Raw genomic sequence first — 115,343 nt, 5'->3', positions numbered from 1 at the left:
GGCGGCCGGCGCCATCAATGGCGATCGCCCCACGACGGTCTTGCTGCTGGGGCGATACCGTTTCATCGAACCCGATCTGAGACGCCTGCGCCGACAGCACCCGCAGATCACGATCAATTACAAGACCATCCACGCCTCCAAGGGGCTCGAGGCCGATCATGTGGTCATTCTTGGCGCAGACAACACGCGCATGGGCTTCCCTTCCCTGATCGTGGATGATCCGCTTCTGAGCCTCGTCTCCCCCGAGGCCGAACCCTTCGCCAATGCCGAGGAGCGCCGCGTCATGTATGTCGCGATGACGCGGGCACGGCGCACAGTCACCATCCTGGCCTCCGAGGCCCGCCCCTCCGCCTTCGTGACCGAACTGATGAAGGATCCCGGCTACGGCGCTTCCGGCCCGCAAGATGCAGCGCGGCGCACGCACACCTGCCTGCAATGCGGCGGGCGTCTCCTCTACATGCCCGGAAAGGACGGGCCGGGCTGGTATCGCTGCGAACACGTGAAACTCTGCGGCAACCGGATGCCCGCATGCCCGGATTGCGGCACCGGCCTCCCGCTCCGTGCCGCTGAAGCGGGCAAGATGGCCTGTTCGCAATGCGGCACCACTCAGCAAGCCTGCCCGGCCTGTGAAGACGGCTGGCTCATCGAGCGCCGGGGCAGGTTCGGACCCTTCCTCGGCTGTGTCCGCTTCCCCGATTGCAGCGGCAAGGCAAAGATCCGAAAACCTGCATAACACCCGCTCCCTTCATGTCGCGCGGCCGATACTTGCGTCTTGACGACTGACCTTTCTCAAAAAATTTCTGAAAACTGTTTTGCCTTCATCATTTTCGGCCAATGTTCGTTGTAATCGCAAAAACGGATGCGATCGACACGCAACCAAGGACCAACGCAAAGCTCAATCCAACCACCGGCCAAACACGGACCTCCGACCTTTCCTGACCCGGGACGAAACCCGGACCAATCTGTCATCAAGGAGGCCCCATGTTTCATTCACCGATATCCGATGGAACGACCACCTGCGCCACGAAGACCAGCGAACTGGCGCTGCGCTCGTTTCTGTCCGATCACGATACTGCACTCGGCGATGCTGCCAATCTCTTGGCGGATCGCCAGGGTGTGCGGCTCGTCAATGCGATCCGCGATGCGCTCGACCAACCAGGCCCCCTCACCCGCCGCGTTCGGCGCATGCTTCTCGAACTGCGCGACATGCTTTTTCTCGAGCACACCAACGGCGACTGGGAGGATGTCGGCTTCTTCGCGATGCTGGAACCCGAGGATCCAATCGTGCCCGAGCTCTGCCTGCTTGCCGACGGTCTTGATGATGCACTGCGCGCCGCCAGCGTCATCCCGGATCCGGAAGAACGGGCGGCCTGAACAATGGTCCGACACCGCCGCACATTTTCGGCGGCGGTGTGGGCCCCATCGACCAAAACGACACCAACCTCAGATTTTTCCTTCGTGTCCTGAAAGACAGGCCAATCTTCTCACCACGGAACAAGAAACCACCAAAGGATCCACCCATACGCAGAACCCATCCCGCAATGCACGGAGACCATGACGCCGATGAAACAGGCACCACCAGCACCGTTCATGCAAAGGAAGTTCCTCATGCTCAACCCCAACCCCGCAACCACCAGCCAGGCCCGCTTCGACGCAACCGATGAAACGGAGAAACATCTGCGCCGTCATGGCGCGGGTCTCTGTGATCTGCTCGATGCCCTCGATGATCCAAGCGGTTTCTCGGCCCTATGCGGGCTGATCTGTGCCTTTGACCAGCCATTTCCTGACGCCAATGCCGTGGAGGCGGCCTTGCACCAAATCCATCGCGTTCTCGCCGAACAGGCGCCATCATCGCTCGACCGCATCGGTCATCAACGCAATCTGCCAGCGTCCAACATGGCACGATGGTATGGGGCACGCATCAGTGAGCTTATCGCAAGGTTTCGCGCTGCGGACTGAAACAGGGCTGCAATGCGTTTCATGAGCCCGCACGTGCCTTGAAGATGCCATTGCCCAGGGGGCAGTCCCCGAAACCAAGAATTTGAACACTTACCCAAGGGCGGCGAAAGCCGCCCTTTCTCGTGTCCGCCCATGTCTGAGAGGCTGTCGGCATTGTTCGACCCCCAGGAGAACAGCCCCAACGGACAACACAAAACTTCATTTGGTTACAAGTATCTATGACCCCTGGGCCCAGGCACCATTTTGCACCCCGGAGTTTTCCTCCCACGTACCGCCCGACAAAGACAAACTGGCTTTCGCGCGCCATGAGTCGCCACAAACGAGACCACCTGACGCTTGCGCCCAATCCCCCTCTTTTGCTTGCGAAATGGCGTTTTCAACCCCGCCAGTGGCTACGAATTGGTGGTGGAGATACACACCTGTGGAAACCACCAATAAATGTCCACCACCTGACCTCATCCGAAAATATGTTATTGTTATTAAACAATAATATTTATACGCAATCACGCTGAGGCGGCCATTTTGACCACTACACCCACATCAAATGACCATCGAAAGTTCACAAAAAAATGCCGCCCGAAGGCGGCATTGCAGACTTTCATCAGGAAAGCTTGGGGGGACGAGGTCAGTGGATCAGGAAATATGCGTCCTCAGATACCCCAACCGGCGGCGATTCCAAAACGGACTTTATCTCCTCTGGATCCAGATGAATGGCAGCAAACCCTACCTGACCATCGAGACGCACCACGTTGGACAAGTGCCCTTTGAAGAGGAGTTCCAGGATCACCTTCAGCTTCGCCCGGGATTTCTCCGCACACCTGGCCAAGGGCTCCATGCCGACAGGTAGCTCCTCCACTTCGTCGAACCTGTCTCGCAGGACATCGAGCACTTTATTGATGCTGCGGCCATCGACAGCTTTGCCGACCTTGCTTTGCAGATGCCGATGATCATGGATACGGCTCAGCAATCCCAGTTCGATCAACGCGCTTGCGACCGGCCGTGAACAGGTCAAGACATACGGAACCTGGGTCGTCGGCACAGCAAACTTCGCATCCCCGAGCAGCTCGACAACCTTCGCATAGTCGACGACTAGGCGCCCAGCCCCTGCCCCCTCACCCTCTTTGGGCGACATGCCAGCTGCCTTGAGAAGGTTGTGAAGCGTCGAGGGATGGACGTTCTCAGCTTTGGAAATCGAACTCAGGGTACTGTATTTCGGACGGGCCACCGGCTGACCCAGAACATTCCGCCCAGGGACCAGAGGCGTATTCTCAATGATCACATGACGCAGGAGAGCATGGATCGGCCCTGGGTCCTTTGAGAGGTGCCCTGAGTTGAGCCACGCATAGAGCATCCCGAAAGCGCTCCGAGGGCTCGCAAATCCCTCACTGCGCGTTGAGGCCTTCAGCGTATCTTCAAGAAAAGCCACCACTTCGGCTTCGCCCCCTGCTGCGAGGCCCCAACCTGCACGTCCGGCGTCGTCCCACATGCGCTGAGACAGCTCAGCGGCCTGCTGCTTTGGGCCGAAGGCGATCAACCCGCCCACCATCTCGACTGCCCGGCTCGCCTGATCAATGCCTTGCCCATCCAACCAGATCGGACCGGAATGTCCTTCCAGACGGTTTTCCACGTAGGTCTGGAGTGGCGAGGGTGCCCGCGGTTCGCATGGCTCCGGCACGGCCAATTCCGCTGCAATGATATCCTGCATGGCCTGCAGCTCATGCAGTTGATCATCCCACGCGTCCTTTCGGACATCGCGCAGCAGAGTCCCGTGGCGGCGGCACGTACGAACAGGCGCAAGGCGCCATGCAAGGCGATGACGCATCGCAACGTCAGGGCGCCGCTGGTCATATTGGTCCTCAGCAAGGCAATAGGGGCAAATCCTGGTCTCGACCCCGGTCGTGAACTCAGCCGAAAATTCGTGCTGGCGCAGGCTGAAGCGGCGTGCGCCAATCGAGCTGATCGTGTTCCAAGCCACCGGCACCGGGTCCTGGCCGGCGATCTCGCAGAGGCGATGAACCGCCCCCGGAAGCCCCCGCGCGAGATCGATGGCAGGAATACGCAGATCATTGAGAAACGGGACGAGGCGACCTCCCTTGTGGAAGGCCGCCTGACGTGCCGCCCAGGACAAGGGCGTCTCATCGTGAACAAAGGAGACTTTGGGAAAGAGCTTGGCCATGGCAATCACCGCTTCCGCTTGCCCGTGGACCGACGGGGCCTCTGATCCTCTTCTGGATCCGTCTCGATCAACCAGTAATGCTCGACAAAGAAGACGTTCTCCGACGCCGAACAGGATTCCTGCATCGCGTAGGCCGAGGCGAAATGCCCGATCTCGAGATGACTATCTTCGTTCTCGATCGCGAACTCGAGCGCCAGCAACAGCAGCTCTACCGCCCGTCCAAAACAATACCGGGCACCGTGGAACACCCGTCCGACCAAGTCGGTCTCCATCGGAGCGTGAATCCCGACACGCTGGCAATAATGCTCCATGATCTGGCAGAAATTATCGCCGTCGGATTGTTCGGTGAGTTCGGGTAGGACAATAGACGTAAAGCGCCGCTTTACCTGCTGGTCACTCCGGATCACGGTCGCGAGGTCTTTCGTGCCGGACACGATGATCGTGATGGCATGCTCACCCTGCATCAACGATTTCAGTGCCCGCAGGATCAGGTTGCGATCGGCACAGAACAAGTCCTGAGCCTCGTCGATCCAGATCACGCTGATCTCCAGCTCGGCCAAGCGATAGCGCAAATCCTGGAACAGCGACCAGGCCTCCTGCCGTTTACTCTCCACAGGGTACCCGGATACCTTCAGCAACTCGCCCATCATGCTCTTGAAGGTCGCGGGGCTGGGCACCACGCAACCAATGTAACGCGGAGTGCCATCTTCTTGCGGCCGCAACATCGGCAGTTTCTCGAGCGTGCGATTGACGAGATGGGATTTTCCGCTCCCGGGCTCACCAATCACCATCACGCCACGCGTTTCACGGGTCTTGGTGAACCGTTTAGCGACAGGCGTCCGATGACCCGCAGCGTCCTTCTCGAAAAGCCGTTCGATGTGGGAAGCGGCTTCCGCGTCCCGATCCGTTCCGATATGCAGCTCACGCAGTGCCTCGAGAGCCTGCTCCGCAGTGTGTTGATCCATCATGATCACTCCTCCTCGAAGGTGATGCCCGACGCCGACGAGGGGCCGCTCCGGCCTTTGCGGCCAACCTGCGCGTCGGTGCTGTCGCCGACTTCACCGTTCAAATCGTCAAGCGAAGGCAGCTCACTCCCAAGCTCGCCTTTCGCCTTGGATGGCGCTTTCGGCTCGTAGAATTTCACACCTGCAAGGATGTTCTTTTCCTCACGCTTGAACCGATCTTCGGACCAATCCTCCAGGTTCAGCCCTGCCTTCGCCATCGCCACCTCGTTCCGAGCCTTGATCGCCAGAATAGCTTCCCGGACGACTGCATTGTTCAGATGATCCGCCTCCGGGTTGCCGGCGCGCACATGCCGCACAGCAGTCAGCCAGGTTTGTGCCGCGACGCCTTGGAGGGATGCGTCTTGGGAGGGGACGTTGCACCACTCTTCCCCCATCAGCACTGAAATCGCGCCTACATCTTTGGGATGCCAGCGAACCTTGACGGTCCCAGGGTCATTCCGACGAAAATGGTTCTGGAGAATTTCAGATTGGTAAGTCACACCGAGAACGGTGATGCCTTCTTTGTCCAAGCGGTACTCGCGCTCCTGCCCGAAACAAATCCGCATCATTTCGGAGTCTGGCGGCGGGGTGACGCCATACAGCTTGTTCAAGCGCCGCCAGGCCTGCACCGGCGTCTCGTTGTCAAGACCGGAGTGCGGCGTGTTGTGGTAGATCTCGACAACCCAGCGGATCAGCGCAAACGTCAGATCATCCAAGGTCAATGCTGCGCGCTTTTCCGGGTCCGCATCACCTTTCTCCATGATGCCACGGAACGTATGACCCGAAACGCGGGAGGCAAAGCCACCGGAGCACGTTCCGAAGAATCGCTCGATGAAGCCACGGTTCTCAGGGACGCCGTTCGTCGCCATTTCCCACATCACACCGAGATCCTCCGAGGCCATCCGAAACCGCAAAGATTTGTACGCCGAACCACCATCAAAGACGATCAACTCCGGAGTGCCGTGCATGTCCCAGGGCGTATGGGCACCTACAGCGTCTGCCCAGGCTCCCTTGTCCGTCGTGATCATCTGCAACAACTGGACTGCGGCCTCTGCGTTTGGAGTGCGACTAAGCACCAACCCGACAATGCACCGGGTGGCACAACAGATCGCGGCGCTCAGGGTCCACCGTGCCGTCTTTTTCTGCTTGATCTTTCCGGTCTTCGGATCTTCGTGCTCTTCAAAATACAGGCCGAGCGAATGCTTCTCCTCATCGGTGAAGAGCCCATAGATTTCGGTGCTCTCCAACAAGGTCTGCGCATCGACCGTCCATTCGTCGATCTCCACCCGCTCCAGAGGACGCGTCACGGAAAGACCGGTTGTGACGGGGCGAAACTTCTTGCGTGCGGCTGCAGCGCCGTTGCGCTTCAATTCCACCAGGAACGGGTCCAGGCCCCGCACAGCAAGCCGAATGGTCTCTCGGCTTGGCACCTTCATCTTGAGTTTACCTTGCGCTTCGCGTTCCGCGTTTTCTTTTGCAAAGGAAAGCTTCACGTCCTCGACGATCGCATGAATGGTGGGCTTATCCGGCGACATGTAGCCGCGGACCCCTTTCATCATCAGCGCGTACTCGCTTGGTGAGAGACGAGACCCGCGGTTTCCGCGTGCGGACACCCGATCGAGATGTCCAATCAGCCCAAACTTGTTGAGTTCGGCGAGCCATCGGCGCAGCGATCGTGGCGAGGGAACCTTGGCGAAGTTTTCAGACTTCCGAAACTTCTTGCCAGGCTCGGGCAAGTCATCGGGTGCAATGTCCATAACGCGGTCGAGAAGGAGAGCCTTGTTGGCTTTGATCGACGCGTCCGTGAACGTCATCAGGCCCTCGGCATGGAGCTCCAGGGCAACCTGACAGTACAAATCCTTCTTGGTGAGACGGCGCCCGGGACGACCGGTCAAAGCCGAGATCGATGTCTGGCTAGACATCAGCCGTTTATGTGCTGCAGACGGATTGAAGCCATCGCGCTCGACCCGAATACGGCCCTGCTGACCGAAACGGGCAAGATCTTCGTGCGTGAATTGCTGACAAAGCCCATTCGCGTCGTCCCGGCGGAGAAGGTAGCCGGTTTCGGTTTCCATTTCGACTTGGAAGGGGAGACTATCGATCGACACACGGTCGAACTGTCCAAAGGCATATCGGGCGTTGGCGGTGCTGAACGAGAGATCCATGGTGTATCCTTTCATGGGAGCTGGGCTGCGCGATGCAGCAATGATGAGTGCGATGGCCATTGGGCCTCGCCATTGGGGAAGTTTCTGGAGGTGGGGCGCGGCCTCAGGTTTCCGGCATCACGCATTGGAAACCTGAGGCTTCGCTGCCGGTGGACCCTACTGGGCGCTGCCGAACAATTGGTCCGTGGAGAACTCTTGGTCGCTCCGGACCAAATTGACCCCGCGAATCATACGTGTCTCAACGTCAATCTCGAAAACCTCATCAAAGCGCAGAGAAAGCAAGCTCTTGTCGGACAATTGACCTCGGTCGATACCGATTTTTGCGAGAAGCTCGGCAACATCAACTTGGTGGGTGATGATTTCGACATTTGCGCCAGTCTTCATCCGAGGCTTGGCCTCAACCGTATCTTTGAAACGATATTTGGACATCTTCAGACCTCCTTCGCCTTGAAAACCATCACATCATGGGAGAGGCGCTCATAGCCGAGCGTCTTCAGATGCCCGGAACGGATCAGACGCACCAAGGCCCGAAACCCCATGCCGTCCAGACGGGTTTTCTCGACGAGATCACCCATACGGACGACCCCGGTCATGGACCGCACCACGTCCTGGGCAACAGGGTCACCAAAGCAGTCCGGGCGTCGCGCCGAGTGAAAGAGACCTGCGTTGTAACGCTCGACGGGGCAGATGTCGTCCTCCGTGAACAGACGGAAGTCATCGAGAACGCCCTGGGAGATCGCCTGAGCTTTGATCCGGGCCAGCTTGGTCAGGTACTTCCGGCCGGCACGCTCAACAGGGCGCACTGCGTATCCCGTCACAGTTTCATCCTGGCGGACAACGACAAAGTCGATGAAGTGGTTGTGGACTTCCCCAAACTCATCGAACCACTCAAAGCGAACCTGTTCGATAACTTCCTTGGTGTCAGGGCGATACGCCAAGACCATCGCGCAATCCGCTTCGAGATGGCTTTCAACGCCATGGCGGACCCCATGACCCTCACCAAAGACAATGCCTCCGGTGAAGTGCTGCGTGGAGCCAACTTGCGTCTTGCGGTCACCACGACTGGGTTCGGGAAGGCGGATACCGCCGGAGAAAGAAAGATCAGACATCGTTGAATTCCAAAAGTCTCAGGTGCCACTTCCCGATCAGCCGGAAAGCATGTGACCTTCTGGATCTGCCCTTCAAAACCAGCCTCTATGTCCCCACTCGGATTTCAGCTTGGTTGGCGTTGGGCAGACCTTTCCCGTCGCGACAAATGCGTCGGGGAAAAGCAGGTCGTCATGTTCTGGAAGCATCCGAGTCCTTGAAACCGACCCGATTGGGTGATAGGTTTCTGGGTGTAAATGGTGGACCTCGGTCTTCCAAGAGAGGGCGGTCTGTTGGCGCAGATCGCTTTTTCGTTTCTTGCTACATCGTCAGTGCCTCTTCAGTTGCGGCGATGAGTATTTGGTAGCCACCGATTTTGGCCGCCAAAAGACTTTTTCTTTTTCGGGCATGCGGTTAGTCTTCAGCATCACCCGCCGTCAGATTGCGAAAAAGCAAGCCGTGAGCGTTTTCGATTTTTCGCAGACACATCACCTTGTGCGAACCAGCGCTCCCTAACCCGCAGATCACCGAGGTCTTGCGATTCCTGCTGACGATTTCGCAAGGAGACATACCCGGGAAAGAACCTTCACACGCGGCAATTCGCGGAAACAGCATGGCGTTCACCCGGCTGGTCGCACCCATTTTCGGAGAATCATCACGCGATTTTCGAGGGGCGATTCCACGAGACAGGACTACAGAATCCTGGGCAGGCAATTGGGGGATGGGTTCGACAGCCATCGATACACTCTCCATTCTCAAATCTCGGATGCCAACCGCAGGGGAAGCGATTGGGCGGGTTCACGTCATATGAACAGTATGAGCCGAGGCGAGATATGGATGCGTTGCTGTGTCATGACCCAAACATAGAAATTCCATCCACTCCTCGACAAGATTTCTCCCGGTCAGAAAACACAGGCCGCGGGCAAGGCGTGGCCCCAGCGCCACAATTTTGAAAAGACCGCATCAGCATGCTTGCGGCCTCTTGTCGAGATCAGGCATTGGTTTCCCTATCAGGGCAGATTTGCCAACCCGTGGGTGATAGGGAAGTTTCGCCAGCAGCTCCCCATAACTCCGCCCCCATGTCAAAAGCCGCCTAAGATCTCAGAAGTTTATTTTCCGTCGCCGCTTGAACAGACAGGTGCGCGTGTCCAAAACGGGATGCCAAACTATTGGTGCTGGCCTCCAGGCGCCCCCGTTCGCTCCACCGCGGAGCGCCACGTTGGTAACTGCCCGTTTCATGCTGCCTGCCTACCGAAGGTCGGGCGATCTAAGACACGTGCATAAAGACGTAGTTACGCACGTCTCTTAGCGCGAGAGGCCATGCTGGACGAAGTTCTTGGCCTTGAGCGACGCCGACGGAGCATATCAACTCGCAAAGACAGATCCGACCGGCAACGTGAGGAGCTGTCAGCGCTTACGCGTGTTTGGACCCGCCCTCCAAGAGCCGGCTCACCCGGACGGCCAAATCAGTCCCACTGGCGAGATCCAGGCTCGCCGTCTCGACAATCGCCTCCTGACCAGAAATCCGAAACTGAGCCTGAAGGCCTTCCGCTTCTGAAAGATCTTGGTGGTGCGGATAGAGCAGCGTCAGTCGCGGGGCTTTGTAAAGGTGCGCATAAGCCATCATCTGGTAGACGTCACCTTGGGACACCCCTTGTTTTCGATCATCAATCCGGGACGAAATCCGCTTCCACTTCGTGTCGATCACATGGACAACCTGCCCCGCACGCCAGATCAGGATATCGGGTTTCGTCTGGAACACAGCACGTTGGTCATCAAGAGATGTCAGGCAGAATAGTCTCCCGCCTTGTAGCGAGACCCGATACTCCGTGCGTGCCAAAGCGCGTGTGATCAGCCGGCCGACATACTCCTCAAAAAGTGCGTTCATCTCAAAGAGAAGTGCAGTCCCTCGCCCCCCCCCGGCACTCGTCGTTTGATAACGATTACGCAGAAAAAGTTGCGCCATCCCGAACATTTCCTGCCACGCCCGGTTTGTCCGGTCTATGGTGACCTCATTCCATTTCAGCGCAGGAACAGCGACTTCGGATATATCGGCGTAGACGAAAGCCAGTTCGCGCAAACGCTGTTGATTGGCGGGACTGCGCGACATTCTGGAGAGATGTGCGACCGTCGCTTTCATGATCCGGTTCAGAGCGATGTCTTCTGACAGCTCATCAAATTTGCATGCGAGCCGTGAGGGGTTCGCTGCGTGATGCGTAAATTGACGAGGCAGATTGAGCGTCCCGCGCAACGCCGCAAGGTCATCCTCTTGGACAATATACCGCCGCGGCATGCCGCGACGAACGGCATCGGTCAACTTGCTGCAGAAAATGCGGATGAGAATTTCCAGAAGCGTTTCGTGCTGCCAGTCAAGCTCTGTGAGCTGGCCTGTCTCGATTCTTAGGTCCAGTGCGACTGCGAGCATGTGAACAAGACGCTTGCGAATGGCAGCATTCTTTCTTGCTTCGCCTCCTTGCTCTTCGACATCGATCTTGGGAAGAATTTCAAGGCTGCACCCATCGGTTGCCAGGACCCCGACAACGCCACGCGCTCGCAGTTCATGGCGCCGATCCTCAAGCACTCCGCCTCCACCCCTTCCTGCAAAGGTCGATACTCTGGCGAGAGCCGCGAGACGCTCGGCATAATGCTCGGGAATGCAGCCGCCCCCTTCACCGTGGGGCAACGCTTCCCATTCGCGCAGGGTGAAGGCTGGCATCAGGCCGCAAACTCCGAGAAGTCGAATTCGTCTTTGACCTTCCAACGCAGCTTTTCGCTCGAAAAGTCGTCTTCAGTCATGCCTCCAGGTACCGCAATTGGTTTGGCATCGAGGAAGCGGGAGGGTCCGTGAGCAGAGTCGCCTAGAACAGCTGCGACCTTGGACCAGTCCTCATAGAAATACTCGGCCAGAAGCGGGATCACCTTGTCTCGCATGACGCTCTCGATATCCGACCGCGTCTGGCAGCCTGTGAAGTACGCGTGCCCGATCTGATGCTCCCGGTCGAACAGATACTCGATCCGCTCGTTGATCGTAGACAGCAACTTTTGCAGATCTACCCCCTCGACATTGTCCGACAGAACTGAAGGGTCGGGCATCAGTTCCTTGAAGGAAAACCGGCGGCGTAGTGCTGTGTCCAACAGCGCGATGGAGCGATCGGCCGTGTTCATAGTACCGATGACGTGGAGATTCTGAGGCACGCCAAAAGATTTCTTGGAATAGGGAAGCGTGAGGCGGATCTCGTTGTCGGCCCCCAACCGTTTGTCGGGCTCGAGAAGCGTGATCAGCTCGCCGAAGACCTTCGAGATGTTCGCCCGGTTGATCTCGTCGATTATGAGGACATACGGTCTTGCCTCTCGCTGCACCGGTTCGCCGCCGCTGTTCATGTAGCTTTCGAGGGCAACGGTATCGAGGCGGGCCCGATCGAGGGCATAGATCGACTTCATGGTGAAATTGCTATCGTAGATCTCTGAGGCAGGAATCCCATCCCTGTCGACCCAGAGCCATCGCACGGACCGCCGGTGGCAGTATTTCCGGTTGTCCCGCTGCCAGTATTGGTACTCCCCCGTGACTTCGCCAATGGCCCGGAACAGTCGGTTGCCCTTGGTGACCACGATGACGTCGCCGACGTCCAACTGATTGCGAAAAACGTCCACTTGGCTCACTTGGCCCGACTGGAGAGTAACTTCGCCTTCACGCTCGCCATGGGCACGACAAGCCTCCAGTATCTCCTCGACATCGGAAAATCTGTCGTCGGAGAAGTCGATGTCCTCCCAGCCGAGGAGCGTGTGCCCCTCGGAGACGGCTTCCTCGAATAGGTAGCTTTCCGCGGCCACGTTGGCGCGCGCGATCGACATCTTGAAGACCTGCCGGCCGTCGAGGGAAACGGCGTTTTCTCGCGGTACTGTCGGTACGCCCTTCTCGGCACGCTCCGAGATGCGCCTGAATATCCCGGGTGCGGGCTCCAACCGGAACCCGGTCCCCACCGGGCTATCCTCGGACTGATCTGTGGTCGGTCGCAGTCCCTCGATAAACTCCTCGTAGGACATAGACTGGTGGAAGGTCACGAATTCGATGCGCCCATCGCTCACGAGGCTACGGTACGTGCTCATGAGCTCTGCTCGGCCATCTTGTCCATTTAGTGCAGCGGTAGCCTCGTCACCCAAGCACAGCCGGACGGCTTCCCATGCCGTCTGATACGTCTTGCCCGTGCCCGGCGGGCCATACAGGATCAAGTTTACGGCGGATGGCCAGGGCGCTTCTTTTGTGTCGGTCACGGTGTCCGCCTCCAGTTGGGGATTGAGCGTATAGGTAAAAACGGTCGAACTGCTTGGATTTGGTTCGGTGCTCGTGGGCGGTGGTACTTGCGCAAGTTTCTGGAATTCTTCACCGCCAAGTGCCTGGCAGATGTTCGGGAACGCGTCTTTCAGGCCGATCGCCGTAGCAAGGTCTCCTGCGCGGATAGAGACCTCCCTGGCCGCCTTTTCCCGGGCAGGTTCGACATAGTAGTTGAGCGCGCAAAGCCTGATCCGGTCGGCACCTTTCATCAGGTGCTCGTAGCGTTCAGGCCGATCGGCAGGCTGATCACTTTGGTCGACTATGATGAAACCAGCATTGTGAAGACGAGCTGCAGCATCAGTCTTCTGCCCCCAACCACCGTTTAGCTCTGTCTTCCCAAGGATGAAGCCAATCAAGGGCTTGGTAGGATAGACGCGATGAGCGCGCTCACGCGATGAACGGACCCAATAGTCGCGTGGCTCACCAAAGGCCTCAAAGAAGTCGCGGTGCGTCCCATCCGTACGGTAGCTGTCGTATGCATTCATCGCGGCTTCGACCTCCTGCCTCGACAGCACAGCATTCTTGGGGCCAACTTTGCCTTCTTCGGGAATTCCCAAGATTTCCGCGATCTCCGGTCCTATTTCGTAGCTGCGCAGTTCATTATCGCTGAAGCGAAGATAGTGCTGCGCTCCTGTCGTCAGGTTCCTGCAACGTACTGCACAACGTTCTTCCAACGCGATGCGGGCCAGCTCGGTTGGTTCTTCGACACCGACAATATTCTCATCGCTCATTTGCGCTCCCTGAGGAAGATACAGGTAGCCGGGGTGTTTCGCGCCACCATTGCGCGAAACGGCATAGAATTCACCATTAGCATGACGAAAAACGATCCGACGTCTATCAGTAAGATGGCTCATTCCAAACCCTTCAGCGCGCCTATAAAATCAACCAAAGCACCAGGCGGGGCTCATGGTACTTAAAATTCTGTTCATTTCAGCAGGCAAGCACCACACTTTCCCACACAAGAAACTATTCATTCCTCAATAACATCGAAATCACCTTCACCCCCCAAATACTTAGCCGTCCTCTTTCTTGGCTGCCCCTTTGATCCAGAGGTGGAACTCCCCTTCTTCGCCAGAGCCATCTCGGTTAAGGAAGGATTTGGGTGATCGGGAAACCCCACTCCATAGTGGCGGATCATCGCCCTGTATCTCAGCCCCACTGCGGACATCTTGCAGATCTGAACACCGTCGGATCGGTCCTTCAGAACGAGTCCACCTGACTTTGGCTCAATTTTGACCCCATGTTCGTCGAAGGCGGTAATCAACTCTTCCCAGGAACGGCATGTCGCATAGGTACCCTTCGCGAACTCGCCAAGCGCTTCCACATCCCAGATTGATCGATCAATCTTTGTATTTGACGATGTCGCACCTTTGTCTGCCGGCAACATTGTCTCAGTAACGATATGGTCTTCAGGGCTCACCGACCTGTTCTCCGGCAACACCTGGGTGCCTGCAGGCGAGAACACCAATTCTGGCAGGACGGTCTCCCAGGCATCGTGACGCGCGTAGTGAGCATACTTTTCGTCACCATCCGACTTGCGCCAATGGACAATGGCGCCAACTGCGCCGGAGGTGAAAGCAAATCCGTTAGGATGTTGCCAAGATTTCGACATCCGCCCCATGACATGCCCGAACCGATCAATCAGTTCCCAGTGAGGATCACGGAATTCAAGCGTTAAGGGATCTCCCACTTTACATGCGCGGATCGCAGCATGGGCCTCATGGCGTTCAGTCTGGCGACCCGCAAAAGACAAATCGGAAAATTTCAAATCGGGTAACTGGTAGACACTTGGGCGTGGCACCCCAAGCCCAGGATCCGGCCTGACCAGACGCCGCAGGACCGAAGAAGAGCCTGCTTTGAGCAGAGCGTGTTCCCCAGATGTCAGAACAACGAGGCTCCGCTGAGCCCGTGTCATCGCCACATAGAACAGACGCCGCGGTGCATCGCTGTCTTCATTCTTCGAAGGTTTATCCCATCCGCCGTTGAGAATAACCACATGATCGAACTCAAGCCCCTTCGCCCGATGTGCAGTCAGCAAAAGCAATCCGCGCTGTTCACCGCGCGTGTCGCGCGACCACTCCGCAAACCACTCGATGATATCTGGCGCGGGCATGGTCTTCGCTTCCAACTCGCGCGCCAGGTCAGCCACACCTTCCGCAAGAATCTCGACCCATTTGTTGACCTCCTGCTCATTCAGAACTGTGAGGATGTCATGTATCCCCAATAACTCTCCTTGGCGCTTCCTGAGACCTGCAATCAACGTCTGGGTCTCCCGAAGCCGCCAAATATTTGGCAGGTCCTCGTTGGCCATCTCGACATCAAGGCCTTGTTGTTCGGCATAGGACCGGACGGCCCCCAGTTTTCTCCAATCACGAGAAATGATGGCAGTGCGCGACCAGGACCAGTTCGGGTCGAGCCGTGACAGGCGCATCAACTCGTCGACTGCCGCGACGGCCTGAGGGACATCTCCACCGGGGACGTCCAAAAGCTGTACCCTGCCTTGAGCGACAGTATCCTCGTGCTCAAGAATTCCGCCTTGCGGGTTGCGCTTCCGGTCCGTGTTGATCCTGACTTCATGATCAACTTTCATCCGCTCCTGGGCAACAGAGATCACCGAATTCGCAGCTATGATGATATGACCTGTCGAGCGATAGTTTTCGACCAGGAAAGCTGGCCGCGCCTTATAATCCTCTTCGAACTTTCGGATGAAGTCGATTGAGGCCCCGTTGAACGCATAGATGTTCTGATCGTCATCGCCGACCGCAAACAGGCTCAGCTTCAAATCGGCATCGTCCAGCGACCGCCCCGCCACAGCAGAGATCAGCTGATACTCCTCCGGTCCGATATCCTGATATTCGTCGACCAAAATCCAGCGATAGCCTTGAAGCAGCGTGTCCCGCTGCGCCTCGGCCTCGGATCTCGTCAGACCATCTCCCTCGAGCTGACGCACGGCCTCCATAACGATGTCATCAAAGTCTTCGGTGTCGGCACGCTGCCCGACAAAACTTGCGCCCACCAGCTTCATCGCAAGAGCATGGCAGGTGGAAATCGTAACACCATTGGCGTCATCCCCCACCAATGCCCGCAGCCGCACGCGAATTTCAGCAGCAGCATGTCTATTGTAGGCGAGAACAAGAATCCCGCGTGGATCTTCACGTTTCATCCTGAGCAGATAGGCAATCCGATGGACCAACACCCGCGTTTTGCCTGACCCCGGTCCGGCCAGAACGAGGACGTTCGTTCGGTCCCGATCATCTGTCACGATCTCCTGCTGGATTTTATTGCCAAGTTTCTCGACAATCGCATCCCAGGATTTGCTGGTGGTTTGACGCCGGACCTCCCGGCCCATGCCCGGCATCCACCGCTTCATGAACTGCTCTTTATTGAGCAGGAAGTAATCCTCTGACAAACGCGCCGCGTCGATCATCGTCCTAAGGCCAGTTTCCGCATAGGTCGCCATGACATGGGTCTGCAACGTCTGCTCGCCGTAGTGATCTTCCAACGGTGCAAAATGGGTCTGAGTAAACTGGCCACCGGCGGGATCGAGATAGACGGTCATCGCCGACCGGAAGACCGTGAGCCCCTTGCCAAGGGTGAGAACGCCCTGTTCGTGCAACCACATCAAAGCGCGCTCCAGCAGCTTTGTCATGTCTCGTACGCCACTGGTCTTCAGAAAGGCATCCTGCGTCAACTGAGCCAGCAAGTCGCCAACCGTTGTCTCGACCTGAAGGTCCTTGCCCCGTGTGCCTTTGTCCAGACGCCCTGTCAGATAGGTCAGCAGCAATTCTGCTGCCAACCATCGTAGTTTCGCCGTCTCCTGCACCGTTTTCCAGGACCGCACCAAAGTGACCATCAGCGTATTGCGACTGGCTTTGCGCAAAGAGATATTCCCGCGCCCGCCCTCCAGGCTTCGACCATCTTGGGCAATACCGCGCACCAGCTTGTCGATCGCGTCGGGCCGGACATCCGGATGCTCCTTGTCGCGCAGCCGCTGGCACGTCTCGGAGAGGTTCAGCGGGACCGGTGCATTGTCGTCCAAATCCGGTGCCAATTCCTGCATCAGCGTGATCAGGTCAGCTTCCAGTGTAGAGGCCTGAGCCAGACGCTGGACCGAGGAATGGGCAACCCCAACGTGGACAAATACTGTCATCGCCACATCATTGCGTGCAATACCGAGGTTTTCCAATGTCGCCATGGCCTTCGGCAAGGCCCCAGGCGAGATACCTGACACGCCGCAAAGCTCATCGGTCGACACGCCTTCATCTACTGGCGTCGTCATTAGATGTTCCACGATGGACAGGAGTTGCTTGCGATATGCTTGTGTCAGGTCCGCATCGGCTAGACGTGTCTTCGCCTCCTCAACCGACCGCACCCGTAAGGAGGATGGGAAAACCTGAACCCGGTTCTCCTCACGGGACACAAGATGCGCTTCTTCCAACCAGGAAACCGCCGTCTTGACGCGAGTATCGTCAGTGGCGCTGTCGCGTTCGAACTCCTGATCTTTCTCAGACCGCACGATTTCGCCGGAGGTTGCAACAACCTTGCCAGTCTTCTTCGTGCGCTCGTCGATCCGTCTCAACGCCTTCAGGATCGCCCCGATTTCGTGTCGCGCCAACCGTGAACTGGCGGAGAGACGGAATTGGCGCTCGACATCATCCGCGGCGAACAGAAGGACACAATGAGCATCCTCTCTGTCACGCCCCGCACGCCCCGCCTCCTGCAGGTAGTTTTCCAGAGAGCCCGGAATATCTGCATGTACAACCAGCCGGATGTCGGGCTTGTCGATTCCCATGCCAAAGGCATTTGTCGCCGCGATGACGCGCAATTCACCCACACGGAAGCGTTCCTGCACGCCCTGTTTGTCGTCAGCGGTCATCCCGGCATGGAAATGAGCGGCATCGAGCCCCTGTGACTTCAGGAACTCCGCCACGCGCTCGGTCTCTTTCCGAGAGGAGCAATAAACAACCGCGCCGGAGCGCCCTTCATTGGGCAGGAGCTCCTCAATAACGGTCAGCACATCTGACAACTTGCTGTTCTTCGTCGTCGGGCGCACTTCAAATGCCAGGTTCGACCGTGAAGCGCCGCCATCGAGAGGAAGTAGTTCGATACCCGCTTTCGTCTGAAAATGCTCGATGATATCCGCCACAACCTCCGGCTTTGCTGTCGCGGTCAGACAAATCACTGGCGCGGGCGACAGATCGCCAGAGAATTCCTTGATGAAACGTCCGAGGTAGCGGTAGTCCGGCCGGAAATCGTGCCCCCATTTCGAGACGCAGTGCGCCTCATCGATTGCCCAAAGCCCGACTTCACGCTGCGCCAATACACGGCGGATCGAGGTACTGCGTAGCTGCTCGGGAGAGATAATGAGGATCCCTGCGTCCCCCATCCGAACTTTATCCAAGGCATCCTGGCGTTCGGGCATGGACATCATACCGTTGATCGTGACCGAGCAGGAAATACCTGCCCGCTCCATGCCCTGAACCTGGTCCGACATCAGTGCGACCAGAGGCGAAATCACAACGGTGAGCGCCCCAATCTTGTCGAACCGAGACAGCGCGGGCACCTGGTAGCACAGAGACTTCCCCGTGCCTGTCGGTAGAATCCCAAGCAGACTATTACCCGACATGGCCTCGTCGACGATGCGTTCTTGCAAGGGGCGACCATCCGGATCAACCGGCTTAGGGCGGAAGCTCGGGAAACCGAACCATTTTTCCAACGCACGGACAGGATCATTCTGTTCGGCACACCAGGCGCAAGCAGGGTCTTTGCAAGACGTGTCTCGCAAATGCTTCACGATCAGAGATGCTTCGCGAAACTGCGCCCGCACCCAAGGAGGCATGACGGAATCTCCGCCTGCAACCGTGATCCAGGACAGCGCATAGGACATGGGCCATCCATTCTGCGGGCTGTTCAATCGGCTCAATGTCTGCTCGACGCGCTTGCCGCAGGCGCGGCCTCCCAGCAACCGCCGTATCGCGGCACAGGTTTCCTCGTAGCCCGGGCAATCCCTACCGCGCACATAACGAAAGACCGTATCAAAACCGCCCGCCTGTTCCATGCGCGTGGTCAGGTAGTGGTAGGCCGTAAGAACATCCGGCTCTTCAGCGTTCAGCCTCGCAAAAGCATCGAGCTGGTTCGCCAAGACCTCAAACACAAGCCGTGCATCCAGCTCGGGGTCATTCACATGGCCTGTCGCCAGGCGGCCATCATGGTAATGTTTCACCAGATGATGATAGGGGTTCCGTGGAAATGCGAGTGGGTTGAGCCACAAAGTGTCGATCGGTGCCTGCATGATCGCCGACAACCGGGGGCGTGCCGCAATGAGATGCTCCAGATCATGCTGCAGGATATTGTGGCCAATTGGGTGGTCCACATCGCCAATCTGTGCTTCGAGCTGATCGAGAAGTGAAGCGGTGATACCCCCGGTAACCTTAAGAGCCGGGCGTTCATCCTCCCGCACCGCGGCTAAGGCGAAAACCTTCGCCTCACGCGGATCCACTTCGAGATCAATCGACAAACACCGGGACAAAATCTGATTGTGACGCATTTCCATAAGAAAGTAATTACCGGAGAGATTGGGCAGAACAAGGACCTATGCGGTGCAGGACAACGATGGGTTCTGCACCTCACTCGGCCCTGCTGACGGCATGGATACCCCCTCCCGCATGCTGATGGGCGATGTCACACAGCTCAATTTCTCGAAAACTGTTTATTTTCAGCACCCTGCACCGATCGAGTGGCGACGACAGAACATCTGTGACAGCTTGTGACAGAAACTGTGACACAATTTTTCCATTTAAAATCAATGAGTAAGTGTCATTATATAGGTATATGTCACATGTCACAGATATATATGTATTTACGTACGCGCGCACACATGTACGCACGCGCATGTACGCATGTAATACACATCCTGGCGTGACATGTGACATCTCGTAAGTGGCTGATTTTAATAGATTACCGTGTCACAGCGTGCGCGGCCCAGAACTCAGACCTCCATGAATTACTCTAAAAAACAATACCTTACGAACATTCAGCCGGAGATGATCTTTGTGACAACTCCCCACTGAACCCTCACTCACCAAGCTCCCCCTCTGCAGCCAGTGGCGTCCTGAAATGGCTCTTGCACTCTTCATTTTTTATGTTACATATTTTATGGATGAGGCTTCAGGAGACACATACGATGCCCGTGATACGCATCAACGACGCGACGTTCGCAGATCTCAAATCCGTGGCCACGTGGCTGGGGACAGAGACGCCTTCTCAAACTGTTGACTACTTGGTCCGAGAGAAAATGGACCTTCTTGGCCTGGAACGCGATGACGTGCAGGAAGAGGTGGCACACCGCGACAGCCCAAACTTGCCTTCTGCCGAAGGGGCACTGGAGTTCCGATCAGCGCCCGGCCTCTCCTTTACGAGAATGTTGGAAGCGTCGGTAGACGGTCAGCCTCAAGCCAAAGCAAATTGGTCAGCTGTTCTGCTGGAGGTCATCACCTCGACCAAGAAGAAGACCGGGATGGATGCGACGGCCCTCAGCCACGAACTGCAAGTCCCCTCTAAGCCATACGAATACGCCTCGGAAGGATACAAGTTTCTGCCCGACCTAGGGATCTCCATCCAAGGGCAATCCGCGCAAGATGCCTGGAAAGAAATCAAACGCCTTGCCGACAAGCATCGAGTGGCTGTCACGGTGCGGTTCCAATGGCGCGAGAACGACAAAGCTCAGCATCCGGGCCGGATCGGTATCCTCCGCGCAGGAGAGTAAGCTGATGCCAGCCCCCGACAAAAAGCCTCTCTCACGACAGATAACATTGGCCGCACTCCTCGCCCCGGAGACAATCCACAATTTTCAGAGAAGCGGAGATTTCAATTCGTAATTCTGCCCCATACGTTATCGGGCAAGATAGGAATAAATCTCGACAATTCAGGAGACCGGCTTTGAGCCAGGACACCATTAACAACAACGCGTCGTTCATCTGGTCCATTGCGGAGCTGCTTCGCGGCGACTTCAAGCAATCCGAATACGGCAAGATCGTCCTGCCCTTCACGATCCTGCGTCGCCTCGATTGTCTCCTGGAAGGTTCTAAACAGGCCGTCCTCGAAACCGCATCCGGCCTTCCCGACGAGATGGACGAGCAGATGCGCATGACCATCCTGTCGGAGATCGCGGCCGCCGGCGGCCAGATCTACAACACCAGCCAGTTCACCTTCTCCACCCTGCGCCAGCAGGACGCCGGGCAGCTGCGCAGCAACCTGGTGGACTACCTGACCGGCTTCAGCCCGAACGTGCGCGACATCTTCATCGAGAAGTTCAAATTCACCGAGATCCTGAAGGACCTCGATGAAAAGGGCTCGCTCTGGATGGTGTTCGACCGGTTCTGCCAGCTGCCGATCCACCCGGACGAGGTTTCCAACCTCGAGATGGGGTACCTCTTCGAGGAGCTGATCCGCCGCTTCTCGGAAATCTCCAACGAGACCGCCGGTGAGCACTTCACGCCGCGAGAGGTGGTCCGCCTTCTCGTCGACCTGCTTCTGGCCAATGATGACGAGGCTCTGTCCGGCAAGGGGATCATCCGCCGCGTCTACGACCCGGCCTGTGGCACCGGCGGCATGCTCTCTGTCGCGGAAGAAGCGATGAAAGAGTTCAACCCGGCGCTCAATGTCGACCTCTTCGGCCAGGAGTTGAACGGCGAGTCTTTCGCGATCTGCAAATCCGACATGATGGTCAAAGGGCATGACGCCTCGCGCATCGCCTATGGCAACACGCTGACCCAAGATGCGCACAAGGGCGAGACTTTCCACTACATGCTCTCCAACCCGCCCTATGGCGTGGACTGGAAGAAATACGCCGCGCCGATCAAGGAAGAAGCCGAGGACCTCGGCTACGACGGACGTTTTGGCGCCGGCCTCCCCCGCATCTCCGATGGTCAGCTGCTTTTCGTGCAGCACATGATCGAGAAGATGCGCGATGACGAGAAAGGCTCCCGTGTCGGCATCGTCATGAACGGCTCGCCCCTCTTCACCGGCGGCGCGGGATCTGGGGAAAGCGAGATCCGTCGCTGGATGCTGGAGAACGACCTGGTCGAGGCGATCATCGCCCTGCCGACGGACATCTTCTACAACACGGGCATCCAGACCTACATCTGGATCCTCTCGAACAGAAAGCCGGAAGAGCGCTGCGGCAAGGTCCAGTTGATCGACGCCTCGGGCGAGCGGTTCTGGCAGTCCATGCGCAAGTCTCTGGGCTCCAAGCGTCGCGCCATCGGGGATGACGCCCGTGCCGAGATCGTGCGGATCTATGAGGAGTTCCTGAATGGGGCGGCTGGCTACGGCGATGTCTCCAAGATCTTCGACACCACCGACTTCGGATATCGCGAGATCCGGGTGGAGCGCCCGCTGCGTCTGCGCTTCGAGGTCACCGAGGAGGGCATCGCGGCCCTGAAAGCCACGAAGCCCTTCCAGAAGCTCGAGCCGGAAGAACAGGAACAGATGATCGACCTGCTTCACGATGCCCTGGGCGGTGAGAACGACACCTCTCCGAAGGGTGTCGAGAAGGGGCTGAAGACTATCGCGGCCAGCATGGGCATTAAGTTCGCAGCCCCCCTGAAGAAGGCGATTATCAGCGCCATGTCCCTACGTGACGAGGATGCGGACCCGGAACTCGACAAAGACGGGAACCCCGTGCCCGACACCGGCCTTCGGGATCATGAACTGGTGCCGCTGAAGGAAGACTGGCAGGACTACTTCGCCCGCGAAGTCGAGCCTTTCGTGCCGGATGCCTGGGTGGACACCTCGCATCGGGATGCTCTCGATGGTGAGGTCGGCCGTGTGGGCTACGAGATCAACTTCAACCGGTATTTCTACCAGTATGTGCCGCCGGGGCGGCTGGTGGAGATTGATGCGGAACTGAAGACGCTGGAAGCGGAGATTGCCGGACTGCTGAAAGAGGTGGTGGCATGATGACCCTACAAGAGCGGGTTCACTCTGCCCCGATGCCGAGCGGGTGGAAGTTGGATAAGCTCCACCAAACCTTGAAGGTTCGACGTGGCAACAAGAATGCCGGTATGCGCGAAGACAATCTGCTGTCTCTCAGCTACGGCCGGATCATTCGCAAGGACATCGACACCGACGGCGGCCTTCTCCCTGAGAGCTTCGAAACATATCAGGTCGTCGAGGCTGGCGACATCATCATGCGCCTCACCGATTTGCAGAACGACAAACGCAGCCTGCGTCAAGGTTTGGCGAAGGAGCGCGGCATCATTACGTCCGCATATGATGCCTTGGAAGTTATCAGAGACAACGAGCCTCGCTTCTGGGCATACGCGCTGCTCGCACTGGATCTGGCGAAGTATTACTATTCGCTCGGTGGCGGAGTTCGGCAATCTGTTAAGTTCTCTGATTTTCCGAATGAATGGATCTACCGCCCCGATCTCCCCACCCAAAAACAGATCGCTGCCTTCCTCGACCGCGAGACTGCGCGGATTGATGAGCTGATCGCGAAGAAGGAGCGGTTGGTGGAGGTGCTTGCCGACGCCCGCTTCTCGGCAATCTCCCGAGCTGTCACAGTCGGCTTGGATCAAGGGCGGCAACTCGTCGATACGAACAACAAGTACATTCCTCAGGTGCCCGAAGGCTGGACCGTCTGGCGACTGAAGCATCTTGCACGCGCTTTCGGCGGCATCACCTTGGGCCGTAAGCTGGATGCCGCAGAGCCCACTGTCTCGACCCCCTATCTGCGGGTGGCGAATGTTCAGGCAGGCTGGCTGGACCTTTCGGACGTGGCCGAGATCGAAGCGACCGCAAAAGAGCGAAAGCGCTATGCCCTGAAGGCCGGGGACATTTTGATGAACGAGGGCGGCGACAACGACAAGTTGGGGCGTGGCGCCGTCTGGAATGCCCCGTTCGCTCCATGCATCACGCAGAATCATGTGTTCTTTGTGCGGCCTGAAGATACACGCTTTTCCGAATGGATTTCGCTGGCGACCAACGCCCGTTACGCCCGCGATTTCTTCTTCCTGCACTCAAACCAGTCGACGAACCTGGCTTCCGTCTCGAAGACCAATCTCGAGCGTTTTCCCGTCGCTATTCCTCCGTTCGAGGAAATGCAGTCAACCCTCTCTGATCTGACCGCGAGACTGAACCTTATGAAGCAAACCACAAAGGCAACACGCACGTCCATCGACCGCCTCCGCGAATACCGCGCTGCCCTGATCACCGCCGCTGTCACCGGTCAAATCGACGTGGACAGCTACGGCAAGGCGAGCGCCACTTCTGCCACGCTTGACCAGATTGAAAAGGAAATGCAGTAAACATGGCCAGAAACCTTTCCACGGATGCCGATATCGATGCCTACATCGCGAAGGTCATTCAAGAGGCACACCATCATGCGCAATGGGTGGCCCAGATCATCCAGCCGTTGTCTGATGAGGTCCGAAATAAGCTGAACCTTAGCCCTGATACCGTCGAGGTCTACGAGAGGAATGGAAACCTCGCCCGCACCTGTTGGGTGACTCTGTCCGGAAATCGGTATGTTTTCACCTATGACTATGGTGGAAGAAAAATCGATCTGAAGGAACGAACCCTTCGAGGCCGCTTAATCCACTCATTCGACAATAATACGCCTACGGCAACCATTGCTGCGGTCGTAGCCCAACTTTGATGTTGCCCGAGGAAATTCCATGACCAGCCCAGCCATTTCCCGCGAGAAGCTCCACACCGAAGAAGCCGTCGAGCTCCATCTCGTCGACCAACTGGTCACGCACCAGGGCTGGCGTGAACGCCCCTACACGGCCTTCGACCGCAAGACCGCCCTCGACCCCGAGATGATCGAGGAATACGTCCTTACGACGCAGCCCGACGCCTGGAAGAAGCTCTGCGACCAGTATCCCGGCAAGGAGCGCGAGACCCTAATCCGCCAGATCGAGGCGCGCCTCAAGTCCGTGGGCACCCTCGAGGTGCTGCGTCAGGGCATCACCATCGTGCCCGGCATCAAGATCACGCTCTGCACCTTCAAGCCCGCCTCCGGCCTGAACCCGGCCACCCTGCGGGCCTACGAGAGCAATATCCTCGGTGTGATGCGGCAGGTCCGTTACTCCCTGCGCTCCGAGAACGCCATTGACGTGGTGCTCTTCGTCAACGGCATCCCCTTCGCCACCCTGGAGCTGAAGAACACCCTGACCGGGTCGACTTACCAGACGGCCGAGAAGCAGTACCGCAAGGACCGCGCGCCGAACGGTGAGCCCCTCCTGACCTTCAAGCGCGGCGCCCTGGTGCATTTCGCTCTGGATCAGGACAACGTCTCGATGACGACGCAGCTCAACAACGGCAAGACCCGCTTCCTGCCCTTCAACCGCGGCCGTGACGGCGGCGCCGGCAACCCGGATGTCGAGGACGAGTTCCGCATCGCCTATCTTTATCGGGACATCGGGGCCCGGAAGGCTGTCTTCTCGCGCGAAGTCCTTCTCGGGATCCTGCATCGCTTCGTCCTTGTGGATGAGGTCGAGCAGCCCGGCGGCCAAGTGAAGCGCACGACGATCTGGCCGCGCTTCCAGCAGCTGGATGCGGTTCGCATGCTCATCCAGGATGCCAAGGCGAACGGCGCCGGTCAGAACTATCTGTTCCAGCACTCCGCCGGCTCCGGCAAGTCCAACACCATCGCCTGGGCTGCCCACCACCTGGCCACACTCCATGACGACGCTGACCAGGCGATCTTCGACACAGTGATCGTGGTCACCGACCGTGTGGTCCTGGACCGCCAGCTTCAGCAGACCATCAAGTCCTTTGCGCAGACGGAAGGCTATGTGAAGCCGATCGACGGCACTTCACGGCAGTTGAAAAAGGCCATCGAGGATGGCGCCAAGATCATCATCTCGACGATCCACAAGTTCTCGACCGACCAGCTCTCGGTCCTGAAGAACGAGAACCACAAGCGTTTCGCGATCATCATCGACGAGGCGCACAGCTCCCAGTCCGGCAAACATGCCGACAGCATGGCGCGCGTCCTGGCTGACGGCGAGCTTTCAGAGGAAGAGAAGGAATTCGACGCCACGGAGCAGGCCCTCCTGGAGCTGCAGCGCCTGCGCGGCCCCCAGGCCAATCTCTCCTACCTCGCCTTCACGGCGACCCCGAAGAACGTCACCCTGGAGCGCTTCGGCCGCGTGGGAGAGAACGGCCCGGAACCGTTCCACCTCTACTCGATGCGCCAAGCCGTCGAGGAGGGCTTCATCCTGGACGTGCTGCGCAACTACCAGACCTACAAGTCCTATGCGAAGCTCGAGAAGGCGATCGACGAGGATCCGGAACTTCTTGAACGCAAGTCTTCCCGCAAGGTAGCGCGTTTCATCGACTTCCATGAGACATCCATGGCTCAGAAGGCCGAGGTGATCGTCGAACACTTCCGCCGCCACGCGCTGCCGGAGCTTTCCGGTCAGGCCAAGGCCATGGTGGTGACCTCGAGCCGTGAGCACGCGATCAAGACACACCAGGCGATCACGAAATACATTACCGACAACGGCTACACGGATGTGACCTCCCTGGTAGCTTTCTCGGGAGAGATCACGATCGATGGTCAGACCTATACCGAGCCGGGGATCAATGGCTTTGCCGAGACGGAGCTGCCGCGGCAGTTCGATGGCCAGACCTACAACGTGCTCGTGGTCGCGGAGAAATACCAGACCGGTTTCGACCAGCCCAAGCTCGTGGCCATGTACATCGACCGCCGGCTGAGCGGACTGCAGGCCGTTCAGACCCTGGCGCGCCTGAACCGCATCTACCCCAGCAAGGAGCGCACCTACATTCTCGACTTCCGCAACACGGTCGAAGAGATCCGGGACGCCTTCAAGCCGTATTACAACGTCACCCAGCTGGAAGACATCTCGGATCCGAACCAGGTCTACAACCTGGAAGCCCGCCTGAAGGCCTTCGGAGTTCTTGATGCGGCCGAGATCGACCGCTTCGTCACCCGCTTCCTCCAGGCCAGCAAGCGTACGGATGAGCGCCCGATCCTTGAAGGCATCGTCCGTCAGGCTGTGACCCGTTTCAACGAGAACCTGAACGAGAATGACCAGGAAGAGTTCCGCCAGGTCCTCGCATCCTTCCTGCGGTTCTATTCCTTCATCGCCCAGGTGGTGGACCTTGGGGACACGGATCTCGAGAAGCTGCATATCTACGGGACCTGGTTGAAGCGGATCCTCCCGTCCCGCCAAGCGCCTCAGGGTGAGGATGTCACAGACGACATGCTCGAGATGGCTGCCTTCCGCCTCCAGAAGGAAGGCGACGAACAGGACGCTTCTCTCGGCAAGGACGACAATCAGGCCCTGAGTCCGATCGACCGGTTCGGCGCCAATCCCTACACCGAGGAGGAGTCGAAGACCCTCACGGAGATCATCACCTCCTTCAACGCGCGCCACGGCACCGAGTTCTCCGAGGAGGACTACATCCGCTTCGAGGCAGTCAACAACGACATCCTCGACGATGACGTCTGGGCGGAGATGCTGCGGAACAACGACCCGCGTGACGTCCGTCCGCGGTTCGATGCGGAGTTCATGCGCCGGGCGATCCAAGCGTTCCAGCGCGACAACGCGATGCGCAATGCCTTCATGCGGGACCAGGAGGCGAGGGACATGCTCATGGGGCTGATGTTCCAGCGGGCGGTGCGCGGGGCTGGTCGGGCGGCATAGAGAACATGCACGCTCATCACAAGAAGGAGCTGCACAAGCTCTTATCCCGCTTCAAAGATGAGGATTTGTTTAACCTGATATGGGCAACAAACATTCTTCAAACCGAAAACTACCGAAGGGCACTACCACATCTCGACCTCAAGACAGTGAACCCTAAGGCAGTTGGCATACAGGAGCCTCACGAGTTCGCTATTCACAAATGGGAGCTGGAGACACTGGCCAACGAAGGCCTGACGACTCCACCTAGCGCCCCCCGAAAGGGAAAAATTATTCGCATGAAACACGACCACTATGGAAATATAGTGGCGTGTATCAATCGCCTACGAAAGCTAGAGAACAAAGAGTTCAGCGTCGGCGGACATAAGAAGAATATTTTCGGAGAGCTCGTCCGCATTGGAAACCGGCAATTCCCTTGGCAGGTTGGCTCGGCGAATATGGCCAATTTATACAGAAACAACTTCGTTTACGGCCAAGGCAAGTGCGCCGAGGAATTTAGAAAGAAATTTCAAATCTCCATAACGGACTTTTCAAAAGTATCGTTTGCACTACACGCCTCCCTTATGTCGAGACCTTCGTTGAGCGGAGATCAGGCCTTCAAGGTCATCGGTGTTTCAGAAGAAGCCTATCGCGCTGCTTTGAGGCCACTATGCTTACCTCTGACAGAAGCCCGGCGGCTCGCCACAACAGAAAGAAGGAACGTCATACATGTCGCATACAAACCCTCCATTTTCCGGCAGTACCCTTGCATAAATTTCTCAGGTAAAGATCTTAGAATTAGGTCTCCGTTACCGCAATTGATCATGGATCGGATGACAACAGGCCTGTTCTATGATGTCGTGTCAGGCGGCGGACCTGTGCGGGACGAGTATGGCCGCCGCTTTGAAGAGTATTGTCTCAATTTTTCACAGAGATCCCTGCCCGAACTCTCTTGGCAACCCGAAGAACAGTACAAGCTTAAGAAGAGCCCCGTCGACACGCCTGACATACTCTGCTTTGACTCTGGGTCCCTCATACTGGTCGCTGAGTGCAAGGCGACACGCATGTCTCGAGAAGCCATGTTCGGCCAAGATCCTACAAGTGAAAGGGGGTTCGCAGATCTCGTAAAAGCTGTGAAGCAAATATGGCGTTTCTTCGCACACTGCCGACTTGGAAAGCACTCCGCCAATGTCAACCCCGACGCTGTTGGAATGGTGATCACCTTGGATAACTGGCTTGTCATGGCAGAGAAACTCAAAGAAGAAGTGTTTCGACGAGCTGACAGAGAAATAGCTTCCTTTAGCCAAGACCTTGTTCGAAGCATCGACAAAAGACGAGTAATTTTTACTCCCGTCCAGCAATATGAAAGGGTCATGTCCACCGCAACAAAAACGAGTTTCACCCAGTTGCTGTCACAAGCGACCGCAACGAAACACACCGGCTGGAACCTGGATATGATTCACGAAGAGGTTTCGAGCTTTGATTCCAGCGTCGATCGTGAGTTCCCGTTCATCGGTGACATCCAAGATGTCGTTCCTTGGTGGAACTCATTTGCAAAAGACAGCTAGATGTCAAATCTTTACTTTACACAACTGCTTAGTATGACCAAGCGCCAGAGCAAGGCTTCATGCAGCGTCACTCAATTCCCTAGGTCAGCCGCATCAGATCATCGAAGCCAATGTGCAGGGCTTAGCACGCTCACCCACAGCACCACCAAGATTTGCCCAAAAACATTTCCTGGCACCGAAGAAAAGGTGTCTTCTTGGCGGTCGTGGGGTCACTAAGAACCATAAGAACCCACCGATTCCGCTTCATGTGTGGACAACTCCGCCAGGCTAATTTCTAGCCTGCCCCTGTGCCTATACTCTTTTCCTTGAGACACATGCCATTAGAGGGGTAGCCACATTGATCGACAAACTCTTTCCGGTTTTCGCGATTTCATTTTTCGCGAGCGGTGCCGCGGTATGTTACTTCCTCATATTGGAGTCTTGGGAACTCAGCACATTCGTACTGATCCTCGCTTCTCTGATCGCGGCAATTCCCTACCTGCTGATTGGATCAGGGATCTCCATGGCGATCTTTCAGTATTTTCTCACCTTCTTGATCCCGTACGACGACATCAAAAAAGAAGCCACAGTAATCCCAGGATGTCTGATCCTGTACGTCTTCAACGTCTTCCAGCTCACTTACTTGGCAGCGGATTATATCTAACCACCACCCGAGGGCTCCTTAATGATCTATCCTCCTCTCAATCTTCCGCTGAACCTTATCGGCTGGGTTACATTCATAGTCATCGCATACGGAGAAACAGATAAGTACCTCGATGTATGGGAGCCTCTGCATGTCCTTATCGCGGTATTCCTCGGCCATCATGCATTCAACATCATCCTCATGATTGCGCATATCCCCACCGCCTTGATTTACAGCGCCACCCAAAAACGGATCCATCATCGTATTGAAGATGAAACCGAGAGATATCTAGCATCTCAACAATGGCTTCCTCCGCTGACCGACGAGGAAGAAGCCCAACCCCTCGATACGGATGAGGAAGAGGAATTGGTTTCCACCACCCAAAAGCATGTGAAAGTAATCGAAAATCTTCTTTATGTGATAATAACGATCGACACACTCATCGCCATCGGCATCATTGGCGCGGCACTATACATCTTGCTCGAGCCTTGAGGAGATTGAAGATCTTCTCTCCAAGGCAACCACGCCTCAATGCCGGACTATGTTGGGCACCTCATCACCTGTGTCCAGCCGAAGCGCCTCCCTCCAAAGCGCCGTCTTGAAGCACATCCAGTCCCGCCGACTGCCACCCTCAACCTCATGGACCGAGATCAACCCAGCCCATTCCAGGGGCTTCAGAACGTAGCTGGAGAACGCCGCGAGTACTCGCCACCCGGCATTATCCCAGTCCGGCCCATTTCCATAGAACAGACCATACAGCTGTCTTTCCGTCAGCCCCTGCTCCAGTTCGACATTCATCACGTTGAGCCAGACATCCCATGTCCCGAAAGGGCGCTCATCCAGGCAGGCATATGAAGTGTGGTCAACCTCCAGCAGGAAGAACGGGATCAACTGGTCGAACAGCACCCCCGGGGAATTCAGCAAATCCTTCCCCTTCTTCGTCAAAAGGAATTTCCCCTTGTAGTGACGCCCGAGCTTCAGCTGCAGAAGTAAGAAATGCACGACCTGGATCGGCGGAAACTCGTACTCGTTGACTACCTTGCTGACGCTGAACGCCTCCTCGGGCCCGTACCTTGGCCAGTCAACGTGCTCGACGGCCCAGTGAACGAACTTGCGTTGAAATGCCTTCGTCGCGGTCAGGCCGATGCCACTGTTCTCGTCGGCATACTGCATGGTGCGGTGCGCAGCCCGGAGCAACGGAGACAGCTGGAGGGTGGGCTGGTCGTCAGAGAGTTTGCGAAAACCAATCATGGATCGCTTCTCGCATCCTCGACAGAAGCTGACGAGGCACATTCCCATGTAGATCTACCACCCCCGGTGGCGACGCATCGCCCCGTCAACAGTTCGGCCTTCATACCTATCATCACCACAAGGTGTTGTTTTTTCATAATTTTTCGTCTCCTCATACCCCGCACCCCTCCGAAGGCCAGCAGCGTCGACCGCATAACGGAGTGGCGCGCACGAACCATGCGAGCCTCGATGGCATCTCCACTTTTCGCAACGAATACAGTAACTTAAATGGAAATACCTTCGGATTATCACTTGCCACAGGGCACGTCCTATACATACCTTCGAACGTGACTCGACAGACGATGAGCTCCGACCACACACCCAAACGACCACACGCACACCTTAAGAATGTTAGGCTACCCCCATGAACCTTTCCGATTTCGCCAAGCAACTTCCCAAGAACTTCACCGAGCATGAGTTCGTCGATTTGATGAACCAGGTGATCGACCTTAAGACAATCGTTGACCTTCCCGCGGAAGAGCGCAGCGCCTTGTTCGATGGCGTTCAGTACCTCCTCGACTACATTATGTTGGCCCAAGAAGCGAATGGGGAGCTGCGTACCAATCAGGGCCAGCCTGTGATGGACTACAACGGTCCGTTCATCCCGCATGTGTTGGTTCGGCCGGAAGGCATGGAACTGGACCGCAAAGCACTGGAGACCTTCGGGATTGGGGAGGCCGACAAGTATTTTGGGGATGAATAGGCCCATGGTCCTAACCTGCCGCAGGACATCCCCTGCGCAAGGCTGACAGCATTGACCTGGTCGCCAAAATCAAGACCATTGCCGTAATGGTATTGGCGGCCAGGCTTGCAAAGGGGAGGTGACAGTCAGTTCATGAGTGACCGCCCCACCTTTGATGACATCCAACAAGAGCAACAGGACTTCATCGGTCCTCCTGAGTCAGCCCAGGGTCCAAAGATGGCACGCGCGCTGACTGAAGCTGACGAAGTTAATGCGGACACGCTGGTTACTTTGTCGATCATCCGCAGAGCGCTCAAGGCTGGACTGCCTGTCGATCCACAGTACCTGCCGGAGAGGATTGTCGAGATCATTGAGGCGAAATCCGCAGGCTCGAACATGCCCGTTGTGGATGGCCGATCGCACTATCAAATTGATGATGTCGTCCAGGCGCTGGACCTTCTTAACAGGTCGCTGAAATAGTCGCTGAGCCGGAACGCTTTCCCGTCATCGGGTCCGGTTCGACTGATGGGTCATGTCTGTCGGCGCGTCCACGGCTCGCTTCTGTGTCCATGTTTCCCTTCATGCGCCCAGCAACCTTGGAAGCTGGGCAAGGTTGTTGGCGGCCATGGTCAGGATGAAGCGGGATCGGACGCGTTCGACGCCCCGATACATGGTTTGTGCCATGCCGCCGACGGTTTTGGCCCAGCCGAACGGCTCTTCGATCTTCTTTCGGTGCTTCTGGGACAACGCATATCCCTCGTGTCGGGTCGTGCGTCCGTCGATCGCTGAATATCTCGATTTCTGGGCGACATGGGGCGTGACGCAGGCTTGGCGCAGGTCGGACACGAACCCGGCCGCGTCATACCCCTTGTCGGCACCGAGCGTCAGCTGCCGCGTCGATCCCGGGGAATGGCGATGGATCATGTCCAGCGCCGCCTTGCGCTCGGCATGACCGTCGGCCTGGGTCAGATCACCCTGCAAGACCAGCCCGTTGCGGTTCTCCATCAGAGTATGCCCCATGAAACAAAGCATGGCACCCGCGCCGGGGGATTTCTTGTAAAGGCGCGCATCCGGATCGGTTACCGAGGCGTGTGTGGCGTTCGAGCGCTTCTCGCCCTTGAAGTCGACCTCGGCATTGCGCTGGCGGCGGCTGTCGTGGTGCATCGGGTCGGTCTCGGCTGGGGTCTCTGACGGCGCGGGCTCAAGGGTGGTATTCGGGGCGGGCGGATTGCCCGGACCTTCATCATCTGGCGGGGTCGCCTCAGCCTTCGGCTGGAAACTCTTCATAGATGATGCTTCTAGGGCTATCGAATGGGCATGCCCTACTCGAAGGGCGGACAGCGGACCTTCGCTGCTGCCTGCGCCGAGGTCAGCTGTGCGGACTTTTCTGCCGTTGCTTCGCTCTGGATCAATGGCGGCTATTCGTTCACTCTGACTGTCATGACCGCATCCACCCAAGCCAGCCTTCCCCATGTTCATCGCTGGACCTACACTGCCGGGGCCAACGAAGTCTCGATTGTTCTTCCGGATGGGTGTGTCGATCTGGTTGTCTTGTCCTGCGACAGGACGGGACGCGAAGTTTTTCACACCACTGACTGGGACTTTGCGCCAAGGTTGGTCAAGCTAAACGCAGGCACCTGCCTGACTGGCTATCGGCTGCGACCTGGCACTACGCTAGACCTTGCCGAATTCGAGCCCGCGGACCATGACGTGTCGAACCTTGAGGCAGAGATCGAAGCCAACACGCGGCATGACCAAGAGGTCTCGGAAATCATCGAGGCCCTTTGCTTGTCGGGCAACAGCGTTCGTTGCTTGGCCCGGCAACAAGGCGTATCGGAAAGAACCCTGCAACGTCGTTTCAAAGACCTGTCGCTTCCTTCCCCGGCCTTCTGGCGTCAACTGGGACGGGCTCGGCGGGCGGTTCAGGCCCTACCATGTCGCGTTCCGCTTGCCGAGATCGCAGCGCACTACGGCTACAGCGACCAGGCGCACATGACGCGAGAGTTCGTGCGTTGGTTCGGCTGGACGCCCGCCCAACTCCGCCGGAACCCGGCTGCCATTGCCGATCTGGCGCAACCCGGGCTTGGCAACTGGTCAGGAGAGATTAGCCTCGAGATCGCGGGTCTGACGTAGGAAATCCTCACATCGCTTGTCCACGATGTCGGCCAGGCTGGCGAGCTTGATGTGACGCCGATGCTTCCCTCCGCCTTCGAGCACCCGCTCCGGATCATCCAGCTGCGCGCCGTTGGTGAACTCCAAGGAGACGTGGTCCTTGTAAGCGAAAATCCCGCAGAACTGCGATTTGGGCTGCCCGGGAACGCGCTCAATCATGGTTCCACCGTATTTCGTGACACAGGCCGCGGCGGGCTCAACCTTTGCGACAACAGCTTTCAATTGTGCGACGATTTTTGCTTTTTCTGACTCCTCCATCATGGTCTCAACCTGGCAACTGTACTGCTGTGCAGATTTCGATCAGATACCCATTTGGGTCCGCCACATAGGACGTTGTCTGCCCCCAAGATTCATCGCGCACGTCCTGAACCAGCGTCGCCCCCGCGTCGAGCGCCCTTTGCAGGGTGCCGGCCACATCGTCCGTCTCAAAAGCGATCTCGAACGTCGGGGCGTCGGGTCGCGGCAGTGCCGGGCTCTTGCCCAACTCGCGCATGAGGGCTCTTGAGGAGAAAGCCAGTTTGGTTTTCCCTGTTACCAGCTCGCCGTAATCTCCGCCTTCGTGAAGGAAACCGCGTTCAAGCCTGAAAGCCTTTTCAAAAAAGTCGAGCGACGACGAGACGTCGTCCACGTAGAGAATCGTATAGCGAAAGATCATGTGAGGCGCCTCCAACAATGTGGTTCCAACGATAGGCCACGATGGTGCGACGGTCTTGAAGAAAGCCGACAATAAGCGGCTGTGCAGCATCACGCAGTTTGGGCTCGAAGCCGCCCTTCGTCGCGGGGGGCATGAAAGGCCGATAAGGGCCGAGACTGAGGCGACCGCTCGACGCGATGGCGCTAGATGCCGCGGGGCGGCTTGCTGCAGCAGAGAGCCCAACGCACACAAAGCGGCTCTACAGAAGGTTCGCAGATGAACCTTCGCCTTGACGTGTCTCGGTGTTCTGTATTTGCATTGACGTCGAATAGGAGCACGCCTTTGAAAAACAACTACATCCTGATCGACTTTGAGAATGTTCAGCCCAGGAACCTTGAACTCCTCCGTGGGCATCCCTGCAAGCTGATTGTATTCATAGGCGCCAACCAAAAAAGCGTTCCTTTCGACTTCGCGGAGCAATTGCAAGGATTGGGAGAAAATGCCTGTTATCAAAAGATTACAGGGAATGGCTCGAACGCATTGGACTTTCACATTGCGTTCTACTTGGGAGAACTCGCAGCGCAAGATGCCGATGCGTACTTCCACATTATTTCCCGTGACAAGGGCTTCGATCCGCTGATTACACATTTGCGACAAAGAAAGATCCCCGCTCTCCGCCATGTTGACCTATCCGAAGTGCCTTTCGTCAAAATCTCGAATGCAAGCTCTCTGGACCAGAAAATCGAAGCAATTGTTGACAGCTTGAAATCTCGAGGAAACTCGCGTCCAAGAAAGATCAGAACGCTCAAAGGAACGGTGAACGCCCTTTTCAGGAAGACCTTGGATGACGCTGATTTGGAAGCGTTGGTTCGGGAGTTGAATGAACGCGGCCACGTTGACTTTTCGGACCAGGCCGTCAGCTATGGCCCACACATTGTCCGACACTGACCAATTCGTCCGGAGACTGTGGGTCCGCGACCTTGGCGATGTCCCCGCCGCAGCGAATAGCCGTTTCGACGGGCCGTACTGCAGCATCTTGACCGGTTGATGAAAGGCAGCTTAGGGCCGGGTCGCGTTGTACCGACAGGATAGGTGGACAGTTGAAACTCTCTGAACGATCAGGGGCCAGGCAGAGAACCATCTTCCCTCAACCCTCTATCCAAGGCACCGCCGCACACGAGAATCCTCGCGTGCAACAGCGCGCTCTCACACCAAGAGAACGAAGACCCTTCACACGCCAACTGACGGCCGGCCCCTGTTGTGCAACGTCAATCCTCACTGCTGTCTTCGGCCCCCCGTTTCCGCTCAAAAGACGCCCACACAAACTCGCCGGTCTTCTTGTTTCTATAGATCGCCACCCGGTCGCGGCGGAGCTTCCGAAATGGCATGTTCTCACGCTGCAATTCGGCGGGGGAAATCTCCCCACGTTCCAGCCGCTCTTCGTCGCGTTGCCGAGCGCGCGCTTTCTGCCGTTGCCGTTCCGCAAAGTTGAAGTGTTTGGGGCCTTCTTCATCGGACATGTCATCCCTCCCCATTGTCGTTGAACACCATACGTTCTCGCCAGGCCCCCAACAGTTCATCAAGCAGCGACAAGTCATCCAGCGGCCGATACCCAGGCACGTCGATCTGCACGAATCCGGCAGGTGTCTCTTCCACCCCGAGCCCCATGGCGATGGACCTCTCATAGTCGGAGAATTGGCGACCAAGCACATACCACCGGGATGCCGTGCGTGCCCAAGCCCGGTTGGCGTCAATCGCGACGAGCTGTGAGGTCGTGATCCAACCGCCCGCAAGTCTCGGGTGACCTGACACCATGCCCCAAAGGATTGGTGCGCCGCGGCGAGACATATGGGGACGCCAGTAATTCAGCACAGGTGCCTCGGCGAGGTCAGTTTCGGAAGGGCCACCATCGGCGGCTTTGATGGCGGCACGTATCTTTTTGGCCCAGTGGGGCTGAGCAGGTTTCTTGTTCATGGCGAACTCCAAAATTGAAAAAGGCATGATTGATGGACGACGGCGGTCGGGGAGGTCATTGCCATCCCCTCGCGACAATTCTCAGTGCAACACAGGGCGGTTCACTGCATGCTCGACAGCATCCAGCATCCGAACGACCGATCTCAGACTGACATGGTGCGGGGTCCGGATGGCCTCGACGACCTCCTTGACCGCATCAACGGCATCCTGGGGAAGATCGCGACGCGCCCCTTCCCGCTCCGCAAAGCCGGTCAGATGTTCCTGTGTGAGGGCCGTCAATTCGGTGGGAGGGCAACGGCTCAGAAACGGCTCTGACAGAGCGCGGAGGGTGTTGGCGGTGAGCACCCATGTGACCCATGACATGTCGAAAGCAATGCGGAAGTACGGACATGACCAGTGGCGCGCGGTAGACCTTTCGAGGAGTGGCAGCAGACCCTCCGCCAGAGTGTAGCGCTGACCGCCAGTCGACTGGACAGCCCCAGCCTTCTCGATCTCGTCGATCACGATCACAGGATTGGCAATTTGAGACGCCATGATCCCTTCCAGAACCTTTCCCGGGCTCGCCGATCCCCAGCCCCGCTGAGACCCCGTAACAGCAAATGGCGCAGGCTCCCCTGTGGCTTCGATGATTGTCGTTGGCACGGAGATCAGATCCCCAAGCAGGCGCGCCCATTGGCTCTTCCCGATCCCAGGCGGGCCGACGAGGAGCATCGGCCGGACAAGGGGCGCAGGATCGCCGTTGCGGACCGAAGCGCGCATGTCTTGCCAGAGACGCTCTGTTGCAGGAGCCATCCAGGGCATCTCCGTGTGGAGGGCGCTGGCAATCTCGTCGACGCGATGTTCGGTCTCGACCGGCATAAGCCTTGCACCATTCCGGAAGACCTCGAGCCGCGCACGATCTTTTCTGTCGAGGTGCGCCAAACCGGATTGGTTCGCGACCTTGCGGAGATATTTTTGCGTCCGGCGCTCTATCTTCGCGCGGTCCTCTTCCGACAAGCCCAACTCATCTGGAGGATTCTCCATGTTCTCCCTGTACCGCCACAGGAAACGTTTCAGGCGCGTATTGATCTCGAATTCAGACTGCAGGTTTTCGGGAGGGAACCTGACATCGGCAAACGGTATTCGGGGCATTGGATGTCCTCTCTGAGCCGCTCCGCCCTGCACAGGCGGCCAGCATTCGGCAGCACGAGGCCACCAAGGGTTTCATTAAGAGGATCCGGATCCACGAGAACGTTATGAGAACATGGCACCACCTAGGTCAATGGCACCAGGGCACTCCGCTGGCCCACGCCAAAGTCAGTCGGCGCAAACCGACGAAACAATCTTAAGTATCTGAAATAAAAAGAAACCACCGACAAGCCGGGTTGTCGGTGGTCATTTGATCTGTGTCGGAATGGTCAAAAAACGCTGATAATGGCCGTTTTATGCCGGGTCTCACAACACCCCCACACCCTTCCGCTCAGCCGCATTTGGAATGGCCGCAATTCGCACAGGTCATGCAGCCCTCGATCATCCGCATGTCATAGCTGCCGCAGGACGGGCAGGACGGGCCGCGCGGCGCGTTGAGGTTCACCACCGATTGCGTCGGGTCGGTCTTGAGCCCCAGCCCCTCGCCTTCGAGGAACCCGATCGAGATCATGTGCTGTTCCAGGATCCCGCCGATCGCCGCAAGGATCGAAGGAATGTATTTTCCCTGCATCCATGCCCCGCCGCGCGGATCGAACACGGCTTTCAACTCCTCCACCACGAAACTCACGTCGCCACCGCGCCGGAACACTGCGCTGATCATCCGCGTCAGCGCCACGGTCCAGGCGTAATGCTCCATGTTCTTGGAGTTGATGAACACCTCGAACGGGCGGCGATGCCCGTTCAGCACGATATCGTTCACAGTGATATAGATCGCATGGTTGCTGTCGGGCCATTTCAGCTTGTAGGTCGCGCCCTCCAGTTCCGTGGGCCGGTCCAGCGGCTCGGACATGTAAACCACCTCGCCGCCCTCTTCCGGCAGCGGCACACCGGCCTCGCCCGGCGTTTTATCCACAGTTTCGCTCACGCTCAGCACACTGCCGGTCACGTCGTTGGGCCGGTAGGTGGTGCAGCCCTTGCAGCCGGTTTCATAGGCCTGCATGTAGACGTCCTTGAACGCCTCGAAGGAAATATCGGCCGGGCAGTTGATCGTCTTGGAAATGCTGCTGTCCACCCAGCGCTGCGCGGCGGCCTGCATCTTCACGTGATCCGCCGGGGCCAGTGTCTGGGCATTCACGAAATAGTCGGGCAATTCGGCATCGCCCCTCCGCTCGCGCCACATCTGCACGGCGTAATCCACCACCTCTTCCTCGGTGCGCGACCCGTCTTTCTGGAGCACCTTGCGGGTGTAGGAATAGGCAAAGACCGGCTCGATCCCCGAACTGACATTGCCCGCATAAAGGCTGATCGTCCCGGTCGGCGCGATGCTGGTCAGCAGGGCGTTGCGGATACCGTGCTCGGCCACCGCCGCGCGCACGTCGTCATCCATGCCCACCATGTTGCCCGAGGCCAGGAACGCGTCAGAGTCAAACAGCGGGAACGGCCCTTTCTCCTTGGCCAGGTCCACGCTGGCCAGATAGGCCGCGCGCGCGATCTGCTTCAGCCAGGCCTCGGTCTGCGCCGCGGCCTCGTCGCTGCCATAGCGCAAGCCCACCATCAGCAACGCATCCGCCAGCCCGGTCACCCCCAGCCCGATCCGCCGCTTGTTGACGGCCTCCTGCGCCTGCGCCTCCAGCGGGAATTTCGAGGCATCCACCACGTTGTCCATCATCCGCACGGCGGTCGCCACCAGATCGTCCAGCGCCTCCCGGTCCAGCGCCGCCCCCTCGCCGAACGGATCGCGCACCAGCCGCGCCAGGTTGACCGACCCCAACAGGCACGCCCCGTAGGGCGGCAGGGGCTGCTCGCCGCAATTGTGTACATATATGCCGTTGGCGTCGAAGGCATTCACACCCGGGACCGAAACATCGAAAACCTCGGCCTCGCCATCCTCCGACACGTCGGCCACCACAGCGGTAAATCGCTCCCGGTTCAGGGCACGTTTGTAACCGCTGAGCGCAACCTCGAGCCGCCGCGCCTTTTCCACATCGGTGAAGCCGACCTTCTGCTGATAGACCGGCAGGTTGTCTCCCGACACCACAAGCTCATGCTGCGCCCGGATCGCATAATCGCGCTGTCCGCCCATACCGTCCGGCTGGGGCCGGTGCCCCGCCTCGCGACGATTGCGATAGATGACGGAATTCACGCCAAGGCGCGCAAGCATGCGTTGCGCCGCCTCCAGCAGGGCCATGTCACTCTGCGCCAGCCGCACCGATATGCCCTTGTCCTGCGTGCCCTGCACCGATCCATCCGCGTCGAACAACCCACGCAGAACAGCGGCGCAGAATCCGGGATTTGCAGCCTCGATCTGCGGCGTCAGGGTCTTGTGGCCCTGCCGCAGACCGTATTCCGATGCAAGGGCAGTCAGCGCGGCGGTGCCTGTGCGATATTCGCCACGGCCCGCAACCTCCTGCCAGCCCATGAAATCCGCCCGGTGCGGCAGGCTCCGCAGAAGGGTTTCGACCCGATCCATGACGCTGTTCCCAAGGTCGGGGCCATTACCGCAGGCGGCCTTTGGCCAGACCGAAATCAACGTCTTGTCGGCCCGGATCACGCCATCGCCAATCAACAGCCCCAGAAGATAGCCCTTTGCGTCCCCGGTATCCGCAACGCATCCCGCGCGCCGGTGATCGTGCAACATCACTTCGTCACCGGGGCGCAACTCGCCCGCCGGGACCCAGTCAGTCGTCATTCGCCAGCGGGTCTTTTCGGAAACCTTGCGCACAAGGTGATCGGCCGTCAGCCGCAGGCCGCGCCCACACACCGTGCTCAACCGCAAAACCGGCTTGATCCCGGTGGCAAAGAACCCCTCCGCTCCGCTGTCATACGCCACGCCATCCACAACCGCCCTGAACCGGCGGCCAATCAGATCGCGCACCTGCCGCGCCCCTTCATCGGTTGCAACCCATGTTTCAGCCGTGACGCAAGGGTTCGTCGCCGCAATCGTTTCGCAGTAATTCAGGTTGTTGGCCTCGTTGATCCGGTCGATGAAGATCACCCCCGGCTCGGCGAAATCATAGGTCGCCTGCATGATCCGGTTCCACAGGTCGCGCGCCTCGACCGTCTTGTAGACCTTGCCGCCGAATTCCAGCTCCCACGGCCCATCGGCCTTGACCGCCTCCATGAAGGCATCCGTCACCAGAACCGACAGGTTGAACATCCGCAGCCGCGCCGAATCCGCCTTGGCGGCGATGAAATCCTCGATATCGGGATGGTCGCAGCGCATGGTCGCCATCATCGCGCCCCGGCGGCTGCCCGCGCTCATGATGGTGCGGCACATGGCATCCCATACGTCCATGAAGCTCAGCGGCCCGCTGGCATCGGCGGCCACGCCGTGCACCTCGGCCCCCCTGGGACGGATCGTGCTGAAATCATAGCCGATCCCGCCGCCCTGCTGCATGGTCAGCGCAGCCTCTTTCAGCATCTCGAATATGCCGCCCATGTTGTCGGGGATCGTGCCCATCACGAAACAGTTGAACAGCGTCACACTGCGCGCCGTCCCGGCCCCCGCCGTGATCCGCCCCGCCGGCAGGTACTTGAAATCCTCCAGCGCACCGTAAAACCGCTCTTCCCATTTTTCCGGCTCGGCCTCGACCGCCGCCAGAGCACGGGCAATACGCCGCCAGGTATCCTCGACAGTTTCGTCGACGGGGGTGCCATCGGCGTCTTTCAGACGGTATTTCATATCCCAGATGGACTGGGCGATGGGGGCGGCGAAACGGGTCATGGCGCGAATCCTGCTTGGCTGGGGAGACCCACAATAGCTTGAAGCCCGGCGCATTTCCACTACTCTATATGCCCATCGCCGGGGGGAATCGCAGGTCATGGCCAAACTCCATCTCATCAAGCTCAGCGTCGGCACGGACAGTGTCGAAAGCCTGATGCGCTGGCAATCCACGCCCCGTGCGCAGGGCCCCGACGGCATGCCGCGCCACATCACCCGCATGTGGCCCAAACGCGAGGCCGAACTGCTCGACGGGGGCTCGATTTTCTGGGTCCTTCAGGGGCTTGTGCAATGCCGCCAGCGCCTGCTGCGCCTTGACGAGATCATCGGCGAGGACGGCATCCGCCGCTGCGCCTTCGTGCTGGACCCGCAGATAATCCGTACCACCACTGCCCGGAAACGCCCGTTTCAGGGCTGGCGCTACCTGCAAACGGCCGACGCCCCCGCCGACCTGCCCGCCAGCCGCCAGTCCGAGGATACGCTGCCGCCCGAACTCTCGGCGGCGCTGGCCGATATCGGCGTGCTCTGACGCCACAGTCACGAGGTTTTGAGCGCCATCGCGCTACCCACCGCTTTTTCAGCAGGAAAACGGCGGTTTTTAGCGCATGACGCGACGGCCACCCGGCAGAATCGCGCCGTAAATTCCATCCCCCGTTGAATGTCGGCCCTTTCGCTCTCACCTGTTAACCAACCGCAGCGCAGTCGCTGTCTGCGGTCGCTGGCCCGCGCTCGCGGCACCGGCATCACAGGAAACGAGCAGTCCCGCACCAGCGAGGACATGACAGGACACAAAGGTAAAAGGATCTGATCCAATGCTGAAACAAGGTTCCCTTATCGTCGCCTCCCTGGCCCTTGCCACAGGCCCCGCTTTCGCTGGCTCCCCCGTCGAGCCCGCGCCCGATCCCGTCATCGCCACCCCTGCCCCCCCGCCCGCTCCGGCCAGCCCCGACTGGACCGGCGGCTACCTCGGCGGGCAGGTCGGCTATGGCAATGCCGATACCAGCATTCCGGGCGTGGACGGCGACGGCGCCATCGGCGGTCTGACCGGCGGGTACGATTATGACTTCGGTCAGTGGGTCGTCGGCGGCGGCCTCGATTACGACTGGGCCGATATCGGGCTCGGCGCAGGCAACCCGACGCTGGAAAACATCTTCCGCGTCAAACTGCGCGGCGGCTACAAGATCGGCAACGGCCTGCTTTACGGTACCGGGGGCTGGGCACAGGCCGACACCGACACGCTGGGCGATGACGACGGCTATTTCGTCGGCGCGGGCTATGAACACATGATCACGCCGAACTTCTCGCTCGGCGGCGAGGCGCTGTATCACGAGTTCTCCAATTTCGGAAACACCACCACTGATCTCGAAGCCACCACGGTTCAGGTCCGCGGTACGTTCCGCTTCTGATGCATATGTCACGCAAAACCCGGCACCGGGTTTTCACCCCTCAGGCATGCGACATCGGAAGATCGGGGTTTGCCGCGTGAATGCGGCAGGCCCCGACGGCCTGAAGGCCTGACCCCTCCAGATCGGGCCTCGTGGCGGGCGCGTCCTTTCGGGCGCGCCCGTTTCGTTTGCAGGGGGGGCGATGGGATCGACATGCGCCAATCGCGCTGTTTTTAACACCTCGGATGCAAAGCCGCGCCACGCCAGACCGCGGGATGGCGATCAAACGATCATTCATCGCGGTTTATGCCAGCCAAATCCGAAAGAGGCCGGAATGGGACACCCACCTCACAAAATCGCCAGCCCGGATGGGCGGTCTGGCGATGCGCGGCGGCCTTCGGCCGCTGTTTCGCGCGAGTGGAAAGACCTCTCCGGTTTCAATCCAGACGACAGCCGGACTTGGCGCCGAGGGCCACTATGCGGACGAAGTTGCCTTTCGACGACAACACGGATAGAAAAGTTCCCTGCGATTGAGAACGCCGGGGCGCGAGCAAAAGCTCTCGCCATACCCAACAAGTGGAGCGGTATATGGGACGGCGTAGAGAACTTAGGGGCGTGTGCAACGATCTTCTTGAAAGCTTTGTAAGCCGACATAACGATCTTGATGGCTACTGGGCACTAGGAAAGTTTCAAGCTTTCCTCCAATCGAAACCAACCAACTGTCTTGTGTTTGATCTGACAAGTGAAGATAACGGTGAACGTCTTTTCTTACAGACACTCGACTACTACCGGATGGCATTCCGGCGGCATCTGGCTATCAGAAAGATCCCTGCTGCCCACGTCACAAGCGCAGTCATCAGATCTGAGCAATTAACAACCTTAAAGCTGCTCTGTGCTTTCAAAATCACCGTAGACAACGGACAAACCTTTGAGGCCCGAAGATTAGTTTCGGCTCGTCCGCACAATCCAAATATTGAACGGCGGAGGAGGCTACCACATGGCCCATCAAACCAAAAAGGCGTTTAGAGTGTGCCGCATTCTCTAGGACACAATGACCTCATTCCAAACATTCACCATTCCAACGCCGCTAACACATCACCATTGCCCCCATCGCCCAACCACACCCCGTAATGCCATATCCTTCACCTCGCCCGATCACGGCCTTCACGTATCGCGCCAACATCCCCGTTCTGACACAAACCGATTAACCGAAGGTTACCGCACCACGCGCCGGTCTCCACTACGCCCACATCGCCCCGGTTTGCGCCCCTGATGGACGCAAATTTCCGAACACCCCCCGATTTTCGTACAAAACCCGCGTACACATCGTACAAAACGTACGAAACGCGGCTCAGTCCAGCGCCAGTTGTTTCAGCAGGGTCTTGAGCGTTTTGCGGTCGCTCTCGTCCATCGCCGCCCTGCGGGCGCGGAACAGCGTCGCCTGCGAGCGCAGGATCAACCCATCTTCCAATATTTTCAAATGGTTGGCCCGCAACGTATCGCCGGTCGAGGTGATATCGGCAATCGCTTCGGCGGTCTCGTTCTTGACCGTGCCCTCGGTTGCGCCCTGGCTGTCAACCAACTGGTAATCCGCCACCCCGTTATCGCGCAGGAACTCCCGCACCAGACGGTGATATTTGGTGGCAATTCTCAAACGAAATCCGTGCTTTAGCCGGAACGCGGCGGCGGCGGCATCCAGATCGTCCAGCGTGTTCACATCCACCCAGCATCTGGGCACCGCCAGCACCAGATCGGCCTGACCGAAGCCAAGCCCTGCCAATTCCTCAACAGAGCGATCCCACTGACCCAGCTTGTCGCGCACCAGATCGGTGCCCGTCACCCCCAGATGGATGCGCCCGGCGGCCAGTTCGCGCGGGATTTCCCCGGCGGAGAGCAGAACAAGTTCAACATTATCAATGCCCTGGACATATCCGGCATATTCCCGGTCCGATCCGGCCCGGCCCAGTTCGATCCCCCGCTGGCCGAACCAGTCAAAGGTCTTGTCCATCAGCCGCCCCTTCGACGGCACACCCAGTTTGAGGCTCATGTCAGCCCCCCAAGTTCAACCACCAATCCGGGGCGAATCACGCCGCCCACCGCCGGAATCTCGCGCCCCCGCCCCAGGTGCCGGGTCAGCGCATCATACCGCCCGCCGGTCGCCACCGGCGGCAGGTCGGGGCGATTTTCTGCATAGAAACCAAAGACAAAGCCGTCATAGTATTCCATGTTCGTCCGCCCGTAACTGGCCTCGAAATCCAGCCGCGTCACGTCGATTCCGCGTGTCTCCAACGCCTCCAGCCGCCGCGCCAGCCGGTCCACCGCAGGCTGGATCGTGGACATGTCCACCGCGATATCACGCAAATGTGATAGCGCATTGTCCGAGGTTTCACGCACCGACAGCACCGCGTCGATCAGCGCCACCTCGTTTTCCGAGATCGGATCGGTGGCCGCATCCTCCTGCAACGCCTTGATCCGGCTCAGAATTTCAACCTCCTGCCGCATCCCGATCACCGGCGCCACCCCCGACATCGGGTCCGCCATCGACAACAGCGCCGCCCGGCTGTCCGGCACCGGCACCCGCCCCGAAAACCGGTCGATCAGTGCGCGAAATCGTCGCGGACGCCAGATATGCCGCCGCAACGCCCGCTTGCGCCGCTCGCTGGTGTGCAGCCCGTCGACCGCCGCCATCAATACGCCGATATCCCCGGTCGCGGCACGCAGCCCCAAAGGCTTCAACGTATTGAAAATGATCGAAAAAACACGCGCATCCGCCGCCTCCGGGGCATCGCGCTCGAACACCTCGAAGCCGACCTGCATGTATTCATTGGCGCGCTCCGGGTCGTCTTCCTGACGGCGAAACACCTCGCCCGAATAGGTGTAACAGGCCGGTTCCGCCCCATGCTCCATATGCATCTGCACCACCGGCACGGTGAAATCCGGCCGCAACATCTGCTCCCCGCGCAGCGCATCCGACGTCACATAAGCCCGCGCACGGATGTCTTCGCCATAGAGATCCAGCAAAACCTCGGCCGGTTGCAGAATCGCCGTCTCAACAGGCTGCGCCCCCTCGGCCTCGAAGGACGCCCGCAGGCGCGCGGCCTCGGCGCGGATGGCGGAGCGTTGGGTCATGATCCCTGCCCGTCCAGAATTTCCCGCACCTTTTCAACAAGTTGCGCGCGCGGCACCTCGAACTGGCTGGGCCGTTCCTTCCACTCTTCCAGGGTCGCGTTTTCGGCAATCTTCGCGCCAAGGATCAGATCCTTGATCTGCACGACACCGCGCTCTTTCTCGTCACCGCCTTCGATCACGGCAATCGGCGAGCCCCGCCGGTCGGCATATTTCATCTGGTTGCCGAAGTTCTTGGGATTGCCCAGATACACCTCGGCCCGGATACCCGCACGGCGCAATTCGCCCACCATGTCCTGATAATCGGCCATCCGGTCGCGATCCATCACCGTCACCACCACGGGGCCCTCAACGGCACCCCCGATCCGGCCCTTTTCACGCAGCGCCGCCAGCAGACGATCAACACCGATCGACACCCCCGTCGCTGGCACCGCCTGCCCGGTGAACCGCTTGACCAGATCGTCATACCGCCCGCCCCCGGCAACACTGCCGAACTGCCGCTTGCGTCCCTTTTCGTCAAAGATTTCAAAGGTCAGCTCGGCCTCGAACACCGGCCCGGTGTAATACCCAAGCCCACGCACGACGCTGGGATCGATCTCCACGCGGTCCGGCCCGTAGCCCTGCGCAGCCAAAAGCTCGGCAATAGTTTCGAGTTCCTGAACGCCCTCCTGTCCCACGACAGAATGACCAACTGCATTTCGCAACACACCTAAAGTCATAGATGGGTGTGTCTTCTTGGCTGTCAGAAATGTAAGCACCGGCCCGGCCTGATCGTCGCTCAGACCCACACCGTCGATATAGGCCCCCGAGGCATCCAGCCGCCCCTTGCCCAGCAATTCGCGCACACCCTCTTCGCCGACCTTGTCGAACTTGTCGATGGTGCGCAGCACCGCATCGCGCTGCTCGCCTTCCTCAAGGCCCATGACCTCCAGAACACCGTTCAGAACCTTCCGGTTATTCACCCGAACGATGTAATCCCCGCGCGGGATGCCGACCTGTTCCAGCGTGTCCGACAGCATCGCGCAAATCTCGGCATCCGCCGCGACCGAGGGCGCGCCCACGGTATCCGCATCGCATTGATAAAACTGGCGAAACCGCCCCGGCCCCGGCTTTTCGTTGCGCCAGACCGGCCCCATGGCATAGCGCCGGTAGGGCGTGGGCAGGTCATTTCGGTGCTGCGCGTAAACGCGGGCCAGCGGCGCTGTCAGATCATAGCGCAGCGCCAGCCAGTCGCCGGGTTTGTCACCTTCGGAATCCTCCTGCCAGGCAAAGACGCCCTCGTTCGGGCGATCCACATCGGGCAGGAACTTGCCAAGCGCCTCAACCGTTTCGACCGCGCTGCTTTCCAGCGCCTCGAACCCGTAGAGATGATACACCCGTGCGATCTGTTGCAGCATCTCGGCACGCTCGGTCACTTCCGGGCCGAAATAGTCGCGGAACCCCTTGGGCGTCTCGGCCTTGGGGCGGGGCTGTTTCTTCTGCTTGGCCATTATACGGGTCCATCGGCATATGCTGTTTGCCGCAGCGTCTAGCGGATGGGGCCAGCGGGGGCAAGCTGTGGCAGGCGGTCCACGATTGACGCGGGCCGCTCCAAACCGCTAGATCGCGCCATGGAAGCCCTTGAAGAACAGATCGCCCACCTGACCCGCACCGTCGATGACCTGTCCGAGGTGATCGCCCGTCAGGAACGCGAAATCGCGCTGCTGACGCGCCGTGTGCAACTGTTGCTGGAACGCGAGGCCGAGCGCGAACAGGATCAGGGCGGCAGCATCGCCCTTGGCGACGAACGTCCGCCGCACTGGTAACGCCCTCAACCGCCCTTGCGGTCCTGCGCGATCACATCGCCGCCATGCAGCAACAGGTTGGTCCAGTCGGCATTTCCACCGAAACGTTCATAGATGCTGAGGAACACGGTGTCCTTCTCCAGCCGCCGAATCCGTGTCCCGCAGGGTTTGCGCTGTGGAACGCCGCAAACCCTGGATTTCACCTTCTCATAGGCCTTGTCCGTATCGCTGTAGGGCTGCACTTCGGCGGGCAGGCCATAGCGCAGTTGCTCGTGCATCTCGACGGTGCCGAAAACCGCCAGCGACGCGGTGAACTGCCGCGCACAGCCATCGCCAAACCCGCTCAGGTAAAAAGTATGCGGCGCGGTGTTGCCCGGATCGCTGTCATACAGCGTATGGACCGGGCGGCGTTCGGGGTACGAGGCGATCACCTTGCCCATCTGCCCAAGGGACAGGCCGCAAATCCGGGCGACCCTGCCATAGGGCAACACCGTACCGGGAGGAATGTCACTGGCCGCTCCTGCGGCAGAGACATCGGGTTTCGACGCCCCCGAAGACAATAGCCCAAAGAACCCACCGCGCCGGGACCGGGCCCTATCCGGGGCGGTTGCGCCGTCATCGAGGGAAGCGGCTTGCGTCTCGCCCCTCGTGGCAGTTGCCCCGTCATCCGCCGTGGTATCGTCACTCAGTGAGGCCGATCCTTCGCTGCGGTTCAGCAACCGGGCCAGAAATCCGCCACCGGCTGTCTCTTCGGGGTCGGGTGCGCGGGCGACATCAAGCGTGGGCGCATCCTCGGCCACGTCCTGATCCGACAGGCGCACGACCTTGTCCATCGGATCACCACATCCGGCAAGCACGGTCAAAGCCGCAAAGAACAAAAGACGTCGCACCAAAAGGATCACCTACTGCAAAAGGAATACCTTGGTATTACCGCACCCCGCAGGACCGGGTCCAGTGGCGAGATCTCAGATCTCCTCCACGGTCATGACACCGCTCAAACTCTTGATCGCGCCCTTGATTTGCGGGGTGACAGGATATTCCTCGCCCACGTCGATCTCAACCTCGCCGGGCAGACCCTGCCCCATAAGACAAAAGCAGATCGGCCCGCGCCCGCCCGATTTCGCCGATTGCGCGGCGTCCCGTAGAACCGAAGCCACCGAGGGAATTGCGTTTTCCGTCTCGACGAAAATACGCAGCCCGATCCCCCCGGCATCGGCCACGACCCCGTCGATGGGCTGCACCGACCGGCCCAGCAGTTTCAACTGGTCGCTTTCCATGGTGGCCTCGGCGGTCAGCACCACCTGCGTTCCGGTTTCCAGAAAATCACGCGACTTTTCCAGTGTTTCGGAAAACAGCGTCACCTCGTAGCCGCCGGTCGTGTCGGACAGTTGCGCAAAGGCAAAGCGATTGCCGCGCGCCGATTTACGTTCCTGCCGCCCGGCCACGACACCGGCCATCTTGACCAGAACCGCGCCCTTTTGTTCGGCCAGTGCGGTAACCTCGTCCAGCGTCTTGACGTCCTTGCGTTTGAGCGCGCCCATGTAATCGTCCAGCGGATGCCCGGACAGATAAAACCCTATGGCCTTGAACTCTTCGGTCAGGCGTTCGGCGGGCAGCCAATCCTGAACCGGGCTCAGGCGCGGTTCGGGCAGGTCATCGCCCGCCTCGCCGAACAGCGACACCTGGTTCGAGTTTTTCTGATCGAAGATCGCCCCCGAATAGTTCATCAGCGCCTCGACACTGTCGAACACCCGGCGGCGGTTGCTGTCCAGTTCATCGAACGCCCCGGCACGCGCCAGCATTTCCAGCGGGCGTTTGCCGATACGCTTCAGGTCCACCCGGCGGGCGAAATCATAGAGCGTGGCAAAGGGCTTGTCGCCGCGCCCCTCGACGATCAGGCGCATCGCCTCGACACCCACGTTCTTGAGCGCGCCAAGCGCATAATGCAGCACCCCGCCACGCACCTGGAACACCGCGTCGGACCGGTTCACGCAGGGCGGCGCATAGGGCAGTTTCAGACCCTTCTTCACCTCCTGGAAATACACGGCCAGCTTGTCGGTCAGGTGGATGTCGCAATTCATCACCCCGGCCATGAACTCGACCGGGTGATTGGCCTTGAGCCATGCCGTCTGGTAGCTGACCACCGCATAGGCCGCCGCGTGGGATTTGTTGAACCCGTAATTGGCGAATTTCTCCAGCAGGTCGAAGACCTCTTTCGCCTTGGCCTCATCCACCCCGTTTTCCATCGCACCCTTGGTGAATTTCGGGCGTTCGGCGTCCATCGCCTCCTTGATCTTCTTGCCCATGGCCCGGCGCAACAGGTCGGCGCCGCCAAGGCTGTAACCGGCCATGACCTGCGCGATCTGCATCACCTGCTCCTGATAGACGATGATGCCCTGGGTTTCTTCGAGGATATGGTCGATCAGCGAATGAACCGAGTCGATCTCGCGCAGGCCATTCTTGACCTCGCAATATTTGGGGATGTTCTCCATCGGACCGGGACGATACAGCGCCACAAGCGCCACGATATCCTCGATACAGGTGGGTTTCATCCGCTTGAGGGCATCCATCATGCCCGAACTTTCCACCTGAAACACCGCAACCGTCCTGGCCCGCGCATAAAGGTCGTATGTCCGCTCGTCATCCAGCGGGATTTGCCCGATGTCGTTCTCGGCCCCCTCGAACGGCTCGTAGATCGTGCTGCCGTCCTGCGCGATATGCAGGTCGCGCCCTTCGCTGTGAATCTGCTGGATGGCGTTCTGAATGACCGTCAGGGTTTTCAGGCCCAGAAAGTCGAATTTCACCAGCCCCGCCTGCTCCACCCATTTCATGTTGAACTGCGTGGCAGGCATGTCCGAGCGCGGGTCCTGATAGAGCGGCACCAGCTCGTCCAGTGGCCGATCCCCGATCACCACGCCCGCCGCATGGGTCGACGCATTGCGCAACAGCCCTTCGACCTTCATGCCGTAATTCAGCAACCGGTCGACCACCTCTTCGTCGCGCGCGGCCTGGCGCAGGCGGTCCTCCTGCTTCAGGGCCTGTTCGATCGAAACCGGCTTGACCCCTTCCACGGGGATCATCTTGGACAGCTTGTCGACCTGCCCGTAGGGCATCTGCAGGACGCGCCCGATGTCACGCACCGCCGCCTTGGACAACAGCGCACCAAAGGTGATGATCTGCCCCACCTTGTCGCGGCCGTATTTTTCCTGCACGTATTGGATCACCTCCTCGCGGCGATCCATGCAGAAGTCGATATCGAAGTCGGGCATGCTGACCCGTTCGGGGTTGAGGAAACGTTCGAACAGCAGGCTGTAGCGCAACGGGTCGAGGTCAGTGATGGTCAGCGCATAGGCCACAAGGCTGCCCGCGCCCGACCCCCGCCCCGGCCCCACCGGGATATCCTGATCCTTGGCCCATTTGATGAAGTCAGCAACGATCAGGAAATATCCGGGAAAGCCCATCCCCTCAATGATCCCCAACTCGAAGTCCAGCCGCTTTTCATACTCCTCGACCGGTGCGGCATGGGGGATCACGGCCAGACGCGCCTCCAGCCCCTCCTTGGCCTGACGGCGCAATTCCTCGACCTCGTCATCGGCAAAGCGCGGCAGGATCGGATCGCGCCTGTAGGTGCCAAAAGCACATCGCCTGGCGATCTCTACCGTGTTTTCCAACGCCTCGGGCAGATCGGCGAACAACGTCGCCATTTCCTGCGGCGTCTTGAAATAGTGCTGCGCGGTCAGGCGGCGGCGCGGATCGGCCTGATCGACATAGGCGCCTTCCGCCACACAGAGCATGGCATCATGGGCCTCGTACATGTCCGAATTGGGGAAATAGACATCGTTCGTCGCCACCAGCGGAATCCCCATGGCATAAGCCATTTCGACGAAACCGCGCTCGGTCAGGCGCTCGGCCTCGGGCGCGCCGTCTTCGCCGGGATGGCGCTGCAACTCGACATAGAGCCGGTCGCCATAGGCCCTGTGCAGTTTCTCCATCAATTCCTGCGCCGCCGGGCGCTGTCCGGCCCGCAGCAACCGCCCCACCGGCCCGTCCGGTCCACCGCTCAGGCAGATCACGCCGTCGCTGTGTTGCGCGAGTTCCTCCACCGTCACATGCGCCAGCTGACCGTCGCCGCGCAGGTACAGGCAGGAATTGAGCTTCATCAGGTTTTCATAACCGCGCTCGTTCTGGGCCAGCAGAACCACCGGTGCGGGCGGCTTGGGCCGTTCGCCCGGCTGCACCTGCACATATTCCAGATCCACCTGGCAGCCCATGATCGGCTGTATCCCCGCCCCGCTGGCGGTGACGGAAAACTCCAGCGCCGCAAACATGTTGTTGGTGTCGGTGACGGCCACTGCGGGCATGCCCGCCGCCTCGCACAGGCCCGGCAGCTTTTTCAGCCGCACGGCCCCTTCCAGCAGGGAATACTCGGTATGGACGCGGAGATGGATGAATCGGGGATCGTTGCTCATGCCCGCCAGAGTAACGACACCCGCAGCAGGTCGGAAGATGCCTTGCGCCCGAACCCAAATATTCTGCCCAAGACGCGGGCAGGGCCAAACCTGACGCAACGCAAAAGGCGCATGAACCATTGCCCATCATGGCGTGCCTGCGCTAGTCAGTGGTCTCAACCACATCTTCGCGCCATCAGGGGATCACCGCGTGACTGACGCATTGCTTACCATCTCGGGACTGACCAAGACCTATCCCGGGGTCAAAGCCAATGACGACGTCTCGTTCGATATCGTTCCGGGCGAGGTGCACGCGCTTCTGGGGGAAAACGGCGCAGGCAAATCCACGCTGGTCAAGATGATCTACGGGCTGGTCAAACCCGATAGCGGCCATATGACCCTGCGCGGCGCCCCCTATGCGCCGTCCGAACCCCGTGCCGCCCGCGCCGCCGGTGTGGCGATGGTGTTTCAGCATTTTTCGCTGTTCGACGCGCTCAGCGTGTCGGAAAACATCGCCCTCGGCATGGAAACCCCGCCGCCGATGCGCGATCTGGCGCGCCGCATCCGCGAGGTCAGCGAAACCTACGGCCTGCCGCTGGACCCGCATCGCGCGGTGGGCGATCTTTCGGCGGGTGAACGCCAGCGGGTCGAGATCGTGCGCTGCCTGTTGCAGGACCCGCGCCTGTTGATCATGGACGAGCCCACAAGCGTGCTGACCCCGCAGGAGGTGGACATCCTGTTCCAGACCCTGCGCAAGCTGACATCCGAAGGGGTGGCGATCCTCTATATCTCCCACAAGCTGGAAGAAATCCGCACGCTTTGCGACCGCGCGACGATCCTGCGGCACGGGCGCAACGTGGGCACCTGCATTCCGGCCGAAACCTCGGCGCGTGACATGGCGCAGATCATGGTCGGGGCCAGTTTCGATGCCCCGGCACGCGCCCCCCGCGATGGCACCGGCGAGGTGATGCTTGATATTTCCGGGCTTTCGGTGGCCTCTCCCAGCCCTTTCGGCACCGCGCTCAAGAACGTTCACCTGACCGTGGCCAGGGGCGAAATCCTGGGCATCGGCGGGGTTGCGGGCAACGGGCAGGACGAGTTGCTGGCCGCCCTGTCGGGCGAGTTGCGCAGCGCCCCCGGCGCGATCCGCCTCAAGGGGCAGGCGATTGGCCGCCTCTCACCCGCGGCGCGGCGCGACATGGGCCTGCTGACCGCCCCCGAGGAGCGCCTTGGCCACGCCGCCGCCCCGAACATGAGCCTGACCGAAAACGCCCTGCTGACCGGCGCACAGCGGCGCGGACTGCTGGCGCGCGGGTTCATCCGCTGGCCGGCAACGCGCGCCTTCGCCGAACAGATCATCGACCGTTTCGATGTGCGCACGCCCGGCCCCGAGACGGCGGCAAGGGCATTGTCGGGCGGCAACCTGCAAAAATTCGTCATCGGGCGCGAGGTGCTGCAAGACCCCGAGGTGCTGATCGTCAACCAACCCACATGGGGCGTCGATGCCGCCGCCGCCGCCGCGATCCGTCAGGCCATTCTGGACCTTGCCGCAGGCGGTGCCGCGATCCTTTGCATCAGCCAGGATCTCGACGAATTGCTGGAAATCTCGGATCGTTTCGGCGCGCTGAACGAAGGCCGCCTGTCGGATATCCGTCCCACCGCCGAACTGAGCCTCGATCAGATCGGCCTGATGATGGGCGGCGCGCATGACATGGAGGTGGCGCATGGCTGACATGGCGAACATGATCCCCCCTTCATCGGTCCCGAAAAACTCCGGGGGCATCGCGCCCTGCGCGACGGGGGCGGTGCCCCCCTGCCCGGCCAGTCGCAAACGAGCCCGCCACCCATGAGGCTGCATCTCGAAAAACGCCCGCAGCCCTCGCGCCGCTGGACCGACCTGTCCCCCCTTCTGGCGGTGGTCATCACCATGCTGGCCGGTGGCGCGCTGTTCGCGCTTCTGGGCAAGAACCCGGTCGAGGCCATATCCACCATCTTCTGGGAGCCGCTGTTTGGCGAATTCGCCTTTTACTACCGCCCGCAACTTCTGATCAAAGGCGCGCCGCTGATCCTGATCGCCATCGGCCTCAGCCTCGGGTTTCGGGCGGGTGTGTGGAACATCGGGGCCGAAGGGCAGTACATCGTCGGCGCTTTGTCCGGCGCGGGCGTGGCCTTGGCCTTCTACCCACTGGACGCATGGGTTGTCTTCCCGCTGATGATCATGGCCGGGGCACTGGGGGGCTGGGCCTGGGGCATGATCCCCGCCTTGCTGAAGCTGCGCTTTGGCACCAATGAAATCCTTGTCTCGCTGATGCTGGTCTATGTGGCCGAGCAGCTACTGGCCGCCATGGCCTTGGGGCCGATGAAAAACCCCGACGGCATGGGCTTCCCCGGAAGCCGCAACCTGCAAGAGTATCCGGCGGCCCATAACGCCGACCTGATCGCGGCCAGCGGGTTGCACTGGGGCGTGGTCGCGGCAACTGTCGCCGTGATCCTGGCCTATATCCTCTTGGGCCGCCATGTTCTGGGCTACCAGATCCGGCTGAGTGGCGAAGCCCCGCGCGCCGCGCGTTTCGCTGGCGTCAACCCCGGCCGCCTGATCCTGTTTTGCCTCGGAGCGTCAGGGGCGCTGGCCGGGCTTGCGGGCATGTTCGAAATCTCCGGCCCCGCCGGACAGGTCAGTATCGATTTCAACGTCGGGTATGGATTCACCGCGATCATCGTCGCCTTTCTGGGCCGGTTGCACCCGGTCGGCATCGCGCTGGCGGGGTTGTTGATGGCGCTGACCTATATCGGCGGGGAAATCGCGCAGGGCAATCTGGGCCTGCCCGCCGCCGCGATCCAGATGTTCCAGGGCATGTTGCTGTTCTTCCTGCTGGCGGTGGATGTGCTGACCAATTACCGCCTGCGCCTGGCCCCCCGCCCGGAGACCGCCTGATGGACCTCGGCTCGATCAATCCCATCCTGTTGCTGGCCTCGATCATGGCCGCATCCACCCCGATCCTGCTGGCCGCGATTGGCGAACTGGTGGTCGAACGCGCAGGCGTTCTCAATCTCGGCGTCGAAGGCATGATGATCACCGGGGCAATCTGCGGCTTTGCGGTCGCGGTCGGCACCGGCTCGCCCGCCACAGGTTTTGTCGCCGGGGCGGCGGGTGGCGCGGTTCTGTCGCTGCTCTTTGCCCTGCTGACACAGGTCGCGCTGGCCAACCACGTCGCATCGGGGCTGGCGCTGACGCTGTTCGGGCTCGGGCTCAGCGCCTTGCTGGGTCAGGGCTATGTCGGGGTGAAACCGCCGCCCACGGCGCGGCTGGATATCCCCGTTCTGGGCGACATCCCCGTATTGGGCCCGATCCTGTTTTCCCACGACCTGATGGTTTACGTCGCTCTGGCGCTGGTGGCCGTGGTCTGGGCGATGCTGAAATACAGTCGCGCGGGCCTGATCCTGCGCGCGGTGGGCGAAAATCACGACGCCGCCCACGCGCTTGGTTACAAGGTGGTGCGCGTGCGTGTTCTGGCCATCGCCTTCGGCGGAGCCTGCGCCGGTCTGGGCGGCGCCTATCTCAGCCTCGTGCGCGTCCCGCAATGGACCGAAGGCATGACCGCCGGGGCGGGCTGGATCGCGCTGGCGCTGGTCGTCTTCGCCAGTTGGAAAGCGGGCCGCGTATTGCTGGGCGCGTGGCTGTTCGGCGGGGTGAGCGTTTTGCAACTCAACCTTCAGGCGGCGGGCGTGGCGATCCCGGTCGAATACCTGTCGATGTCCCCCTACCTGATCACCATCGTGGTTCTGGTCATCATGTCCGCCGACAAATCGCGCGCGCCCGCTTCTTTGGGCCGCATCTTCCATGCCTCGCAATGAGGCGCTGCCAATCCAACCACAGGGAGTACCTTACATGACCCTCAAATCCATCCTGACCGGCGCCGTCATGGCGCTTGGCCTCGGGACCACAGCCGCTGTGGCGCAGGACGACAAAACCAAGGTCGGCTTTATCTATGTCGGCCCCATCGGCGATGGCGGCTGGACCTATGAACACGATCAGGGCCGTCTGGCTGTTGAAGAGCATTTCGGCGATCGGGTCGAAACCGTCTATCAGGAAAGCGTCCCCGAAGGGGCCGACGCCACCCGCGCGATCACGCAGATGGCGCTGAACGGGGCCGATCTGATCTTCACCACCTCCTTCGGCTTCATGGAACCGACGATCAACGTCGCCAAGAAGTTCCCGAACGTGAAATTCGAACACGCCACCGGCTTCAAGACCGCCCCCAATGTCTCGACCTATTCCGCACGGTTCTACGAAGGCCGCGCCATTCAGGGCCATATCGCGGGCAAGATGACTGAATCGAATATCGTCGGCTACATCGCCTCCTACCCGATCCCCGAGGTCATTCGCGGCATCAATTCGGCCTTCATCCACGCGCGCAAGGCCAACCCGGACGTGCAGTTCAAGATCATCTGGGCCTACACATGGTTCGACCCCGCGAAAGAGGCCGACGCCGCCACCGCCCTGATCGAACAGGGCGCCGACGTGATCCTGCAACACACCGATTCGACCGCGCCGCAGGCGGCAGCCGAGAAGGCGGGCAACGTGATCAGCTTCGGGCAGGCTTCGGACATGGCCGAATACAAACCCAGCCCACGCGTCAGCTCGATCATCGACAACTGGAAACCCTATTACATCGCCCGCACCCAGGCGGTGATCGACGGCACATGGGAAAGCCAGCAGACATGGGACGGCATCGGCCCCGGCATGGTCGGCATCGGTGAAATCACCGACGCGGTTCCGGCAGACGTCAAGGAAGAGGCGCTTGCGCTCAAGGCCTCCATCGCCGCGGGCGAGTATCATCCCTTCACCGGCCCGCTGAAGAAGCAGGACGGCTCGGACTGGCTGGCCGAAGGTGAAACCGCCGATGACGGCACCCTGCTGGGCATGAATTTCTATGTCGAAGGTCTGGATGCCGAGATTCCGCAGTAAACGGCACCTCCGCTTCCGCACAAGTCCGGCCCCCGCCAATGGCGGGGGTCATTTTACATACCGTTCAGGATTTTCAGATCACATCGACGCAATAGGCCCGTGCCCGCGCCGTCGGGTGTGGCGTCACCGGATAGGGGCAACGCCGCCGCGCGAGATTCGGAAAATGCTCCAGCAGCGCCTCGCGCGTCGAGATATCCAACTGCACCAGTGCCTTGGGCGATGGCCGATAACTTTCCACCGGCAGGCCTTCGGCGCTGAAAACCTCGTGGCTGTCGAAGACCAGATTGTAGAACGTCACCGCATCCGCCCCCATATCCGCAAACGCCGCGTCGCTGGCCACCGCAACCCCGTCGATCCGCATCAGGCAGGGCTGATCGTCGGCGACCCCGGAAATCCGATAGCCCGGAATCAACGCCCGGTGCCCCGAGGCGATCCGCAAATCACGCGAGGGCATCATCGGCCCCACGGCGCGCGGCTTCAGCCGGATCGGGGCCAGTTCCGGCCTCTCCCGCATTTGCGCGGCGGTCACCGTCCGGGTCCAGATCATGCGGATCGGCTGCAGGCCGTTGTCGCGGGTAACGATCATGTCGCCGGGATGCAGCATCTCGATCCGGCGTGGCCCCAGGGGGGTGCGCACATTGGCCTCGCCGCAGATTCCCGTCAGATACCTGCGATCCGTTCTGGCCGGTGTGGGAATGGCTGCGGCATAGCTCATGATCGTCGTCCTTCCTGACCTGTTTTCATGATTATCCAACAACACCGCGCCGGAAATTTGGTTTGCGTGTGAACAGATTGTGGCGATACCGCGACACCCGCCCCCTTCCACATCCCCGCGCCGCGTGGCACTTTCCCCGCATGACACATCTCACCTCTCCCGATGGCACCCCCGCCAGCCGCTTCGCCTTTGGCACCATGCAGTTCGGCGGCACCGCCGACGAGACCGCCAGCCGCGCCATGTTCGATGCCTGCATCGCGGCGGGCATCACCCATTTCGACACCGCCAATCTTTATACCGACGGTGCCGCCGAAGAGATGCTGGGCCGCTTCGCCGCTCCGATGCGCGAACGGCTGATCATCGCCACCAAGGTCGGCTATGTCGGCGGCGCGGGGCGCGACAACCTGCTGGCTCAGTTCGACGTTTCGCGCAAACGGCTGGGAATGGATCATGTCGATATCCTCTACCTGCACCGGTTCGACCCCGATACGGACCTGCGCGAAACGCTGGAAACCTTCGCCAGCCTGCGCGATCAGGGCAGGATCACCCATATGGGCCTGTCCAACATCGCCGCATGGCAAGTGATGAAAGCCGCGTGCCTTGGTGCGGAATTCTCCCTGTCTCCGGCGATCCTGCAACCGATGTACAACCTCGTCAAACGTCAGGCCGAGGTCGAAATCCTGCCCATGTGCGCCAGCGAAGGCATCGCCATCGCCCCGTATTCACCGCTTGCCGGTGGGCTTCTGACCGGCAAATACGCTCAAGGCGAAACCGGACGCCTGACCGAGAACGATCGCTACGCCACGCGCTACGGGCAGGACTGGATGCATCAGGCCGCGCGGGACCTGTCGCAGATCGCCGCCGATCTGGGCACCCACCCCGCCACGCTGGCCGCCGCATGGGTCGCGCGCCACCCGGCACACCCGATGCCGATCCTGTCGGCGCGCTCGCTTGAACAGTTACAACCGTCGCTCGACGCGATCGCCTATGATATGGATGCGGCGTTATATGATCGCCTTGCCGCGCTCAGCCCCGCGCCGCCCCCGGCCACCGACCGTCTGGAAGAGGCCTGACATGCCCCGTCGCCTCGACCTGCCCGACAGCGCCTCGACCGCCACCTCCGGCGAAGATGGCCGCCTGCACGCACCTTCGGCGGAACGCAACGCCGCGCCCATCCTCGACCTGCTGCGCCATCACGGCCCCGAAACTGGCCGTGTTCTGGAATTGGCGGCGGGCACCGGACAGCACGCGGTGCAATTTGCCGCCGCCCTGCCCGGCCTTGACTGGCAACCCTCCGAGATCGACGCCACCCGCCGCGCCAGCATCGACGCATGGGCCGCCGTGTCAGGCGCCCCCAACCTGCGCCCCGCCATCGAACTGGACGCTACCGCCCCCGGCTGGGGTGCCGCGCATCAAGGCTACGATCTGATCCTGCTGGTCAACCTCTTGCATCTGATCAGCACCCCCGAGGCCCGCACGCTGATCGCCGAGGCCGCGCAGGCGCTTGCCCCACAAGGGCGTTTCGTCCTTTACGGGCCGTTCCTGCGCGATGGCGAGGCCACCTCGGACGGCGACGCCTGTTTCAACGCCAGCCTGCGCGCCCAGGACCCCGAAATCGGCTACAAGGACGATTTCGAGGTGATCGACTGGTTGCACGAGGCCGGGCTCGACCTGATCGACGTGGTGGAGATGCCCGCGAACAACCTGGGTATCGTCGCACACCGCCCCTTCTGATCGCGCAGCGCAAAAAAACGGTCCTGCCTTATGCGCCGGCCTGATCTGCATCAAAGTCCTGACATGGGATCATGATACGACAACTCCGACACACATATCGGAGCGCGAATATGAGCTGGAACGACAAACTCAACGACACCCGCCAACAGTTGCGGGCGCTGAACAAGACAATCCCCGACACCGCACAGGCGTTTGGCGCGCTTGGGAAATCCGTCAAGGAAGGCGGCACGCTGGATTTCAAAACCAAGGAGTTCGTCGCCCTCGGCATTGCCGTGGCCACAAAATGCGAGGCCTGCATCGCCCTGCATGTCGAGGCCCTGATCCGCACCGGCGCCACCCGTGACGAGATCGGCGACGTTCTGGCCATGTGCATCCAGATGGGCGGCGGACCGTCGATGATGTATGCCGCCAAGGCACTGGAATGCTACGATGAATTGACGGGTCAGGGCTGATTCCGGCACGTCACCTGGCGCGCGGCGCAATCTCCGCTGCGGAGTGAGCAAGGTTTTTCCCCTTACTTTACTGGCCTTTCTACGATTGGCTGGGACAGGACACATAACCTGAGGGGATATTGCAACATGTCGATCATGAAGCTTCTTGAACAGGCCGGTGGCGGTCAGGGCCTTGCGCAACTGGCCGGTCAGTTCGGTCTGGACGAGGCCAAGGCGCAACAGCTGACCCAGATGCTGGCCCCCGCAATCGGACAGGCCGCGAAGAAACGCGCCGAGCAGGGACAGGCCGATACCGTCCTCGGCGCCATGAAGGGCGAGGCGCAGGCCGGGTATTTCGACAACCCCGCCGCCGCAGCCCAACCCGAGGCCATGGCGCAGGGGCAGTCTTTCCTCGAAAGCCTTCTCGGGGATTCCGCCGCCACCGAAGGGCTGGCCGCCGCCGCCTCGGAAAGCGCGGGCGTCGATCAGGGCCTCGTGGCGCAATTCCTGCCTGCCCTCGCCGCGATGGCGCAGGGCGGCCTGCAAAAACAGATGCCCGACAGCCAGATCGACCAGATGACCGGCGGCGGTGGGCTGATGGGCATGGTCAGCGGCCTGTTGGGCGGCAACAAGGGCGGCTCTGGCCCCGACCTGTCGATGCTGACCAATATGCTGGATGCCGATGGCGACGGATCGGCCATGGACGACATCCTTGGCAAGTTCATGAAATAGACCTTGCCGGGCGACACCGAGTCAAAACGCGCGCCCCGACAGGCGCGCGTTTTCTGCTGTCATCACCCTGCGTTGCGCCAGCGATCCGCGAAATCGAACGCGGCGTCATAGCCAAACAGCGCCGCCGCGCCGCCGGTATGAACGAAAACCACGCGCTCGCCTTTCTTGAAATGGCCCTTGCGGATCAAATCAATCAGGCCCGCCGCCCCCTTGGCCGAATAAACCGGATCCAGCAGGATCGCCTCGAGTTCGGCGAACATACGGATCGCTTCCAGCCCGCCCTCGGTGGGGATGCCATAGCCTTCGCCCACGTAATCGGTATTGGCCACCACGTCTTCGCGCCTGACCACACCCGCACAGCCCAATTTCTCGGCGGTGGCACAGGCAAGGTTATAGACGTTTTCCTCCTGCTTGGGCCTGGGCGCACGCACGCCGATGCCCAACAGCGGAATTTGCGCATTCATCGCCTGAAGGCCGGTAATCAACCCCGCCTGTGTTCCCGCGCTGCCGGTGGCATGCACGATATGGTCGATCTTCAGCCCCGTTCCGTTGACCTGACTAAGCAACTCGAACGCGCAATTCACATAACCCAAAGCCCCCGTCGGGTTCGAGCCCCCGCCCGGAATGGTGTAAACCGTCTTGCCATCGGCGCGCAGCTTGTCGGCAACGGCTTCCATCTCGGCATTCATGTCGCCGCCGCCGGGGCATTTCTCGGTGGTGGCGCCGTGCAGGTGATCCAGCAGGACATTGCCGTTATTGTTGTAATTCGGATCGTTCGATCCGGTCCGGTCCTCCAGCAGGATATGGCACGGTACCCCCAGCTTGGCCGCAAAGGCCGCCGTCTGACGGGCGTGATTTGATTGTGTCGCGCCTTGGGTCATCACCATGTCGGCGCCCTGCGCTTCGGCCTCGGCCATCAGGAATTCCAGCTTGCGGGTCTTGTTCCCGCCCGTGGACAGCCCCGTGCAATCGTCGCGCTTGATCCAGATTTCCGGCCCGCCCAGCTCGGCAGTCAGCCGGTCCAGACGTTCCAGCGGTGTGGGAAGATGCGCCAAAAAATGGCGCGGAAAACGGGCAAGATGCATGGGGGGACCCTCCTTATTATGCGTTACAAACCACATAGCCCGGCGAAACAGGCCGCTGCAAATGCGAATACCGCAATTCATAATGCATGATTTGCAAGTTATGTCGAAGACGCCTATCACGATCCCATGCGTCTGGATTGGCTGGAAGATATCCTTGCGGTGCTCGATACCGGCTCCTTTGCCCGTGCGGCAGAGGCCCGGAACCTGACTCAATCGGCCTTTACCCGCCGCATCCGCACCATCGAGGACGGAATCGGCACCCCCCTGTTCGACCGCGCCCGCAAGCCCGTGCAACTCCTGCCTAATGTTCGCGCCCGCGAGGACGAGATGCGCCGCATGGCCGCCGATCTGCGCACCCTGCGCGACGGACTGCGGCAGTCGGGCACGGGGCGTGTCGTGTCCCTGGCCTGTCAGCACGCGATCACCACCACCATATCCCCCCGGCTGGTGCAGGTTCTGGCACGCGACCGGTCGGTGCGGGTCCGCTCGGGCAACCGGGACGAGTGCCTGTCGCAACTCGTCACCGGCGAGGTGGACATTGCCGTGATCTACGATTCCCCGCACGGCCCGCCACGCCCCGACAGCCGTGCCTTTGCCGAAATGTCCATCGGCACCGAGCCTCTGATCGCGGTATGTGCACCGGATTTGGTAAATCTGCCGGACATGATGTCCTGGCCAATCATCGCCTATCCCGGCGAGGTCTTCCTCGGGCAGGTGCTGGAGCGCGCCGTTCTCTCCCGCCTGCCCGCCGGTATCGACATCACGCGCAAGGCCGAAACCGCCCTGACCCTCGCCGCCTGCCAATATGCACTTGATGGCATCGGTATCGCATGGCTGCCGCTCTCATTGGCAGACACGGCGCTGAAGCAAGGCCGCCTGATCCGCGCGTCCCTCGATACGCCCGACCTGATGCTGGATGTGCGGATGATCCGTTTGGCCGATCCCATCCGCCCCGCAGCGCTGGACAGTTGGAATATCCTGCGCGATGCGCTACACGCGCCCGATTGAAAAGGCCGGGCACTTGGCCCGGCCTCATCCGTTTTACCCGTCGACCCGGATCACTTCGTTCTTCGGATCATAAGGGCTGTCCTCGGTCACTTCGGCATCCCAAAGTTCGTTGAGGATCTTCACCTTCAGCTTCGTGCCCGGCTCGGCCTTGTCGGGGCTGACATAGCCCATGCCGATGGACTTGCCGAACGCCACGGAATACCCGCCCGATGTCAGGCGACCCACCCGCGTATCGCCATCGTAGAGCGCCTCGGCCCCCCAGGGATCGGCATCGTCCGGCCCGTCGATCAGGACCGTCACGCATTTGAACCGCACGCCCAGATCGTTCATGGCATCCTTGCCCTGAAATTCCTTGGACTGGTCCACAAAGCGCGGCAGATCGGCCTCCAGCGGCGTCGCATCGCGGCCCAGTTCGTTGCCGAAGGCGCGATAGGATTTCTCCTGACGCAGCCAGTTCTGCGCGCGCACGCCCACCAGCTTCATGTCGTGTTTCTTGCCGGCCTCTTCCAGCAGGTCGAACAGGTAGTTCTGCATCTCGATCGGGTGATGCAACTCCCAGCCCAGCTCGCCGGTATAGGCCACGCGGATCGCGCGCACCGGGCACATGCCCAGTTCGATGTCACGCTGGCTCAGCCACGGGAAACGCTTGTTCGATAGCGCGGTGTCGGGCTCGGCATCCTTGATGACCTCTTTCAGAACATCGCGCGATTTCGGTCCGGCAATGGAGAAAACGCCCCATTGCGTGGTCACATCCTCGACCGCGATATAGCCGAACTCCGCCGCCTTGTCCTCGGCGCATTTGCGCAGATAATCGCCGTCGTAATCGGTCAACGCACCGGCGGACACGAGATAATAGCTGTCCTCGGCCAGACGCACGATGGTGTATTCCGTCCGGGTCGTGCCCGCGCTGGTCAGCGCATAGGTCAGGTTGATACGCCCGACCTTGGGCAGCCTGTTGCAGGTGAACCAATCCAGAAACGCCGTCGCGCCCGGCCCCTTGACCGTGTGCTTGGTAAAGGCCGACGCGTCGATCAGGCCCACGCCCTCGCGCACCGCCCTGGCCTCGTCCACGGCATATTGCCACCAGCCGCCACGGCGGAAGCTGCGCGCGTTATGATCGAAATCCGCAGGCGCATCGACGGGGCCGTAATAGTTGGGCCGCTCGAACCCGTTGACCACGCCGAACTGCGCGCCACGCGCCTTCAGACGGTCATAGCTGGGCGCGGTGCGCAGCGGACGGCAGGCCTCGCGCTCTTCGTCCGGGTGGTGCAGGATGTAGACGTGCTCATAGGCCTCTTCGTCCTTGCGCGCGGACCATTCGGTGGTCATCCAGCTTCCGAACCGCTTGGGATCGAGCGATGCCATGTCGATCTCGGCCTCGCCCTCGACCATCATCTGCGCCATGTAATACCCGGTGCCGCCCGCGGCGGTGATCCCGAAGCTGAACCCCTCGGCCAGCCACATGTTGCGCAGCCCCGGCGCGGGGCCAACCAGCGGGTTGCCATCGGGCGTATAGCAGATCGGCCCGTTGAAATCGTCCTTCAAACCCACGGTTTCCGAGGACGGAATCCGGTGGATCATGCTCATGTATTCCTCTTCGATCCGCTCCAGATCCAGCGGGAACAGATCGGCGCGGAAACTGTCGGGCACACCGTATTCGAACCGCGCGGGCGCGTTGCGCTCATAGGGGCCCAGAATCCAGCCGCCACGCTCTTCGCGGACGTACCACTTGGCGTCGGCATCGCGCAGCACCGGATGCTCGGGGTTGCCCGCATTGCGGTAGTCCACCAGCGCGGGGTCGGGTTCGGTCACGATGAACTGGTGTTCGACCGGGATCGCCGGGGTCTTGATCCCTAACAGGCGCGCGGTGCGCTGCGCGTGGTTGCCCGTGGCGGTGACCACATGCTCGGCGGTGATGACGATCTGCTCGTCCGAAGGCACGAGATTACCGCCCTTTTCCACCATCTTTGTGCAGGTGACTTCCCACGCCTCGCCATTCCAGTGATAGGCGTCGGCCTGCCACTTGCGCTCGATCATGACACCGCGCTGACGCGCGCCCTTGGCCATCGCCATGGTCACGTCCGCCGGGTTGATATAGCCGTCCGTCGGGTGATAGATCGCGCCTTTCAGATCGTCGCAATTGACCAGCGGCCAGCGCTCCTTGATCTGTGCCGGGGTCAGCCATTCAAAGGGCACGCCCACGGTTTCGGCGGTCGAGGCATAGACCATGTATTCGTCCATACGCTCCTGCGTCTGCGCCATGCGCAGGTTGCCCACCACGGAAAACCCGGCGTTCAGCCCGGTCTCTTCTTCCAGCGTCTTGTAGAACTTGACCGAGTAATCGTGGATATGCGTCACCGCATAGGACATGTTGAACAGCGGCAGCAGACCGGCAGCGTGCCAGGTAGAGCCACTCGTCAGTTCGTCCCGCTCCAGCAGCATGACATCGTCCCAGCCGAATCTGGCCAGATGATAGGCGATCGAGGTGCCGATGGCGCCGCCACCGACGATAAGCGCTTTGACGTTGGTCTTCATGGGGTGCGACTCCTTGGTACCCGGTTCATCCCTGTTTATCAGGCCTGTTGACCTGCGCAGAGTCCAGCCGACACAAGAACGCGCAAAACCGACGCGTTTGCCCGCATGAAACGGCAAAATGCCGGCGTTACGCACCTTGGACACGCCAGCAGGGCATGGCGCTCGACGGCACGTGACAACACCACGCTTGCGCGGCCCACACACGCGAGCGTATCCTTGCGCCATGAACGCCGCAGCGAAACGACTCGACCGGCATGACTGGCTGAGCGCCGGGTTCGAAGCCTTGACCCAAAGCGGCCCCGACGCCCTGAAGGCCGAACCGCTGGCCCGCAGGCTGGGAACGACCAAGGGATCGTTCTACTGGCATTTCAAGGATGTCCCGGATTACCACGCCGCATTGCTGGAAACATGGGAAGCCCGCGTCATCGCCGAAACCGACGCGGCCCTTGCCGCACAGGAAAACCCGGTCGGCAAGCTGCGCGATCTGGCACAGATCATCGCTGACCCTTCCCGTGACATTCCCGCCGAACCCGCGATCCGGGCCTGGGCGGCAGGCCATGACGGCGCGGCGCAAACGGTGGCGCGCGTCGATACCTATTGGCTGACCCTCGCGCAGCACCTTCTGTCGGAAACCGGCATCCGCAACCCGGAAATGGCGCGCATCATCTGCGCCGCCGGGATCGGCATGGCGGGGCTGGAACAGGATCGCCCCGGCCATAACCGCGACGCCATCGGCTCGCTTGTCGATCTGGTTCTGGCCCTGCGCTGACTCCGCTACCGTCAGGGCGACCCCGGCGAAATGTCGGAGACTGTCGCTTTTCGTGACGCAAAAGTGACACGCGATCTCTTCCAGGAATGATATGCATACCCGGTCGCATCTTGCGGCGGAATGCCCCATCCGGTCGCCACCCTGCGCGCCAGTTTCTGCACGGTGCCTGCTTATGTCCCAAGACGTGACCCCGAAAAACTATGTCTTTCTGCTGCTCGACGGGTTTTCGCCACTCGGGTTTCACTGTGCGGTCGAAACGCTGGCCCATGCCAACCGCTACCACCCCGACGCCACCTGCTATAGCTGGAAACTCCTGCATGAGCGCGAAACCCACGCCGTGGGATGGAACGGCTTTCATGTTCCCTGCGATGCCGGGCTGGTTCCGCTCAGACACGATGATGTGCTGGTGGTCGTGGGGGGCGAAAGGATCGCCGAGGCCACCACCGTTCCGGTGATCAACTGGCTGCGCCGCGAGGCACGCCGCGGTGTCACCATCGGCGCGATCTCCTCGGCGGTCTACACCTTGGGCAAGGCCGGGTTGCTCAGCGAAAAGCAGGTCACGACACACTGGGAATATCACGCCTCGCTGTCCGAGATGATGGCCCAGGTCAAACTGGTCGATAACATCTTTACCGAAGACGGCACGATTTTCACCTGCGCGGGCGGGGCCGCGTCGATGGACCTGATGCTGCACCGCATCTTCCGCGATTACGGCGAGGACCTGGCCGGATGGGTGGCCGACCAGATGATCTATACCATGCCGCGCAGCACCGAACACGCACAGCGCATCTCGGTCCTGAACAAGACCGGCATCAGGCATCTCAAACTGGCCCAGGCCGTGGAACTGATGGAGGCCAATCTGGAAGACCCGATTTCACCCCAGGAAATCGCGGCGTATGTCGAACTTTCCACGCGGCAACTGGAACGGCTCTTTGCCAGATACCTGAGCACCTCTCCCAGGAAATACTATTTCCAGTTGCGGCTGGAAAAAGCGCGGCAGTTGCTGATGCAGACCAACCTGCCCGTCATCGACGTGGCCATCGCCTGCGGCTTTCAATCGCCCTCGCATTTTTCCAAAAGCTACCGTGCCGCCTTTGGCCTGACGCCCCGGCAGGAATCGAGCGGCAGCAAACTCCCCTGGTCCGGCGCCTGACATGCCACCGCCCCAAGGGCGGGCGACATGCATCATTCGCGGGCCGGATGCGCCCCCTCAAGGCCGGTCATGGCGCAAAAACGGTCGACGAACCTCTGACGCGCGGCAGGCAGGGGCTTGTGCCCCATCTCCGGCGCCAGACGATTGTGCAGGAAATGCCCCGTCACCCTGAGCCCCTCCAGCACCTCGGCATCCGGCGCCGGCCCCGCGCCCAGCAGACAAGGCGGCAACGGCAACAGCCGATCCGCCCACTCTCCCGCACCGGCACGCGACACCGCCCGCCCGGTCCGCGGCGATACATAGCTCAGGTCATTGGCCTGCGCCCCCATCACCGCGCAGGTGCCCAGATCGAGACCGAACCCCATATCCTCCAGCAATGCCAGTTCCCAGTTGAGATAGGCCAGCGGCCAGATATCCGACTGCCCCAGAAGGTCCAGCAACCGTTCGGTCTTGTCGTAAAGCCGCCGATGCGCCTCGCGCTCGGGCAGGCAGAACATCAGCAAGGCGCAAACCGCATTCAGCCCGGCAAGCGCCATGCGGTCGCCCATCGACGCCGCCGCGCGCGAGCGCACGGGCTCCACCGTGAACGTGCCGATATGATCCTCCAGCCGCGCCCGCCACACCAGATCGAGCTGCGCACCCGGCTGCAAGACCGGCGCCAGCTTGCGCGACGTACCCCCGCGCACGACTCCCGCATGCCGCCCCTGGGCGGGGGTGAACACCTCGATGATCGCCGATGTCTCGCCATGCGTCCGGGCCGACAGCAAGATCCCCTGATCGCGCCATTCCATGAACCGCTCCTGCGCCGTCTTTCGCCATCTGACACCAGATCGCAGCCCGAGCCAAGGCCCGTCTCAGTGCGATCTCCGATATCCCCGGAGCACCGATACCCGCGCCCCGCAGCGCCACGCAACATGTTGACACCTGTCAACGGATCAGTCGCTCAACCCCTCCTGATCCAGCAAATGACGCCCCTCCCGATCCTCGACCTCGATCACCCACAGGTCGGGATCGAACCCGCGCTGCCGCGCAATCGCCTCGTCCACCGCGCACTCCTCGCCCTCGGTCAGCACCGCCCAGTGCCGCGCCCCGCTCATCAGGTCGAAACTGCGCTGAAACACCCGCGCCTGCCCGTCCAGCGTGTTCAGCTTGACCAGAACCGCGCCCGCCGTGTCATCGCCATGGGCCGTCACGAAAGCCGGGATATCGGCCAGCCGCAACCGCGCCAGATAGGCCTGCACCCAGAACTCCGCGGTCAGCCGCGCCATGTTCAGTCGTTCCCGTCGCGGAAATCCAGCCCCATCTCGGAATACCGCTCGGCTTCATCCAGCCATCCGGGCCGCACCTTGACCTGCAAAAACAGATGCACCTTGCGGCCAAGAAACTCTTCCAGCTCCTCGCGCGCGGCCTTGCCGACCGCCTTGATCGTCTCGCCGCCCTTACCAAGGATGATCCCCTTGTGACCGTCCCGCGCGACATAGACGATCTGGTCGATCCGGGCCGACCCGTCCTTGCGCTCTTCCCAGGCTTCGGTCTCGACCGTCAGCTGATAGGGCAATTCCTGATGCAGCCGCAGCGTCAGCTTTTCGCGGGTCATCTCCGCAGCAATCATCCGCATCGGCAGATCGGCGATCTGATCCTCCGGATAAAGCCACGGCCCCTCCGGCAACTCACCGGCCAGCCACTGGCGCAGATCGTCCACCCCGTGCCCCTTCTCGGCGGAAATCATGAAGGTCCGCTCGAACCCGAACCGTTCATTCAACTCCGCCGACAGCCCCAGCAACACCTCGGATTTCACCCGGTCGATCTTGTTGATCGCAAGCGCCACCTTGCGGCCCTTCCCGACCTCGCCCAGACCTTCCAGAATCCGCTCCACCCCTTCGGTAATGCCGCGATGCGCCTCGACGAGCAGAACGATGATATCGGCATCCGCGGCCCCGCCCCAGGCGGCGGCCACCATCGCCCGGTCAAGCCGACGGCGCGGGCGGAACAGGCCGGGCGTGTCGACGAATACCAGCTGGCTCTCCCCCTCCAACGCCACGCCGCGAATGCGCGCGCGCGTCGTCTGCACCTTGTGGGTCACGATGCTCACCTTCGCGCCCACCATACGATTGAGCAAGGTGGACTTGCCCGCATTGGGCTCCCCGATCAGGGCGATGAATCCGGCGCGTGTGGTCATGATCTGCTGTTCCCGTCTGTCGATCCCACTGCCCTAGCCCAAAACCGGGCTCATCGCCAGAACCCCTCTTCTTCTTGCCGAAAATATCCTGGGGAGTTTGAGGGGTGAAACCCCTCAACAAACAAACCGGCGCGCGCAGCGCACATTTTGCTCACAAAACCTCAGCCCGCCTCGACCCGCGCCAGCAGCGCCTTGGCCGCAGCCTGCTCGGCCTGACGTTTCGAGCCGGCCTGCGCGCTTTCGCACGCGCCGTTCTCCAACCGCGCCTCGATGGTGAATTTCGGCGCGTGATCCGGCCCCGACCGGGCGGTTTCCACATAGGCGGGCGGCGGCAGGCCGCGCGCCTGCGCCCATTCCTGCAACGCGGTCTTGGCGTCGCGGGCATCGTCCTTGACCTTGTCGATCCGGCTGCCCCACAGGCGCAGCACCATCTGCTTCGCCGCCTCGAAGCCCGCATCGCGATACACGGCGGCAATCACCGCCTCCATCGCATCGCCCAACAGCGCCTGTTTGCGCCGTCCGCCCGACAGCATCTCGGAGCGGCCCAGTTTCAGAACGGCCCCCAGGTCGATCTCGCGCGCCACGTCGGCGCAGGCTTCCTTGCGCACAAGGGCATTGAAACGCGGGGCCAGTTGCCCCTCTTCCGCCGACGGGTCACGTTCCAGCAATGCCTCGGCCATCACCAGCCCCAGCACCCTGTCGCCCAGGAATTCCAGCCGCTGGTTGTCGTCGCGCGTGGGCGAGGCCATCGAGGAATGCGTCACTGCCCGCACCAGAAGCGCGGGCTGCGCGAAACGGTGGCCCAACCGCCCCTCGAACGCCTTCAGCTCGCCCGACAGCTTCATCGTCGCGGCCTCAGTCGAGCTTCTCGAAGAACCGGTCGCTGCGCCATGTCCAGAAGAACAGCATCGAACGCCCGGCCGAGGAAAACAGAACCCGTCCGGCGCGCCCGATCAGGTTTTCGTAAGGAACGAAGCCAACACCGCCCACCGCCTGCGGAAAGCGCGAATCGGTGGAATTGTCACGGTTGTCCCCCATGAAGAAATAATGCCCTTCGGGAACCGTATAGACCCCTGTATCGTCCGATCGTTGCTGGCCGATATTCAGGATACTGTGCGATCTTCCGCCTGGCAGCGTTTCGACAAAGCGCGACTTGATGCAGGTGCCGCCCATGCCGACCACCCCGTTTTCACAGCGCGGACGGATACCCATCGGCCCTTGTGGGGCGAATTCTTCCTCGAAGGTGCCCGCCGGTTCCACCTCGACCGGCTCGCCATTCAGATACAGCACGCCGCTGCGCATCTGCACCGTGTCGCCGGGGAGGCCGATCAGGCGCTTGATGAAATCCGCGCCGGTAACCGGGTGGCGGAACACGATGATGTCGCCGCGCTCGGGCTCGCCCCCCATCAGGCGGCTGTTGTCACCGTCCAGAAACCCGCAAATATCCTGCGCGTCGATATCGAGGCCCAGTGCAGGAATCCTGACCGAAGGGCAGGACGCATAGGAATAGCCGTAGGCCATCTTGTTGACGAACAGGAAATCCCCGATCAGCAACGTGTCCTTCATCGACCCGGACGGAATCCAGAAGGGCTGGAAAAAGATGGTGCGGAAAATTCCCGCGAGCACCAGGGCCCAGAAGACCGTCTTGACGGTTTCCCAGATCGCGCTTTTGGATTTGGCTTCGCTGGCCATGGGCCCTCCGCTGCTTGGCGTCCGGGGGCTTCATGCGGTGCAGGCGTCGGGGAGTCAAGCCGCGGCGGCGCGGCATTGCCGCCATTCCGCCCGCATTTGGGCGCGCGCACTGTTAACCTTGTCCCGGCCGGTGCCCGGTACCGACGCGATACCGACGTCATACCGACGCGATGCCGAACAGGGGTTTCGCTTGTTAACCAAAGGTTTGCCCCCGATTCGCGTGACGCGACCCGTTTCAACGCTTCACCCCGCCGCCGCAAAACGCTAGAACGCCCCCAACCAGGCAGGAGCAGACCATGACCACCCCGATCCCCGTTGTCTTGTGCATTCTCGATGGTTGGGGCCTGTCCGAGCAAACCGCCGCCAACGCCCCCGCCCTGGCCGACACGCCGAATTTCGACCGGATCTGGTCCACCTGCCCGCACGCCACCCTGATCACCCATGGCCCCGATGTGGGCCTGCCCTCGGGGCAGATGGGCAATTCCGAAGTGGGCCATACCAATATCGGCGCAGGCCGCGTGGTGGCGATGGACCTGGGCCAGATCGACCTTGCGATAGAGGACGGAAGTTTCAGCAAAAACAAATCGTTGCAGGATTTCATTGCTGGCCTGAAATCCACCGGCGGCACGGCGCATCTGATGGGGGTGATCTCGGACGGCGGGGTGCACGGGCATCTCGATCACGTTCTCGCCGCCGCCCGCGTCATTGCCGATGCCGGCGTGCCCGTGGCGCTGCACGCCATTACCGACGGGCGCGACGTCTTGCCCAAATCCGCCCGCGGTTATCTGGAACGGCTCGAAAGCGCGCTGCACGGCAACATCGAGATCACCACTGTCTGCGGGCGCTATTTCGCCATGGACCGCGACAATCGCTGGGATCGCGTGCAAGAGGCCTTCGAGGCCATGATCCACGCTAATGCCCCCCACGCCAGAACCGCGCGCATCGCCGTGACCAACGCCTATGCCCGCTCCGAAACCGACGAGTTCGTGACCCCCACGGTAATCGGCGACTATACCGGCGCCAGGGACGGGGACGGCTTTTTCTGCCTTAATTTCCGGGCAGACAGGGCGCGTGAAATCCTGTCGGCCATCGGCGATCCGGCCTTTGACGCCTTTGAGACGGGCACACGCCCGAAATGGGCGGAACTGCTGGGGATGGTGGAATATTCCGACGCCCACAATGCCTATATGGACACGGTCTTTCCCGCGCGGGAAATCGTCAACACCCTCGGCGAATGGGTGGCCAAACACGGCAAGCGGCAATTTCATCTGGCCGAAACCGAGAAATATCCGCATGTCACCTTTTTCCTGAACGGCGGCAAGGAAGACCCCGAGCCCGGTGAAGACCGCTACATGGCCCCCTCGCCCAAGGTCGCGACCTACGACCTTCAGCCCGAAATGAGCGCCGACGAGGTCACGCAACATTTCGTGGCCGCCATCGAGGAGGGCTATGATCTGATCGTGGTGAACTACGCCAACCCCGACATGGTCGGGCATACCGGCGATCTGCGCGCCGCCATGACCGCCTGCGAAGCCGTCGACAAGGGGCTGGGGCAAGTGATTGACGCGCTTGAGAAAAAAGGCGGTGCGATGATCGTCACCGCCGACCATGGCAATTGCGAGGTCATGGTCGATCCCGAAACGGGCGGCCCGCATACGGCGCATACGCTGAACCCGGTTCCGGTCATTCTGGTGGGTGGCCCTGATGATGTTCAACTCAAACCGGGGCGGCTGGCCGATCTGGCGCCGACCCTGCTGGAACTGATGGGGCTGCCGCGACCCAGCGAAATGACCGGAGAAAGCCTGATCGCATGAGGCTGGCGGCGGCGGTCATATCGTCCTGCCTGTGGGCGGCCACGGCCCTGGCCCAAAGCCCCGATCCCGCCGCCGATGCGCGGACTGCCGCCGACCGTCTTACCCGCGCGGGCGAAATGCTGAGCAGTGCCAAAAGCGCGCGCAACCGGGTCAAGGCCCTGTCCGAAACCGTCCACGCCTACGAAGACGGTCTTCAGGCCATGCGCGAGGGGCTGCGCCGCGCCGCGATCCGTGAGCAGACCCTCAGCCGCGAATTGCAGTCGCGCGAAGATGAGGTGGCGCAGTTCCTAGGTGTCCTGATGGGCATCGGGGATACACCCGCCCCGGTTCTCTTGCTGCATCCGTCGGGGCCGGTGGGCACCGCCCGCTCGGCCATGATCCTGGCCGATGTGGCCCCCGCGCTGGATGCGCGCGCTCAGGATTTGCGCGACACCCTGGAAGAGGTCAGCGTACTGCGCGCGCTGCAACAAAGCGCCGCCAGCAAGTTGCAAGAGGGGCTCGACGGCGCGCAAAAGGCGCGTACCGCCCTCAGCCAGGCCATCGCCGACCGCACCGACCTGCCCCGCCGCTTTACCGAAGACCCGGTCAGGACGGCCCTGCTGATTGCTTCGACCGAAACCCTCGAGGGTTTCGCCAGCGGCCTCAGTCAGATCGCCGTGGACGAAGCTCCCGGCAGCCTGCCGGGTATCGCCGGGCGCAAGGGCGACCTGCCCCTGCCCGTGCAGGGCAGTATCCTGCGCCGTGCGGGCGAAGAGGATGCCGCCGGTATCGTCCGCCCCGGAATCGTCATGGCCGCCCGCCCCCGCGCACTCGTCACCACCCCCGCCGCCGCCACGGTACGTTACCGCGGCCCGCTTCTGGATTACGGAAACGTGATTATTCTGGAACCGCAGACCGGAATTTTACTGGTGCTGGCGGGGTTGGACGTGGTCTATGGTGAGACAGGACAGGTTCTGCCGGGCGGCAGCCCCGTGGGGCTGATGGGCGGAGCCGGGGCCGGTGATGACGTGGTTCAGACCGGCACAGGCACAGAGACGGGTGCCAGACGAACCGAAACGCTCTATATAGAGCTCAGAGAAGACAATGCTCCGGTCGATCCGCTGGAGTGGTTCAGGACAGACAAGGATGACTGACCAATGAAGAAATTCCTGATGGCCGCAGCCGCCGGAACTCTGGCCGGTGTCGTGGTGACCACACAGGTGGCAGCGCCGCTTCTGGCGCAAGAGGCCACGAAAAACGTCAATGTCTACGAGCAACTGGACTTGTTCGGCGATATCTTTGAGCGGATTCGCTCGCAGTATGTGGAAGAGGTCGACGCAGCCGACCTGATCGAGGCCGCCATCAATGGCATGCTGACCTCGCTGGACCCCCATTCCAGCTACATGTCCCCCGACGACGCCGACGACATGCGCGTTCAGACGCGCGGCGAGTTCGGTGGCCTCGGGATCGAGGTCACGCAGGAAGAAGGGTTCGTCAAGGTCGTCTCGCCGATTGACGGCACACCGGCAGACAATGCCGGAGTCGAAGCCGGCGATTTCATCACCCATGTCGATGGCGAAAGCGTCCTCGGCCTGACCCTGGACGAGGCGGTGGATCTGATGCGCGGCCCTGTCGGCAGCGAGATCGTCATCACCATCGCACGCGAAGGCGAGACCAAACCGTTCGATGTGTCGATCATTCGCGATACGATCAAACTGACGGCCGTGCGCGCCCGGACCGAGCGCAACACCGTGGTTCTGCGGGTCACCACCTTCAACGACCAGACCTTCAAGAATCTCGAAAACGGCCTTGCCGAGCAATTCGAAGCCGCCGGCGGCGCCGAAAATGTCAGCGGGATCGTTCTGGACCTGCGCAACAACCCCGGCGGTCTGCTGACGCAGGCGATCAAGGTTACCGACGCGTTCCTTGAAAAAGGCGAGATCGTCAGCACCCGTGGCCGCAATCCCGAAGATGGCGAACGCTTCAACGCCACGCCGGGCGACCTGACCGATGGCAAACCGATCGTCGTGCTTATCAATGGCGGTTCGGCCTCGGCCTCGGAAATCGTGACCGGCGCGTTGCAGGACCACCGCCGTGCGATTGTCGTCGGCACCAAGAGTTTCGGCAAGGGATCGGTCCAGACGGTCATGCCCCTGCGCGGCGACGGGGCCATGCGCCTGACGACCGCGCGTTACTATACCCCGTCGGGCCGTTCGATCCAGGCCCTCGGCATTTCGCCCGATATCGTCGTCGAACAACCTCGCCGCGCACCGGAAACCGAGGAAGAGGATAACGGCCCGACCAGCCGTTTCGAGGCCGACCTGCGCGGCAGTCTCGACAATGACAGTCTCTCCGAAGACGAGATTCGTCAGATCGAAGAAGAACGCGCCCATGCCGACGAAACCGCCAAGCTGCGGGAAGAGGATTACCAACTGGCCTACGCCATTGATATCCTGACCGGCCTCACGGCCCTTGCGCCGGAAAAATAATCGCGTGCACCGGCTGCGCCGCCCATCCGGGCGGCGCAGCGTATTTCAGCTCTGGATAAGGCTCCGGAACGCAAATGACTCCCCAGGATATCGCCAACCTGCCCTATCGCCCTTGTGTCGGCGTGATGCTGGCCAATGCCGAGGGGCGCATTTTTGTCGGTCAGCGGATCGACCAGGACATCACCGCCTGGCAAATGCCCCAAGGCGGCATCGACCCCGGCGAAGCCCCTCGCGATGCGGCTCTGCGCGAACTTTGGGAAGAAACCGGCGTCCCCGCCGACCTGGTCACGGTCGAGGCCGAAACCGAAGGCTGGATTCCTTATGAGTTGCCGCACGACATCGTGCCGCGTATCTGGAAAGGGCGCTACAAGGGACAGGAACAGAAATGGTTCCTGCTGCGCTTTCACGGGCGGGATTCGGACGTGAACATCGAAACCGAACACCCCGAGTTTTCAGAATGGCGCTGGCTGGACCCGGCTGAACTGATCGCCAACATCGTGCCGTTCAAACGCACCGTCTATGAACGGGTTATGGCCGAGTTCGGAAACCGGCTTTGATCCGCGCACTTGGCATATCCCTTTTGATTGCGCTGTCGGGCCCGGCATTCGCGCTCAGTTGCATGCCCCCGGATGTGGCGCGCACCTATCAGGAAGCCGCCGACGCCGAAGAGGCCTATATCGTTGTGCACGGGCGGCTGGATTTCGACGAATCGCGCTTGCCCAAGGCGGACATGGCCAATCAGCACGCGACACCGCCCGATACGCTGATTCCCGCACGGATCGACGGCAAGGCCATGTCACTTGACGGTTTCACAATCCCGTTCACCCGCAAAATCACGCTCAACGCCCAATGTTTCGGACCGTGGTGCGCGGGCGCGGCATCGGACACGGATTATCTGACCTTCTTGAAAAAAGGGGCTGACGGCTACCTTCTCAGCCTCACGCCCTGCGGCGGATTCGGCTTTGCCAACCCGTCCGATGCGGCGCTTGAAAAGGTCCACGGTTGCTTTCGCGGGGACGATTGCACAGCGGCACCGCTCCGCTGATCCGGCACTTGCGCCGCCCGCTTTGCAAACATACCATCCCGGGAACGCAAATCTGCAAACCCGGACCACGCCCATGCCCACCCAAAAGCTTTATGCCGGGGCCAAGCTGCGCGAAACGCGCCAGCGGCTCGGCCTGACGCAAAAGGATTTCGCCGTCAAGCTGGGCGTCTCCCTGCCCTATCTGAATCAGATGGAGAACAACAACCGCCCGGTCAGCACCACCGTGGTTCTGGCCCTGGCGCAGGAGTTCGGCTTTGACGTAACCGAGCTTTCCACCGGCGATGCCGAACGCATGGTCAGCGACATGCGCGAAGCGCTGGCCGATCCGGTTTTCGCCGACGATCCGCCGCCACTGGCCGACCTGCGGCTGACGGCGTCGAATGCCCCGGCCTTTGCACGCGCATTTCTGGAACTGCACCGCGCCTACCGACAGACACACGAACGCCTGGCCAGCCTCGACGAGGCATTGGGCCGCGAAGATGCGCGCACCCAACCGAGCCCCTGGGACGAGGTGCGCGACTTCTTCCATTATTGCGACAATTATATAGATGCCGTCGATCACGCCGCCGAACGTTTTGCCACCTCTGCCGCGCCCGGCCGCACGATCGGTGACCACGCCGCCGACAAGCTTGCCAGTCTCGGTATCACCATAACCGGATCGGACAGCGGGAAACTGCGCCATTTCGACCGCGAAACGAAAACCCTGCACCTGTCCTCACGGGCCGAGCCGGAAACCCGCACCTTCCAGATGCTGTTGCAACTGGCCCTTCTGACACAGGACAAACTGCTGGAGGCCACGCTCGATCTGGCGCGGTTTCAATCCGACGCCGCCCGCGCGATTGCCAAGATCGGTCTGGCCAATTACTTTGCCGGAGCGGCGCAAATGCCATACGGTGCCTTTCTTCAGGCCGCTCAGGATACGCGCCACGATCTGGAAATCCTCGCCAATCGCTTCGGCGCCTCGATCGAACAGGTCTGCCACCGCCTGTCCACCCTGCAACGTCCAGGGGCCAAGGGCATCCCGTTCTTCTTCGTGCGGGTCGATCAGGCCGGTACGATCACCAAACGACACTCGGCCACGCGGCTGCAATTCGCCCGTTTCGGCGGAGCCTGCCCGCTGTGGAACGTGCACCGCGCGTTCGAAACGCCGGGGCGGTTCCTGCGGCAACTGGCCGAAACGCCCGATGGCGTGCGCTATATCAGCCTTGCGCGCGACGTCAGCAAGCCGGGCGGCAGTTTCGGTGCCCCCGTGCGGCGCTTCGCCATCTCTCTGGGATGCGAGGTGAAACACGCCGATGCCCTCGTCTATGCCGACGACCTGGACCCGACCAATGCGCGTGCATTCGAACCTATCGGAATTTCCTGCCGGATCTGCGAACGCACGGACTGCCACCAACGCTCGGTCCCTCCATTGGAGCGCCGCTTGCAAGTCACCCCCGACGAGCGCGACGTGCTGCCCTACAAGGTGGGCTGACACCTGCGCATCAAAAACGGCAGTCGGGTTAAACCCGACCGCCGTCAACTCAACCAGTCACTGGTAAAAAGCCGTTTTAAGCTGTCAGCAGACGATACAGTTCATCCTTGAGCGAGGCGCGTTTCTTGCGCATCTCGACTTCAACCAGTTCCTGCACCGGCTCCACATTGGTTTCGGCGCGGTGAACCGCACGGTTGACCTCATGATACTCGTCAGCCAACCGCGCAAAATGCTGATCCGACTGTTTCAGTTCGGTGATCTTGCCAACCAGCTCGGGGAATTCCTCATGCAATTCATGGGGGGTGTGAGACATATCGCAACGTTCCTTTCCATTCTTTATATTCATTCTAAAGAGTGGAACCGAACGCGTCTTTGACAAGGATCAAAAGATACGCCGCAGATGCGTTCTTTGTGCAGGATTCAGCGTTGCACCTCGCGCCAGCCGGGATGAATCCAGGGCTGCGCATTCTCGGGCGGCAGCATACCGTGCCCGATCACATGCGCCGCCACCTTTTCCCCCACCATGATCGACGGCGCGTTGAGATTTCCGTTCGTGATTCGCGGGAAAATGCTGCTGTCGGCCACGCGCAGGCGATCCACGCCGATCACGCGGGCCTCGCTGTCCACCACCGAATCCGTATCGTCCCGACGCCCCATCCGGCATGTGCCGCACGGATGAAAGGCGCTTTCGGCATGTTCGCGAATGAAACCGTCGAGTTCGTCGTCGCTTTGCACATCGGCGCCCGGCTGGATTTCATGACGCCGGTAAGGCGCGAATGCGTCCTGTTCGAAAATCTCACGGGTCAGGCGAATGCACCTGCGGAAATCGCGCCAATCGCTTTCGTCGCTCATGTAATTGAACCGGATCACCGGATCGTCGCCCGGAGACGCACTGCGCAACGAAATACGCCCGCGCGAGACACTGCGCATCGGCCCGACATGCGCCTGAAACCCGTGCCCTTCGGCCGCCGCCTGTCCGTCGTACCGCACGGCAATCGGCAGGAAATGGAACTGGATATCGGGATACTCCACCCCGGCGGCCGAGCGGATGAAACCGCAGCTTTCGAACTGGTTCGAGGCACCGGGGCCACGCTTGCCGAACAGCCACTGCGCCCCGACCCAGGCCTTACCCGGCAGGTTCCAGTACCTGTAAAGGCTCACCGGCTGGCTGGCCGCCATCTGGATATAGAGTTCAAGATGGTCTTGCAGGTTCCCGCCCACGCCAGGGCGGTCCGCCACCACAACGATTCCATGCTCCGCCAGATGCGCCGCCGGACCGATTCCCGACAGCATCAGCAGCTTGGGCGAGTTGATCGACGAGGCGGCCAGGATCACTTCGGAGCGCGCGCGCACCACCTCTCGCCGCCCCTTGCAAAGCACTTCGACCCCAACCGCGCGCCCCTCTTCGATCACAACTTTCTGTGCCAAAGCGCGCACCAGATCGCAATTGTCACGCCTCAGCGCCGGACGCAGATAGGCATTGGCCGCCGACCAGCGCCGCCCGTTCCAGACGGTCATATCGAAGGGACCGAACCCTTCCTGCTGTTCGCCGTTGTAATCATCGGTCAACTCGTACCCCGCCTGCCCGCCTGCGGCGATAAAGGCGCGGGTCAGCGGGTTGGCCATCCCCCCGCGCGACACATGCAGCGGCCCGTCGTTTCCACGCCAGTCGGGATCGCCACCATGACCACCATCGTGCCAGTGCTCCATCCGCTTGAAATAGGGCAACACATCGGAATAGCCCCAGCCATCGGCCCCCTGATCACGCCAGTGATCGTAATCGCAGGCATGCCCACGCACATAGACCATGCCGTTGATACTGCTTGACCCACCGATCACCTTGCCCCGCGGGCAAACCAGCCGCCGCCCGCCAAGATGAGGTTCGGGTTCGCTGCGATAGCCCCAGTCATAGCGTTTCATGTTCATCGGATAACTCAGCGCACCGGGCATCTGGATGAACGGTCCCGCATCGGTGCCGCCATGCTCGATCACCAGAACCGATTTGCCCGCCTCGCTCAGACGATAGGCCATGGCGCAACCCGCGCTTCCGGCCCCGACGATGACGTAATCCGCTTCCATGTCATGTTCCCTTGAAAACAGATCCTCAGAACGGCGCTTCGGTTTCACCCATGCGCACGTAAACCGACTTGAGCTGGCTGTAATGTTCGATCGCCGCCTTCGAGTTCTCGCGCCCGACCCCCGAGGCCTTGACCCCGCCAAAGGGCACCTCGACCGGCGCGTCGTTGTAGGAGTTCAGGAAACAACTGCCCGCCTGCAACTGCCCGATCACCCGATGCCCGCGCTGCAAATCGCGCGTATAAACCCCCGCCGACAGCCCGTATTCCGTGGCGTTGGCGCGCGCGATCACCTCGTCTTCGTCCCCGAAGTCCAGAACGCTCAGGACCGGGCCGAAGATTTCCTCGCGTGCGATGGTCATGTCGTCGGTGACATCGGCGAAAACCGTGGGTTCGATCCACGCACCGGGCCGGTCGATCCGGCTGCCTCCGCAGATCAGCCGTGCGCCTTCGGCCTTGCCCGCCTCGATATAGTTCAGCACAATCTTCAACTGCGCCTCGCTGACCATCGGACCGAAATTCGTGGCCTCGTCCAGCGGATCGCCGATCACCGCCTGCGCGGTACGTTCGGCGAGCCGTTCGAGAAACGCATCCTTGATATCGCGCTGCACGAACACCCGCGTCCCGTTGGAACAGACCTGCCCGGAGGAATAGAAATTGCCCAGGATGGCACCGGAAACCGCATCCTCGATGGACGCATCGTCGAACACGATCAGGGGGGATTTGCCGCCCAGTTCCATCGTGACATGCTTCATGCCTGCTGCCGCCGCCGCATAAACCTTGCGGCCCGTCGGCACCGACCCGGTCAGCGACACCTTGGCAACGCGCGGATCGCCCACCAGCGGCCCGCCCACGGCGCCCGCCCCCTGCACCACGTTGAACAGCCCCGCCGGCGCGCCCGCCTCGATCAGGATTTCGGCCACTTTCAACGCCGACAAGGGCGTGGTTTCGGACGGTTTGAACACCATCGCATTGCCGCAGGCCAGCGCGGGGGCGGCCTTCCAGCAGGCGATCTGCGTCGGGTAATTCCACGCCCCGAGCCCGACACACACGCCAAGCGGTTCGCGCATGGTATAGGCCCAGTCCCCCCCCGGCAGCGGGATATGCTCGCCCGTCAGGCTGGCCGCCAGCCCGCCGAAATATTCCAGCGCATCCGCCCCGCTGCTGGCATCCGCCACCAGCGTTTCCTGCAACGGTTTGCCGGTGTCGCGGGTTTCCAGAACCGACAGGTCGTGATTGCGTTCGCGCATCAGGTCGGCGGCCCGGCGCAGCACCCGGCCCCGCTCCATCCCCGACAGTTTCGCCCAGTCCACCTGCGCCGTCTGCGCGCCGGTGATGGCCTGTTCGATCACGTCCGCCGTGGCCTCGTGCAGCCTGGCGATCACCTCGCCGGTTGCGGGATAGATCACCTCCATCGCCGCGCCTCTGGTGTCTTCAAGATAGGCCCCATTCACGAAATGGCTGGCCTTGGGTTGGGTCTCATAGGTCATGTCGCCTCCGGCGGGAGTATTTGGGGAACGGTGAAAAGGTTATTCGCCACGCGGGAAACGCTGGTTTTCCTCGACATCGTTAAGGTCCATGTGATTGCGCATGTAGCGTTCGCTGGCCTTTTGCAGCGGCTGGTAATCCCACGGGTAATACCCGCCCTTGCGCAGCGCCTCGTAAACGACCCACCGGCGCGCCTGACTTTCACGCACCTCGGCGTCGAACCGATCGAGGTTCCAGCGCGCATCGGCCATGTCGCTGAAATAGCTCAGCGTTTTGGCATGTGCCGGATCATCGGCCAGATTGGTCAACTCGTTCGGATCGGCCTCGAGATCGAAAAGCTGGTCGGGGTCCAGCACACAGCGGGTGAATTTCCATTTGCCCTCGCGCAGGCAAACCATCGGCGCGTAGGAGGCTTCGGCGGCATATTCCATCGCCACCGGCGCAGCGCGCGGGCGCCCCTGCCCGAGAGGCACCAGCGAATGTCCCTCGGTCCACGGCGCAACCTCATCCATCGACACGCCCGCCAGATCGCACAGCGTGGGGCACACGTCGATATTGCTGACCGGATCGGTGACCAGACCGGGCTCCATCCCCGGCGCGGCCACCATCAGCGGCACCCGCGACGAGCCCTCGAAGAAGGACATCTTGAACCACAGGCCCCGCTCGCCCAGCATGTCGCCATGATCCGACACGAACAGCACGATGGTGTCGTCCTGCTGACGTGTGCCCTCCAGCGCCTCCATGATCTGCCCGATCTTGTCGTCCAGATACGAGACATTGGCAAAATAGGCCCGGCGCGAGCGGCGGATATCCTCGTCGGTGATATCGAACGAGCGCCAGTCGTTCGCATCGAAAATCCGCTTGGAATGCGGATCGTGATCCTCATACGCCATCGCCGGCACTTCGGGCAGAAGATGTTCGCAATTCTCGTAAAGATCCCAGTATTTCCGCCGCGCCACATAAGGATCGTGCGGGTGGGTGAAGCTGACGGTCAGGCACCACGGTCGCGCGTCATGACCGCGCCCCAGATCGTAAATCTTGCGCGTGGCGTTATAGGCGACCTCGTCGTCATACTCCATCTGGTTGGAAATCTCGGCCACGCCCGCCCCCGTGACACTGCCCATGTTGTGATACCACCAGTCGATCCGCTCGCCCGGTTTGCGGTAATCCGGGGTCCAGCCGAAATCGGCGGGGTAGATATCGGTGGTCAGGCGTTCCTCGAACCCGTGCAACTGATCGGGGCCGACGAAATGCATCTTGCCCGACAGGCAGGTCTGGTATCCCGCACGCCGCAGGTGGTGGGCATAGGTGGGCACGTCGGCGCAGAACTCGGCGGCGTTGTCATAGACCCGGCTGCGCGAGGGCAGCAGGCCCGACATGAAGCTCGCCCGCCCTGGCGCGCACAGGGGACTGGCCGTATAGGCATTGGCAAACCGGGTCGAGCGCGCCGCCAGCTTGCGCAGGTTGGGCGCATGCAGCCATTCGACCGGGCCATCCGGGAACAGCGTTCCGTTCAACTGGTCGACCATGAGAATCAGGATATTCGGGCGCGTCATTGGCCAGCCTCCGCTTTCAGGGAAATTTCCAGATAGTGCATCAGCACCTCGATCGCGCGCTCCGGCTCGATCGGGTCGATCCGCAGCGCCTGGCGGATGTAAAGCCCGTCGATCATGGCCGCCAGACCGCGCGTCAGGTCCGAGGCATGAACCGGCAGCACCTGCCGCAAGGCATGGTGCAGGTTCGAACGCAACCGCCGCTGATAGATATGCAGCAACCGCCGCGCCTCGTCGGATTTCTGCGCCTGCACATAGAAATTCAGCCAGGCCGACACCATTTCCGTGCGGAACTGCGCGGGGCCGAAACTGGCGCGAATGATCGCCTCGACCCGCTCGCGCGGGGTTTTCGCCATGATCAGCGCGCCACGCACCTCGGCCCCGTAAAGCGTCAGGATATGGCGCATGGCGGCGGCGAAAATCTGTTCCTTGGAGCCGAAATAGTGATGCGCAAGGGCGCTGGACACACCGGCGCGCCGTGCGATCTGGCTGACCGTCACATCCAGAGTGCCACGCGCGCCGATTTCGTGGATCGTCGCCTCCACCAGCGCCGAGCGGCGTATGGGCTCCATTCCGACCTTTGGCACCACGGCCTCCATCATTGGTTGCCAGACCGGAGTATTCGTGTTTAATTGACTCGTCAATCAATAATAATTGCAGTCGCAATCACGAAGGGGACGCAACACCTTATTCACCACCTCGCCGGCAACTAACGCGTTGCGAGTCATCGCCGCGTCATCATAATGTCGGAAAAACATGCAGGGTGTCGCTTTGGGGCCGAAAGCCCGGCCAAAACGCCCGACACCCCCGAAAACCGGCCCCTCCTGCGCCTTGCCGCGATACGGGCCGCCGATCAGACAAACGACGAACGACAACAGGGAGAAACAGTAATGGCACTTATCAAAAGCGGCATGCTGAACCGCCGCGGATTTCTGAAAACCACCGCCGCCACCGCAATCGCCGCATCGCTGCCGATGGGCGGCGCGATGGCCGCGCCCAAGCGCGGCGGACACCTGCGCGCCGGGATCGGCCACGGCCAGACCACCGACACGCTCAACCCCGGCACCTATGAAAACAGCTTTACCACCTCGCTGGCCTACGCCATTCACGGCCACCTGACCGAGGTCGCGCAGGATGGCTCGCTCATCCCCGAACTGGCAGAAAGCTGGGAAGCCTCGGACGACGCCACCGTCTGGCGCTTCAAGATCCGGCAGGGCGTCGAGTTCCACTCGGGCAAACCGCTGGAACTTCAGGATGTGGTCAATTCGATCAATTTCCATCGCGGCGAAGATTCGACCTCGGCCGCCGGGCCCATCGTGGCTCCGATCGAGGAAATCGCCACCGAAGGCACCGATACCGTGGTGATCACGCTGAATGGCGGCAATGCCGACTTCCCCTTCACCCTCAGCGACTATCACATCGCGATCTGCAAGGCCGACGGCGACAGCATCGACTGGAAATCGGGCGACGGCTGCGGCAGCTACAAGCTGACGAATTTCAACCCCGGCGTTTCCTATTCGCTGGAGCGTCACGAGAACCACTGGCGCGACGATGTCGCGTGGTTCGACAGCGCCGAGATTCTGGCGCTGGTCGATCAGAACGCCCGCACGACCGCGCTGGTATCCGGCGATGTCGACGTGGCCGACCGGCTTGACCTCAAGACCGTCGGGTTGCTGGCGCGCAAACCGGATATCCAGATCAACTCGGTCGCGGGCACGCAGCACTATACCTTTGCCATGGACACCCGCGCCGATCCCTTCACCGACAATCATGTGCGTCAGGCCCTGAAATATGCGGTGAACCGTGAAGAACTGGTCGAGAAAATCCTGTTCGGTTACGGCTCGGTCGGCAACGACCATCCGATCGGGCGCGGGCAACGCTTCTTCAATTCCGAAATGGAGCAGAAAACCTACGACCCCGACAAGGCCAAATGGCACCTCGAACAGGCCGGGCTCGACAGCATCAACGTATCGCTCTCGGCGGCCGACGCCGCCTTTGTCGGCGCGGTCGATGCGACCGTGCTGTATCAGTCCTCTGCCGCCAAGGCCGGCATCAACCTCAAGCCGGTCCGCGAACCCAATGACGGGTACTGGTCGGATGTCTGGATGAAGAAACCCTTCGTCTCGGTCTACTGGTCGGGCCGCGTGGTCGAAGATCAGATGTTCTCGACCGCCTACAAATGCGGCGCATCGTGGAACGACACCTTCTGGTGCAATGACCGCTTTGACGAATTGATGGGCAAGGCCCGTTCGGAACTGGACGAGGCCAAGCGCCGCCAGATGTACTATGAAATGCAGGACCTCGTGGCGAACGAAGGGGGCGTCGTGATCCCGATGTTCGCCAACTGGGTCTTCGGCAACTCCACCAAGGTCGGCCATACCGAACAGATGAGCTCGAACTGGGATGTGGACGGCATGCGTTTCATCGAGCGCTGGTGGTTCGTCTGATCCCTTCAGGGGTCGCAATCACGTTAGACATACACCGCGCCGGCGCAAACCATCGCGCCGGCGCAGCCTTTCCAAGGCACCCAAAAGAAACCGCTCAACGGAGGTATCCGGAATGACCCTCAAATATTCGCTGATCGCAGCCGCCCTGATGGCCGCCGGCCCCGCCCTCGCCGATTGCGACACCGTCACGTTTTCCGACGTGGGCTGGACCGACATCACCGCCACCACCGCTGCGACCACGACCGTGCTCGAGGCGCTCGGTTATGAAACCGACATCAAGGTCCTGTCGGTGCCGGTGACCTACACCTCGCTGGCCGAAGGCGACATCGACGTCTTCCTCGGCAACTGGATGCCCACCATGGAGGGCGACATCGCCCCCTATCGCGAGGCCGGGACCGTGGACACCGTGCGCGCCAATCTCGAGGGCGCCAAGTACACGCTGGCCACCAACGCCGCCGGGGCGGCCCTCGGCATCGCCGATTTCGCCGATATCGCGGACCACGCCGAGGCGCTGGAGGAAACCATCTACGGCATCGAGCCGGGCAATGACGGCAACCGCCTGATCATGGACATGATCGAGGCCGACGCCTTCGGCCTGTCGGGTTTCGAAGTCAAGGAAAGCTCGGAGCAGGGCATGCTGGCGCAGGTCAGCCGCGCCGACCGCCGGGACGAGCCGATCATTTTCCTCGGCTGGGAACCCCACCCGATGAACGCCAATCACGACATGACCTACCTGACCGGCGGCGACGAGTGGTTCGGCCCCGATCTGGGCGGCGCGACGGTTTATACCAACACCTCCGCGGGCTATGCCGAAAGCTGCCCGAATGTCGGCAAACTGCTGGAAAACCTCGAATTCACGCTGGCCATGGAAAACGAGATCATGGGCGCGATCCTGAATGACGGCACCGACCCCGCCGAGGCCGCCAGCGCCTGGCTCAAGGCCAACCCCGGCGTTCTGGACGGCTGGCTTGACGGCGTGACCACCAGGGACGGCGGCGACGCGATGGCCGCAGTCAAATCCAGCCTCGGCCTCTGATCCTCCCGACCTGCCCGCCGCCCCCCTGCGGGGCGCGGGCGCACATGGCACGGGCCAGCCCGGCGATTCCATCCCGCCACGGCCCTACCCGAAATCACGAGAGGCCCCCGCTTGAACTGGCTCACCGACACCAAGATTCCCATAGGCGACGCCGCCGAGATCTTTTTCCTGTGGCTTCAGGATCATGCCGCCCTGTTCTTCGACGCGCTCGCCGCCGCGATGGACAGCATGATCGAGGGGTTTCTCTGGATACTCCAAACCCCGCACCCGCTGATCCTGATCGCCGTCTTCGTCGCCCTGACATGGCTGTTCCAGCGCAACTGGAAAACCTGCCTGTTCGTCGCACTCGGGTTTCTCTTCGTGCTGAATCAGGACTATTGGGAGGAAATGACAGAAAGCCTCACGCTTGTGCTGTCGGCCTGCGTCTTCTGCATGGCCATCGGCGTGCCCATCGGCATCGCCGCCGCACACCGGCCCGGTCTCTATCGCGGCCTGCGCCCGGTTCTGGACCTGATGCAGACCCTGCCGCCCTTCGTCTACCTGATCCCGGCCATCGTGTTTTTCGGCATCGGCATGGTGCCCGGCCTGATCGCCACGGTGATCTTCGTGGTCCCCGCCCCGATCCGGCTGACCCATCTGGGCATCTCCTCGACTCCCAAACCCCTGCTCGAAGCGGCACAAGCCTTTGGCGCGACACCCCGGCAAACCCTGTGGAAGGTCGAATTGCCCTATGCCCTGCCGCAGATCATGGCGGGCCTGAACCAGACGATCATGCTGTCGCTCTCGATGGTGGTGATCGCGGCCCTCGTGGGGGCCGACGGGCTGGGCGTGCCGGTGCTGCGCGCCATCAACACGGTGAACATCGCGCTCGGTTTCGAATCCGGGCTGATGATCGTGGTGGTCGCCATCATCCTCGACCGGATGCTGCGGCTGGAGCGTGACCAATGACCGATGCCGTTCAGTTCGACAATGTCTCGATCGTCTTCGGCGATCATCCGGAAACCGCCCTGCCGCTGATGGATGACGGGCTGGACCGGGCCGAAATCCAGACCCGCTGCGGACAGGTTCTGGGCGTTCACGATTGCAGCCTGACCGTCGGGCAGGGTGAAATCGTGGTGCTGATGGGCCTCTCGGGCTCGGGCAAATCCACGCTCCTGCGTGCAGTCAATGCGCTCAACCCGGTCACGCGCGGCGCGGTGCATGTGAATGACGGGACCGGCATGGTCAATGTCACCACCGCCGACGCCGCCACCTTGCGCCGCATCCGCCAGAACCATGTCGCCATGGTGTTCCAGCAATTCGGCCTTCTGCCCTGGCGCAGCGTGCGTGAAAATGTCGGCCTCGGCCTCGAACTGGCCAGGCTGCCGCGCGCCGAACGCGATCAGCGCATCGCCTATCAGCTCGACCTCGTCGGCCTGTCCGACTGGGCCGACCGCAAGGTGAGCGAACTCTCCGGCGGCATGCAGCAGCGCGTCGGCCTGGCGCGCGCCTTCGCCACCGAGGCCCCGATCCTGCTGATGGACGAACCGTTCTCGGCGCTCGACCCACTGATCCGCAACCACCTGCAAGAGGAACTTCTGGAGCTTCAGCAGAAACTCAATCGCACGATCGTCTTCGTCAGCCACGATCTGGACGAAGCCTTCAAACTGGGCGACCGGATCGCCATCATGGAAGGCGGGCGTATCGTGCAATGCGGCACCCCGCAGGACATTTTCACCAACCCCGCCACCGATTACGTGGCCGAATTCGTGGCCCATATGAATCCGCTCGGGGTTCTGTGCGCCCGCGACGTGATGGAGCCGGCCACCGGCACCCCGGACGAAACCGTGCCGCCACAGGCCACGATCCGGCAGGTGATGGAGGCCAGCCAGGGCCACGACATGGCGGTTGGCGTGGTGGAAAACGGCGCGCTGATCGGGCAGATCACCCGCAACCGCATCCTGGCCAAGCTGCTCGATCCGCGCGGCTGACCCGCCAGTCGCGAAAACCGGTCCCTTTCATCTTTCCCCAAATACTCAGAAGAGCGCGCGGGATAAGCCATCGCAACGCCATCGCTTCGGGAGACGATGACGGCCGCCCATCACCCGCCTTTCGGCCCTCACTTTTTGCGGGGCTTCTCGCCGACCGGGCCACCGGCCTTTTTCCAGCCCGTGAACCCGTCGTCGATATGGCTGACGCCCGCCAGCCCCATTTCCTGTGCCACGCGCGCCGACAGGGCCGACCGCCAGCCTGACGCGCAATAGAACACGAACCGGTTGCCGCTCTGGAATTGCGGCTTGGCATAGGGGCTTTCCGGGTCGATCCAGAATTCCAGCATCCCGCGCGGACAATGGAACGCACCGGGGATCATGCCCTCGCGCTCCAGTTCGCGCGGATCGCGCAGATCGACAAAGGTCACGTCCTCGCGCCCGTGCAATGCCGTCATCTCTGCCGCCGGGGCATGCTCAATCACGGCGTTGGCCTCCGCCACCATATCCCTGGCGCGTTTCATAGCTGTCTCCTCCTGCTCGCCTGCTTCCAGCCTAAAACACCTCAAGACCGGCGAAAAGACCACCCCGCGCTTGACTTCGCGGCCCGCCGATTGCAGGGCAGTCACCAGCAAAAAGGATCGCGCCCATGAGCACCGGCAAAACGAAACCCCCGAAACGGCAACAGGTCTACACCCTGCTCGTGCAGATCGGACGCAAGGACGGCGACGGCCTGCCCAAACAGGCGACGGGTGCGGCGCTCATGGTCTATGCCTCGGGTGTGGACGAAGAAGAGGCCGTGCGCGAAACCGTGGCCGTGCTGAAACAGGCCGACACCGCGCCGCTCGATGTCACCGGCTACGGCACCCTGGCCGAACGCGAGGCCGAAGGCCACGACATCAGCGATGAGGAACGCGACCTGATGCAGCGCGCCCTGGATGAAAACGCGGTGATCGTCGCGCAGATGACCCCGTTCTTCGATCAGACGGTTCACTGACGCAACGCCCCGGCCGGGATCAGGCCGCGCGCTCCAGCGCCAGCGTGATCGCCTCGAACGGTTTCAGCACCGGCCAGACCGGCTTGGCGTGTTCCGGCAGGCGGGCGCGGTCGGCCTGCGCCAGAACCGAACGGGCCAGTTGCCCGGGCTTGCGCCGCAGCCGCCCCACATACAGGCTTTCAACGGCGCACCCCGCGGCAATGATCGCCTCGTGCCCCGGCAAAAGCAGGTGATGATAGGTCACCAGTTCCGGCCCCTTAGCGTAAAGGGCCGACACCCCGTTGACCAGATATTGCGCGGGCACCAGAACCGCCTCGCGCCCGAACATGTATTCCACCTGGCTGCCACCGATCACCAGTCTCTGCTGCGGTGCGACCACGATATCGCGGCGCAACCCGAAATAGGGCGCGCGCAGGCGCACCGGGCGGAAACTGCCCAGGGCCGGCACGGTGCGCGACACCGTGCGCAAAACCGGCACCGTCTGGCCGTGTTCCGTTCGCACCACGTCCCCCCGGCGCAGATCTCCGGCCTTGCGCTCGCCCATCGCCGTTGCAATCGGCACCTGGCTGGTCAGCGTCGGCATCGGGCCGACCGGCTCGATCCGGTCGGACACGGCGAAAAAATCCACGTCACGATCCATCACCCGGCGCTCGGGGTCGGTGGCCACGGCGGCGATCTCGGCCATCAGCATCGGATGGGGCGGCGGCAAATCGACCGAATGCAGACTACCGCTTTCGGGACGTTCCAGCGTCAGTTGCCCCCACCGCGCCGGAGCGTCCCAGCTATGGGTCAGACGCACCGTATCCATGCGCCCGTCGGGTCGATGCGGCAAGGTGGCGTGGCGAATATCCTCACCCTGCGCTTCCACCAGAATGATCCCGCCACAGGGCAAGGCCCGCAGGCAGAAACTGCCCGGCCAGGGATAGTTGCGCTGAAACGACAGCAGTGTCTGCGGGCGGCCGTCCGGCGACAGCCTGGTTTCCAGCAACAACGTGCCGCGCGGCATCAGCCGCATGTCGGAACACCCCTCGCCTGACGACGCCCGCTCCAGCCCGTCGGCCGCAAAGCGTCCGCCATATCGGCTGGCTATGGCGACCCATCCCATCGGTTCAGGCCACCCGTGCCTGTTGCAGGAACAACTGCGCCTCGTACCGTTTCAGACAGCGGCGCGCCGCCGGGCTGTACCCTTCCCCGGTGAGCGGGTCGATTTCAGGAAACAGCGCGCATATCTCGGCGACGATTTCCGCCTCGAAACTGCTGGCGGTCTGCGGGCCGGGCAGGAAGCTTTCGGTCTCCAGACCGCCCGAAAAGATCACCTGATGCCGGTCGAACAGCAGGTGCACATAGTCTACCGTACCGCCCTCGATCCGGCGCACGCTGCGGTCGTTGACCAGATCGCGCGCCGCCACCAGAACCTCGGGTTCACCGAACAGGATCTCGGCCAGGCTGTCGCGGATCAACACCCGATGCAGCGGCGACAGCAGCACCTCGTCATGCGCCCCGAACGTGCCCGCAGCGATGCGGACCGGCGCAAAGGTTCCGTCAGCGGCCACCGTCCGGCGCCCGATCCAGCGCAGCGGTTGCGCGCCCTCGTCCTTGGTCAGAACCAGATCGCCCGGCGCAAGCGTTTCCACCGGCACATGGCCATCCGGCGTCTGGATCAGCGTCCCGGCCACGAAACAGGGCACGGAATCGACATTGACGAAGCCGGTATCGGACTGCCCCGAACTGCTGCTCACCTCGTAGGTGAAATTGACGTTCTCGATATCGCCATCGCCCAACAGCGTAACCGTGCCGTCGCCGTTCACCTGCACCTGCTGGCCGGTGGCCAGCGTCACCACATCGCCTGCCACCACATCCTGCCCGTTGATCTGGGTGATGCTCAGCGTCCCGCCGGTATTGTTGATATCGTTCCCCAGCAGGTCCACCGTCTTGGACCCGTCGGGATACAACGTCGTCGCATCGTCCATCGCCACCAGCGTGGTCTGAATGCTGTTTCCCGCGATCAGCAGGTTGGAATCGTACTGGCTGTCCACCACATCGGCGATCCCGATGCGGATCGAGTTCACCTCGCCCGACACCACCGGAATGGTCAGGGTCATGGTTACGGTGAACCCGTCCATCTCGGTATTGTACTGGTCGTTTGCGTTGTCGATATACAGGTTCTCGTTCGACGTGGCGTTCAGGTTGTTGGGGTCCACATCGCCGTCCCCGACCGACAGTTCGATCTGCTGGCCATTCACCCAGACCCCGACGAAATCCTGATAGATGCCGGTCTGGTACTCGGGGAATTCCTCGGATGCGAACACGAACTGCATCGTCATCGTATCGCCCGTCGGGATGAAATCCACATCCATGAACGACGCATCATAGGTATTGGTGCCCGCTGCCGCGTTGAACATCGGGTCGTTGTTCGGCCCCGATGTATCGGTCGAGGTGTCGGGGTTCTCGTTGGCCTCGTTCGACTGGCTCCACCACCATCCCCCGGACGAAGGCGGGTTCGTGATATCGCGCGCATTCCCCGTCGACAGGATCACACCGCTGTCGGACGGGGTCACATCCGGCGCGATGCTGTCGCCATTACTGTAAATGCCCGACGATCCGTTCGCCCCCGTGTAAGAGGCGTTCACCACTGTCACGCCATCCCCGAAGATCGCGTTCGCCATCTGAATGGCACTGGCCGATGTGTTGATCGGAAGTTCCGCGGGTGTCACCATGTTGTCTGCCCCAACACTCTTGCATGCGGGACAGCGCAAAAGCGCAGCACGACGGGCATCGCCGCCGTTATGTGATGGACAGTATTCTGTGTCCGCTCGATCGCGGGCCTTTTGCGGCCCTGCTGTCTTTTGCCCTGCCTCGGGTTATTATTACCAAAAGGTTAACACACTCCCGCAGGCCTGTTAAGCCTGTTTCGCCAACCACTTACGCCGCCCCGGCCCAACGGCATTTGCGCTTGGGCCCGAAGCGCGCTAGGCAAACCGTCACGATACCCATCAATCCGCCCGAGGCCCCATGCCCAACGCCCCCACCGACCCCGTCACCCTGACCGCCGATCTGGTCCGCTGCCCCTCCGTCACCCCCGAGGAAGGCGGCGCGCTTGTCCTGCTCGGGGAGTTGCTGAGCAAGGCGGGCTTTGCCTGCACGCGGGTGGATCGCAACGGGGTGTCCAACCTGTTCGCCCGCTGGGGCGACAAGGACGCGGCGAAAACCTTTGGGTTCAACGGCCATACCGATGTCGTGCCTCTGGGCGACGAAACCGCCTGGACGGTGCCCCCCTTCGGCGCCGAACAAAAGGACGGCTTCCTCTGGGGGCGCGGCGCGACCGACATGAAATCGGGCGTGGCGGCCTTTGTGGCGGCGGCGGTCGATTTCGTCACCGACACGCCGCCCGAAAACGGTGCCCTGATCCTGACCATCACCGGCGACGAAGAGGGCGACGCCACCGACGGCACCGCCGCCCTGCTGGACTGGATGCGCGACAATGGCGAAGCGATGGACGCCTGCCTTGTGGGCGAACCCACCTGCCCCGACACACTGGGCGAGATGATCAAGATCGGGCGGCGCGGATCGCTCACCGCCTGGTTCACCCTGACCGGCGAACAGGGCCACGCCGCCTATCCCCACCGGGCCCGCAACCCCCTGCCCGCCATGGCGCGGCTGATGGACCGGCTGGCCAGCCATTCGCTGGACAGCGGCACCGACCATTTCGATCCCTCCACGCTGGCCGTGGTGACCATCGACACCGGCAACCCGGCCACCAACGTGATCCCGGCGCAATGCCGCGCCACCGTGAACATCCGCTTCAACGACGCCCATGACAGCACAGGCCTGATCGGCTGGATGCAAGGCGAACTGGATAGCGTGGCGCAGGAGTTCGGTATCGCGGGCGAGATGAAAACCAAGGTCTCGGGCGAAAGTTTCCTGACCCCGCCGGGGCCGCTCTCGGATCTGGTGGCGCAGGCCGTGCAGGCCGAAACCGGCATCACGCCCGAGCTGTCCACCACCGGCGGCACGTCCGATGCACGCTTCGTCAAGGATCACTGCCCGGTGGTCGAATTCGGCCTCGTGGGCCGCACCATGCACCAGGTCGACGAACGGGTCGAGGTCGCACAAATCCCGCGCCTGAAAGCCATCTACACGCGCATCCTGCGGGACTATTTCGCATGACGCCGGTTATTGGTCTGACCGACGATCTGGCCGCCTGCCATGCCCTGCGCGAAACCGTGTTCATCCGTGAACAGGGTGTCTCGGAGGCCGAGGAATACGACGGGCTGGACGATCAGGCCGACCATATCCTTGCCCGTCTGAACGGCCAGCCCGTGGGCTGTGCGCGTATCCTTTACCAAGGTGACACCGGCAAGATCGGGCGTGTCTGCGTCCTGCGGCAGGCGCGCGGCACCGGGCTGGGCGCGGCGCTCATTCGCGCCTGCCTCGAGCACCTCCAAGGCAAACCGGGCATCGCCCGCGCGATGCTGGGCGCACAAACCCACGCCATCGGGTTCTACGAGAAACTGGGCTTCACCACCTTCGGGCCGGAATATCTCGACGCGGGCATCCCGCATCGCGACATGGACCGCCCCCTGTGACAGCCCGCCGCCAGCTTGTCGTCATGCTGAAAGAGCCACGCCCCGGCCGGGTGAAAACCCGTCTGGGGCGCGACATCGGCATGATCGGCGCGGCATGGTGGTTTCGCCATCAGGTCGCGGGGCTGCTGCGGCGGCTGGACGATCCGCGCTGGCACCTCGTGCTGGCCGTCGCCCCCGATCATGCCGGGCAGATCAGCCGGGCCTGGCCCGCGCACCTGCCGCGCATCCCGCAGGGTCCGGGCGATCTGGGCGACAGGATGGGCCGTATCCTGCGCACAATGCCGCCCGGCCCGGTCTGTATCGTGGGCGGCGATATTCCCGGCCTCGGCCCGGCGCATATCGACCGCGCCTTTGGACTGCTGGGGGCCCATGACGCGGTGTTCGGCCCCGCCCCCGACGGCGGGTACTGGCTGGTGGGAATGAAACGCACGGCCCCGCCTCCGGCCACGCTGTTTCGCAACGTGCGCTGGTCCGGCGAACACGCGCTGTCCGACAGTATCGCCTCGCTTCCGGGGCTGCGCATCGGGCTGGCCGACAGGCTGAACGACGTGGACAGCGCCGCCGACCTTCCCTGAGTGGCACGTTCGGGGAAACCGTTGCCGGGGGCTCTGCCCCCGTCGCCCGATGGGCGACTCCCCCGGGATATTTTGAGCAAGAAGAAGAAAGCCCGGTTCCCGCTGCGCAGGTGCTTTCCGACATGGCGCGTCATTTTCATTCGTGCTACGCCACCCGCATGAGCCAGTTGCCCACCAAGGACGAAATCCTGCAATGGATTTCCGATAACCCGACCCTCACCTCGAAACGCGACATCGCCAAGGCCTTCGGGATCAAGGGCGCTGCGCGGATCGACCTCAAGCGCATCCTCAAGGAGCTTGAGGTCGAGGGCCATCTGGAAAAGCGCAAGAAGACCTATCGCGACCCGGAAAAACTGCCGCCGGTCAGCGTGTTGCAGGTATCCGGCCAGACATCGGACGGCGAGTTGCTGGCCAAGCCGCTGGAATGGCATGGCGAAGGGGTGGAACCCGTGGTGCTGCTGATTCCACGCGCCAGCGACCCGGCGCTTGGCGAGGGGGACCGCATCCTGGCCCGCCTGCAAGAGGTCAGGGGCGAGGATCACCATTACGACGCCCGCCTGATCCGCCGCATCGGCACCAACCCGCGCAAGGTGCTGGGGATTTTCCGCAAACGCAACGAAGGCGGGCGGATCGTGCCCATCGACAAGGGCGACGGCAAGGAATGGCAGGTGCCCGCCGACGCCACCGGCGGCGCACAGGACGGCGAACTGGTCGAGGCCGAACAATCCGGCCCCAGGGGCCGCATGGGCCTGCCTCGTGCCCGTGTGCTGGACCGGCTGGGTGATCCGTCGGCGCCCAGGGCGGTATCGCTCATCGCCATCCATCAGCACGGCATCCCCGACGATTTCCCCGACGAGGTGATCGCCGAGGCTGACCGCATGAAACCTGCCGGTCTCAAGGGCCGCGAGGACATGCGCGACCTGCCCCTCGTCACCATCGACCCGGCGGATGCGCGCGACCATGACGATGCGGTCTGGGCGCATGCCGATGACGATCCGAAAAACGAGGGCGGGCACGTGATCTGGGTCGCCATCGCCGATGTCGCCCATTATGTCACCCCCGGCAGCGCGCTGGACGGCGAGGCCCGCAAGCGCGGCAATTCCAGCTATTTCCCCGACCGCGTCGTGCCCATGCTGCCCGACCGCCTGTCGGGCGACCTGTGTTCGCTGCACGAGGGCGTGCCGCGCGCCTGCATGGCCGTGCGCATGCAGATCGACGCGCAGGGCGAAAAGGTGGGGCACCGCTTCGTGCGCGGGCTGATGCGCTCGGCGGCGTCGCTGAACTATCAGCAGGTGCAACAGGCGATGGACGGCGATCCCGACGATCAGTGCGGCCCCCTGATGGAGGACGTGATCCGCCCGCTTTACGCCGCCTATGGCGCGCTTGAAAAGGCACGCAGGCGCCGCCAGCCGCTCAATCTCGACCTGCCCGAGCGCAAGGTGGTCCTCAGCGACGAAGGCCAGGTCCTGTCGGTCAATTTCGCCGAACGGCTGGACGCCCACAAGCTGATCGAGGAATTCATGGTGCTGGCCAACGTGGCCGCCGCCGAAACCCTGATCGCCCGCAAATCCCCGCTGCTGTTCCGGGTGCACGAAGAACCCTCGCCCGAGAAGCTGGACACCCTGCGCGACGTGGCCGAGGCCGCCGGCCTGACGCTGGCCAAGGGGCAGGTTCTGAAAACCGCGCACCTGAATGCGCTCCTCAGCGCCGCCGATGACACCGATCATGCCGAGGTCATCAACATGTCCACGCTGCGCGCCATGACGCAGGCCTATTACGCGCCCAGCAATTTCGGGCATTTCGGGCTCGCCCTGCAAGCCTATGCGCATTTCACCTCGCCGATCCGGCGCTATGCCGATCTGGTGGTGCATCGCGCGCTGATCGCGGCGCATGGCTGGGGCGATGACGGGCTGCGCCCGCAGGATATCGAACGGCTGGAAAGCACCGCGCAACATATCTCGGAAACCGAGCGGCGCTCAATGACCGCCGAGCGCGACACCAACGACCGCTACCTTGCCGCCTTCCTGTCCGAACGCGTGGGCGAGGAATTCACCGGGCGCATCAGCGGCGTGGCCAAGTTCCGCGCTTTCGTGCGGCTGGACGAAACCGGGGCCGACGGGCTGATTCCGGTGCGCAGCCTCGGGCGCGAGTTCTTCCATTTCGACCGTGACGCCGGCACGCTGATGGGCGCCGATACAGGCCTGACCATTGAGCTGGGCCAGCGTGTTACGGTCAAACTGTCCGAGGCCGCACCCGTCACCGGCGGCATCGCGCTGGAACTGGTCAGCATCGAGGGCAAATCCCTGCCCCGAGGTCCGGCGCGCGGTCGCGGCAAACCGCCCCGCCGCAAGCAGGCCAAAACCCGGCACAAGGCCGCAAAAACCAAACGCAAGGTGGACCGCAAGCGCCGCTGAACCGCCCCGTTTCGGAAACAATCGGCAAATCACCGCCCGGCAGACCGCATCATTGCTTTTGAATCGGGCACAATCGCGTTACCATGCCGAAAAAGCAAAAGCAGGATCGGGCAATGCGTATCAGTGGTCTCTGCGGGGCAATCGCAGGCATTCTCATCGGAACCACCGCCCAGGCAGCGGCGGTCGAAACCTCTCTCAGGCCGCAGGGGCGGCCCGGCGCGGCAGGGCCGGGTGTCACGGTGATTTCCGTCAATGTCCCCGTCAGCAGCCTGCGCCCGGTGCTGCGCCCGGCCGATCTGCCGCGCGCCGCCGATACATCGGTCCAGCAGGTGTCCACCTCGAACGCGGCCTTCGACCGCTGGATCGGGGGATTTCGCGGCCGGGCTCTCAGTCAGGGCATCAATGCGCGGGTGTTCGACGCGGCCTTTCGCGGCGCGCAATACAGGCCCGATGTCGTCCACAAGGACCGCAACCAGTCCGAATTCAAATCCGAGATCTGGGATTACCTCGATAGTGCGGCCAGCCCCGTGCGCATCGAGAACGGCCAGAAGGCTCTGCGCAGGCATCGCCGCGCCCTGGACCGGATCGAGGCGCATTACGGTGTCGAAAAACAGGTGGTCGCCGCCGTCTGGGGCATGGAGTCCACCTATGGCGAACGGCGCGGCGACATTCCCCTGATCGACGCGCTGGCCACGCTGTCCTATGACGGGCGGCGCGGCGCGTTCTTTGAAAAACAGCTGATCGCGGCGCTGAAGATCCTGCAATCGGGCGATGTCACCCCGCGCAACATGAAAGGCTCGTGGGCCGGGGCCATGGGCCACACGCAATTCATTCCCACATCCTACCTGGCCTATGCCGTGGATTTCACCGGCGACGGCAAGCGTGACATCTGGTCGGACGATCCCACCGATGCGCTGGCCTCGACGGCGGCCTATCTCAAGCGGTTCGGCTGGCGCAAGGGCATGCCCTGGGGGGTCGAGGTGCGGGTGCCGCGCGGCGCGTCCTTCGGCACGACCCAGCGGATGCCCTCGGACTGGGCCACGCGCGGCATCACGGGAATAGACGGGCGGCCCGTGCGCGATTACGGATCGGCCCGCATCCTGCAACCGGCAGGCCCGCAGGGTGCATCCTTCATGGTGTTCGCCAATTTCGACGTCATCAAGCGCTACAACAATTCCGATGCCTATGCGCTCGGCGTGGGGCATCTGTCGGACCGGCTGATCGGCGGGCCGCCGATTCAGGCAAGCTGGCCGCGCGGATACGAGCCGCTCAGCTTCGAGGACCGCAAGGAAATGCAGCGCCTCCTGCGCCGCAAGGGCTACAACCTGGAAAAAATCGACGGCATCGCGGGCCCCAACACCGTCAACGCGATCCGCGCCTTCCAGCGCTCGATCGGCGTCGCCGCCGATGGCTACCCCTCGCAAACCCTGCTCAGGCACCTGCGCAGCCGCTGAACCGCACAATCCGGGAACCTGCTCGACAATCCTGCGCGCCAGAGTCTTAATGCGCGCATGGACATACAGGCAACGCGCCCCGGATGGGGTATCTTCTGGATGGTGGTGACCGGGATGCTGTTCGTCGGCGTCACCGCCCTCGTCAAAATTCTGGGCACCCGCATTCCCGCCCCGCAAGCGGCCTTTCTGCGCTACCTGCTGGGGCTGGTCTTCCTGATCCCCGTACTCGGACCGTTGCGCCGCGCAACGTTCGACCGCACCACATGGGCGCTGTTCGCCGGGCGGGGGCTGGCCCATACCGTCGGCGTGGCGCTGTGGTTTTATGCCATGGCGCGCATCCCCATCGCGGACGTCACGGCGATGAACTATCTCTCGCCCATCTATGTCACCATCGGCGCGGCGCTGTTTCTGGGCGAAACCCTGGCCTTGCGGCGGATCATGGCCGTGGTCGTGGCCCTGATCGGCGCGCTGATCATCCTGCGCCCCGGCTTTCGTGAGGTCGGCCCCGGCCACCTCGCCATGCTGTTCACCGCCATCTTCTTCGGCGCGTCCTACCTGATCGCCAAACGCGCCTCGGCCAGTGCCAGCCCCGGTATCGTGGTGGCCATGCTCTCGATCGCCGTGACCATCGGGCTGGCCCCGGTGGCCCTGATGAACTGGGTGCCTCCCACCTGGGGCGAGCTTGCGATTCTCATGGCCGTGGCCTTTATCGCGACCATAGGGCACTACACCATGACGCTGGCCTTCCGCGCCGCGCCGCTGACCGTCACACAGCCCGTGACCTTCCTGCAACTGGTCTGGGCGGTCCTGCTGGGCGCGCTGGTGTTCGACGAAGGCGTCGATCTGTTCGTCATCCTGGGCGGCTTGGTCATCGTCGGCGCGGTCAGCTTCATCAGCTGGCGCGAATCCCGCCTGAAACGCCGCGCCGTCACCCCGCCCGTTCCGGCCACCAAGGTCTGATCCCCTCTCTCACTGTCCGATCCCCCTTGAAGGCCACCGCGCTTATGAGGATAACCGGGTGAACCCGAAGGACGCCCAAGATGAAGAAACGTGACATGAACCGCGACTGGATCGCCACCGCCCGCACCCTGTCCGAGGCCCTGCCCTACCTGCAACGCTATGACGGCGCGATTGTCGTCATCAAGTTCGGCGGTCACGCCATGGGCAGCGACGAGGCGATGGAAACCTTCGCCCGCGATGTGGTGCTGCTGCGGCAGGTGGGGGTCAACCCGGTGATCGTCCATGGCGGCGGCCCGATGATCAACCAGATGCTGGACAAGCTGGATATCAAATCCGATTTCGTCGGCGGCAAGCGCGTGACCGACGCCGCCACCATGGAAGTGGTGGAAATGGTCCTGTCGGGCCGGGTGAACAAACGTATCGTGCAGGCGATCAATGCACAGGGCGGGCGCGCCGTGGGCCTCTCGGGCAAGGATGCCAACCTGATCACCTGCGACCCCGCCGATCCGACGCTCGGCCTTGTCGGCAACCCCAGCCAGGTCGATCCGGCAATCCTGCACACCCTGTTCCGCGACGATGCGATCCCGGTGATCGCCCCGCTCGGCGCGGGCCGGGACGGCGAAACCTACAACATCAACGGCGACACCGCCGCCGGGGCCATTGCCGCCGCGCTCAAGGCCGACCGGCTGCTGCTGCTCACCGATGTGGACGGGGTGCGCGACGCCTCGGGCGAGGTGGTGACCGAACTCACCTCCGACCAGATTCGCGAAATGACAAAGGAAGGCACCATCGCGGGCGGTATGATTCCGAAAACCGAAACCGCCCTTGCCGCGATCGAGGGCGGCGTGCGCGCCGTGGTCATCCTCGACGGACGCGCGCCCAACGCCGTGTTGCTGGAACTTTACACCGAACACGGCGCGGGCTCGCTGATCCGCCCGAAATGACCGCCCCCGCCCTGCCGCAGATCGCTGAGGCGGCACAGGCTGCCGGGCTGGATATCTTCGGCGGGGTCTCGAACGCCGGCAGCCTGCCGCCCGGCATTGCCACCCTGATCCTGCTCGGCCCGCTGGAACCGGGCTTCTGGCCCCGCTTCACCGCCACGCCGGAATATGGCGACGGCCAGCCCGATCCGCTGGACCGCTGGTCCTCGCGCGTGATCGGCACGCTGGCCGCGCAGCTTGGCGCGCAGGCCTTCTTCCCCTTCGGCGGCCCGCCCTGGCAGCCCTTCACCGGCTGGGCGCGCGATTCGGGGCGCGCGCATATCTCGCCCGTCGGGCTTCTGGTGCACGATAGCGCGGGGCTGATGATCTCGTACCGGGGCGCGCTCGGTTTTGCCCACGCAATCGACCTGCCCCCGCCAGCCCCCAACCCATGCACCACCTGCTCCGACCGTCCCTGCCTCACGGCCTGCCCCGTGGATGCCTTCTCGCCACAGGGCTATGACGTGGCCGCCTGCAAGGCCGACCTCGAGCGCACGGGCAACGATTGCCTGACGCGCGGCTGCGCCGTGCGCCGTGCTTGCCCGGTCAGCCGGACCCATGGCAGGGTCGAATCGCAATCGGCCTTTCACATGCGGGCATTCCAATGACGCTCCGACTGATTCTCATGCGGCACGCGAAATCCAGTTGGGACGACCCGGCGCTGTCCGATCACGCCCGCCCGCTGAATGGCCGGGGGCGCCGCTCGGCCAGCGCCCTGGGCGACTGGCTGCGCGCCCGGGGCTTTCTGCCCGATCAGATCCTCAGTTCCTCCTCCGAACGCACCCGCGAAACCTGCGCCCGCCTCGGGCTGGACGCCCCGGCACAGTTCACCGACATGCTCTACCACGCCGGACCGGCCACGATGCTCAGGGTCTTGCACGGGGCCAGCGGCCAAATCGTCCTGATGCTGGGCCATAACCCCGGCATCGCGGATTTCGCCCACACCCTCGTGGCCACGCCTCCGCCCCATCCGGGATTCGGGACCTACCCCACCTGCGCCACGCTGGTGGCCGATTTTCCCGTCACCGACTGGGCCGATCTCGCCCCCGGCACCGGCCAGACCGTCGATTTCATCGTCCCCCGCGATCTGACGGGCTGAAGGCCGAAACCAGAACCCGCATCATTCGCGAACAGGACAACATCAGGGTCGCGCCCGCCCCCGAGGGTGGGCGCGGTAAAGCCTGCTCAGGCGGTATCTCAAATTGCCACCGCCATACTCTGCTGAAACGATGGGACGATTCGCGCCCGCCCTGGGGGGCGGGGTCGGGCGCGAACCGGATCGCAGGCGATCCGGCGGGAATATGGCCAATACCGCACTTCTCTTACCCAGCCGACCAAAACCAATTCCCCCGCCGCCTCCCGCTTGCACCCGGCGGCGCTTGAGGCTACCCCTGCGCCATGCAAATCGTGCGCGACTTCGACTATGTGGATCAGGCCAACCGGGGCGCTTCCGTCGCCATCGGAAATTTCGATGGTGTGCACCTTGGCCACCAATCGGTGATCGACATCGCCCGCCGGGAAGGGCAGGCCGTGAACGCCCCCCTCGGCGTCCTGACCTTCGAACCCCACCCGCGCGAATTCTTCGCCCCCGACGCCCCCCCGTTCCGCCTGATGGGAAGCGAGGCGCGCGCGCACCGGCTGGAGAAACTCGGCGTCGAAAAACTCTACGAACTGAACTTCAACGCAGGCATGGCCGCCCTGTCGCCCCATGACTTCGCCCGCAACGTGATCGCCAACGGGCTCGGGCTGCGCCATGTGGTCGTCGGTGCGGATTTCTGTTTCGGCAAAGGGCGCGCCGGGGATGCGCGCGATCTCGAACGGTTCGGGCGCGACATGGGCTTCGGCGTCACCATCGCAGAGCTGATCGAGGGGAAGAAGGGGCAGGTTTCCTCCACCGCGATCCGTCAGGCCCTCAGCGATGGCCGCCCGCGCGACGCCGCCGCCATGCTGGGCCACTGGCACCGCATCGAAGGTCCGGTCGTGGGCGGCGAACAGCGCGGTCGCGAACTGGGCTATCCCACCACCAACATGTCCATCGCCGGGCTGCACCCCCCGCGCTTCGGCGTCTATGCCGTGCTGGTCGATGTGCTGGACGGCCCCCATGCCGGCCACTACCACGGCGCGGCCTCGCTCGGCGTGCGCCCGATGTTCAACGGCGAGGTTCCCAACCTCGAAACCTTCATCTTCGACTTTTCCGGCGATCTCTACGGCGCCGACCTGTCCATTGCCCTGATCGACTATCTCCGCCCCGAGGCGACATTCGACAGCCTCGACGCCTTCATCGCCCAGATGGACGCCGACTGCGCACAGGCCCGCGACATCCTCGGATCGCTATGAGCACCGACGACCCCATCGACCGCAGCGGCCTGCGCCCGCGCTACTGGGAAACCACCCCGCTCGACAAGATGACCCGCAAGGAGTGGGAGGCGCTGTGCGACGGCTGCGGCAAATGCTGCATGAACAAGCTCGAAGACGAAGACACCGGCGAGGTCGTCCTGACCCGCGTCGCCTGCCGCCTGTTCGACGACACCACCTGCCGCTGCGCGCAATACGACATCCGCCATCAGTTCGTCCCCGAATGCATCACGCTCACCGCGCGCAACCTTCAGGGGCACCTCTACTGGATGCCCGAAACCTGCGCCTACAAGCTGCTGAACGAGGGCAAGCCGCTTTACGACTGGCACCCGCTGATCTCGGGCGATGCGCAATCCGTGCACGATGCGGGCATCTCCATGCAAAGCCGCACCGTGCCGGAATTCGAGGTCTCCGACGACGACTGGGAAGACCACCTGATCGAGGAACCCGGCACATGAATTTCGCCTCCGACAATTGCGGCCCCGCCCACCCGCAGGTGATCGAGGCCCTCGCCCGCGCCAATACCGGCTTTGCCCGCTCCTACGGCGCCGACGACCTGTCAGCACAGGCCGGCGCCCGCCTGCGCGAGCTGTTCGAGGCCCCGCAGGCCGATATTCACCTCGTCTCCACCGGCACGGCGGCCAATGCGCTGGCGCTGGCCACGCTGGCGCAACCGTGGCAGGCGATCTACTGCACCCCGCTGGCCCATATCCACCGCGATGAATGCCACGCCCCGGAATTCTACAGCGGCGGCGCGAAACTCACCCCCGTCGGCACCGGCGACAAGATGACCGCCGCCGACCTGGCCAATGCCATCGCCGCCAGCCCTCCGGGCGATGTCGGCGTGTCGCAACCCGGCCCGGTCTCGCTGACGCAGGTCACCGAAATGGGCCGCTTCTACACCCTGAGCGAACTTTCGGCCCTCACCGAAACCGCCGCCACCCACGGCCTGCCCGTGCATCTCGACGGCGCGCGATTCGCCAATGCGCTCACCGTGCTGGGCTGCACCCCGGCGGACATGACATGGAAGGCCGGGATCGACGCCGTCAGCTTCGGCGGCACCAAGAACGGCTGCCTCGGGGTCGAGGCGGTGATCTTCTTCAACCCCGAAAAGTCATGGGAGTTCGAGCTGCGCCGCAAACGCGCCGGGCACCTTCTGTCCAAGCACCGCTACCTTGCGGCGCAGATGCTGGCCTATCTCGCCGACGATCTCTGGCTGACCTCCGCGCGCACCGCCAACGCCCGCGCCGCGCGGCTGGCCGACGGACTGCGCGCCCTGCCCGAATGCCACTTTCTGGCCGACCCGCAGGCCAACATGATCTTCGCCACCCTGCCGCGCGCCACCCATCAACGGCTGCACGCCGCCGGCGCGCATTACGGTCTCAACGGCGGCCCGCTCGAAACAGGCGACCCCGACACGCCCCTGCCCATGCGCCTCGTCTGCGACTGGTCGATCGCCGAAGAGTCCATCGACCGCTTCCTCGACATCGCCAAAGGTTAAAGCGCCCGCCCCTTCTTCTTGCCGGAAGTATCCCGGGGGAGTCGCCGCTTGCGGCGACGGGGGCAGAGCCCCCATTCCCGTCACACCCCCCTCACAAGAACCGCAACACCTCGGACGCGACCTGCGCAGGATGGGTGATCGGCGCCATGTGCCCGGCGCCTGAAATGACCGCCCGCCGCGCATCCGGCAGCCGCGCCGCCAGCGCCGCGTCGACATGGCCGATGATGCCGGGCGATTCACTTCCCTCGATCAACAAGACCGGCGCCTTTACCGCCTGCAACACGCCCTCGTTCAACAGGCCCGCCGCATCGTCATAAAGAACCGGCTCCGTCGCTTCGATCAGCGGCATCTGCGCCGCCATTGAGTTGCGCAGCACCTCGGGGATCGCCTCCCAGCGCGCGCCGTTGCCCCAAAGGTCGGTAAAGGCCCGCGCCGCCGCCATCCGGTCGCCCTGCGCCATCGCCGCGGCATAATCCGCCATGTCCCGCTCGAATTCCGCCCGCGCCTCGGGCGCATCGGCAAACCCGGCGGCAAAGAACACCGGCTCGATCAACACCAGCGAACGCACCAGATCGGGGCGCATCACCGCCAGCCGCAAGGCGACCGTCGCACCGAAGGAATGCCCGATCAGATCGGTCGGCCCCTCGCACAGATCGGCGGCAATGCGCGCCGTCAGCTCCTGAATCTCGCCGCGCCCGTCCCAGGGCGCACTGCGCCCGTGGCCCGGAACGTCAAAGGCCCGCAGGCTCAGCCTGTCGGACAGGTGCTGCGCCATCGCCCCCCACGCGCCGGAATGCGCCAGCGAACAATGGATCGCCAGCGCATTGCGCGGGCCCGTTCCGTATGTCGTCCAATAGGTCGGAAACCCCGCCCGCTCGTCCCGTGGCATGCGCTACAGCTTGCCCGCCAGATGCATGTCCAGATCGTCCAGCCGGTCCTGTCCCCAGAAACTCTGCCCGCTGTCGACCACGTAGAACGGCGCGCCAAAGACATTGGCGGCAACCGCCTCTTCCAGATTGGCGGCATAGGTCTCGGCCCCGCTCAAAAGCCCGCTATCGGCCAGTTTCGGATCGAATCCCGCCTGCTCCAGACAGTCGCGGATCACGTCGTCCTGCGCGATATCGCGATCCTCGGCCCAGCAAGCCCGCAAAATCCCGTGCACCAGCGCCCCCAGATCGCCCGATCCGTCCGCCTGCGCCGCGATGATCGCATAGGACGAGGGCGCGGCGTTGGTCGGCCAGTGCGCGGGCTGAAAATTCAGCGCCATACCCGCCTTTTTCGCCTGACGCGGCAATTCCTGTGCGCGATAGGCCATGCGCACCGGGTGCCTGTCCTTGGGGGCGGCCCCGCCCGTGCGCGGGAAAAGCTGCATGATGTCCAGCGGCTTGTAGGTGATGCTCGCGCCGTGGTTCTGGGCGATCTCTTCCAGACGGCTGCCCGCCAGATAGGCATAGGGCGACAGGGTCGAGAAATAATAGTCGATATGATGAGCCATTTTCGCGATTACCCCCCTTGGCATATCTTTGCCCGACGCTACGCCCATGCTAAGCGAAGTTCAACGTCACGAATCTGTTAACAGACCACCTCGGGGACCTGTCCAATGCCGACCACGCCAGAGCCGAAACTGATCACCGGCAACGCCAACAAGCCGCTTGCCAACGCGATCGCCCGCCGCATGTCCATGCATCGCGGCGTCAATGTCGGGCTGGTCGATGCCCGCGTCGAACGCTTCAACGATCAGGAGGTCTTCGTCGAGGTTTATGAAAACGTCCGGGGCGAGGACATGTTCATCGTCCAGTCCACCTCGAACCCGGCCAACGACAACCTGATGGAGCTGCTGATCATGTCCGACGCGCTGCGCCGCTCCTCGGCCAAGCGCATCACCGCCGTGATCCCCTATTTCGGCTATGCCCGTCAGGATCGCCGCTCCAAGGCCCGCACGCCCATCTCGGCCAAGCTGGTGGCGAACATGCTGGTCGAAGCCGGGATCGAGCGGATTCTCACGATGGACCTGCACGCCACCCAGATTCAGGGCTTCTTCGACATCCCCGTGGACAACCTCTATGCCGCGCCGATCTTCGCGCTCGACATCAGGGAACATTTCCGGGACTCGCTCGATGACGTGATGATTGTCTCGCCCGATGTCGGCGGCGTGGCCCGTGCCCGCGAACTGGCCAAGCGGATCGAAGCGCCGCTCGCCATCGTCGACAAACGCCGCGAGAAAGCCGGCGAAGTCGCGGAAATGACCGTCATCGGCGATGTGACCGGCAAGAAATGCGTGATTGTCGACGATATCTGCGACACCGCCGGAACGCTCTGCAAGGCCGCGCAGGTGCTGCTCGATCAGGGTGCCGCCGAGGTCCACGCCTATATCACCCACGGCGTGTTGTCCGGCCCGGCGGTCGAACGGATCACCAACTCGGTCATGAAATCGCTGGTCATCACCGACACGATCCAGCCGACCGACCCGGTCAAGGCCGCACCGAACATCCGCATCATCCCCACCGCGCCCATTCTGGCGCAGGCGATCCTGAACATTTGGAACGGCACCTCGGTGTCGTCGCTGTTCGACACGCCCACGCTCGAACCGATCTACGAGGGCCAGTTCGGCCACTAAGCGCAGGATCGCACTATTGGGATAAAATGCACCGGCGGGGTCGGGCGCGAACCGGATCGCAGGCGATCCGGCGGATCTGCGCACCGGGCCGGTCGCCGGACGTCATGGCAATCAGTGCTTATACCAGGCGGCACGGCCCGGCGCGTCAGTAAAGCTGCCAGTCGTCCTCGTGCTGCAACTCTCCGATCGCCATCCAGCGGATGCGTGCCCGCGCCACGCGCGTATCGCCCCATGTGCGGAACACCACGTCGAACCCGTTGGCCGTGATCTTTTCGGCAGCCACGTCCGCACGTGCATTGGTCGCGCTGTCCATGTCCCACATCGACAGCGAAACATGCACCACCGGCGCCGATCTGAAGGGCTCGCGGAAGGTCAGGGATTTGCGCCGCTCGCGCGCCCCTTCCCCGGTCCACATCTTGCCGCCATCCTCGTAATCCGAGAACAGCACGTCATCGCCCTGATCGATTCCGATGGATTGACTGGTCAGATGTTTCATCACACGGCCTTGCTTTCCCGGCCTGCTGTAATACGTCTTTTGGGCAGGATTGAGAAGGCGAAAAGGCAAAATCGAAATCCCGCCGCCTCCGCTGCCGGTTTCCCTGTTGCAATCGCTCCGCCCCGCCCACAAAATCGCCCTCGGATCAACAGGATGGACCGCCCCATGCCAGACACCGACCAACGCAAGACCCTGCTCCTGACCGGCGCAAGCCGCGGAATCGGCCACGCCACCGTGCGAAAATTCGCCGACGAGGGCTGGCGCGTCATCAGTTGCTCACGCCAACCCTTTTCCACCGAATGCCCCTGGCCCAGCGGCGAGCAGGATCACATCCAGGTCGACCTGTCCGACCCTCGCCAGACCATCGCCGCCGTCGAGGAAATCCGCGCCCGGCTCGAGGGCGGGAAACTGCACGCGCTGGTCAACAATGCGGGCATCTCGCCCAAGGGCCCCGAGGGCGAGCGGCTCAACACCATCGACACCGAACTCGATGCCTGGGGGCAGGTGTTTCACGTCAATTTCTTCGCCCCCGTGGTGCTGGCGCGCGGGCTGATCCCCGAACTGTCGGCGGCGCGCGGCGCGGTGGTCAACGTCACCTCCATCGCCGGATCGCGGGTGCATCCCTTTGCCGGGGCCGCCTATGCCACCTCCAAGGCCGCCCTGGCCGCGCTGACCCGCGAAATGGCGCATGATTTCGGCCCCTCGGGCGTGCGCGTCAACGCCATCGCGCCCGGCGAGGTCGAAACCAGCATCCTCAGCGAAGGCACCGACAAGATCGTCGAACGCCTGCCCCTGCGCCGCCTCGGCCAGCCCTCCGAAGTGGCCGACGCCATCTATTACCTCTGCTCCGATCAAAGCTCCTACGTGTCGGGTGCCGAGATCGAAGTGAACGGCGCGCAACACGTCTGAGGCCCCCCAAACGGCAAAAGGCCCGCCACACCGGGCGGGCCTTTCGCAATCTCGCGGTCTCGCGGCGGATCAGTTGGCCGACAGGCCGATATGATCCCCCATCGCCACCATGTCCGACAGCAGCTTGGCCGCGTCGTCCACCGGGCCGGGCTCGTTGACGAAGGTTTCCTGCGCCTTGGCCAGCTTGTCGGTGGCCTCGTCCACAAGCGCCTTGAAATGCTCTTGCGTCATGTCACCGCTCGGGATCGCCTTTTCGGCCAGAACCGACACGCTGTCGGCACCGATCTCGGCAAAACCGCCGGTCACGACATACTCGGCCTCGCCCTCGGGGCCCGACACCGTCAGGATACCGGGGCGCAGCGTGGTGATCAGCGGGCTGTGCTGGGCCATGGCCGTCAGATCGCCCTCGGCGCCGGGGATACGTACTTCCGTCGCCTCGACCGAAACCAGACGCCGCTCGGGCGACACCAGATCGAATTGCACTGTTTCAGCCATTCTCGGGCCTCCTTGTCTTGCCCTTCCCCGGACCAAAGCGATCCGGGGTCGGACAGGCGTTCATCAGGCCGCGTCGGCAGCCATCTTCTCGGCTTTGGCAAGCACCTCGTCGATGCCGCCAACCATGTAGAAGGCGCCCTCGGGCAGGTGGTCGTACTCGCCGGCCACAACGGCCTTGAACGATTTGATCGTCTCTTCCAGCGGCACCTGCACACCGTCCGAGCCGGTGAACACCTTGGCCACGTCGAAAGGCTGCGACAGGAAGCGCTGGATTTTCCGGGCACGCGCCACGGTCAGCTTGTCCTCTTCGCTCAGTTCGTCCATGCCCAGAATGGCGATGATGTCCTGAAGCGACTTGTAGCGTTGCAGGATACCCTGAACGTCACGGGCCACCTTGTAGTGCTCTTCCCCCACGATGGACGGGTCCATCAGGCGCGAGGTCGAGTCGAGCGGGTCCACGGCCGGGTAAATCCCAAGCTCCGAAATCGCACGGCTCAGAACGGTCGTGGCGTCGAGGTGGGCGAAGGTCGTGGCCGGGGCCGGGTCGGTCAGGTCGTCCGCGGGAACGTAGACGGCCTGGATCGAGGTGATCGAGCCCTGCTTGGTCGAGGTGATGCGTTCCTGCATCGCGCCCATGTCAGTGGCCAGCGTCGGCTGATAGCCCACAGCCGAAGGAATACGACCCAGAAGCGCCGACACCTCGGACCCTGCCTGCGTAAAGCGGAAGATGTTGTCGACGAAGAACAGAACGTCGGTCCCCGACTGGTCGCGGAACTGCTCGGCCAGCGTCAGGCCGGTCAGGGCAACACGGGCACGGGCGCCCGGCGGCTCGTTCATCTGGCCGTAGACCAGCGCCACCTGCGATTCTTCCAGGTTGTCGGGCTTGATCACGTTCGATTCGATCATCTCGTGATACAGGTCGTTCCCCTCACGGGTCCGTTCCCCCACACCGGCGAACACCGAATACCCCGAGTGCACCTTGGCGATGTTGTTGATCAGTTCCATGATCAGAACCGTCTTGCCCACACCGGCACCGCCGAACAGGCCGATCTTGCCGCCCTTGGCGTAAGGCGCCAGCAGGTCGATCACCTTGATGCCGGTCACCAGGACTTCGGATTCGGTGGACTGTTCGCTGAATTCCGGCGCGGGCTGGTGAATCGCGCGGCTTTCTTTCGCCTTGATCGGCGCGCCTTCGTCAACGGGCTCGCCCACGACGTTCAGGATGCGGCCCAGGGTGGCGTCGCCCACCGGAACGGTGATCGGGCCGCCGGTGTCGCCGACTTCCTGACCGCGGACCAGACCTTCGGTCGCGTCCATGGCGATGGTGCGCACGGTGTTTTCACCCAGGTGCTGGGCAACTTCCAGAACCAGGCGCTTGCCGTTGTTGTCGGTTTCGAGGGCGTTCAGAATCTCGGGCAGGTGGTCGTCGAACTGAACGTCCACCACGGCGCCGATCACCTGAGTGATTGTGCCTTTTGCGTTTGCCATTGTTTCGTCTCTCCGGTTTCTCGTCAGAGCGCCTCAGCGCCCGAAATGATTTCAATAAGCTCGTTCGTGATGACGGCCTGACGCGAACGGTTGTATTCGATGGTCAGCTTGTCGATCATCTCGCCGGCGTTGCGGGTCGCGTTGTCCATGGCGGACATCCGCGCGCCCTGTTCCGATGCCCCGTTTTCCAGCAGCGCGCTGAAGATCGCCGTCGCCACGCCGCGCGGCAGAAGATCGGCCAGAATGGCCTCTTCGTCCGGCTCGTAGTCGTAAACGACACTGGCCTCGGGGGCCTCTTCGGCGGTCTCCTCGTCCACCTGGAACGGGATCACCTGCTGCATGCTCGGCACCTGGCTGACGACGTTCACGAACTTCGAATAGAAGATCTTGGCCACGTCGAATTCGCCCGCGTCGAACCGGCTCAGAACATCGGCGGCGATCGTCTGGGCGTCCGCATACCCGATATTCTTCACCTCGCTCAGATCGACATGGTGGATGAACAGCTCGCCCAGATCGCGCTTCAGCGCGTCGCGGCCCTTCTTGCCCACCGTGAGGATCTTCACGGTCTTGCCCTTGGCGCGCAGATCTTCGGCCTCGGCCCTCGCCAGCTTGGCGATATTGGCGTTGAAGCCCCCGCACAGCCCGCGTTCGGCGGTCAGCACGACAAGCAGGTGCACGTCGTCCGATCCCGTCCCGCGCAGCAGCCTCGGGGCGCTGTCGCTGTCCCCGACCGAGGCGGCCAGCTTGCCCATGACGGCATTGAACCGCTCGGCATAGGGGCGCGACTGCTCGGCAGCGTCCTGCGCGCGGCGAAGTTTCGCCGCGGCAACCATCTGCATGGCCTTGGTGATCTTGCGGGTCGATTTGACCGACTCGATCCTGTTTTTAAGGTCCTTGAGACTCGGCATTGCCTTATCTCCCCCTTATGCGAAGTCGGCGGCGAATTCGTCCAGCGCAGCCTTGATCTTGTCCTCGGCGTCCCCCTTCACCTTGGGGTCGTCCTTGGTGATGAAGTCCAGCAGGCCCTGGTGCTTGCCACGCAGGTGGTTCAGCAGGCCCTCTTCGAAACGGCCCACCTGATCGACGGGGATCTTGTCCAGATACCCATGCGTCCCGGCATAGATCACACAGACGATCTCGGCGTTGGTCAGCGGCGAATACTGCGGCTGTTTCATCAGCTCGGTCAGGCGCGCGCCACGGTTCAGCAGCTGCTGGGTGGCGGCGTCGAGATCCGACCCGAACTGGGCAAAGGCGGCCATCTCGCGATACTGCGCCAGTTCCAGTTTCACCGGACCGGCAACCGATTTCATCGCGTTGGTCTGGGCCGACGAGCCCACACGCGACACCGACAGACCGGTATTCACGGCCGGGCGGATACCCTGATAGAACAGTTCCGTTTCCAGGAAGATCTGCCCGTCGGTGATCGAGATCACGTTGGTCGGAATAAAGGCCGACACGTCGCCGCCCTGGGTTTCGATGATCGGCAGCGCCGTCAGCGAGCCCGAGCCGTTGTCTTCGTTCAGCTTGGCCGACCGCTCCAGCAGGCGGGAGTGCAGGTAGAACACGTCGCCCGGATAGGCTTCACGCCCCGGCGGACGGCGCAGCAGCAGCGACATCTGACGATAGGCGACGGCCTGCTTGGACAGGTCATCGTACACGATCAGGGCATGGCGGCCATTGTCGCGGAAATGCTCGGCCATGGCGGTGGCGGCATAGGGCGCCAGGAACTGCATCGGCGCGGGGTCCGACGCGGTGGCGGCCACGACGATCGAATATTCGATCGCGCCCGACTCTTCCAGCTTCTTCACCAGCTGCGCCACGGTCGAACGCTTCTGGCCGATGGCCACGTAGACGCAGTAGAGCTTCTTGCTCTCGTCGTCGCCGGCGGCATCGTTATAGGATTTCTGGTTCAGGATGGTGTCCAGCGCCACAGCGGTCTTGCCGGTCTGGCGGTCGCCGATGATCAGCTCACGCTGGCCACGGCCGATCGGGATCATCGCGTCGACCGATTTCAGGCCGGTCGCCATCGGCTCGTGCACCGATTTACGCGGGATGATGCCGGGGGCCTTCACGTCGGCCAGCAGGCGCTTGTCGGTCTTGATCGGGCCCTTGCCGTCCAGCGGGTTGCCCAGACCGTCCACGACGCGGCCCAGCAGTTCGTCACCGGCGGGCACGTCCACGATGGACTTGGTACGCTTGACGGTGTCGCCTTCCTTGATCTCGCGGTCCGACCCGAAGATCACGACACCCACGTTGTCGGCTTCGAGATTCAGCGCCATCCCCATGACACCGCCGGGGAATTCGACCAGTTCGCCGGCCTGGACGTTGTCCAGACCGTATACGCGCGCAATACCGTCACCAACCGACAGAACCCGGCCGACCTCGGCCACCTCGGCCTCCTGGCCGAAGTTCTTGATCTGGTCCTTCAGGATCGCAGAAATCTCTGCAGCTTGGATACCCATTTATCCGACCTCTTTCATTGCATTCTGTAGGGAATTCAGGCGCGAGCGGATCGAGGTGTCGATCATCTTCGAGCCCACCTTTACGACGAGACCACCGATGAGAGTTTCATCGACGGTCGCATTGATCTTGACGTCCTTGCCCACGCGCGCCTTCAGCGTCTTCGCCAGCTTGTCTGCCTGTGTCTTGGTCAGCGCCTTGGCGCTGGTCACCTGCGCGGTAACTTCACCCTTGTCCTCGGCGATCATGTCCGACAGCCGGGTCAGCAGCTGCGGCAGCACGAACAGGCGGCGCTTCCCGGCCATCACGGCCAGCCCGTTGCCCATCGCCGGTTCGAGTTTCATCTTCTTGGCCAGCGCGGCCATGACCTTGCCCTGCTCGGCGCGCGACAGCACCGGCGAGGCGATGACCTCGCGCAGCTCTTCGCTGCTGTCCAGCGCGGCGGCGAGATCGGCAATGTTGGATTCAAGCTTGGGCAGAGATTTGCTCTCTTTCGCAATCTCGAAAATGGCGGTGGCATAGCGCTCGGCGATGCCGGAGGAGATCGAAGCTGGTTCGGACACGTCCACCCTTCCGATTTTCTGGCCCCGGTTCCGCGCACAGCATTTCCATGCGTCCGGGGGCGTTGACAGGTATTCAGATATTAAAACACCGAAATTTGAACGCGGTGTAGCAGAGCCTTGCGCACCTAGCAAGCTACAGGAAAACCATTGCACACCGTCGAATACCACGTGTTTTCATATACTTGCGCCAAGTGCGACCGTTTGCGCGAAATTTGCTGATTGAAAATGTTATGAATTTTCCGACTTTTCGCGATTCCTTCGCGTCACCCTTGCCCGCGCGGCAGGCGCGGTCGTTATCGCTATCACCCGAAACCCGGTGTTTTCGCCCCCGGCAAGGCAGTGTAACCCGGTCCGCGCACCGATTTCACAAGGATCGCCCGCCCGTGCCGTACAAAACCGCTGTCGCCCTCACCCTCGCCCTCGCCCTCCTGATCGGCTGGGGCACGCTCAGCCCGCCGGGGCCGCCCGGCCCGCCGATGCCTTATGTCGATAAACTCATGCATGCCGCGGCCTTCGCCGTGCTGGTCCTGCCGCTGACATGGGTGCGGGCACGCAGCGCGCTCTGGCTCGCGCCGCTGGCGCTGGCCTATGGCGGCGGGATCGAACTGATCCAGCCCTCTTTCGGACGCACAGCCGAATGGGCCGACCTGCTGGCCGACGGCATCGGCATCGCCCTCGGCTGTCTGCCCGGCCTGATCCGCGCACGGGCCTGACAGGAAGCCAGGCCGCGCATCGCCAGACCGCGGGATGGCGATCGAACGGCCATTCTTTGCAGTTTATCCCAGCCAAATCCGAAAGAGGCCGGAACGGCGCGCGGACCTCACCCAATCGCCAGCCCGTGCAGGCGGTCTGGCGATGCGCGGCGCCTTCGGCGCTGTTTCGCGCGGGTGGGAAGACCTCTGCGGTTTCAATCCTGACAATCGCCGGACATGGTGCCGATGGCTGCTATGCGGACTTTTCTGTCGTTACCTGAAGGTCTGCCTACCGCTCTTGCAGGGCGAGACGAACACCCAATGTGCAGTAGATACTGCCAACAACCTTGCCCTGCCACTTGAGGACGGTCGGGTTGCGGCGGAGAAAGTTTCCAAGCCCCCCGGCAGCAACCGAATACACGATTGTACTGAAGAAACCGATTAAGGCGAAGACCACTCCCAAAACAGTGAGTTGCATGACCACAAAGCCTTTCTCGGGTGCAACGAACTGCGGAAGAAATGCAAGAAAGAAGAGCGCTGTCTTGGGATTCAGGACTTCAGCCAAGATCGCCTGCCTGAAGGCTTGAGCAGCAGTGATCGGAACACGTCCTTGGCCCAGATCGACCGAGCCTTTCTCGAAAATAGCTTTCAAGCCAAGATAAACGAGATATGCCGCGCCGAGATACTTTACCACCGTGAACAGCGTCGCGGATGCCGCGATGATTGCCGAGATGCCGACAACAGCCATGATGGTGTGAAGGAAGTCGCCAGCCGTGATACCCGCGCCCGTCGCGATGCCCACTTTCGTCCCCGAGGTGGTGGCCCGAGCGACCGTCAACAGCGTCGCGGGGCCAGGGATGAACACGAAGCCCAAAACGATCAACGAATAGGTAAATAAAACAGCAGGGTCGATCATTGAAATTTCTCCATATTCACTTGAAGTTTGAGCAATCCATAGATCACACTTGAAAACAAGCACAAAGAGCGGTCATTCGCTATCCCCCGACTAACGAGCAGGTAGGCCTCAATCCTGACAATCGCTGTAATTGGTGCCGATGGCTGCTATGCGGACTTTTCGGACGTTCGCTATAAGCGTGCCAAGGTCCGCTTTGACGAAATAATAGACAAAGGGTCATTTGGTTGTCGATCCAAGGGCTGACAAGATGCTTCTTGTCTCGTGGCTCAGACGAGCGATTTGGCATTGATCACCCAGCGACATGGTTTTATTCTCGTGGAAGTTTGTCTGCTATCGCTTTGAATTGCGTAGCATTGAACCCTGTCAACGTCGGCATTTCCCAGTCAAAGAAGGCCTTGTTTTCGATTGCATGAAGGATCAGAGATCGAATTCCGTACATCTCCAGTGAGGTCAAGCCTGTATCAGGGATAACATGCCTAATCGAGGCAGCTATTTTTGTAGCACATACCCTAGGCGGCGTCTGCATTTAGGGGATTCCCAAATCAGCCTCCGTTTGATTCAAGATCAAAAACGGGAGGCGATCTTGAGCAGACGGACTTTGACAG

102 protein-coding genes and 1 pseudogene (1 of these 103 running past the window's edge) are annotated in these 115,343 nt (G+C 61.8%); 56 read left to right on the top strand and 47 right to left on the bottom strand.

Annotated elements, in window-relative coordinates; genetic code table 11:
* From BUB53_RS17130 to BUB53_RS17120, 3 genes are all read left to right on the top strand, one after another.
* Positions 1-733, top strand: the 3' end of a protein-coding gene (locus tag BUB53_RS17130; protein WP_234983219.1) for a UvrD-helicase domain-containing protein. Its footprint begins 2,174 nt before the window's first position; only the last 733 of its 2,907 coding nucleotides appear in the window; its start codon lies beyond the left edge, outside the window; it ends in the stop codon at positions 731-733.
* A gap of 248 nt (positions 734-981) precedes the next feature.
* Positions 982-1,374 carry a hypothetical protein gene (locus BUB53_RS17125; protein WP_073036315.1) on the top strand — a complete coding sequence of 131 codons (393 nt, stop codon included), beginning with the start codon at positions 982-984 and terminating at the stop codon, positions 1,372-1,374.
* A 180-nt stretch (positions 1,375-1,554) separates the two neighbouring features.
* A complete protein-coding gene (locus BUB53_RS17120) occupies positions 1,555-1,959 on the top strand; it encodes a hypothetical protein (protein WP_143163256.1) in 405 nt (134 codons plus the stop codon).
* 625 nt (positions 1,960-2,584) lie between these two features.
* Here BUB53_RS17120 and BUB53_RS17115 read toward each other — a convergent pair.
* From BUB53_RS17115 to BUB53_RS17075, 9 genes are all read right to left on the bottom strand, one after another.
* Positions 2,585-4,135, bottom strand: a complete 1,551-nt coding sequence (locus tag BUB53_RS17115; protein ID WP_073036311.1) for a TniQ family protein — start codon at positions 4,133-4,135, stop codon at positions 2,585-2,587.
* A 5-nt stretch (positions 4,136-4,140) separates the two neighbouring features.
* Positions 4,141-5,103: a TniB family NTP-binding protein gene (locus tag BUB53_RS17110; protein WP_073036309.1), complete on the bottom strand. Its 963-nt coding sequence runs from the start codon at positions 5,101-5,103 to the stop codon at positions 4,141-4,143.
* Between the two features lie 2 nt (positions 5,104-5,105).
* On the bottom strand, positions 5,106-7,364 hold the full coding sequence (locus BUB53_RS17105; protein WP_084729244.1) for a Mu transposase C-terminal domain-containing protein: 2,259 nt from the start codon (positions 7,362-7,364) through the stop codon (positions 5,106-5,108).
* Between the two features lie 96 nt (positions 7,365-7,460).
* Positions 7,461-7,733, bottom strand: coding sequence for a hypothetical protein (locus BUB53_RS17100; RefSeq protein ID WP_073036305.1), 273 nt, complete (start codon positions 7,731-7,733; stop codon positions 7,461-7,463).
* A gap of 2 nt (positions 7,734-7,735) precedes the next feature.
* Positions 7,736-8,413, bottom strand: coding sequence for a hypothetical protein (locus BUB53_RS17095; protein ID WP_073036303.1), 678 nt, complete (start codon positions 8,411-8,413; stop codon positions 7,736-7,738).
* A gap of 391 nt (positions 8,414-8,804) precedes the next feature.
* Positions 8,805-9,128, bottom strand: coding sequence for a hypothetical protein (locus tag BUB53_RS17090; protein ID WP_143163255.1), 324 nt, complete (start codon positions 9,126-9,128; stop codon positions 8,805-8,807).
* A gap of 676 nt (positions 9,129-9,804) precedes the next feature.
* Positions 9,805-11,106 (bottom strand): McrC family protein, encoded by a 1,302-nt coding sequence (locus BUB53_RS17085; protein WP_073036299.1) that lies wholly within the window; start codon positions 11,104-11,106, stop codon positions 9,805-9,807.
* The gene (locus BUB53_RS17080) at positions 11,106-13,577 is read right to left on the bottom strand and encodes an AAA family ATPase (RefSeq protein ID WP_073036297.1); all 2,472 of its coding nucleotides are present in this window, start codon (positions 13,575-13,577) and stop codon (positions 11,106-11,108) included. The genes BUB53_RS17085 and BUB53_RS17080 overlap by 1 nt, the downstream gene beginning before the upstream one ends.
* Before the next feature lie 116 nt (positions 13,578-13,693).
* Complete coding sequence (locus tag BUB53_RS17075; RefSeq protein ID WP_073036295.1) at positions 13,694-19,276, bottom strand: RecQ family ATP-dependent DNA helicase; 5,583 nt, start codon at positions 19,274-19,276, stop codon at positions 13,694-13,696.
* 46 nt (positions 19,277-19,322) lie between these two features.
* Between BUB53_RS17075 and BUB53_RS22820 the strand changes: the two genes are divergently transcribed.
* From BUB53_RS22820 to BUB53_RS17035, 9 genes are all read left to right on the top strand, one after another.
* Complete coding sequence (locus BUB53_RS22820; protein WP_159437855.1) at positions 19,323-19,493, top strand: hypothetical protein; 171 nt, start codon at positions 19,323-19,325, stop codon at positions 19,491-19,493.
* 413 nt (positions 19,494-19,906) lie between these two features.
* Positions 19,907-20,488 (top strand): T4SS efffector SepA family protein, encoded by a 582-nt coding sequence (locus tag BUB53_RS17070; RefSeq protein WP_073036391.1) that lies wholly within the window; start codon positions 19,907-19,909, stop codon positions 20,486-20,488.
* Between the two features lie 173 nt (positions 20,489-20,661).
* The gene (locus tag BUB53_RS17065) at positions 20,662-22,683 is read left to right on the top strand and encodes a type I restriction-modification system subunit M (RefSeq protein WP_073036293.1); all 2,022 of its coding nucleotides are present in this window, start codon (positions 20,662-20,664) and stop codon (positions 22,681-22,683) included.
* Positions 22,680-24,032, top strand: a complete 1,353-nt coding sequence (locus tag BUB53_RS17060; protein WP_084729242.1) for a restriction endonuclease subunit S — start codon at positions 22,680-22,682, stop codon at positions 24,030-24,032. The genes BUB53_RS17065 and BUB53_RS17060 overlap by 4 nt, the downstream gene beginning before the upstream one ends.
* 2 nt (positions 24,033-24,034) lie before the next feature.
* A complete protein-coding gene (locus tag BUB53_RS17055; protein WP_073036289.1) occupies positions 24,035-24,382 on the top strand; it encodes a hypothetical protein in 348 nt (115 codons plus the stop codon).
* Between the two features lie 19 nt (positions 24,383-24,401).
* Entirely contained in the window at positions 24,402-27,401 is a 3,000-nt protein-coding gene (locus BUB53_RS17050; protein WP_073036287.1) for a type I restriction endonuclease subunit R, read from the top strand.
* A gap of 5 nt (positions 27,402-27,406) precedes the next feature.
* A complete protein-coding gene (locus BUB53_RS17045) occupies positions 27,407-28,945 on the top strand; it encodes a hypothetical protein (protein WP_073036284.1) in 1,539 nt (512 codons plus the stop codon).
* 337 nt (positions 28,946-29,282) lie between these two features.
* Positions 29,283-29,588, top strand: a complete 306-nt coding sequence (locus tag BUB53_RS17040; protein ID WP_073036282.1) for a hypothetical protein — start codon at positions 29,283-29,285, stop codon at positions 29,586-29,588.
* Positions 29,589-29,609: 21 nt separating this feature from the next.
* Entirely contained in the window at positions 29,610-30,059 is a 450-nt protein-coding gene (locus tag BUB53_RS17035) for a hypothetical protein (protein WP_073036281.1), read from the top strand.
* Between the two features lie 36 nt (positions 30,060-30,095).
* Here BUB53_RS17035 and BUB53_RS17030 read toward each other — a convergent pair whose 3' ends face one another.
* Complete coding sequence (locus BUB53_RS17030; protein ID WP_073036278.1) at positions 30,096-30,818, bottom strand: hypothetical protein; 723 nt, start codon at positions 30,816-30,818, stop codon at positions 30,096-30,098.
* A 403-nt stretch (positions 30,819-31,221) separates the two neighbouring features.
* On the opposite strand from BUB53_RS17030, the gene BUB53_RS17025 reads away from it, so the two are divergent.
* A complete protein-coding gene (locus BUB53_RS17025; RefSeq protein ID WP_073036276.1) occupies positions 31,222-31,560 on the top strand; it encodes a hypothetical protein in 339 nt (112 codons plus the stop codon).
* A 132-nt stretch (positions 31,561-31,692) separates the two neighbouring features.
* On the top strand, positions 31,693-32,019 hold the full coding sequence (locus BUB53_RS17020; protein ID WP_073036275.1) for a hypothetical protein: 327 nt from the start codon (positions 31,693-31,695) through the stop codon (positions 32,017-32,019).
* 99 nt (positions 32,020-32,118) lie between these two features.
* Here BUB53_RS17020 and BUB53_RS22285 read toward each other — a convergent pair.
* Positions 32,119-32,832 (bottom strand): annotated as a pseudogene (locus BUB53_RS22285) (transposase); the annotation flags it as partial.
* A gap of 18 nt (positions 32,833-32,850) precedes the next feature.
* Between BUB53_RS22285 and BUB53_RS23230 the strand changes: the two are divergent.
* A complete protein-coding gene (locus BUB53_RS23230; RefSeq protein ID WP_084729255.1) occupies positions 32,851-33,672 on the top strand; it encodes a helix-turn-helix domain-containing protein in 822 nt (273 codons plus the stop codon).
* Here the strand turns inward: BUB53_RS23230 and BUB53_RS17005 are convergent.
* Positions 33,634-33,972 (bottom strand): DUF1801 domain-containing protein, encoded by a 339-nt coding sequence (locus BUB53_RS17005; RefSeq protein ID WP_073036273.1) that lies wholly within the window; start codon positions 33,970-33,972, stop codon positions 33,634-33,636. The genes BUB53_RS23230 and BUB53_RS17005 overlap by 39 nt on opposite strands.
* Before the next feature lie 4 nt (positions 33,973-33,976).
* Complete coding sequence (locus BUB53_RS17000; RefSeq protein WP_073036385.1) at positions 33,977-34,366, bottom strand: VOC family protein; 390 nt, start codon at positions 34,364-34,366, stop codon at positions 33,977-33,979.
* 321 nt (positions 34,367-34,687) lie between these two features.
* On the opposite strand from BUB53_RS17000, the gene BUB53_RS16995 reads away from it, so the two are divergent.
* Positions 34,688-35,293, top strand: coding sequence for a PIN domain-containing protein (locus tag BUB53_RS16995; RefSeq protein WP_073036271.1), 606 nt, complete (start codon positions 34,688-34,690; stop codon positions 35,291-35,293).
* A gap of 320 nt (positions 35,294-35,613) precedes the next feature.
* On the opposite strand, the gene BUB53_RS16990 is transcribed toward BUB53_RS16995, so the two are convergent.
* From BUB53_RS16990 to BUB53_RS16975, 4 genes are all read right to left on the bottom strand, one after another.
* Positions 35,614-35,865: a hypothetical protein gene (locus tag BUB53_RS16990; RefSeq protein ID WP_073036269.1), complete on the bottom strand. Its 252-nt coding sequence runs from the start codon at positions 35,863-35,865 to the stop codon at positions 35,614-35,616.
* 1 nt (position 35,866) lies between these two features.
* A complete protein-coding gene (locus BUB53_RS16985; RefSeq protein WP_073036383.1) occupies positions 35,867-36,319 on the bottom strand; it encodes a DUF6634 family protein in 453 nt (150 codons plus the stop codon).
* 81 nt (positions 36,320-36,400) lie between these two features.
* Positions 36,401-37,450: an AAA family ATPase gene (locus tag BUB53_RS16980; protein ID WP_073036267.1), complete on the bottom strand. Its 1,050-nt coding sequence runs from the start codon at positions 37,448-37,450 to the stop codon at positions 36,401-36,403.
* 328 nt (positions 37,451-37,778) lie between these two features.
* Positions 37,779-41,171: an LAGLIDADG family homing endonuclease gene (locus BUB53_RS16975; RefSeq protein ID WP_073036264.1), complete on the bottom strand. Its 3,393-nt coding sequence runs from the start codon at positions 41,169-41,171 to the stop codon at positions 37,779-37,781.
* A gap of 97 nt (positions 41,172-41,268) precedes the next feature.
* On the opposite strand from BUB53_RS16975, the gene BUB53_RS16970 reads away from it, so the two are divergent.
* Together BUB53_RS16970 and BUB53_RS16965 are read left to right on the top strand one after the other, a co-directional pair.
* Complete coding sequence (locus BUB53_RS16970) at positions 41,269-41,697, top strand: DUF1489 family protein (RefSeq protein WP_073036262.1); 429 nt, start codon at positions 41,269-41,271, stop codon at positions 41,695-41,697.
* A gap of 283 nt (positions 41,698-41,980) precedes the next feature.
* Positions 41,981-42,574 (top strand): outer membrane protein, encoded by a 594-nt coding sequence (locus BUB53_RS16965; protein WP_073036260.1) that lies wholly within the window; start codon positions 41,981-41,983, stop codon positions 42,572-42,574.
* A 1,330-nt stretch (positions 42,575-43,904) separates the two neighbouring features.
* Here BUB53_RS16965 and hisG read toward each other — a convergent pair.
* The 3 genes from hisG to hisS are packed head-to-tail and all read right to left on the bottom strand — an operon-like array spanning position 43,905 to position 47,169.
* Positions 43,905-44,600, bottom strand: coding sequence for an ATP phosphoribosyltransferase (gene hisG, locus BUB53_RS16960; RefSeq protein ID WP_073036258.1), 696 nt, complete (start codon positions 44,598-44,600; stop codon positions 43,905-43,907).
* Positions 44,597-45,682 carry an ATP phosphoribosyltransferase regulatory subunit gene (locus tag BUB53_RS16955; protein WP_073036256.1) on the bottom strand — a complete coding sequence of 362 codons (1,086 nt, stop codon included), beginning with the start codon at positions 45,680-45,682 and terminating at the stop codon, positions 44,597-44,599. Before BUB53_RS16955 ends, hisG begins: the two co-directional genes overlap by 4 nt.
* Positions 45,679-47,169: a histidine--tRNA ligase gene (gene hisS / locus BUB53_RS16950; RefSeq protein WP_073036254.1), complete on the bottom strand. Its 1,491-nt coding sequence runs from the start codon at positions 47,167-47,169 to the stop codon at positions 45,679-45,681. Before hisS ends, BUB53_RS16955 begins: the two co-directional genes overlap by 4 nt.
* A gap of 120 nt (positions 47,170-47,289) precedes the next feature.
* Here hisS and BUB53_RS16945 point away from each other — a divergent pair, with 120 nt between their 5' ends.
* Positions 47,290-47,484, top strand: a complete 195-nt coding sequence (locus BUB53_RS16945) for a SlyX family protein (RefSeq protein ID WP_073036252.1) — start codon at positions 47,290-47,292, stop codon at positions 47,482-47,484.
* Between the two features lie 5 nt (positions 47,485-47,489).
* Here the strand turns inward: BUB53_RS16945 and BUB53_RS16940 are convergent, their stop codons facing one another.
* Both BUB53_RS16940 and dnaE read right to left on the bottom strand, forming a co-directional pair.
* On the bottom strand, positions 47,490-48,353 hold the full coding sequence (locus BUB53_RS16940) for a hypothetical protein (RefSeq protein ID WP_143163254.1): 864 nt from the start codon (positions 48,351-48,353) through the stop codon (positions 47,490-47,492).
* Positions 48,354-48,428: 75 nt separating this feature from the next.
* Positions 48,429-51,932, bottom strand: coding sequence for a DNA polymerase III subunit alpha (dnaE, locus tag BUB53_RS16935; protein WP_073036248.1), 3,504 nt, complete (start codon positions 51,930-51,932; stop codon positions 48,429-48,431).
* 190 nt (positions 51,933-52,122) lie between these two features.
* Between dnaE and BUB53_RS16930 the strand changes: the two genes are divergently transcribed.
* From BUB53_RS16930 to BUB53_RS16915, 4 genes are all read left to right on the top strand, one after another.
* Positions 52,123-53,643, top strand: a complete 1,521-nt coding sequence (locus tag BUB53_RS16930; RefSeq protein ID WP_073036246.1) for an ABC transporter ATP-binding protein — start codon at positions 52,123-52,125, stop codon at positions 53,641-53,643.
* A 114-nt stretch (positions 53,644-53,757) separates the two neighbouring features.
* On the top strand, positions 53,758-54,846 hold the full coding sequence (locus BUB53_RS16925; RefSeq protein WP_073036243.1) for an ABC transporter permease: 1,089 nt from the start codon (positions 53,758-53,760) through the stop codon (positions 54,844-54,846).
* Positions 54,846-55,766, top strand: a complete 921-nt coding sequence (locus BUB53_RS16920) for an ABC transporter permease (protein WP_073036240.1) — start codon at positions 54,846-54,848, stop codon at positions 55,764-55,766. Before BUB53_RS16925 ends, BUB53_RS16920 begins: the two co-directional genes overlap by 1 nt.
* A 34-nt stretch (positions 55,767-55,800) precedes the next feature.
* Complete coding sequence (locus BUB53_RS16915; RefSeq protein ID WP_073036238.1) at positions 55,801-56,880, top strand: BMP family ABC transporter substrate-binding protein; 1,080 nt, start codon at positions 55,801-55,803, stop codon at positions 56,878-56,880.
* 73 nt (positions 56,881-56,953) lie between these two features.
* Here BUB53_RS16915 and BUB53_RS16910 read toward each other — a convergent pair whose 3' ends face one another.
* On the bottom strand, positions 56,954-57,595 hold the full coding sequence (locus BUB53_RS16910; protein WP_073036235.1) for a Hint domain-containing protein: 642 nt from the start codon (positions 57,593-57,595) through the stop codon (positions 56,954-56,956).
* A 140-nt stretch (positions 57,596-57,735) separates the two neighbouring features.
* Between BUB53_RS16910 and BUB53_RS16905 the strand changes: the two genes are divergently transcribed.
* From BUB53_RS16905 to BUB53_RS16890, 4 genes are all read left to right on the top strand, one after another.
* Positions 57,736-58,668: an aldo/keto reductase gene (locus BUB53_RS16905; RefSeq protein WP_073036232.1), complete on the top strand. Its 933-nt coding sequence runs from the start codon at positions 57,736-57,738 to the stop codon at positions 58,666-58,668.
* A gap of 1 nt (position 58,669) precedes the next feature.
* Entirely contained in the window at positions 58,670-59,329 is a 660-nt protein-coding gene (locus BUB53_RS16900; protein ID WP_073036230.1) for a DUF938 domain-containing protein, read from the top strand.
* 110 nt (positions 59,330-59,439) lie between these two features.
* Positions 59,440-59,781 carry a carboxymuconolactone decarboxylase family protein gene (locus BUB53_RS16895; RefSeq protein WP_073036228.1) on the top strand — a complete coding sequence of 114 codons (342 nt, stop codon included), beginning with the start codon at positions 59,440-59,442 and terminating at the stop codon, positions 59,779-59,781.
* 126 nt (positions 59,782-59,907) lie between these two features.
* Positions 59,908-60,492: a DUF937 domain-containing protein gene (locus BUB53_RS16890; RefSeq protein WP_073036225.1), complete on the top strand. Its 585-nt coding sequence runs from the start codon at positions 59,908-59,910 to the stop codon at positions 60,490-60,492.
* A 62-nt stretch (positions 60,493-60,554) separates the two neighbouring features.
* Here the strand turns inward: BUB53_RS16890 and cuyA are convergent, their stop codons facing one another.
* The gene (gene cuyA, locus BUB53_RS16885) at positions 60,555-61,577 is read right to left on the bottom strand and encodes a D-cysteate sulfo-lyase (protein WP_073036223.1); all 1,023 of its coding nucleotides are present in this window, start codon (positions 61,575-61,577) and stop codon (positions 60,555-60,557) included.
* Between the two features lie 126 nt (positions 61,578-61,703).
* On the opposite strand from cuyA, the gene BUB53_RS16880 reads away from it, so the two are divergent.
* The gene (locus BUB53_RS16880; protein WP_073036220.1) at positions 61,704-62,585 is read left to right on the top strand and encodes a LysR family transcriptional regulator; all 882 of its coding nucleotides are present in this window, start codon (positions 61,704-61,706) and stop codon (positions 62,583-62,585) included.
* A 33-nt stretch (positions 62,586-62,618) separates the two neighbouring features.
* Here the strand turns inward: BUB53_RS16880 and BUB53_RS16875 are convergent, their stop codons facing one another.
* Positions 62,619-65,120 carry a GcvT family protein gene (locus BUB53_RS16875; protein ID WP_073036218.1) on the bottom strand — a complete coding sequence of 834 codons (2,502 nt, stop codon included), beginning with the start codon at positions 65,118-65,120 and terminating at the stop codon, positions 62,619-62,621.
* A gap of 223 nt (positions 65,121-65,343) precedes the next feature.
* Between BUB53_RS16875 and BUB53_RS16870 the strand changes: the two genes are divergently transcribed.
* Both BUB53_RS16870 and BUB53_RS16865 read left to right on the top strand, forming a co-directional pair.
* Positions 65,344-65,889 (top strand): TetR/AcrR family transcriptional regulator, encoded by a 546-nt coding sequence (locus BUB53_RS16870; protein ID WP_073036216.1) that lies wholly within the window; start codon positions 65,344-65,346, stop codon positions 65,887-65,889.
* A 172-nt stretch (positions 65,890-66,061) separates the two neighbouring features.
* A complete protein-coding gene (locus BUB53_RS16865; protein ID WP_073036214.1) occupies positions 66,062-67,042 on the top strand; it encodes a GlxA family transcriptional regulator in 981 nt (326 codons plus the stop codon).
* A 32-nt stretch (positions 67,043-67,074) separates the two neighbouring features.
* Here BUB53_RS16865 and recO read toward each other — a convergent pair whose 3' ends face one another.
* The 5 genes from recO to lepB all read right to left on the bottom strand — a co-directional run bounded on the left by recO (position 67,075) and on the right by lepB (position 70,913).
* On the bottom strand, positions 67,075-67,833 hold the full coding sequence (gene recO / locus BUB53_RS16860) for a DNA repair protein RecO (RefSeq protein WP_073036212.1): 759 nt from the start codon (positions 67,831-67,833) through the stop codon (positions 67,075-67,077).
* A gap of 144 nt (positions 67,834-67,977) precedes the next feature.
* Positions 67,978-68,310 (bottom strand): DUF1491 family protein, encoded by a 333-nt coding sequence (locus BUB53_RS16855; RefSeq protein ID WP_073036210.1) that lies wholly within the window; start codon positions 68,308-68,310, stop codon positions 67,978-67,980.
* A gap of 2 nt (positions 68,311-68,312) precedes the next feature.
* A complete protein-coding gene (era, locus tag BUB53_RS16850; RefSeq protein WP_073036209.1) occupies positions 68,313-69,221 on the bottom strand; it encodes a GTPase Era in 909 nt (302 codons plus the stop codon).
* A gap of 161 nt (positions 69,222-69,382) precedes the next feature.
* Complete coding sequence (gene rnc, locus BUB53_RS16845) at positions 69,383-70,066, bottom strand: ribonuclease III (RefSeq protein ID WP_073036207.1); 684 nt, start codon at positions 70,064-70,066, stop codon at positions 69,383-69,385.
* Positions 70,067-70,076: 10 nt separating this feature from the next.
* The gene (gene lepB / locus BUB53_RS16840) at positions 70,077-70,913 is read right to left on the bottom strand and encodes a signal peptidase I (RefSeq protein WP_073036204.1); all 837 of its coding nucleotides are present in this window, start codon (positions 70,911-70,913) and stop codon (positions 70,077-70,079) included.
* A gap of 296 nt (positions 70,914-71,209) precedes the next feature.
* Here lepB and gpmI point away from each other — a divergent pair, with 296 nt between their 5' ends.
* The 6 genes from gpmI (at position 71,210) to BUB53_RS16810 (ending at position 77,714) form a co-directional block, all read left to right on the top strand.
* Complete coding sequence (gene gpmI, locus BUB53_RS16835; protein ID WP_073036202.1) at positions 71,210-72,727, top strand: 2,3-bisphosphoglycerate-independent phosphoglycerate mutase; 1,518 nt, start codon at positions 71,210-71,212, stop codon at positions 72,725-72,727.
* Positions 72,724-73,860: a murein hydrolase activator EnvC family protein gene (locus BUB53_RS16830; protein WP_073036199.1), complete on the top strand. Its 1,137-nt coding sequence runs from the start codon at positions 72,724-72,726 to the stop codon at positions 73,858-73,860. Before gpmI ends, BUB53_RS16830 begins: the two co-directional genes overlap by 4 nt.
* Before the next feature lie 3 nt (positions 73,861-73,863).
* Positions 73,864-75,195, top strand: a complete 1,332-nt coding sequence (locus BUB53_RS16825) for a S41 family peptidase (RefSeq protein WP_073036197.1) — start codon at positions 73,864-73,866, stop codon at positions 75,193-75,195.
* A gap of 74 nt (positions 75,196-75,269) precedes the next feature.
* The gene (locus tag BUB53_RS16820) at positions 75,270-75,752 is read left to right on the top strand and encodes an RNA pyrophosphohydrolase (RefSeq protein WP_073036195.1); all 483 of its coding nucleotides are present in this window, start codon (positions 75,270-75,272) and stop codon (positions 75,750-75,752) included.
* Positions 75,749-76,240 carry a hypothetical protein gene (locus tag BUB53_RS16815; RefSeq protein ID WP_073036193.1) on the top strand — a complete coding sequence of 164 codons (492 nt, stop codon included), beginning with the start codon at positions 75,749-75,751 and terminating at the stop codon, positions 76,238-76,240. The genes BUB53_RS16820 and BUB53_RS16815 overlap by 4 nt, the downstream gene beginning before the upstream one ends.
* 73 nt (positions 76,241-76,313) lie before the next feature.
* The gene (locus BUB53_RS16810) at positions 76,314-77,714 is read left to right on the top strand and encodes a helix-turn-helix domain-containing protein (protein ID WP_073036191.1); all 1,401 of its coding nucleotides are present in this window, start codon (positions 76,314-76,316) and stop codon (positions 77,712-77,714) included.
* A 76-nt stretch (positions 77,715-77,790) separates the two neighbouring features.
* Here the strand turns inward: BUB53_RS16810 and BUB53_RS16805 are convergent, their stop codons facing one another.
* From BUB53_RS16805 to betI, 5 genes are all read right to left on the bottom strand, one after another.
* On the bottom strand, positions 77,791-78,027 hold the full coding sequence (locus BUB53_RS16805; protein ID WP_073036189.1) for a YdcH family protein: 237 nt from the start codon (positions 78,025-78,027) through the stop codon (positions 77,791-77,793).
* Positions 78,028-78,134: 107 nt separating this feature from the next.
* A complete protein-coding gene (betA, locus tag BUB53_RS16800) occupies positions 78,135-79,793 on the bottom strand; it encodes a choline dehydrogenase (RefSeq protein WP_073036187.1) in 1,659 nt (552 codons plus the stop codon).
* Positions 79,794-79,818: 25 nt separating this feature from the next.
* Positions 79,819-81,279 carry a betaine-aldehyde dehydrogenase gene (gene betB, locus BUB53_RS16795; protein ID WP_073036185.1) on the bottom strand — a complete coding sequence of 487 codons (1,461 nt, stop codon included), beginning with the start codon at positions 81,277-81,279 and terminating at the stop codon, positions 79,819-79,821.
* Positions 81,280-81,318: 39 nt separating this feature from the next.
* Positions 81,319-82,833, bottom strand: a complete 1,515-nt coding sequence (betC, locus tag BUB53_RS16790) for a choline-sulfatase (protein ID WP_073036183.1) — start codon at positions 82,831-82,833, stop codon at positions 81,319-81,321.
* Positions 82,830-83,417, bottom strand: a complete 588-nt coding sequence (betI, locus tag BUB53_RS16785; RefSeq protein ID WP_073036381.1) for a transcriptional regulator BetI — start codon at positions 83,415-83,417, stop codon at positions 82,830-82,832. Before betI ends, betC begins: the two co-directional genes overlap by 4 nt.
* A 303-nt stretch (positions 83,418-83,720) precedes the next feature.
* Between betI and BUB53_RS16775 the strand changes: the two genes are divergently transcribed.
* From BUB53_RS16775 to choV, 4 genes are all read left to right on the top strand, one after another.
* The gene (locus BUB53_RS16775; protein WP_073036179.1) at positions 83,721-85,277 is read left to right on the top strand and encodes an ABC transporter substrate-binding protein; all 1,557 of its coding nucleotides are present in this window, start codon (positions 83,721-83,723) and stop codon (positions 85,275-85,277) included.
* A gap of 112 nt (positions 85,278-85,389) precedes the next feature.
* Positions 85,390-86,313, top strand: a complete 924-nt coding sequence (gene choX / locus BUB53_RS16770; RefSeq protein WP_073036177.1) for a choline ABC transporter substrate-binding protein — start codon at positions 85,390-85,392, stop codon at positions 86,311-86,313.
* 111 nt (positions 86,314-86,424) lie between these two features.
* Positions 86,425-87,261 carry a choline ABC transporter permease subunit gene (gene choW / locus BUB53_RS16765; protein WP_073036175.1) on the top strand — a complete coding sequence of 279 codons (837 nt, stop codon included), beginning with the start codon at positions 86,425-86,427 and terminating at the stop codon, positions 87,259-87,261.
* Positions 87,258-88,283, top strand: a complete 1,026-nt coding sequence (choV, locus tag BUB53_RS16760; RefSeq protein WP_073036173.1) for a choline ABC transporter ATP-binding protein — start codon at positions 87,258-87,260, stop codon at positions 88,281-88,283. The genes choW and choV overlap by 4 nt, the downstream gene beginning before the upstream one ends.
* 128 nt (positions 88,284-88,411) lie before the next feature.
* Here the strand turns inward: choV and BUB53_RS16755 are convergent, their stop codons facing one another.
* Positions 88,412-88,804 carry a rhodanese-like domain-containing protein gene (locus BUB53_RS16755; protein ID WP_073036170.1) on the bottom strand — a complete coding sequence of 131 codons (393 nt, stop codon included), beginning with the start codon at positions 88,802-88,804 and terminating at the stop codon, positions 88,412-88,414.
* A gap of 125 nt (positions 88,805-88,929) precedes the next feature.
* Between BUB53_RS16755 and BUB53_RS16750 the strand changes: the two genes are divergently transcribed.
* Positions 88,930-89,277 (top strand): hypothetical protein, encoded by a 348-nt coding sequence (locus BUB53_RS16750; protein WP_073036158.1) that lies wholly within the window; start codon positions 88,930-88,932, stop codon positions 89,275-89,277.
* A gap of 19 nt (positions 89,278-89,296) precedes the next feature.
* On the opposite strand, the gene BUB53_RS16745 is transcribed toward BUB53_RS16750, so the two are convergent.
* Both BUB53_RS16745 and BUB53_RS16740 read right to left on the bottom strand, forming a co-directional pair.
* Positions 89,297-90,382, bottom strand: coding sequence for a Hint domain-containing protein (locus tag BUB53_RS16745; protein WP_073036156.1), 1,086 nt, complete (start codon positions 90,380-90,382; stop codon positions 89,297-89,299).
* Positions 90,383-90,386: 4 nt separating this feature from the next.
* Complete coding sequence (locus tag BUB53_RS16740) at positions 90,387-91,994, bottom strand: Hint domain-containing protein (RefSeq protein ID WP_073036154.1); 1,608 nt, start codon at positions 91,992-91,994, stop codon at positions 90,387-90,389.
* Between the two features lie 295 nt (positions 91,995-92,289).
* Here BUB53_RS16740 and dapE point away from each other — a divergent pair, with 295 nt between their 5' ends.
* The 12 genes from dapE (at position 92,290) to BUB53_RS16680 (ending at position 104,102) form a co-directional block, all read left to right on the top strand.
* Complete coding sequence (gene dapE / locus BUB53_RS16735) at positions 92,290-93,444, top strand: succinyl-diaminopimelate desuccinylase (RefSeq protein ID WP_073036152.1); 1,155 nt, start codon at positions 92,290-92,292, stop codon at positions 93,442-93,444.
* A complete protein-coding gene (locus BUB53_RS16730; protein ID WP_073036149.1) occupies positions 93,441-93,863 on the top strand; it encodes a GNAT family N-acetyltransferase in 423 nt (140 codons plus the stop codon). The genes dapE and BUB53_RS16730 overlap by 4 nt, the downstream gene beginning before the upstream one ends.
* 23 nt (positions 93,864-93,886) lie before the next feature.
* Positions 93,887-94,438, top strand: coding sequence for a TIGR04282 family arsenosugar biosynthesis glycosyltransferase (locus BUB53_RS16725; RefSeq protein ID WP_073036147.1), 552 nt, complete (start codon positions 93,887-93,889; stop codon positions 94,436-94,438).
* A 158-nt stretch (positions 94,439-94,596) separates the two neighbouring features.
* Positions 94,597-96,852: a ribonuclease R gene (gene rnr / locus BUB53_RS16720; protein WP_073036379.1), complete on the top strand. Its 2,256-nt coding sequence runs from the start codon at positions 94,597-94,599 to the stop codon at positions 96,850-96,852.
* Positions 96,853-96,965: 113 nt separating this feature from the next.
* Entirely contained in the window at positions 96,966-98,306 is a 1,341-nt protein-coding gene (locus BUB53_RS16715; protein WP_084729252.1) for a lytic murein transglycosylase, read from the top strand.
* A 57-nt stretch (positions 98,307-98,363) separates the two neighbouring features.
* Complete coding sequence (locus BUB53_RS16710; RefSeq protein WP_073036134.1) at positions 98,364-99,266, top strand: DMT family transporter; 903 nt, start codon at positions 98,364-98,366, stop codon at positions 99,264-99,266.
* An 80-nt stretch (positions 99,267-99,346) separates the two neighbouring features.
* Complete coding sequence (argB, locus tag BUB53_RS16705; protein WP_073036132.1) at positions 99,347-100,210, top strand: acetylglutamate kinase; 864 nt, start codon at positions 99,347-99,349, stop codon at positions 100,208-100,210.
* Positions 100,207-100,854: a ferredoxin gene (locus tag BUB53_RS16700; protein ID WP_073036131.1), complete on the top strand. Its 648-nt coding sequence runs from the start codon at positions 100,207-100,209 to the stop codon at positions 100,852-100,854. Before argB ends, BUB53_RS16700 begins: the two co-directional genes overlap by 4 nt.
* Positions 100,851-101,345, top strand: coding sequence for a SixA phosphatase family protein (locus BUB53_RS16695; protein WP_073036130.1), 495 nt, complete (start codon positions 100,851-100,853; stop codon positions 101,343-101,345). Before BUB53_RS16700 ends, BUB53_RS16695 begins: the two co-directional genes overlap by 4 nt.
* Positions 101,346-101,644: 299 nt before the next feature.
* Complete coding sequence (locus tag BUB53_RS16690; protein WP_073036129.1) at positions 101,645-102,583, top strand: bifunctional riboflavin kinase/FAD synthetase; 939 nt, start codon at positions 101,645-101,647, stop codon at positions 102,581-102,583.
* Positions 102,580-103,059: a YcgN family cysteine cluster protein gene (locus tag BUB53_RS16685; RefSeq protein WP_073036127.1), complete on the top strand. Its 480-nt coding sequence runs from the start codon at positions 102,580-102,582 to the stop codon at positions 103,057-103,059. The genes BUB53_RS16690 and BUB53_RS16685 overlap by 4 nt, the downstream gene beginning before the upstream one ends.
* Positions 103,056-104,102 (top strand): threonine aldolase family protein, encoded by a 1,047-nt coding sequence (locus BUB53_RS16680; protein ID WP_073036126.1) that lies wholly within the window; start codon positions 103,056-103,058, stop codon positions 104,100-104,102. Before BUB53_RS16685 ends, BUB53_RS16680 begins: the two co-directional genes overlap by 4 nt.
* Before the next feature lie 91 nt (positions 104,103-104,193).
* Here BUB53_RS16680 and BUB53_RS16675 read toward each other — a convergent pair whose 3' ends face one another.
* Together BUB53_RS16675 and BUB53_RS16670 are read right to left on the bottom strand one after the other, a co-directional pair.
* A complete protein-coding gene (locus BUB53_RS16675) occupies positions 104,194-104,991 on the bottom strand; it encodes an alpha/beta fold hydrolase (RefSeq protein WP_073036125.1) in 798 nt (265 codons plus the stop codon).
* 3 nt (positions 104,992-104,994) lie between these two features.
* Positions 104,995-105,597 carry a 2-hydroxychromene-2-carboxylate isomerase gene (locus tag BUB53_RS16670; RefSeq protein ID WP_073036123.1) on the bottom strand — a complete coding sequence of 201 codons (603 nt, stop codon included), beginning with the start codon at positions 105,595-105,597 and terminating at the stop codon, positions 104,995-104,997.
* Between the two features lie 105 nt (positions 105,598-105,702).
* Between BUB53_RS16670 and BUB53_RS16665 the strand changes: the two genes are divergently transcribed.
* Positions 105,703-106,719, top strand: a complete 1,017-nt coding sequence (locus BUB53_RS16665) for a ribose-phosphate pyrophosphokinase (RefSeq protein WP_073036121.1) — start codon at positions 105,703-105,705, stop codon at positions 106,717-106,719.
* A gap of 145 nt (positions 106,720-106,864) precedes the next feature.
* Here the strand turns inward: BUB53_RS16665 and BUB53_RS16660 are convergent, their stop codons facing one another.
* Positions 106,865-107,215, bottom strand: a complete 351-nt coding sequence (locus tag BUB53_RS16660; protein WP_073036119.1) for an H-type lectin domain-containing protein — start codon at positions 107,213-107,215, stop codon at positions 106,865-106,867.
* Positions 107,216-107,380: 165 nt separating this feature from the next.
* Between BUB53_RS16660 and BUB53_RS16655 the strand changes: the two genes are divergently transcribed.
* A complete protein-coding gene (locus BUB53_RS16655; RefSeq protein WP_373285786.1) occupies positions 107,381-108,124 on the top strand; it encodes an SDR family NAD(P)-dependent oxidoreductase in 744 nt (247 codons plus the stop codon).
* A gap of 69 nt (positions 108,125-108,193) precedes the next feature.
* Here the strand turns inward: BUB53_RS16655 and BUB53_RS16650 are convergent, their stop codons facing one another.
* From BUB53_RS16650 to BUB53_RS16630, 5 genes are all read right to left on the bottom strand, one after another.
* Complete coding sequence (locus BUB53_RS16650; protein ID WP_073036113.1) at positions 108,194-108,619, bottom strand: F0F1 ATP synthase subunit epsilon; 426 nt, start codon at positions 108,617-108,619, stop codon at positions 108,194-108,196.
* Positions 108,620-108,682: 63 nt separating this feature from the next.
* On the bottom strand, positions 108,683-110,107 hold the full coding sequence (gene atpD, locus BUB53_RS16645; RefSeq protein WP_073036111.1) for a F0F1 ATP synthase subunit beta: 1,425 nt from the start codon (positions 110,105-110,107) through the stop codon (positions 108,683-108,685).
* A 23-nt stretch (positions 110,108-110,130) separates the two neighbouring features.
* Entirely contained in the window at positions 110,131-111,015 is an 885-nt protein-coding gene (locus tag BUB53_RS16640; RefSeq protein ID WP_073036109.1) for a F0F1 ATP synthase subunit gamma, read from the bottom strand.
* 15 nt (positions 111,016-111,030) lie between these two features.
* On the bottom strand, positions 111,031-112,569 hold the full coding sequence (gene atpA / locus BUB53_RS16635) for a F0F1 ATP synthase subunit alpha (protein ID WP_073036107.1): 1,539 nt from the start codon (positions 112,567-112,569) through the stop codon (positions 111,031-111,033).
* Positions 112,570-113,130, bottom strand: coding sequence for a F0F1 ATP synthase subunit delta (locus tag BUB53_RS16630; protein WP_073036104.1), 561 nt, complete (start codon positions 113,128-113,130; stop codon positions 112,570-112,572). It abuts the gene before it with no gap.
* A 383-nt stretch (positions 113,131-113,513) separates the two neighbouring features.
* Here BUB53_RS16630 and BUB53_RS16625 point away from each other — a divergent pair, with 383 nt between their 5' ends.
* Positions 113,514-113,843: a VanZ family protein gene (locus BUB53_RS16625; RefSeq protein ID WP_073036377.1), complete on the top strand. Its 330-nt coding sequence runs from the start codon at positions 113,514-113,516 to the stop codon at positions 113,841-113,843.
* A gap of 268 nt (positions 113,844-114,111) precedes the next feature.
* On the opposite strand, the gene BUB53_RS16620 is transcribed toward BUB53_RS16625, so the two are convergent.
* Positions 114,112-114,738, bottom strand: coding sequence for a LysE family translocator (locus tag BUB53_RS16620; protein ID WP_073036102.1), 627 nt, complete (start codon positions 114,736-114,738; stop codon positions 114,112-114,114).
* Positions 114,739-115,343 lie beyond the last annotated feature (605 nt).

This window comes from Roseovarius pacificus (assembly GCF_900142665.1).
Lineage (GTDB): Bacteria > Pseudomonadota > Alphaproteobacteria > Rhodobacterales > Rhodobacteraceae > Roseovarius > Roseovarius pacificus.
The sequence above is the reverse complement of the archived record's forward strand: the minus strand, read 5'-3'. Positions and strand labels throughout refer to the sequence as shown.

What these genes read in the sequence shown, in the direction of transcription:
- BUB53_RS16710 (WP_073036134.1), top strand. Translation starts at nt 98,364, where the DNA reads ATGGACATACAGGCAACGCGCCCCGGATGGGGTATCTTCTGGATGGTG.
- era (WP_073036209.1), bottom strand. Translation starts at nt 69,221, where the DNA reads ATGACCACACGCGCCGGATTCATCGCCCTGATCGGGGAGCCCAATGCG.
- BUB53_RS16820 (WP_073036195.1), top strand. Translation starts at nt 75,270, where the DNA reads ATGACTCCCCAGGATATCGCCAACCTGCCCTATCGCCCTTGTGTCGGC.
- choV (WP_073036173.1), top strand. Translation starts at nt 87,258, where the DNA reads ATGACCGATGCCGTTCAGTTCGACAATGTCTCGATCGTCTTCGGCGAT.
- BUB53_RS16990 (WP_073036269.1), bottom strand. Translation starts at nt 35,865, where the DNA reads ATGTCCGATGAAGAAGGCCCCAAACACTTCAACTTTGCGGAACGGCAA.
- dnaE (WP_073036248.1), bottom strand. Translation starts at nt 51,932, where the DNA reads ATGAGCAACGATCCCCGATTCATCCATCTCCGCGTCCATACCGAGTAT.
- BUB53_RS16650 (WP_073036113.1), bottom strand. Translation starts at nt 108,619, where the DNA reads ATGGCTGAAACAGTGCAATTCGATCTGGTGTCGCCCGAGCGGCGTCTG.
- BUB53_RS16745 (WP_073036156.1), bottom strand. Translation starts at nt 90,382, where the DNA reads ATGGGATGGGTCGCCATAGCCAGCCGATATGGCGGACGCTTTGCGGCC.
- BUB53_RS16900 (WP_073036230.1), top strand. Translation starts at nt 58,670, where the DNA reads ATGCCCCGTCGCCTCGACCTGCCCGACAGCGCCTCGACCGCCACCTCC.
- BUB53_RS16880 (WP_073036220.1), top strand. Translation starts at nt 61,704, where the DNA reads ATGCGTCTGGATTGGCTGGAAGATATCCTTGCGGTGCTCGATACCGGC.
- BUB53_RS16805 (WP_073036189.1), bottom strand. Translation starts at nt 78,027, where the DNA reads ATGTCTCACACCCCCCATGAATTGCATGAGGAATTCCCCGAGCTGGTT.
- BUB53_RS16895 (WP_073036228.1), top strand. Translation starts at nt 59,440, where the DNA reads ATGAGCTGGAACGACAAACTCAACGACACCCGCCAACAGTTGCGGGCG.
- recO (WP_073036212.1), bottom strand. Translation starts at nt 67,833, where the DNA reads ATGGAATGGCGCGATCAGGGGATCTTGCTGTCGGCCCGGACGCATGGC.
- BUB53_RS16980 (WP_073036267.1), bottom strand. Translation starts at nt 37,450, where the DNA reads ATGCCCCGAATACCGTTTGCCGATGTCAGGTTCCCTCCCGAAAACCTG.
- BUB53_RS17020 (WP_073036275.1), top strand. Translation starts at nt 31,693, where the DNA reads ATGAGTGACCGCCCCACCTTTGATGACATCCAACAAGAGCAACAGGAC.
- BUB53_RS16655 (WP_373285786.1), top strand. Translation starts at nt 107,381, where the DNA reads ATGCCAGACACCGACCAACGCAAGACCCTGCTCCTGACCGGCGCAAGC.
- BUB53_RS17060 (WP_084729242.1), top strand. Translation starts at nt 22,680, where the DNA reads ATGATGACCCTACAAGAGCGGGTTCACTCTGCCCCGATGCCGAGCGGG.
- BUB53_RS16715 (WP_084729252.1), top strand. Translation starts at nt 96,966, where the DNA reads ATGCGTATCAGTGGTCTCTGCGGGGCAATCGCAGGCATTCTCATCGGA.
- BUB53_RS16685 (WP_073036127.1), top strand. Translation starts at nt 102,580, where the DNA reads ATGAGCACCGACGACCCCATCGACCGCAGCGGCCTGCGCCCGCGCTAC.
- BUB53_RS16730 (WP_073036149.1), top strand. Translation starts at nt 93,441, where the DNA reads ATGACGCCGGTTATTGGTCTGACCGACGATCTGGCCGCCTGCCATGCC.
- BUB53_RS16775 (WP_073036179.1), top strand. Translation starts at nt 83,721, where the DNA reads ATGGCACTTATCAAAAGCGGCATGCTGAACCGCCGCGGATTTCTGAAA.
- BUB53_RS16970 (WP_073036262.1), top strand. Translation starts at nt 41,269, where the DNA reads ATGGCCAAACTCCATCTCATCAAGCTCAGCGTCGGCACGGACAGTGTC.
- BUB53_RS16690 (WP_073036129.1), top strand. Translation starts at nt 101,645, where the DNA reads ATGCAAATCGTGCGCGACTTCGACTATGTGGATCAGGCCAACCGGGGC.
- hisG (WP_073036258.1), bottom strand. Translation starts at nt 44,600, where the DNA reads ATGAGCCTCAAACTGGGTGTGCCGTCGAAGGGGCGGCTGATGGACAAG.
- BUB53_RS16700 (WP_073036131.1), top strand. Translation starts at nt 100,207, where the DNA reads ATGACCGCCCCCGCCCTGCCGCAGATCGCTGAGGCGGCACAGGCTGCC.
- BUB53_RS23230 (WP_084729255.1), top strand. Translation starts at nt 32,851, where the DNA reads ATGGGCATGCCCTACTCGAAGGGCGGACAGCGGACCTTCGCTGCTGCC.
- BUB53_RS17000 (WP_073036385.1), bottom strand. Translation starts at nt 34,366, where the DNA reads ATGATCTTTCGCTATACGATTCTCTACGTGGACGACGTCTCGTCGTCG.
- BUB53_RS16755 (WP_073036170.1), bottom strand. Translation starts at nt 88,804, where the DNA reads ATGAAACGCGCCAGGGATATGGTGGCGGAGGCCAACGCCGTGATTGAG.
- cuyA (WP_073036223.1), bottom strand. Translation starts at nt 61,577, where the DNA reads ATGCATCTTGCCCGTTTTCCGCGCCATTTTTTGGCGCATCTTCCCACA.
- BUB53_RS16975 (WP_073036264.1), bottom strand. Translation starts at nt 41,171, where the DNA reads ATGACCCGTTTCGCCGCCCCCATCGCCCAGTCCATCTGGGATATGAAA.
- BUB53_RS16675 (WP_073036125.1), bottom strand. Translation starts at nt 104,991, where the DNA reads ATGCCACGGGACGAGCGGGCGGGGTTTCCGACCTATTGGACGACATAC.
- BUB53_RS17055 (WP_073036289.1), top strand. Translation starts at nt 24,035, where the DNA reads ATGGCCAGAAACCTTTCCACGGATGCCGATATCGATGCCTACATCGCG.
- BUB53_RS16965 (WP_073036260.1), top strand. Translation starts at nt 41,981, where the DNA reads ATGCTGAAACAAGGTTCCCTTATCGTCGCCTCCCTGGCCCTTGCCACA.
- BUB53_RS16870 (WP_073036216.1), top strand. Translation starts at nt 65,344, where the DNA reads ATGAACGCCGCAGCGAAACGACTCGACCGGCATGACTGGCTGAGCGCC.
- dapE (WP_073036152.1), top strand. Translation starts at nt 92,290, where the DNA reads ATGCCCAACGCCCCCACCGACCCCGTCACCCTGACCGCCGATCTGGTC.
- BUB53_RS16855 (WP_073036210.1), bottom strand. Translation starts at nt 68,310, where the DNA reads ATGGCGCGGCTGACCGCGGAGTTCTGGGTGCAGGCCTATCTGGCGCGG.
- betC (WP_073036183.1), bottom strand. Translation starts at nt 82,833, where the DNA reads ATGACGCGCCCGAATATCCTGATTCTCATGGTCGACCAGTTGAACGGA.
- BUB53_RS17030 (WP_073036278.1), bottom strand. Translation starts at nt 30,818, where the DNA reads ATGATTGGTTTTCGCAAACTCTCTGACGACCAGCCCACCCTCCAGCTG.
- BUB53_RS16695 (WP_073036130.1), top strand. Translation starts at nt 100,851, where the DNA reads ATGACGCTCCGACTGATTCTCATGCGGCACGCGAAATCCAGTTGGGAC.
- BUB53_RS16910 (WP_073036235.1), bottom strand. Translation starts at nt 57,595, where the DNA reads ATGAGCTATGCCGCAGCCATTCCCACACCGGCCAGAACGGATCGCAGG.
- BUB53_RS17100 (WP_073036305.1), bottom strand. Translation starts at nt 7,733, where the DNA reads ATGTCCAAATATCGTTTCAAAGATACGGTTGAGGCCAAGCCTCGGATG.
- rnc (WP_073036207.1), bottom strand. Translation starts at nt 70,066, where the DNA reads ATGAAGCTGTCGGGCGAGCTGAAGGCGTTCGAGGGGCGGTTGGGCCAC.
- BUB53_RS16665 (WP_073036121.1), top strand. Translation starts at nt 105,703, where the DNA reads ATGCCGACCACGCCAGAGCCGAAACTGATCACCGGCAACGCCAACAAG.
- BUB53_RS16620 (WP_073036102.1), bottom strand. Translation starts at nt 114,738, where the DNA reads ATGATCGACCCTGCTGTTTTATTTACCTATTCGTTGATCGTTTTGGGC.
- BUB53_RS17005 (WP_073036273.1), bottom strand. Translation starts at nt 33,972, where the DNA reads ATGATGGAGGAGTCAGAAAAAGCAAAAATCGTCGCACAATTGAAAGCT.
- BUB53_RS16920 (WP_073036240.1), top strand. Translation starts at nt 54,846, where the DNA reads ATGGACCTCGGCTCGATCAATCCCATCCTGTTGCTGGCCTCGATCATG.
- BUB53_RS17035 (WP_073036281.1), top strand. Translation starts at nt 29,610, where the DNA reads ATGATCTATCCTCCTCTCAATCTTCCGCTGAACCTTATCGGCTGGGTT.
- BUB53_RS17095 (WP_073036303.1), bottom strand. Translation starts at nt 8,413, where the DNA reads ATGTCTGATCTTTCTTTCTCCGGCGGTATCCGCCTTCCCGAACCCAGT.
- BUB53_RS16865 (WP_073036214.1), top strand. Translation starts at nt 66,062, where the DNA reads ATGTCCCAAGACGTGACCCCGAAAAACTATGTCTTTCTGCTGCTCGAC.
- BUB53_RS16640 (WP_073036109.1), bottom strand. Translation starts at nt 111,015, where the DNA reads ATGCCGAGTCTCAAGGACCTTAAAAACAGGATCGAGTCGGTCAAATCG.
- BUB53_RS16825 (WP_073036197.1), top strand. Translation starts at nt 73,864, where the DNA reads ATGAAGAAATTCCTGATGGCCGCAGCCGCCGGAACTCTGGCCGGTGTC.
- lepB (WP_073036204.1), bottom strand. Translation starts at nt 70,913, where the DNA reads ATGGCCAGCGAAGCCAAATCCAAAAGCGCGATCTGGGAAACCGTCAAG.
- choX (WP_073036177.1), top strand. Translation starts at nt 85,390, where the DNA reads ATGACCCTCAAATATTCGCTGATCGCAGCCGCCCTGATGGCCGCCGGC.
- BUB53_RS17025 (WP_073036276.1), top strand. Translation starts at nt 31,222, where the DNA reads ATGAACCTTTCCGATTTCGCCAAGCAACTTCCCAAGAACTTCACCGAG.
- rnr (WP_073036379.1), top strand. Translation starts at nt 94,597, where the DNA reads ATGAGCCAGTTGCCCACCAAGGACGAAATCCTGCAATGGATTTCCGAT.
- BUB53_RS16890 (WP_073036225.1), top strand. Translation starts at nt 59,908, where the DNA reads ATGTCGATCATGAAGCTTCTTGAACAGGCCGGTGGCGGTCAGGGCCTT.
- BUB53_RS16945 (WP_073036252.1), top strand. Translation starts at nt 47,290, where the DNA reads ATGGAAGCCCTTGAAGAACAGATCGCCCACCTGACCCGCACCGTCGAT.
- BUB53_RS17070 (WP_073036391.1), top strand. Translation starts at nt 19,907, where the DNA reads ATGCCCGTGATACGCATCAACGACGCGACGTTCGCAGATCTCAAATCC.
- BUB53_RS16740 (WP_073036154.1), bottom strand. Translation starts at nt 91,994, where the DNA reads ATGGTGACACCCGCGGAACTTCCGATCAACACATCGGCCAGTGCCATT.
- BUB53_RS17115 (WP_073036311.1), bottom strand. Translation starts at nt 4,135, where the DNA reads ATGGCCAAGCTCTTTCCCAAAGTCTCCTTTGTTCACGATGAGACGCCC.
- BUB53_RS17045 (WP_073036284.1), top strand. Translation starts at nt 27,407, where the DNA reads ATGCACGCTCATCACAAGAAGGAGCTGCACAAGCTCTTATCCCGCTTC.
- BUB53_RS16915 (WP_073036238.1), top strand. Translation starts at nt 55,801, where the DNA reads ATGACCCTCAAATCCATCCTGACCGGCGCCGTCATGGCGCTTGGCCTC.
- BUB53_RS17120 (WP_143163256.1), top strand. Translation starts at nt 1,555, where the DNA reads ATGACGCCGATGAAACAGGCACCACCAGCACCGTTCATGCAAAGGAAG.
- atpD (WP_073036111.1), bottom strand. Translation starts at nt 110,107, where the DNA reads ATGGCAAACGCAAAAGGCACAATCACTCAGGTGATCGGCGCCGTGGTG.
- gpmI (WP_073036202.1), top strand. Translation starts at nt 71,210, where the DNA reads ATGACCACCCCGATCCCCGTTGTCTTGTGCATTCTCGATGGTTGGGGC.
- betA (WP_073036187.1), bottom strand. Translation starts at nt 79,793, where the DNA reads ATGGAAGCGGATTACGTCATCGTCGGGGCCGGAAGCGCGGGTTGCGCC.
- BUB53_RS17085 (WP_073036299.1), bottom strand. Translation starts at nt 11,106, where the DNA reads ATGCCAGCCTTCACCCTGCGCGAATGGGAAGCGTTGCCCCACGGTGAA.
- BUB53_RS16905 (WP_073036232.1), top strand. Translation starts at nt 57,736, where the DNA reads ATGACACATCTCACCTCTCCCGATGGCACCCCCGCCAGCCGCTTCGCC.
- BUB53_RS17050 (WP_073036287.1), top strand. Translation starts at nt 24,402, where the DNA reads ATGACCAGCCCAGCCATTTCCCGCGAGAAGCTCCACACCGAAGAAGCC.
- BUB53_RS17090 (WP_143163255.1), bottom strand. Translation starts at nt 9,128, where the DNA reads ATGGCTGTCGAACCCATCCCCCAATTGCCTGCCCAGGATTCTGTAGTC.
- BUB53_RS17105 (WP_084729244.1), bottom strand. Translation starts at nt 7,364, where the DNA reads ATGGCCATCGCACTCATCATTGCTGCATCGCGCAGCCCAGCTCCCATG.
- argB (WP_073036132.1), top strand. Translation starts at nt 99,347, where the DNA reads ATGAAGAAACGTGACATGAACCGCGACTGGATCGCCACCGCCCGCACC.
- BUB53_RS17125 (WP_073036315.1), top strand. Translation starts at nt 982, where the DNA reads ATGTTTCATTCACCGATATCCGATGGAACGACCACCTGCGCCACGAAG.
- BUB53_RS16750 (WP_073036158.1), top strand. Translation starts at nt 88,930, where the DNA reads ATGAGCACCGGCAAAACGAAACCCCCGAAACGGCAACAGGTCTACACC.
- atpA (WP_073036107.1), bottom strand. Translation starts at nt 112,569, where the DNA reads ATGGGTATCCAAGCTGCAGAGATTTCTGCGATCCTGAAGGACCAGATC.
- BUB53_RS16670 (WP_073036123.1), bottom strand. Translation starts at nt 105,597, where the DNA reads ATGGCTCATCATATCGACTATTATTTCTCGACCCTGTCGCCCTATGCC.
- betB (WP_073036185.1), bottom strand. Translation starts at nt 81,279, where the DNA reads ATGACCTATGAGACCCAACCCAAGGCCAGCCATTTCGTGAATGGGGCC.
- BUB53_RS17080 (WP_073036297.1), bottom strand. Translation starts at nt 13,577, where the DNA reads ATGAGCCATCTTACTGATAGACGTCGGATCGTTTTTCGTCATGCTAAT.
- BUB53_RS16925 (WP_073036243.1), top strand. Translation starts at nt 53,758, where the DNA reads ATGAGGCTGCATCTCGAAAAACGCCCGCAGCCCTCGCGCCGCTGGACC.
- hisS (WP_073036254.1), bottom strand. Translation starts at nt 47,169, where the DNA reads ATGGCCAAGCAGAAGAAACAGCCCCGCCCCAAGGCCGAGACGCCCAAG.
- BUB53_RS17110 (WP_073036309.1), bottom strand. Translation starts at nt 5,103, where the DNA reads ATGATGGATCAACACACTGCGGAGCAGGCTCTCGAGGCACTGCGTGAG.
- BUB53_RS16830 (WP_073036199.1), top strand. Translation starts at nt 72,724, where the DNA reads ATGAGGCTGGCGGCGGCGGTCATATCGTCCTGCCTGTGGGCGGCCACG.
- BUB53_RS17075 (WP_073036295.1), bottom strand. Translation starts at nt 19,276, where the DNA reads ATGGAAATGCGTCACAATCAGATTTTGTCCCGGTGTTTGTCGATTGAT.
- BUB53_RS16955 (WP_073036256.1), bottom strand. Translation starts at nt 45,682, where the DNA reads ATGACCCAACGCTCCGCCATCCGCGCCGAGGCCGCGCGCCTGCGGGCG.
- BUB53_RS16810 (WP_073036191.1), top strand. Translation starts at nt 76,314, where the DNA reads ATGCCCACCCAAAAGCTTTATGCCGGGGCCAAGCTGCGCGAAACGCGC.
- BUB53_RS16985 (WP_073036383.1), bottom strand. Translation starts at nt 36,319, where the DNA reads ATGAACAAGAAACCTGCTCAGCCCCACTGGGCCAAAAAGATACGTGCC.
- BUB53_RS16660 (WP_073036119.1), bottom strand. Translation starts at nt 107,215, where the DNA reads ATGAAACATCTGACCAGTCAATCCATCGGAATCGATCAGGGCGATGAC.
- BUB53_RS16875 (WP_073036218.1), bottom strand. Translation starts at nt 65,120, where the DNA reads ATGAAGACCAACGTCAAAGCGCTTATCGTCGGTGGCGGCGCCATCGGC.
- BUB53_RS16725 (WP_073036147.1), top strand. Translation starts at nt 93,887, where the DNA reads ATGCTGAAAGAGCCACGCCCCGGCCGGGTGAAAACCCGTCTGGGGCGC.
- BUB53_RS16680 (WP_073036126.1), top strand. Translation starts at nt 103,056, where the DNA reads ATGAATTTCGCCTCCGACAATTGCGGCCCCGCCCACCCGCAGGTGATC.